Source organism: Hyalangium versicolor, assembly GCF_020103695.1.
In the GTDB taxonomy this organism is placed as follows: Bacteria; Myxococcota; Myxococcia; order Myxococcales; family Myxococcaceae; genus Hyalangium; species Hyalangium versicolor.
On record NZ_JAHXBF010000014.1, the window covers coordinates 171,799 to 287,141 of the forward strand.

94 protein-coding genes and 1 tRNA gene (2 of these 95 only partly in view) are annotated in these 115,343 nt (G+C 67.6%); 29 read left to right on the plus strand and 66 right to left on the minus strand.

Annotation, left to right across the window (positions count from 1 at the left end):
• A protein-coding gene (locus KY501_RS28160) for a TerC family protein (protein WP_224366554.1) crosses the window boundary here: on the plus strand, nucleotides 1-727 show its 3' portion. It extends 254 nt beyond the left edge of the window; the window shows 727 of its 981 coding nt (coding positions 255-981); its start codon lies off the left edge, out of view; its stop codon occupies nucleotides 725-727.
• On the opposite strand, the gene KY501_RS28165 is transcribed toward KY501_RS28160, so the two are convergent.
• From KY501_RS28165 to KY501_RS28195, 7 genes are all read right to left on the minus strand, one after another.
• Nucleotides 724-1,053, minus strand: coding sequence for a YacL family protein (locus KY501_RS28165; protein WP_224366555.1), 330 nt, complete (start codon nucleotides 1,051-1,053; stop codon nucleotides 724-726). The genes KY501_RS28160 and KY501_RS28165 overlap by 4 nt on opposite strands.
• A gap of 200 nt (nucleotides 1,054-1,253) precedes the next feature.
• Nucleotides 1,254-1,325: transfer RNA gene (locus KY501_RS28170), tRNA-Val, on the minus strand.
• A gap of 58 nt (nucleotides 1,326-1,383) precedes the next feature.
• Nucleotides 1,384-1,662: a hypothetical protein gene (locus KY501_RS28175; RefSeq protein WP_224366556.1), complete on the minus strand. Its 279-nt coding sequence runs from the start codon at nucleotides 1,660-1,662 to the stop codon at nucleotides 1,384-1,386.
• 22 nt (nucleotides 1,663-1,684) lie between these two features.
• The gene (locus KY501_RS28180) at nucleotides 1,685-2,110 is read right to left on the minus strand and encodes an SCP2 sterol-binding domain-containing protein (RefSeq protein WP_224366557.1); all 426 of its coding nucleotides are present in this window, start codon (nucleotides 2,108-2,110) and stop codon (nucleotides 1,685-1,687) included.
• A gap of 11 nt (nucleotides 2,111-2,121) precedes the next feature.
• Entirely contained in the window at nucleotides 2,122-3,735 is a 1,614-nt protein-coding gene (locus KY501_RS28185; RefSeq protein ID WP_224366558.1) for an Hsp70 family protein, read from the minus strand.
• Between the two features lie 90 nt (nucleotides 3,736-3,825).
• The gene (locus tag KY501_RS28190) at nucleotides 3,826-5,943 is read right to left on the minus strand and encodes an ATP-dependent helicase (protein ID WP_224366559.1); all 2,118 of its coding nucleotides are present in this window, start codon (nucleotides 5,941-5,943) and stop codon (nucleotides 3,826-3,828) included.
• Nucleotides 5,944-5,993: 50 nt separating this feature from the next.
• A complete protein-coding gene (locus tag KY501_RS28195; RefSeq protein WP_224366560.1) occupies nucleotides 5,994-7,685 on the minus strand; it encodes a HEAT repeat domain-containing protein in 1,692 nt (563 codons plus the stop codon).
• A 130-nt stretch (nucleotides 7,686-7,815) separates the two neighbouring features.
• Between KY501_RS28195 and KY501_RS28200 the strand changes: the two genes are divergently transcribed.
• Both KY501_RS28200 and KY501_RS28205 read left to right on the plus strand, forming a co-directional pair.
• Nucleotides 7,816-8,697, plus strand: coding sequence for a CHAP domain-containing protein (locus KY501_RS28200; RefSeq protein WP_224366561.1), 882 nt, complete (start codon nucleotides 7,816-7,818; stop codon nucleotides 8,695-8,697).
• Between the two features lie 18 nt (nucleotides 8,698-8,715).
• Complete coding sequence (locus tag KY501_RS28205) at nucleotides 8,716-10,938, plus strand: FUSC family protein (RefSeq protein ID WP_224366562.1); 2,223 nt, start codon at nucleotides 8,716-8,718, stop codon at nucleotides 10,936-10,938.
• Between the two features lie 24 nt (nucleotides 10,939-10,962).
• Here KY501_RS28205 and KY501_RS28210 read toward each other — a convergent pair whose 3' ends face one another.
• From KY501_RS28210 to KY501_RS28235, 6 genes are all read right to left on the minus strand, one after another.
• On the minus strand, nucleotides 10,963-11,469 hold the full coding sequence (locus KY501_RS28210) for a response regulator (RefSeq protein ID WP_224366563.1): 507 nt from the start codon (nucleotides 11,467-11,469) through the stop codon (nucleotides 10,963-10,965).
• Complete coding sequence (locus tag KY501_RS28215) at nucleotides 11,462-13,732, minus strand: ATP-binding protein (protein WP_224366564.1); 2,271 nt, start codon at nucleotides 13,730-13,732, stop codon at nucleotides 11,462-11,464. The genes KY501_RS28210 and KY501_RS28215 overlap by 8 nt, the downstream gene beginning before the upstream one ends.
• 6 nt (nucleotides 13,733-13,738) lie before the next feature.
• Complete coding sequence (locus KY501_RS28220; protein ID WP_224366565.1) at nucleotides 13,739-16,534, minus strand: hypothetical protein; 2,796 nt, start codon at nucleotides 16,532-16,534, stop codon at nucleotides 13,739-13,741.
• A 217-nt stretch (nucleotides 16,535-16,751) separates the two neighbouring features.
• Nucleotides 16,752-17,930 (minus strand): glycosyltransferase family 2 protein, encoded by a 1,179-nt coding sequence (locus KY501_RS28225; RefSeq protein WP_224366566.1) that lies wholly within the window; start codon nucleotides 17,928-17,930, stop codon nucleotides 16,752-16,754.
• A 169-nt stretch (nucleotides 17,931-18,099) separates the two neighbouring features.
• Nucleotides 18,100-20,115: a lipid kinase gene (locus KY501_RS28230; protein ID WP_255636913.1), complete on the minus strand. Its 2,016-nt coding sequence runs from the start codon at nucleotides 20,113-20,115 to the stop codon at nucleotides 18,100-18,102.
• A 63-nt stretch (nucleotides 20,116-20,178) separates the two neighbouring features.
• The gene (locus KY501_RS28235; RefSeq protein ID WP_224366568.1) at nucleotides 20,179-20,562 is read right to left on the minus strand and encodes a ComEA family DNA-binding protein; all 384 of its coding nucleotides are present in this window, start codon (nucleotides 20,560-20,562) and stop codon (nucleotides 20,179-20,181) included.
• Nucleotides 20,563-20,717: 155 nt separating this feature from the next.
• Between KY501_RS28235 and hutH the strand changes: the two genes are divergently transcribed.
• Complete coding sequence (gene hutH, locus KY501_RS28240; RefSeq protein WP_224366569.1) at nucleotides 20,718-22,244, plus strand: histidine ammonia-lyase; 1,527 nt, start codon at nucleotides 20,718-20,720, stop codon at nucleotides 22,242-22,244.
• Nucleotides 22,245-22,274: 30 nt separating this feature from the next.
• On the opposite strand, the gene KY501_RS28245 is transcribed toward hutH, so the two are convergent.
• From KY501_RS28245 to KY501_RS28260, 4 genes are all read right to left on the minus strand, one after another.
• A complete protein-coding gene (locus tag KY501_RS28245) occupies nucleotides 22,275-23,687 on the minus strand; it encodes a M16 family metallopeptidase (RefSeq protein ID WP_224366570.1) in 1,413 nt (470 codons plus the stop codon).
• A 10-nt stretch (nucleotides 23,688-23,697) separates the two neighbouring features.
• Nucleotides 23,698-25,086: a M16 family metallopeptidase gene (locus tag KY501_RS28250; RefSeq protein ID WP_224366571.1), complete on the minus strand. Its 1,389-nt coding sequence runs from the start codon at nucleotides 25,084-25,086 to the stop codon at nucleotides 23,698-23,700.
• 67 nt (nucleotides 25,087-25,153) lie between these two features.
• Complete coding sequence (locus tag KY501_RS28255; protein WP_224366572.1) at nucleotides 25,154-26,671, minus strand: serine/threonine-protein kinase; 1,518 nt, start codon at nucleotides 26,669-26,671, stop codon at nucleotides 25,154-25,156.
• A 211-nt stretch (nucleotides 26,672-26,882) separates the two neighbouring features.
• Nucleotides 26,883-28,139, minus strand: coding sequence for a cellulase family glycosylhydrolase (locus KY501_RS28260; RefSeq protein ID WP_224366573.1), 1,257 nt, complete (start codon nucleotides 28,137-28,139; stop codon nucleotides 26,883-26,885).
• Between the two features lie 312 nt (nucleotides 28,140-28,451).
• Here KY501_RS28260 and KY501_RS28265 point away from each other — a divergent pair, with 312 nt between their 5' ends.
• Nucleotides 28,452-29,375 carry a hypothetical protein gene (locus KY501_RS28265; protein ID WP_224366574.1) on the plus strand — a complete coding sequence of 308 codons (924 nt, stop codon included), beginning with the start codon at nucleotides 28,452-28,454 and terminating at the stop codon, nucleotides 29,373-29,375.
• 39 nt (nucleotides 29,376-29,414) lie between these two features.
• Here the strand turns inward: KY501_RS28265 and KY501_RS28270 are convergent, their stop codons facing one another.
• Nucleotides 29,415-30,698: a M14 family metallopeptidase gene (locus tag KY501_RS28270; protein WP_224366575.1), complete on the minus strand. Its 1,284-nt coding sequence runs from the start codon at nucleotides 30,696-30,698 to the stop codon at nucleotides 29,415-29,417.
• A 150-nt stretch (nucleotides 30,699-30,848) separates the two neighbouring features.
• Here KY501_RS28270 and KY501_RS28275 point away from each other — a divergent pair, with 150 nt between their 5' ends.
• The 4 genes from KY501_RS28275 (at nucleotide 30,849) to KY501_RS28290 (ending at nucleotide 33,742) form a co-directional block, all read left to right on the plus strand.
• Nucleotides 30,849-31,676, plus strand: coding sequence for an Ig-like domain-containing protein (locus tag KY501_RS28275; protein ID WP_224366576.1), 828 nt, complete (start codon nucleotides 30,849-30,851; stop codon nucleotides 31,674-31,676).
• 106 nt (nucleotides 31,677-31,782) lie between these two features.
• Nucleotides 31,783-31,986 (plus strand): hypothetical protein, encoded by a 204-nt coding sequence (locus KY501_RS28280; protein WP_224366577.1) that lies wholly within the window; start codon nucleotides 31,783-31,785, stop codon nucleotides 31,984-31,986.
• Nucleotides 31,980-32,717 (plus strand): ferritin-like domain-containing protein, encoded by a 738-nt coding sequence (locus KY501_RS28285; RefSeq protein WP_224366578.1) that lies wholly within the window; start codon nucleotides 31,980-31,982, stop codon nucleotides 32,715-32,717. Before KY501_RS28280 ends, KY501_RS28285 begins: the two co-directional genes overlap by 7 nt.
• Before the next feature lie 233 nt (nucleotides 32,718-32,950).
• Nucleotides 32,951-33,742, plus strand: coding sequence for a hypothetical protein (locus KY501_RS28290; protein WP_224366579.1), 792 nt, complete (start codon nucleotides 32,951-32,953; stop codon nucleotides 33,740-33,742).
• A gap of 85 nt (nucleotides 33,743-33,827) precedes the next feature.
• On the opposite strand, the gene KY501_RS28295 is transcribed toward KY501_RS28290, so the two are convergent.
• The 7 genes from KY501_RS28295 to KY501_RS28325 all read right to left on the minus strand — a co-directional run bounded on the left by KY501_RS28295 (nucleotide 33,828) and on the right by KY501_RS28325 (nucleotide 39,052).
• Entirely contained in the window at nucleotides 33,828-33,974 is a 147-nt protein-coding gene (locus tag KY501_RS28295) for a TipAS antibiotic-recognition domain-containing protein (protein WP_224366580.1), read from the minus strand.
• On the minus strand, nucleotides 33,971-34,153 hold the full coding sequence (locus KY501_RS28300) for a hypothetical protein (RefSeq protein ID WP_224366581.1): 183 nt from the start codon (nucleotides 34,151-34,153) through the stop codon (nucleotides 33,971-33,973). Before KY501_RS28300 ends, KY501_RS28295 begins: the two co-directional genes overlap by 4 nt.
• A 137-nt stretch (nucleotides 34,154-34,290) precedes the next feature.
• Entirely contained in the window at nucleotides 34,291-34,500 is a 210-nt protein-coding gene (locus KY501_RS28305) for a hypothetical protein (protein WP_224366582.1), read from the minus strand.
• Between the two features lie 59 nt (nucleotides 34,501-34,559).
• Nucleotides 34,560-37,382 (minus strand): M20/M25/M40 family metallo-hydrolase, encoded by a 2,823-nt coding sequence (locus KY501_RS28310; protein ID WP_224366583.1) that lies wholly within the window; start codon nucleotides 37,380-37,382, stop codon nucleotides 34,560-34,562.
• A gap of 92 nt (nucleotides 37,383-37,474) precedes the next feature.
• Complete coding sequence (locus KY501_RS28315) at nucleotides 37,475-38,335, minus strand: metallophosphoesterase family protein (protein ID WP_224366584.1); 861 nt, start codon at nucleotides 38,333-38,335, stop codon at nucleotides 37,475-37,477.
• A 13-nt stretch (nucleotides 38,336-38,348) separates the two neighbouring features.
• Nucleotides 38,349-38,753, minus strand: a complete 405-nt coding sequence (locus KY501_RS28320; protein WP_224366585.1) for a CBS domain-containing protein — start codon at nucleotides 38,751-38,753, stop codon at nucleotides 38,349-38,351.
• A 74-nt stretch (nucleotides 38,754-38,827) separates the two neighbouring features.
• On the minus strand, nucleotides 38,828-39,052 hold the full coding sequence (locus KY501_RS28325; protein WP_224366586.1) for a DUF3185 family protein: 225 nt from the start codon (nucleotides 39,050-39,052) through the stop codon (nucleotides 38,828-38,830).
• 129 nt (nucleotides 39,053-39,181) lie between these two features.
• Here KY501_RS28325 and KY501_RS28330 point away from each other — a divergent pair, with 129 nt between their 5' ends.
• Entirely contained in the window at nucleotides 39,182-39,670 is a 489-nt protein-coding gene (locus KY501_RS28330) for an NUDIX hydrolase (RefSeq protein ID WP_224366587.1), read from the plus strand.
• Nucleotides 39,671-39,970: 300 nt separating this feature from the next.
• Nucleotides 39,971-40,432, plus strand: coding sequence for a hypothetical protein (locus KY501_RS28335; RefSeq protein ID WP_224366588.1), 462 nt, complete (start codon nucleotides 39,971-39,973; stop codon nucleotides 40,430-40,432).
• Nucleotides 40,433-40,501: 69 nt separating this feature from the next.
• On the opposite strand, the gene KY501_RS28340 is transcribed toward KY501_RS28335, so the two are convergent.
• The 4 genes from KY501_RS28340 to KY501_RS28355 all read right to left on the minus strand — a co-directional run bounded on the left by KY501_RS28340 (nucleotide 40,502) and on the right by KY501_RS28355 (nucleotide 44,943).
• Nucleotides 40,502-41,569, minus strand: a complete 1,068-nt coding sequence (locus tag KY501_RS28340) for a trypsin-like peptidase domain-containing protein (protein ID WP_224366589.1) — start codon at nucleotides 41,567-41,569, stop codon at nucleotides 40,502-40,504.
• Between the two features lie 39 nt (nucleotides 41,570-41,608).
• A complete protein-coding gene (locus tag KY501_RS28345; RefSeq protein ID WP_224366590.1) occupies nucleotides 41,609-43,315 on the minus strand; it encodes a sensor histidine kinase in 1,707 nt (568 codons plus the stop codon).
• A gap of 138 nt (nucleotides 43,316-43,453) precedes the next feature.
• Nucleotides 43,454-43,909: a VOC family protein gene (locus tag KY501_RS28350; RefSeq protein WP_224366591.1), complete on the minus strand. Its 456-nt coding sequence runs from the start codon at nucleotides 43,907-43,909 to the stop codon at nucleotides 43,454-43,456.
• 113 nt (nucleotides 43,910-44,022) lie between these two features.
• Nucleotides 44,023-44,943, minus strand: a complete 921-nt coding sequence (locus KY501_RS28355; protein ID WP_224366592.1) for a LysR family transcriptional regulator — start codon at nucleotides 44,941-44,943, stop codon at nucleotides 44,023-44,025.
• A gap of 108 nt (nucleotides 44,944-45,051) precedes the next feature.
• On the opposite strand from KY501_RS28355, the gene KY501_RS28360 reads away from it, so the two are divergent.
• Nucleotides 45,052-45,744, plus strand: a complete 693-nt coding sequence (locus tag KY501_RS28360) for a type 1 glutamine amidotransferase domain-containing protein (protein ID WP_224366593.1) — start codon at nucleotides 45,052-45,054, stop codon at nucleotides 45,742-45,744.
• A gap of 18 nt (nucleotides 45,745-45,762) precedes the next feature.
• On the opposite strand, the gene KY501_RS28365 is transcribed toward KY501_RS28360, so the two are convergent.
• Nucleotides 45,763-46,803 (minus strand): oxidoreductase, encoded by a 1,041-nt coding sequence (locus KY501_RS28365; RefSeq protein ID WP_224366594.1) that lies wholly within the window; start codon nucleotides 46,801-46,803, stop codon nucleotides 45,763-45,765.
• Nucleotides 46,804-46,983: 180 nt separating this feature from the next.
• Between KY501_RS28365 and KY501_RS28370 the strand changes: the two genes are divergently transcribed.
• Nucleotides 46,984-52,047: a tetratricopeptide repeat protein gene (locus KY501_RS28370; protein ID WP_224366595.1), complete on the plus strand. Its 5,064-nt coding sequence runs from the start codon at nucleotides 46,984-46,986 to the stop codon at nucleotides 52,045-52,047.
• Nucleotides 52,048-52,051: 4 nt separating this feature from the next.
• Here KY501_RS28370 and KY501_RS28375 read toward each other — a convergent pair whose 3' ends face one another.
• From KY501_RS28375 to greA, 8 genes are all read right to left on the minus strand, one after another.
• On the minus strand, nucleotides 52,052-52,789 hold the full coding sequence (locus tag KY501_RS28375; protein ID WP_224366596.1) for a competence/damage-inducible protein A: 738 nt from the start codon (nucleotides 52,787-52,789) through the stop codon (nucleotides 52,052-52,054).
• Nucleotides 52,790-52,800: 11 nt separating this feature from the next.
• Nucleotides 52,801-53,463 (minus strand): dTMP kinase, encoded by a 663-nt coding sequence (tmk, locus tag KY501_RS28380; protein WP_224366597.1) that lies wholly within the window; start codon nucleotides 53,461-53,463, stop codon nucleotides 52,801-52,803.
• Nucleotides 53,460-53,801 carry a hypothetical protein gene (locus KY501_RS28385; RefSeq protein ID WP_224366598.1) on the minus strand — a complete coding sequence of 114 codons (342 nt, stop codon included), beginning with the start codon at nucleotides 53,799-53,801 and terminating at the stop codon, nucleotides 53,460-53,462. Before KY501_RS28385 ends, tmk begins: the two co-directional genes overlap by 4 nt.
• Nucleotides 53,802-53,859: 58 nt before the next feature.
• A complete protein-coding gene (thrC, locus tag KY501_RS28390; protein ID WP_373691651.1) occupies nucleotides 53,860-55,080 on the minus strand; it encodes a threonine synthase in 1,221 nt (406 codons plus the stop codon).
• 119 nt (nucleotides 55,081-55,199) lie between these two features.
• Entirely contained in the window at nucleotides 55,200-55,778 is a 579-nt protein-coding gene (locus tag KY501_RS28395; protein WP_224366600.1) for a hypothetical protein, read from the minus strand.
• A 48-nt stretch (nucleotides 55,779-55,826) separates the two neighbouring features.
• A complete protein-coding gene (locus KY501_RS28400) occupies nucleotides 55,827-56,462 on the minus strand; it encodes a protein-L-isoaspartate(D-aspartate) O-methyltransferase (RefSeq protein WP_224366601.1) in 636 nt (211 codons plus the stop codon).
• A gap of 66 nt (nucleotides 56,463-56,528) precedes the next feature.
• Nucleotides 56,529-59,240: an ATP-dependent DNA helicase RecG gene (gene recG, locus KY501_RS28405; protein ID WP_224366602.1), complete on the minus strand. Its 2,712-nt coding sequence runs from the start codon at nucleotides 59,238-59,240 to the stop codon at nucleotides 56,529-56,531.
• Nucleotides 59,241-59,351: 111 nt separating this feature from the next.
• Nucleotides 59,352-59,861: a transcription elongation factor GreA gene (gene greA, locus KY501_RS28410; RefSeq protein WP_224366603.1), complete on the minus strand. Its 510-nt coding sequence runs from the start codon at nucleotides 59,859-59,861 to the stop codon at nucleotides 59,352-59,354.
• Nucleotides 59,862-60,051: 190 nt separating this feature from the next.
• Between greA and KY501_RS28415 the strand changes: the two genes are divergently transcribed.
• Nucleotides 60,052-60,579, plus strand: coding sequence for an FHA domain-containing protein (locus KY501_RS28415; RefSeq protein WP_224366604.1), 528 nt, complete (start codon nucleotides 60,052-60,054; stop codon nucleotides 60,577-60,579).
• A 12-nt stretch (nucleotides 60,580-60,591) separates the two neighbouring features.
• On the plus strand, nucleotides 60,592-61,113 hold the full coding sequence (locus KY501_RS28420) for an FHA domain-containing protein (protein WP_224366605.1): 522 nt from the start codon (nucleotides 60,592-60,594) through the stop codon (nucleotides 61,111-61,113).
• Between the two features lie 30 nt (nucleotides 61,114-61,143).
• Here the strand turns inward: KY501_RS28420 and KY501_RS28425 are convergent, their stop codons facing one another.
• Nucleotides 61,144-61,878: a hypothetical protein gene (locus tag KY501_RS28425; RefSeq protein ID WP_224366606.1), complete on the minus strand. Its 735-nt coding sequence runs from the start codon at nucleotides 61,876-61,878 to the stop codon at nucleotides 61,144-61,146.
• 14 nt (nucleotides 61,879-61,892) lie between these two features.
• Nucleotides 61,893-63,044: an FAD-dependent monooxygenase gene (locus KY501_RS28430; protein ID WP_224366607.1), complete on the minus strand. Its 1,152-nt coding sequence runs from the start codon at nucleotides 63,042-63,044 to the stop codon at nucleotides 61,893-61,895.
• 72 nt (nucleotides 63,045-63,116) lie between these two features.
• On the opposite strand from KY501_RS28430, the gene KY501_RS28435 reads away from it, so the two are divergent.
• Both KY501_RS28435 and KY501_RS28440 read left to right on the plus strand, forming a co-directional pair.
• Nucleotides 63,117-63,968 carry a metallophosphoesterase family protein gene (locus KY501_RS28435; RefSeq protein ID WP_224366608.1) on the plus strand — a complete coding sequence of 284 codons (852 nt, stop codon included), beginning with the start codon at nucleotides 63,117-63,119 and terminating at the stop codon, nucleotides 63,966-63,968.
• 65 nt (nucleotides 63,969-64,033) lie between these two features.
• Nucleotides 64,034-65,947 (plus strand): SH3 domain-containing protein, encoded by a 1,914-nt coding sequence (locus tag KY501_RS28440; protein WP_224366609.1) that lies wholly within the window; start codon nucleotides 64,034-64,036, stop codon nucleotides 65,945-65,947.
• A 54-nt stretch (nucleotides 65,948-66,001) separates the two neighbouring features.
• Here the strand turns inward: KY501_RS28440 and msrB are convergent, their stop codons facing one another.
• Nucleotides 66,002-66,424 (minus strand): peptide-methionine (R)-S-oxide reductase MsrB, encoded by a 423-nt coding sequence (msrB, locus tag KY501_RS28445; RefSeq protein WP_224366709.1) that lies wholly within the window; start codon nucleotides 66,422-66,424, stop codon nucleotides 66,002-66,004.
• A 113-nt stretch (nucleotides 66,425-66,537) separates the two neighbouring features.
• Here msrB and KY501_RS28450 point away from each other — a divergent pair, with 113 nt between their 5' ends.
• Nucleotides 66,538-67,353, plus strand: coding sequence for an aspartyl/asparaginyl beta-hydroxylase domain-containing protein (locus KY501_RS28450; protein WP_224366610.1), 816 nt, complete (start codon nucleotides 66,538-66,540; stop codon nucleotides 67,351-67,353).
• On the plus strand, nucleotides 67,350-68,366 hold the full coding sequence (locus KY501_RS28455; protein WP_224366611.1) for a sulfotransferase family protein: 1,017 nt from the start codon (nucleotides 67,350-67,352) through the stop codon (nucleotides 68,364-68,366). Before KY501_RS28450 ends, KY501_RS28455 begins: the two co-directional genes overlap by 4 nt.
• Here KY501_RS28455 and KY501_RS28460 read toward each other — a convergent pair.
• The 5 genes from KY501_RS28460 to KY501_RS28480 all read right to left on the minus strand — a co-directional run bounded on the left by KY501_RS28460 (nucleotide 68,358) and on the right by KY501_RS28480 (nucleotide 74,866).
• On the minus strand, nucleotides 68,358-69,734 hold the full coding sequence (locus tag KY501_RS28460; RefSeq protein ID WP_224366612.1) for a glycosyltransferase family 4 protein: 1,377 nt from the start codon (nucleotides 69,732-69,734) through the stop codon (nucleotides 68,358-68,360). The two genes, KY501_RS28455 and KY501_RS28460, sit on opposite strands and share 9 nt — an antisense overlap.
• Nucleotides 69,735-69,811: 77 nt before the next feature.
• Nucleotides 69,812-71,347, minus strand: a complete 1,536-nt coding sequence (locus tag KY501_RS28465) for an MBL fold metallo-hydrolase (protein ID WP_224366613.1) — start codon at nucleotides 71,345-71,347, stop codon at nucleotides 69,812-69,814.
• Between the two features lie 68 nt (nucleotides 71,348-71,415).
• On the minus strand, nucleotides 71,416-73,110 hold the full coding sequence (locus tag KY501_RS28470; RefSeq protein ID WP_224366614.1) for a bifunctional metallophosphatase/5'-nucleotidase: 1,695 nt from the start codon (nucleotides 73,108-73,110) through the stop codon (nucleotides 71,416-71,418).
• 142 nt (nucleotides 73,111-73,252) lie between these two features.
• Nucleotides 73,253-74,545 carry a phospholipase C/P1 nuclease family protein gene (locus tag KY501_RS28475; protein WP_224366615.1) on the minus strand — a complete coding sequence of 431 codons (1,293 nt, stop codon included), beginning with the start codon at nucleotides 74,543-74,545 and terminating at the stop codon, nucleotides 73,253-73,255.
• A gap of 99 nt (nucleotides 74,546-74,644) precedes the next feature.
• Entirely contained in the window at nucleotides 74,645-74,866 is a 222-nt protein-coding gene (locus tag KY501_RS28480; RefSeq protein WP_224366616.1) for a hypothetical protein, read from the minus strand.
• A 132-nt stretch (nucleotides 74,867-74,998) separates the two neighbouring features.
• Between KY501_RS28480 and KY501_RS28485 the strand changes: the two genes are divergently transcribed.
• Nucleotides 74,999-75,853, plus strand: a complete 855-nt coding sequence (locus KY501_RS28485) for an MBL fold metallo-hydrolase (protein ID WP_224366617.1) — start codon at nucleotides 74,999-75,001, stop codon at nucleotides 75,851-75,853.
• A 15-nt stretch (nucleotides 75,854-75,868) separates the two neighbouring features.
• Here KY501_RS28485 and KY501_RS28490 read toward each other — a convergent pair whose 3' ends face one another.
• The 6 genes from KY501_RS28490 to KY501_RS28515 form a co-directional block, all read right to left on the minus strand.
• Complete coding sequence (locus KY501_RS28490; RefSeq protein WP_224366618.1) at nucleotides 75,869-76,477, minus strand: HD domain-containing protein; 609 nt, start codon at nucleotides 76,475-76,477, stop codon at nucleotides 75,869-75,871.
• 9 nt (nucleotides 76,478-76,486) lie between these two features.
• A complete protein-coding gene (locus KY501_RS28495) occupies nucleotides 76,487-78,400 on the minus strand; it encodes a tetratricopeptide repeat protein (RefSeq protein ID WP_224366619.1) in 1,914 nt (637 codons plus the stop codon).
• Nucleotides 78,401-79,029: 629 nt separating this feature from the next.
• Nucleotides 79,030-80,385, minus strand: a complete 1,356-nt coding sequence (locus KY501_RS28500) for a hypothetical protein (protein ID WP_224366620.1) — start codon at nucleotides 80,383-80,385, stop codon at nucleotides 79,030-79,032.
• Between the two features lie 96 nt (nucleotides 80,386-80,481).
• Nucleotides 80,482-80,976: a hypothetical protein gene (locus tag KY501_RS28505; RefSeq protein ID WP_224366621.1), complete on the minus strand. Its 495-nt coding sequence runs from the start codon at nucleotides 80,974-80,976 to the stop codon at nucleotides 80,482-80,484.
• Nucleotides 80,977-81,056: 80 nt separating this feature from the next.
• A complete protein-coding gene (locus KY501_RS28510) occupies nucleotides 81,057-81,473 on the minus strand; it encodes a ribosomal maturation YjgA family protein (protein WP_224366622.1) in 417 nt (138 codons plus the stop codon).
• 6 nt (nucleotides 81,474-81,479) lie between these two features.
• Nucleotides 81,480-82,682, minus strand: coding sequence for an alanyl-tRNA editing protein (locus tag KY501_RS28515; protein ID WP_224366623.1), 1,203 nt, complete (start codon nucleotides 82,680-82,682; stop codon nucleotides 81,480-81,482).
• Between the two features lie 248 nt (nucleotides 82,683-82,930).
• Here KY501_RS28515 and gltB point away from each other — a divergent pair, with 248 nt between their 5' ends.
• Both gltB and KY501_RS28525 read left to right on the plus strand, forming a co-directional pair.
• Nucleotides 82,931-87,490, plus strand: coding sequence for a glutamate synthase large subunit (gene gltB / locus KY501_RS28520; RefSeq protein WP_373691648.1), 4,560 nt, complete (start codon nucleotides 82,931-82,933; stop codon nucleotides 87,488-87,490).
• A gap of 3 nt (nucleotides 87,491-87,493) precedes the next feature.
• Nucleotides 87,494-88,957, plus strand: a complete 1,464-nt coding sequence (locus tag KY501_RS28525) for a glutamate synthase subunit beta (RefSeq protein ID WP_224366624.1) — start codon at nucleotides 87,494-87,496, stop codon at nucleotides 88,955-88,957.
• A 21-nt stretch (nucleotides 88,958-88,978) separates the two neighbouring features.
• On the opposite strand, the gene KY501_RS28530 is transcribed toward KY501_RS28525, so the two are convergent.
• Nucleotides 88,979-89,815 carry a Uma2 family endonuclease gene (locus tag KY501_RS28530; protein ID WP_224366625.1) on the minus strand — a complete coding sequence of 279 codons (837 nt, stop codon included), beginning with the start codon at nucleotides 89,813-89,815 and terminating at the stop codon, nucleotides 88,979-88,981.
• A gap of 346 nt (nucleotides 89,816-90,161) precedes the next feature.
• Here KY501_RS28530 and gspC point away from each other — a divergent pair, with 346 nt between their 5' ends.
• Nucleotides 90,162-91,055 carry a type II secretion system protein GspC gene (gene gspC / locus KY501_RS28535; RefSeq protein ID WP_224366626.1) on the plus strand — a complete coding sequence of 298 codons (894 nt, stop codon included), beginning with the start codon at nucleotides 90,162-90,164 and terminating at the stop codon, nucleotides 91,053-91,055.
• Nucleotides 91,056-91,065: 10 nt separating this feature from the next.
• Here the strand turns inward: gspC and KY501_RS28540 are convergent, their stop codons facing one another.
• Nucleotides 91,066-92,235, minus strand: a complete 1,170-nt coding sequence (locus KY501_RS28540; RefSeq protein ID WP_224366627.1) for a dipeptidase — start codon at nucleotides 92,233-92,235, stop codon at nucleotides 91,066-91,068.
• Between the two features lie 108 nt (nucleotides 92,236-92,343).
• On the opposite strand from KY501_RS28540, the gene KY501_RS28545 reads away from it, so the two are divergent.
• Nucleotides 92,344-94,143 carry a DUF885 domain-containing protein gene (locus tag KY501_RS28545; protein ID WP_224366628.1) on the plus strand — a complete coding sequence of 600 codons (1,800 nt, stop codon included), beginning with the start codon at nucleotides 92,344-92,346 and terminating at the stop codon, nucleotides 94,141-94,143.
• A gap of 37 nt (nucleotides 94,144-94,180) precedes the next feature.
• On the opposite strand, the gene carB is transcribed toward KY501_RS28545, so the two are convergent.
• Nucleotides 94,181-97,420 carry a carbamoyl-phosphate synthase large subunit gene (gene carB, locus KY501_RS28550; protein ID WP_224366629.1) on the minus strand — a complete coding sequence of 1,080 codons (3,240 nt, stop codon included), beginning with the start codon at nucleotides 97,418-97,420 and terminating at the stop codon, nucleotides 94,181-94,183.
• A 132-nt stretch (nucleotides 97,421-97,552) separates the two neighbouring features.
• Between carB and KY501_RS28555 the strand changes: the two genes are divergently transcribed.
• Together KY501_RS28555 and KY501_RS28560 are read left to right on the plus strand one after the other, a co-directional pair.
• Complete coding sequence (locus KY501_RS28555) at nucleotides 97,553-98,275, plus strand: hypothetical protein (RefSeq protein ID WP_224366630.1); 723 nt, start codon at nucleotides 97,553-97,555, stop codon at nucleotides 98,273-98,275.
• A 94-nt stretch (nucleotides 98,276-98,369) separates the two neighbouring features.
• Nucleotides 98,370-99,458, plus strand: a complete 1,089-nt coding sequence (locus tag KY501_RS28560; protein WP_224366631.1) for a metallophosphoesterase — start codon at nucleotides 98,370-98,372, stop codon at nucleotides 99,456-99,458.
• Nucleotides 99,459-99,518: 60 nt separating this feature from the next.
• Here KY501_RS28560 and KY501_RS28565 read toward each other — a convergent pair whose 3' ends face one another.
• The 5 genes from KY501_RS28565 to KY501_RS28585 form a co-directional block, all read right to left on the minus strand.
• Entirely contained in the window at nucleotides 99,519-100,709 is a 1,191-nt protein-coding gene (locus tag KY501_RS28565; protein WP_224366632.1) for a pyridoxal phosphate-dependent aminotransferase, read from the minus strand.
• Nucleotides 100,710-100,760: 51 nt separating this feature from the next.
• Complete coding sequence (coaD, locus tag KY501_RS28570) at nucleotides 100,761-101,243, minus strand: pantetheine-phosphate adenylyltransferase (RefSeq protein WP_224366633.1); 483 nt, start codon at nucleotides 101,241-101,243, stop codon at nucleotides 100,761-100,763.
• Nucleotides 101,244-101,276: 33 nt separating this feature from the next.
• Nucleotides 101,277-101,834: a 16S rRNA (guanine(966)-N(2))-methyltransferase RsmD gene (gene rsmD / locus KY501_RS28575; protein WP_224366634.1), complete on the minus strand. Its 558-nt coding sequence runs from the start codon at nucleotides 101,832-101,834 to the stop codon at nucleotides 101,277-101,279.
• Between the two features lie 4 nt (nucleotides 101,835-101,838).
• Nucleotides 101,839-102,882 (minus strand): hypothetical protein, encoded by a 1,044-nt coding sequence (locus KY501_RS28580; protein ID WP_224366635.1) that lies wholly within the window; start codon nucleotides 102,880-102,882, stop codon nucleotides 101,839-101,841.
• A gap of 106 nt (nucleotides 102,883-102,988) precedes the next feature.
• Nucleotides 102,989-104,011, minus strand: coding sequence for a cation diffusion facilitator family transporter (locus tag KY501_RS28585; RefSeq protein WP_224366636.1), 1,023 nt, complete (start codon nucleotides 104,009-104,011; stop codon nucleotides 102,989-102,991).
• A 113-nt stretch (nucleotides 104,012-104,124) separates the two neighbouring features.
• On the opposite strand from KY501_RS28585, the gene KY501_RS28590 reads away from it, so the two are divergent.
• The 3 genes from KY501_RS28590 to typA all read left to right on the plus strand — a co-directional run bounded on the left by KY501_RS28590 (nucleotide 104,125) and on the right by typA (nucleotide 108,694).
• On the plus strand, nucleotides 104,125-105,705 hold the full coding sequence (locus KY501_RS28590) for a sigma 54-interacting transcriptional regulator (RefSeq protein ID WP_224366637.1): 1,581 nt from the start codon (nucleotides 104,125-104,127) through the stop codon (nucleotides 105,703-105,705).
• Nucleotides 105,706-105,709: 4 nt separating this feature from the next.
• Nucleotides 105,710-106,636 carry an alpha/beta fold hydrolase gene (locus tag KY501_RS28595; RefSeq protein WP_224366638.1) on the plus strand — a complete coding sequence of 309 codons (927 nt, stop codon included), beginning with the start codon at nucleotides 105,710-105,712 and terminating at the stop codon, nucleotides 106,634-106,636.
• Nucleotides 106,637-106,852: 216 nt separating this feature from the next.
• Entirely contained in the window at nucleotides 106,853-108,694 is a 1,842-nt protein-coding gene (typA, locus tag KY501_RS28600) for a translational GTPase TypA (protein ID WP_224366639.1), read from the plus strand.
• 15 nt (nucleotides 108,695-108,709) lie between these two features.
• Here the strand turns inward: typA and KY501_RS28605 are convergent, their stop codons facing one another.
• From KY501_RS28605 to KY501_RS28630, 6 genes are all read right to left on the minus strand, one after another.
• Nucleotides 108,710-109,258 carry a Uma2 family endonuclease gene (locus KY501_RS28605; protein ID WP_224366640.1) on the minus strand — a complete coding sequence of 183 codons (549 nt, stop codon included), beginning with the start codon at nucleotides 109,256-109,258 and terminating at the stop codon, nucleotides 108,710-108,712.
• A 166-nt stretch (nucleotides 109,259-109,424) separates the two neighbouring features.
• On the minus strand, nucleotides 109,425-109,988 hold the full coding sequence (locus KY501_RS28610; RefSeq protein ID WP_224366641.1) for a Uma2 family endonuclease: 564 nt from the start codon (nucleotides 109,986-109,988) through the stop codon (nucleotides 109,425-109,427).
• 365 nt (nucleotides 109,989-110,353) lie between these two features.
• Entirely contained in the window at nucleotides 110,354-111,748 is a 1,395-nt protein-coding gene (locus KY501_RS28615; RefSeq protein WP_224366642.1) for an ammonium transporter, read from the minus strand.
• A gap of 126 nt (nucleotides 111,749-111,874) precedes the next feature.
• The gene (locus KY501_RS28620; RefSeq protein WP_224366643.1) at nucleotides 111,875-113,176 is read right to left on the minus strand and encodes a monooxygenase; all 1,302 of its coding nucleotides are present in this window, start codon (nucleotides 113,174-113,176) and stop codon (nucleotides 111,875-111,877) included.
• Between the two features lie 391 nt (nucleotides 113,177-113,567).
• The gene (cglE, locus tag KY501_RS28625; protein WP_255636925.1) at nucleotides 113,568-114,149 is read right to left on the minus strand and encodes an adventurous gliding motility protein CglE; all 582 of its coding nucleotides are present in this window, start codon (nucleotides 114,147-114,149) and stop codon (nucleotides 113,568-113,570) included.
• 237 nt (nucleotides 114,150-114,386) lie between these two features.
• Nucleotides 114,387-115,343: the final stretch of a TonB family protein gene (locus KY501_RS28630; RefSeq protein WP_224366645.1), read on the minus strand. 1,035 nt of this gene lie beyond the right edge of the window; 957 of the gene's 1,992 nt are visible here — the last part of the coding sequence; the start codon falls outside the window, past its right edge; the stop codon is at nucleotides 114,387-114,389.

A 115,343-nucleotide genomic window follows, 5' to 3' on the forward strand; every position in this document is an offset into this window, starting at 1 on the left:
CAACATCTTCGTCTTCGTCATCGTCTTCTCGTCGCTGCGGATCCCCGCCATCTACCAGCACCGGGTGCTCTTCTGGGGCATCCTCAGCGCGCTGGTGCTCCGCGCGATCATGATCTTCGCCGGCGTGGCGATGCTCCAGCGCTTCCACTGGCTCATCTACGTCTTCGGCGCGTTCCTCATCTTCACGGGCGTGAAGCTCTTCCTCAACCGCAACAAGGAAGAGCATCCGGAGAACAGCGCCGCCATGCGCTGGGCCCGCCGCGTCATCCCCTCCACCAGCCAGTTCCACGGCCACCACTTCTTCACCCGGGACAATGGCCGCTGGCTGGCCACCCCGCTGCTCATGGCCCTGCTCCTCGTCGAGGTGACGGACGTCATCTTCGCCCTCGACTCCATCCCCGCCATCTTCGCCGTCACCCAGGACCCGTTCCTCGTCTTCACCTCCAACATCTTCGCCATCCTCGGCCTGCGCTCCCTGTTCTTCCTGGTCGCCGGCATGGTGGAGAAGTTCAGCTACCTGAAGATCGGCCTGTCCGCCGTGCTCGTGTTCGTCGGCGCGAAGATGACCCTGGTGGACTTCGTGAAGGTGCCCGCCGCCGTGTCCCTCGGCGTCATCGCCCTGCTCATCGGCGGCTCCGTGCTGGCCTCGTTCCTCAAGGCGCGCTCGGATGAGGCCGCCAAGGGCAAAGAGGCGCACGGCCGCACGGCTTCCGGCACGACGCCCTAACGCACCGTCTCCAGGAAACGGAGCCAGGACTCGACCATCTCCTCGAACTCCTCCAGCGTCACCTCACGCACCCGGCCGGGGACGGCGATCTCGCTCTCGATGATGGCCCGCCCCCGGCTCAGCTTCACGCTCCAGGACTCCCCGTCCGCCAGCCACGACGAGTGGCTGCCCCGGCGCAGCGCTCGGATGATGTCGAGCAACCGCTTGCACCGGCGCGGATCGTTGCGAACCTCCTCGGACAGGTAATGGGCAAGGACGTCGTCTGGCGGCTCCCCGAGGGCTTGGACGTGCCCCTCCTGGTCCCATGTGAACCGCAGTTTGTGCATCGCTCGACTCCTGGACCCCGCGCCAGTGTCGCATGGAGATCACCCCGCTGAGCAGGGCTTGCAACGCTTCGTGTCAGGTGCAGGGGCCCGCGAGCAGGGCTCCGCCGCCCGAAGTGATGGCTACCGGGCAACTCGAAGCCAGAAAAAGCGAAAGGTCGTGAGCCCTGGGGAATTCATCCCGGACTCACGACCTCTCTGAGTGGGCGCAGCAGGGTTTGAACCTGCGACCCCTGCCGTGTGAAGGCAGTGCTCTACCGCTGAGCTATACGCCCGTGGCGCCGTTGCGACGCGGGGGTAAATGCCATCCGCCCCCTCACGTGTCAACGCTATTCAGCCGTCGTTGAGTGAGTCCAGCTTCTCGTCCAGTTCGCGCAGCCGGCGCTTGAGGCTGGAGAGCTTCTTGCCCACCGCCTTGAAGTCGCTTTTGGGGGCGAAGTTCAGGGCGCGCATCAGCTCTTCCTGGCCCTTGTCGAACGCCTGCTTGCCCCGCTGAACCTTCCCGATGGCATTGGCGACCTGCATGGCGCGCTTCTCGTCCGCCATGAGCTTCTCCATCGCCTTGCTCGAGACGCCCAGCGCCTTCTTCTTCAGCTCATCCGCGAAACCCATGTGAGGTGCCCCCCGCGGACCGTCACCGGTCGTCGATGAACTCGGTCTTCAGCGCAGCGAAGACGCGATCCGCGATCCCTTTGTACCTCATCCGCTCGATGAGCGGTTGGAGATCGCCCTTCACGGAGATGCGGCGCTTGAGCACCGCCTCCACCGGGTCCAGCGTCCCCTGGAGGAGCTGTTTCCACACGGAATACGGCGCCCGAGCCACATAGGCGGGCTCGAACTCGTCCAGATCGTCCGGATCATCCAGCAGCCGGAGCTTCTCGAGGCGGCCGTTCTTGGGGGTGATGTGGATGACGAAGACCTTGGCCAACTTACCCGGCTCGGGGTCCACCACCGCTCCGAAGTCGCCGGTCCACCCCTGGCCCGCCGCCACGGCCTCACGGTCCTCGTTGGTGAGCCGGACTGCCTCCTCACACCACTCCTTGGATGGAAACTTCGGCATACCGTCTCCCGCTACCTGCGGCGGAACACCCGGGTGATGCTGGACAGGAGTCCACCGCTGCCCTCGGAGGGCTGTGGCTCGGCCGGGGGTGGCTCCTTCGGGAGCGACTCCTCGATGGCCTTCTTGAGCGCCTCGGGCGTGTCCCGGGTGGCTAGGTCCACCTTCTTCATGGTGGCACCGTCCTCCACCAGCACCTGGAGGAGGCACTCCTCCGTCAGCTTGAAGTCGATCTTCCGCCCGGCGAACGCGGCCGGCAGGCGCACCGTGCCCAGGTACTCGTTGTCGACGATCAGGTCGCTGTCACCCTGGTAGATGTCCAGCTCGATGTGGGGCGAGTTGGCATCCCTTGGGGTCGGCAGCCGGAAGCTCTTCACCACCGGGATGAGCGTGTTCTTGTCGATGATGCGCTTGACGCGATTGTTGGGCAGCCCGTAGCCGATGGGCATGGACAGCGCGTCCAGCAGCGTCACCGAGTCAATGCTGCCCAGCGAGTCCCCCAGCAGCGCCGCGCCCAGGGCCACGCACTCGTCCGGATGCACGCCCTTGCGTGGCGGCTTGCCGAAGTGCTCCTGGATCTTCTGCTGCACCAGCGGCATGCGGCTCTGGCCACCCACGAGGATGATCTCGTCGATCTCCGAGCGCTTGATGCCCTTCTCCTCGAGCACCCGGTCGCAGATCTCGAAGGTCCGGTTGACCAGGTCTCCCGTGAGCGCGTTGAGCACGTCGCGGGTGAGGGGGATGCGCAGGTCCACCGGCTTGCCCTTGCGCTCCTCGATGAAGGGCAGATCGATGAGGACGTTGAGGCGCAGGGTGAGATCGATCTTCGCCGCCTCGGCGGCGTTCTTGATGCGCTGCAGGGCGATGGGGCTCTGCGAGAGATCGATCCGGTGCTCCTCCTGGAACTTCTCGAGCACGTAGTCGATCACCCGGTTGTCGAAGTCCACGCCGCCCAGGAAGGTGTCTCCACCGGTGGCGAGCACCTCGAAGACGTTGCCGGTGAGCTGCAGCACGGACACGTCGAAGGTGCCGCCGCCCAGGTCATAGACGAGGATCTTCTGATCCAGGCCGCGGTTGAAGCCGTAGGCGAGCGCGGCGGCGGTGGGCTCGTTGACGATGCGCTTCACGTCGAAGCCGGCCAGACGCCCGGCCTCCTTCACCGCGTTGCGCTGATTGTCGTTGTAGTAGGCCGGCACCGAGATGACGGCCTCTTGAATGGGCCCGCCGAGGAACTGCTCGGCGATGGTCTTCAGCTGCCCGAGGATGAGGCTGGCCACGTGGGGCAGCGAGTACGTCTTCCCACCCAGGTTCACCGCCGCGTCCCCGTCCGCCCCCTCGACAATGTCGTAGTTGAAGTAGCTCTTGAGCTCTTCGACGACCTTGGAGTGGTACTTGCGTCCGATGAGCCGCTTGGTGCCGTAGAGCGTGTTCTTCGGGTTCGTCACCATCTGATCCTTGGCGACGCCACCGACCTGCAGGTCTCCCTTGCTCGAGAGCGCCACCACGGAGGGGAGGATGAGGTTGCCGCGATCGGTGGGGACGATCTTCGGGATGCGGTTGCGCACGGACGCGACCAGCGTATTGGTCGTGCCCAGGTCGATCCCGACGATGCGAGGTTTGTCCGCCATGGAAATCCAGAGGCGCTGATCAGACGAGACGCAGCGCCCTCCACTTCTGTATCACGTCAATGAGCCGCACGCCCGTTTCTGGCCATCGCCCTACGGGTCGACATCGGACTCCGGGTCTGGAGGAGCCCCCACCCCGGGCGCAACCCCACCCTCCAACGCCTTCATGCCCTCCAGGCGAGGAAGCACCGGTGTCTCCATCGCCTCCAGGATGAGCCGGTCATACGGAGCGTCCTCTGCCACGGGCAGTTCTTCGATGAACCGCGACTGGCGGAGGATGATTCGCGCCCCATCCTGGGGGTTCGTGGTGAGCGGGTAGATGAGCGACAGCTCGTCCTTGGCCCGGGTCACCGCCACATAGAAGAGCCGCCGCTCCTCCTCCTCCTCCTCCGGGTTGCGGATGGCCGTGATCAGCGGGAACCGCCCCTCGGACAGCCAGATGACGAACACGGCCTTCCACTCCAGCCCCTTGGCCTGGTGGACGGTGGAGAGCGTCAGGAACTCGTCCGGCTCCTCCCCGGACATGGCGTCCTCGGCGGAGAACTCGGCAACCAGGGCGATCTCGGACAGGAAGCGCGGCAGGTCCTCGAAGCGGCTGGCGTACTCGGCCAGTTGGCGGATGTCCTCCTCGCGGCGCTCCTCGGCGACGAACTCGGCCCGGAGGTACTCGCCGTAACCGCCCGTGAGCACGTCCTCCACGAGCTGCCCTGGGGTGCGCGCGGCGTCCGGCCGGGTGAGGCGCGCCACCATCGAGGTGAAGCGGGTGAACCCCGAGGACCCCTTCCGAGGCACGTGGCGGCGGACATCCGGGTGGCCGAGCCGCTCGTGGATGGGCTGCTCCGGCGGCAGGGTCAGGAGGGCGGTCCAGAGAGACTCGGCGGTCGCCGGGCCCACCCCGGACACCAGCCTGATCACGCGCTTGAAGGCCAGCTCGTCGCCTGGGTTGTGGGCGAAGCGCAGGTGGGCCAGCACATCCTTGATGTGGGCCTGCTCGAAGAAGCGCACACCGGAACGGACCCGGAACGGGATGCCGCGCTTCGTCAGCTCGAGCTGCAGCTCCATGGAGTGGCTGTGTGCCCGGTAGAGCACCGCCATCTCCTCCAAGGGTGTCCCCTCGTCTCGCAGCTCCAGCACGCGCTGGGCGACGAACGCGGCCTGCTCGTCCACGTCCTTGGTGGGCACCAGCACAGGCCTCGCGCCGCTCGGGCGCTCCGCCTTGAGCTGCTTGGGGAACTGGCGCTGGTTGAGCGCGATGGAGGCGTTGGCCAGCTGGAGGATCTCCGGCGTGGAGCGGTAGTTGCGCGTCAACGGGTACACGCCGCAGCCGGGGTAGCGCTTGGGGAAGTCGATGATGTTCGTGAAGTCCGCGCCCCGGAAGCTGTAGATGGACTGGCAGTCGTCCCCCACCACCGTCAGGTTCTTCCGCTCGCCCACCAGCAGATCCACCAGATCTCCCTGGAGGCGGTTGGTGTCCTGGTACTCGTCCACGAGGACGCACTGGAACCGCTCGACGAGCTGCGTGCGCACCGACTCGTGCTCGGCCAGCAGCCGCTTCAGGTGCAGCAGCAGGTCGTCAAAGTCCATCAGGTTCATCTGCTGCTTGCGCTGCTGGAAGCGCAGCGCCACGGCCAGCACCTCCTCCGCCAGCGGCAGGAACTGCGGCCGGTCCTGCACCAGCACCTCCGACAACGAGCGCTGCAGGTTGATGGCCGTGGACACCATGTCCAGCACCACCTCCGCTCGGGGGAAGCGCCGCTCCTTCGAGATCTTCCGCTCGGCGATGCACGAGGCCATCAGGTCCCGCACATCCTCGCGATCCAGCACCGTGAAGGCTTGGGAAAACCCCAGGTTCTGCGCGAACTGCCGCAGCAGCGCGTGCGCCGCGTGGTGGAAGGTGCCCCCGAGGATCCGGCGCACGTCCACGAAGCCTCCGGCCAACTCCTCCACCCGCCGCGTCATCTCTCTCGCAGCTTTGTTGGTGAAGGTGAGCAACAGGATGCCCTCAGGGGGAATCCCGCGCTCCAGCAGCCGCGCCACCCGGAATGTCAGCGTCCGCGTCTTGCCCGAGCCCGCTCCAGCGATGACCAGCGCTGGTCCGTCCCCGGCCTCCACGGCCTGGAGCTGCTCGTCGTTCAAGAGCCCCGCATAGTCGATCCGCAAGGCGGGCTTCGCCGGAGCAGCGACCTTCAGCGTGTAGGTTCGCGTGGCCATGAGCCCTCCGACTCTAACCTCCGCACTCGCGGCGGGCAGGGAAAATCTGTTCAGTCCCCTCGCGCGGAGATCGCGGCGAGCCGAGCCGCCGCCGTAGCGCGAACTTCCGGTGAAGGATCCCGCTCCTTCGCCACCTGCAGGAGCACCGGAGCGAGCTTGGGCAGCTTCGCTCCCACCGCGCCCAGCGCCTCCGTGCGCTCCTTCACCGCGCTGACCAGGCGCTCATGCACCTGCTGATCCCGGCACAGGCGCACGCCTGCGTTCTGCTGGCGCAGCAGCAGCTCCGCGTCCGCCAGCCGGGCCTCCGAGAGCTTCACCGCATCCTGCGCCGCCCGCTCGAAGGCGCTCAGATCCTCGGGGAACTCCGTGGCCTGCTTGCGCGCCTGAGCGATGGAATCCAACGCAAAGCGCGCGTTCTCCGCCGCCGCGCAGAGCTGACGGGCCGAGGCCAACGGCACCCCACCCTCGGAGGACACCAGCTCCTCCTTCGCCACCCCGAGCGCCCACAGCGCCAGCTGCCGCGCCGCCACCGCCGCCGAGAAGGGCTGGCGGCGCTCCTGGCGAATCTTCACCCAGCGGCGCAGCACCACCGGATCCGGGTTGTTGGTGTCGAAGGCGCGCTGGTACTCGGTGGCCGCCAGATCCAACTGCCCAGTGAGATCCAGCAGCGCCGCGATGGTCAGGTACACCTCCGCGCTGCTCGCGCGCTCACGCAGCGTCTCCAGCCGCACCGCCACCTCGTACTCGGCCACGTCCCGAGGCAGGGCGCGCAGCACCGTCTGAAGGCTCTCCAGCGCATTGAGGCGGATCAGCGGGTTGCGCGCCGTGCGAAACGCGTTGAGCAGCGGATCCACCGCGCGCACCGACACGTGCTGTCCCAGCTCCTCCGCCGCCTGCCAGCGATCCAACGGATCCAGCGCCGCGAGCGACTGCTGCAGATCCCCGATGTCCCGCAGGTAGAAGTCCACCCGCGAGGCCTGGGCCAACGGCTCCTTCGAATTCAGCGTCTCACGCACCGCCTTCGCCCGAGCCAGCCGCTGGGGAAAGTCCTTCAGCTGCGGCCCCAGCGGATGCGCCTTCACCTTCGCCTCGGCATCCTCCAGGAGCCCCGAGACGAGCAGTCCCTCCACCTCCAGATCCAACAGCCGCACCTTGGCCTCCTCGCGGTGCTGGCCCGCAGGGAAGTCCCGCAGGTACGCAAACAGCTTCGTCGCTCCCGAGGCCCGCGCCTGCGCGAACGTCTGATCGTCCAGCCGCGCCTCCACCTCCTGCCGCCGCGGATCGTCCCCTGCCTGGCGCAAGTAGGCCGAGAGCTGCTTCGGATCCGCCGTCGTGCTCAGCTCCTTCTGCTCGGCCTCGGCCATCAGCCGCTTGGCCTCCTCGCGCTGCGACCCGTCCGGGTGATCCGCCAGGAACTGCCGCCAGGCGGCCAACGTGCCCGCCTCCTTCGCCGCGTTGAAGCGCAGGCCCTCCAGCAGAGAGCGCGCCGCGTGGGCCTGCGCCGCCTCCGGATGCGCCTCCAGGAAACGCTTGTAGGCCAGCACCGTGTGGAGCTTCTGCGCCTGCGTGAACTCCAGCTCCTCGACACGAGCCTCGGCCGCCTCGGCCATCTCGTCCTTCGGGTACTCGCTCAGGAACTGCTGATAGGCCTCCACCGTGTCCGCGTCCTTCGCGTGCTGGTACGCCTGGGACGCACAACCTGTGACAGACAACAGCACCGCGAGCGCGAGAACCCTGAGCATCCCCTCACACTTATCCCACCCTCCTGGAAACGGAAAACCCAAGCCTCCACGCCCGGTTGTCTGGGTAGGTATTTTGACGACACAGCCGGATGGATCGACCATGTAGCACCTGGACTCACAGGGAGGTCTCATGAGGTTCATCGCGCTGCTGGCCGGGATGGTGTGGATGACGGGGTGCGCCACGGGTGCCACGGGAGCGCCTCTGGGCGGCCGGATGGCCTACGAGAACTTCCGGTACCGGCCTGCTACTCCCGCGGCCATGCCTCGAGGCATTCCGGACGAGGACACGCAGGACGAGTCCGAGGAGGCCATCGCCGAGGCTTCGCCGAGCACCGATCATCGCACCACCGTGGATGCGGCGAGGCGTCAGGCGAGCCCCGCCACGGCCACGTCCCGGGAGTCTCGCGCCAACTCGAAGAAGCGCGCGAAGCCCACGCCCCGCCCGGCCCCTGCGCGCGATGCCCGCGAGACGGTGCTCGCCACCGCCCGCGCGCTGGTCGGCAAGTCCCAGGTGAAGGTGGGAGGCCGCGCCTACCCCAGTGACTGCACCGGGCTGGTGGAGGCCGTCTACGCCCAGGCCGGCGTGTCGCTGCGAGGCACCTCCAAGCCGGGAGACAACGGCGTCACCGCGCTCTACCGCTACGCGCTGAACCACGGCCGCGTCTACAACGGTGGCCGGCCCGTGCCGGGGGATCTCGTCTTCTTCCGCGAGACGTACGATCAGAACCGCGACGGCCGGCGCAACGACGGGCTCACCCACGTGGGGATCGTGGATCAGGTGGACTCGGACGGCACCGTCACCGTCATCCACCGCGTGAAGCGCGGCGTGGTGCGCTACCGGATGAACCTCTCGAAGCCTGGCGTGGGCAAGGATCCCGACACCGGCAAGATCCTCAACGACACGCTGCGAGCCCCGGGCTCCGGCCGCTCATTCGCCCTCACCGGCCAGCTCTTCTCCGCGTTCGCCACCGTACTTCCAGGCTCGAAGCCGGTGGTCGTCGCGCAGCGATAGCGTTATGTAACGCGCGCCATGATCACCCGGCGTCTGGTCGAGCACTCCAAGGATGTGGCTCGCCTCGCTCCCGTTCGACCCGCGGTGAAGGCGGGGATCCGCGCCTCGCTCGCCGCCATCCTGCCCGCGGTCCTGTCCAACATCCTCCAGCTCACGGGAGGGCTGTGGCTGAGCGTGGGCGGCTTCAACACCTCCTTCGTGGACAAGGGCGGCTCGTACCGGGCGCGCGCATCCACCATGGGAGCAGCCGCCCTGGCCGGAGCGCTCTCCGCCACCGTCGCGGGGCTGGCGAGCATGCACCCCGCCGTTGCGATCCCTGCCGCCCTGCTCTGGGTGACAGCCTGCAGCTATGCCGGCGCGTACGGCACCGCCGCGAGCTTCGTGGGCAACACGGCCGCGAGCACCTTCGTCATCTCCCTGGCCCTGCCGGGCACGGGGCTCGTCGAGTCGCTGGAGCGCGGGGCCTTCGTGATCGGAGGCGCGCTCTGGGCGATGACGCTCTCGCTGGTGCTCTGGCCCATTCGCCCGTATCGGCCCAGCCGTCTGGCCGTCGCCCGCTGCTTCCGGGCGGTGGCGGACCTCGCGGCGGACGTGGGGCACCTCTCCACGCACGCCCAGGGCGATGCTTCCTGGCAGGCGCTGATCCAGCGCCACCACGGGAGACTCCGAGAAACGTTGGAGGAGGCCCGAAACACCCTTGCTGCCACCCGCCGCGGGAGATCCGAGAGCCATCGCGGGGAACGGCTGCTGGTGCTACTCGAAATCGCGGATGCGATGTTCGGCGTCCTGGTCGGGCTGGGCGACGTGATGGAGAGCCTGGTGAACGAGGGCGGCTCCGAGCCCGCCCGGGCGGAGGTGGAGCGCACCCTCTCCGCTGCATCCCAGACGCTCCAGGAACTCGCGCCCATCACCGAGACGGAAGGAGCGCCCCAGCAACTCCCATCCCTGAACTGGGGCGCGGAGGCACTTCGCAAGCTTCTGGACCCTGCCGGCGCGGACAGCGCATCCCCTGCCCTGCCAGCCTCCGCGCAGGTCAAAACGCTCCACGCGGCGCAGTTGCTGGCGCAGCTCCGAGAGTTCGCTGGGCTGGCAGTGGGCAACGCAACCAGCCTCCACGATGATCACCCGACGCACGGTGAGCAGGTGCCCCAGCGTGGAGAGCACTCCGAGCAACGGCCCTCGCTGCTCGAACCGCTGCGGGTGAACCTCACCTGGAAGTCCATGGTGCTCCGGCACGCGCTCCGGGTGGGCGTCACCACGACGCTGGCGGTGGCTGTGGCCAAGGGCCTGAACCTCAGCCACGGCTACTGGGTCACGATCACCGTGCTGACCATCATGTTGCCGTACAGCGGGCCCACCTTCCTCAAGGCCCTGCAGCGCGTGGTGGGCACGGTGGTGGGAGGGATCCTCGCCGCGGCCGTGGCCGCCGAGCTCCATCACCCGTACGCCATCCTGGTGCTGGTGTTCTTCACCGCCGCCATCAGCGTCGCCGTCATCGTCGTCAACTACGGCCTGTTCACCATCTTCGTCACGGTGACCTTCGTGCTGCTGGCCGAGATAGGCAGCGGCGACTGGAACCTGGCCCGGGTGCGCATCATCAACACGCTCATGGGCGGGGCCCTGGCGCTGGCGGGCTCGTGGCTGCTGTGGGAGCGCCCGGAGAAGGAGCTCTTCCCCGAGCAGCTCGCCGAGGCCCACCGGGCACAGCGCGAGTACCTGCGGCAGCTCGTCGCCGCCTACCTGGACGGACGGAAGTTCCTGGATCCGGCGCTCTCGGAGGCCCGGCGCAAGATGGGCCTGGCGACCATCAACGCGGAGACCTCCTTCCAGCGGCTGCTCGCCGAGCCTCGACGGCGGGCCGAACCGATCGAGCCGCCGATGACCCTGCTCGTCTACACCCGCCGCTTCGCCGCGGCGATGATCGCCCTGTTCACCACGCAGCCCCAACAGGCGACAGTGCAGCTCCGCTCCCTCCTGGAGCGCTTCGCCCAGAACGCCGAGAAGGTCCTGGACGATCTCGCCGACGCCGCGCTCCAGGGGCGAAACCCCGCGCCGCTCCCCGACTTCGAGGCCGTCCTCCAGCCGAGCCACGCGCCCACCGTGGAGTCCGCCACCCGACCCGGAGATGACTCGCTGCTCCAGGCCCAGCTCCGCTGGATGGTGCGGCAACTCACCGTGCTCCACGGAGCCGCGTCACGGCGAAGCGCTCCGCCCGAGACGGGACACGCCCCTTCCGCGTGAAGCCACCGCGCCGCCCCGCCGGGCTCACCCCTGCTTCGCGGAGCTCGCGCCCTGTGGCTCTTCGGTCAGAGCGAGCGCCAGCTCATACACCTCATTCTTGTTGAAGGGCTTGCGGAGCTCCGTCAGCCGGTGCCCCTCGCCGAACTCCCGCCGCATGTCCTCCAGGGAGTAGTCCGAGAAGGCCGAGCACAAGACGACGGGCACCGTGGGAGAGACCTTCCGCAGGTGCCGCAGCGTCTCGAAACCATTCCACCCCGGGGGCATGCGGTAGTCCAGGAACACCAGCGCATAGGGCCGCCCCTCGGCCATCGCTTCCCGCACCTTGGCAACGCCATCCCGGCCTTGGAAGACCGTGTCCACCTCGAAGATCTGGCTGGAGGTGCTGGAGCTCGGAGGCGTTACACCGAACAGCGCCTCCTCGAGCCGGGCGAGCTCCTCCCAATCCTGGGAGGGCCCCGGACAGAGGATGCGCTTGAAGTCTTTGTGGATGTCCTCTGAGTCGTCGATGACCAGGATCCGGCGCTTAGACATTCGGTCGCTCGCTCTGCTTCTCCGGGGTGACGGGGAGCTCTAGCGTGAATGTCGCGCCCTTGCCTGGACCCTCGCTGTGCGCGACCAGGGAGCCCCCCAGCTCCTGAGCCGCCAGCGCGCTGGAGTGCAGGCCGAAGCCATGCCCCTCCTCGCGGGTGGTGAAACCGCGCTGGAAGATGCGCGTCAGCATCTCCGGCTCGATACCGATTCCATTGTCCCGCACCTCGATCTGCACGCGCTCGTTGGACAGGGACCGGAGACTCACGGTCAGCCGCCGCTCTGCTTCCGGCAGCTCGTCCAACGCATACTTCGCATTGCTGATCAGATTGACCAGAATCATCAGCACCTTGTGCTTCTCGGTCAGCACGGATGGAACGTCCCCCAGGTTCCTCTCCACCTTAACAGAGTGGCGCGTGAGTGCAGCCTGATTGATGCGCACCGCATCCTCCACCAGCTCCGACAGCGTGGTGGGCTCCAGCAGGTGCAGCGGCATCCGCGCGAAGTTCTGCTGCAGCTTGACGATGGAGCCGATGTGCTCGGTGTGTCGACTGACGTCACTGAGCAGCGTCTGGATCTCCTGGCGCTCGGCCAGCATGTGCTTGCCGAGCCGGCGCAGGAAGGGCAGCGCGTTGCGCCCTCGCGGATCCTGGGTGAGGAAGCTCGCCAGGTCGCCCTGGTGCTGTTCGACCAGGTCCACCGTCCGCTCCACGTTGTCGATCTTCAGCGCGGCCAGCCGCTCCTGGGCCACCAGGGCGGAGGTGTGGACGCTGTTGAGCACGTTGCCGACGTTGTGCAACACGTTGGTGGCGATCTCGGCCCGGCCCACCTGCCGCGCCGTCTCCACGAGCTGCCGGTGGACCTCCGTGAGCTCCTGGGTGCGCTCCACCACGCGCTGCTCCAGGCCCTCGTTGGCCTGCAGCAGCTCTTCCTCTCGCCGCTGGACCTCCTGGGCCATCAACTGGAAGCCCTGGGCCAGCCGCCCCAGCTCGTCATCGCGCGAAGTCTCCAGCGAGACCTTGAAGTCTCCGGCCGCCACCTGGTCCGTGGCCTGGGTGAAGGCCTCCAGCGGGCGGGTGATCTGTTGCCTCAGCGCCCAGTACATCACCGCGAGTTCCACCAACAGGGACGCCAGGCCGAACATGAGGACATAGCGCGCCACGTGGAAGGCCGCCGAGGACACCACTCGTTCGGGCAACACCGTGACGAACTCCCACTCGGGGCCGTGCAGCCGCGCCGCCGCGAGGTACTCGCCATACTCCGGCAGGTGCACCCCGAGTTGCCCGCGCTTCAAGCCCTTCACTGCCTTGACGATGGCCTGCAGGTGCGCGCGGGCCTCCGCGGTGCCGCCTTCCTCGAAGACATCCTCCGGCTTCCGCGGGTCGTTCAGGATGTTGTACGGCTCCACCCCACTCTTCACCCGGAGCCCCGGGTGGGCGATGAGCAGACCGTCATCGCGGAAGAGCAGGTTGTAGCCCTCCGGCAGGTGGTCCAGGACGGTCCGGCGCATCAGCTCGTCCAGGAGCACGTCATGGGAGACCGTCCCCACGTGACGCCCCTCCAGATCCACGGGCGTGACGACGGTGACCATCCAGGTGCGCGAGGGCACATCCTCGAAGATGCCGGTCCAGGCGGACTTCCGGCTCGAGTTGTTCTCGGGCAGACCCAAGGTGAAGTACTCGAGGTTCAGGATCGAGAAGCTGGGATCGAGATCCAGGAAGTACGTCGCCCCCTCCGGCCAGTACCCCACGACGACGCCCTCCGGGAGCATGATGCCGGTGTCCGTAAAGCGGACATGGAAGGCAGGGCCATACAGGGACACCGCCTCGTACGCGGCCAGGAGCCGGCGGCGGAAGTCCGCATCGTCCCTCACGCCCCGAGGCACGAAGACGCCCGGCATCTTCGTGCCATCGAAGCCCTCGCGCTTGTTGCGGATCGTCCCATCCGCCTGGAGCGTGAAGAGGCTCTCGAAGAGCGGGTTGGGATCCTTCTCCCGCCAGGCCAGGATCCGCTCCTGGAAGGCCTTCGCGACGAGCGCGTGGTCATCCTGCGCGAGCAGGAAGATGGCCTGCTCCCGCTGACTGCGCTCCGAGACGCCCCACTCCATCCGCGTGAGCGTCTCTGTGCGGATGGAGCGGAGGATGTGGAGGTAACTGACGAGGGTTGTAAGGGCGATGACCACCGCCACCCGCACGCCCATCTTGATGAGCGTGGATCGAGCCAGGGATGAGCGTGCGCGAGATGATGGGACTGGCGGGTTCGACATCGTGAGCTAGGGAATACTGGTGGGATTGGCGGGGTCGCTCCCCGCCATGCGTTCGTCTCCGTCGAGGAAGCCGTCCAGATCCCGATCGATGCCGATGCGCACGCCAGAGCCCGGAGGCGTACACGTATACGTCAGCGCCGTGCTGCCCGCGACAGCTTGCGCACGGAGGTTCGGCTCGGAAACAAGAGGCTGTGTCTGCCGGTCACCTCTGAACTGCCCTCCCCCTACATAGAGGTAGCCCACGGGAATGCCGAGGATCCGGCCCTTGATCACGAGATCGCACTCGCCAGCCGCCGCGCGCGCCATCAACAGGTGGATGCGCGGGTACACCACTCCCACGTTGAGGGGCGTGAGAGTCACCTGCTGGCCGACGACCGGCGCCAGGTTGGTGTCGAACGCGAGCATGAACTGCTCCATGTCCCGCTTGGCCTGAGCGCCCGCGGGAGTGAGGGGGATGCCAGGCTGGTTGAAGACCGGATCAAAGTCGAAGCCGCTGTTGAAGAGGAAGAGCGTGGGGATACTGCCGTCGCTGTTGAAGCCAAAGCCACGGATTTGATCCCCCATGAAGGAGTCGGCAGCCACCGAGCCGAAACCGAAGGCGGCGCCAAACATTCCGACCTTCTGATACATGTTGCGCAGGTGCGGCACCTTGGGGAACAGCACCTCCGCGTCGAAGGACGAGCGGCCGTCCGTCCCGAAGAAGCCCTTGAACAGGCCCTTGTCCGGGTGGGCGTTGGGATCGAGCGTGTGGCAGGACGCGCACGGGCCATGGAAGAAGCTCGTGGTGTCGAGGAAGAAGTCCTTGCCCGCCTGCTGAGAGGCCGTGAGCGAGTTGTCCAGGTTCCGGATCGGGTTGGGCGGGTACATCACCTGGAGGATGAAGTCGGTGAACTTCTGCATCTCCGTAGGCGTCAACTGCGCGCTGCGGCCGAGCAGATCCATGAAGGCCGGGTTGAACTGCTTGAAGGCCTCCTGCTCGTTGAAGGCGCCGCTGTCCGGCTGGGCGCTGGGCGCGTCGAAGCCGCCGTTGCGATCTCCCCGCCAGTGCATGGGGCCGTGATTCGCCATGCCGCGCAGGCTCTGGGTCATCAGCGGGCCCTTCATCGGGTGGAAGGCCGTGTCCTGGCCGAAGGTAGGATCCGGGCCGAACTCGGGCAGCACGGGGACGACGGGGCTCGGGTTGGTCTTCACCAGGGCGTCCGGGTTGCCGAGATCCCAGGCCAGGCTGTCGAAGTCTCCGAAGATGTGGCAGCTGGCGCAGGATGAGTCACCGTGGCTGGAGCTGTTGCGCGCGTCGTAGAGGAACGGCCGGCCCTGCACCACGCTCGGCGGCTCCGGGTTGTACATGGCCAGGTGGGCGATCTCCTGGCGGGTGGTGGTGTTGACCACGGAGATCGCGTTGTCGAAGCGCGTGAGCACGTAGATGCGCCCGCGCGCCTCGTCGAGCACCAGGCCCGTGGGGCCTCCACCGCTCAGGGAGACCTGGTCCGCCGTGTTCGGCACGAAGGTGTCCGCCTCGAGCGCCGCCGTCGAGTAGACGCCGAGCTTCGAGGAGCCGAATGCGGTCACGTAGAGGGTGGCACCGTTGGACGTCACCGCCATGCCGAGCGGCTGTGCGAGGCTCTTCTCGCTCTCGGGGTTGGGGGTGGGCGCGCAGCAGGTGTTGTAATCGATGTGCTTGTTGAGGTGCCTGGGCGCGACGCCGGAGGAGCTGAGCACCGTAATCCGGCTCTCGTGCAGGTGCCCGCGGAGGCTCGTCCCCGCGAAGAGGCCTGGGCCCTCGAAGCGCAGATCGTTCCGGCCCTCGGTGTTGCTGACGTACACCTTCCCGCTCACCGGGTTGACGGCCATGTTGAACAGGATGGTGCCCACGCCGGTGTAGAAGCCGGTCGGACCCGACAGCTGCACCGGAGGATTGGCGTTGGCCGAGATGGCGAACACGTCCTTGTCCGGGAGGTTGAACCTCACCGTGCCGGTCCACGAACGGTTGAGCACGTCCACCCAGTCCGTGCCGTTGTAGCGGACGATGATGGAGACCTCGGGCCGCGTCTCCCCCTCTGCGTTGGTCATGGGCCCGGGCACGCCGCCGTCGGCCTCGCCCCCGTTGGGCACCACGCTCTCGTGGAGCACCGTGGAGCGGTTGCCCGAATGGAACGCAGCCGCGTACACGCGCGAGCCATCCGGCGTCACCGCGAGCGCACGAGGCGTGTCGCTGAACAGGTTGATGATGGTGAGCGGCGTGCCTCCCAGCGAGCTGCCCAGGTTGCACGCATCGAAGACCCACACGTCCGCGCGGCCAACGCCCGGCGTGGTGAGCTGCGGATCGAAGGGAGCGTTCTGCCCGCGGTGGGCCGCCGTGATGAAGGCGCGAGCCCGATCCGGCCCGGCGAAGACGATGTCCCGCGGCTCATCTCCCACGAGCAGCGTTCGCACCACCGTACCGCTGAGCCCCGCCCCATCGATCTCGACGACGCTCACGCTGTCGGACAGGTGGTTGACGACCCAGACTTCCGTGTCCGTGCGCGCGGCGACCGCTACGGGCTCCAGGCCAACGGGCACCGAGGCGCGATGAGACAGTCCGCTGGCCGTCACCCGGAAGATCTCCAGGCGGTTGTCGGGCGTGTTGACGGCGAAGAGGAACTTGCCATTCGGCGAGAGCGCCAGCGGCCGGACCTGCCCGCTCTCGAAAAGAGTGAACGCCCCAGAGGTTTGCGCGTGCGCCGTGGTCAGGCTCGTCAGCAGCAATGCAGCCACAGCAGCCGTCAAGAGCCCACGGCCAGATGCCAGTATCCCAGTTGTCATGCAGTCCCCACGCGAGGCGCGGCCTCGCCCGTGTCTGTTTCGCGACGAAGCGAACAGAGGGCCGATCGTGCGCTCGGGCCCGACCGGAGTAAATGGGAACTGCTTGTCTTAAAATGTATCACTCAGGGGTCAGGCTCACCCCAGCACCCGATCGGATGCACAGGTCGTGAAGCACCCGGCGTGAGCCTGACCCACGCGCCTTCCTGGGCCTACATACTCAGGACGCGCGCGCCGTGCGATCCCACGCCGCCTTCTGAGCGTTGCGCAGGAACCGCCAGAAACCCACGACGATGGCCAGGTTCATCGTCACGAAGTAGTAGGCCACCGAGGCGATCCTCCGGCCCGTGCCCTTGAGCACGCCCGCCTTCCCCAGATACGCGAGCGCGTAGAACATCACCTGGGTGAAGAGTGTGAGCCGGTAGAAGACGCTGTCGAGCAGGAAGAGGTTGGCCAGCAGCGCCGCCGCCATCAGCGCCGGAGCGCACCAGCGCAGCAGTTTGTGAGACCAGAAGGCGAAGGAGGCGAAGCCCGCCGTGGGCAGCAGCAGCCCCGGCACCATCTTCAGGCTCTGGAAGTTGCCCGCCGCGATGCGCGCGCGCCGACCGAACTCCTTGCCGTAATCCTCCGTCGTCTCCTCGTGTGCCACGGCCTGGGCCTCGTAGACGACCTTGTAGCCCTGCTCGAGGATCCGCAGCGGGATCACGAAGTCATCCACGATGGTGGACGGCGGCAGTTGCGTGAAGAGCGTGCGGCGGATGGCGTACAGCCCGCCGTTGGCCCCCACCACCGCGCCCCGCTTGCCCTCGTAGAGCTTGATGAGCGACTCGTAGTTCCAGTACGCGCTCTCCTCGTAGTCCTTCTTCGTCGGGTTGTAGAGCCGCAGCTTGCCGCAGACCGCGCCCACCTCCGGATCCTCGAAGTGGCGCACCAGCGCCTGGATGGCCTCGGGCTCGATGACCGTGTTCGCGTCCGAGAGGACGATGATGTCCCCCTTCGCCGCGGGGATGCAGCGGTTGAGCACCGTCGTCTTCCCCGCGCGAGGCGCCGGAGACAGCCGCACCCGCGAGTCCGTGCACGCACGGACGATCTCATCCGTCCCGTCCGTGGAGCCGTCCGAGCCGATCAGCACCTCGAAGCGGTCCGCCGGGTACTGCAGCGCCAGACTGTTCTCCAGCTTCTGTCGGATGCAGCTCGCCTCGTTGTAGGCCGCCACCACCAGGCTCACCGACGGAGCAGGCCCCGCGCGCCGCTCCCGGCGTGGGCTCTCACCCTTCCGCATGGACCGGAACGTGTGAAAAACCTGCGCCACCCCGTCGATGGCGAACAGACACAGTGGGTAGAAAAAGTACGTGTGCAGCAGCAGTAGCGCCGCGCACCAGAAGAAGACCTCCGCCATTACCCTCGCCTCCGCGTTCCCAATCTCCTCGAATCCCCAGAGGGGTCAGCAAGGGACGTGCCGGAGTGGCATGGGGGCTCTTCCCTCGGAGCAGGACCGTGACAGGTGCTCCCGAGCCGTATGACGCTGAACTTTCTCCAGCCTTGAGAGGAAGGAGGCTGAAAGCCTGTCAGGGGATGGAGGCGGTCGTGGGCGCCCACTTCTGGAGCTTCCGAGCAAGCGCGTGGTTCGGGTTGAGCACCAGCACCGCGTCGAGCAAGGACTGCGCCGTCGCCGGATCGTTCTGGCGCAACGCCAGGCGGGCGCCCAGCACGTAGGCTCGAAAGAACGCCGGATCCTTCGTGCGCAAGCTCGACAGATCCTCGGCCACCGCGGCCAGCGCGGACGGAGGCGTGTTGGCATTGAGGCCATACTCGGCCAGCGCGAGGACGCTCCAGTGAGGATGGGACTCCACCTTCTTGAGCCGCTCGGCCAGCGCCACCGCCATGGGAGTACCGCTGACGGCCTCGGAGATCGCCTGGGCCTTCACCCTCGCCACCACGTCGGCCGACGGCTCGGTCTCGGGGGCGGCACGGATGACGATGAGAGCCCTGTCGAGCCGCGCCTTCAGCTCCGCGATCGTGGCAGTGAGGGAACGTCGCTGCTCACCGAGCGTGGTCTGCTCCTGCTTGCGCGCGGTGACCCGGCCGGACCAGTCGGCCGGGGTCTTCGAGAGCTCGAGTGCGGAGATCTCCTTCTGGAGACGGGCCTCCTGCTGGCGGACCCATTCGAAGTCGACCCTCACGTCATCGAGTTGCAGCGCGAGCGCCACGACGAGCTCGGCCTGGGCCTCGGTGAACTTCGGGTAGCGCTCCGCCAGAGTGCTCAGCTGCTGGATGGCTTGCTGCCGGGAGTCCATGTCGTCCCGCCGGAGCAGGTTCACCGCCTCGTCCTTCGCGGCGACGGCGTCCCCGGGTAGCTCCGCGCCCCGGTTGCGCCACACGGGGTACGACAGCCACGCCGTCAGTCCCAGTGCGACGAGGGCCGCCAGGATGATGAGGATCCGCTCCTTCCCACCGCCCGAGGACTCTTCGGAAGCGGGCCTTGCGCTGCTGGGACGCTCCGAGACGAGCACCTCGGGAGGCAGCTCCACCGCGGGGGCTCGACGCGAGGCCGCGATGGGTCCGCTTCGAGCGATCTCCGGCTCCGGCGGAATGAACGGGTGCTCGGGCTCCGGGAGGGGAACCGGCTCTTCGGGGAGCTCGACGGACGGTGCCGCCGTGGGCATGCCAACGGGACTCGTGATGGTCCGGGCGGGCTTCACCGCGGGCCCGGGCTCGGCCAGCCACGGCGCCGGGCTGCCTTCCGGGCTCGACGCTGGGGCGGTGGGCTCCATCGCCTTCCGAGCCTGCTGAACCTGCGCTGAACCGAAAACCTGGGTCGTGGCTGCCGAGGGCGCTTGTCCCGGGATGGAGGCGGCACCGAAGACCTGGGTCGTGGTCGGTGGAGGAGCCTTGGCCGCCACGTCCGCCGCACCGAAGACCTGGGTGGTGGCCGTCGAGGGCTGCTGGGGAGGAATCGAGGCCGCGCCGAACACCTGCGTCGTGGTGGCTGGCGGCGCCTTCCCGAGCCCTGGCGGGGCACCGAAGACCTGGGTCGTGCTGGCCGACGGAGGAGGCAGAGGGGCTGGCGCACCGAAGACCTGGGTCGTGCTCGCCGAGGGAGGAGGCAGCGGAGCCGAGGGCGCACCAAACACCTGGGTCGTGCTGGGGATGGGCGCCTTCGCCGGGGCTGCGGGCGCGCCGAACACCTGCGTGGTGCTCAGGGAAGGCGCGGGAGCCCCAGGCGCCGCGAACAACTGGGTCTTGCTCCCCGGGGGGAGGTGCGTGCCCGCAGTCGATGAACCGGAGGCCGAAGTCCTGCTCGACGCTCTGTCCCCCGCCGCGCTGTCGGCTCCAGAGGGAGGCGGAGGAACCCCGAAGATTTGCGTCGTCTGGGTGTTGAGAGATCCCGGCTTCGAGCCACCCGGGCTGGGACTGCCGAAGATCCCCGTCTTCGTCCCCACGGAGGAGCGAGAGGGATTTGGACTCGAGCCTGGGATGAGGACCTCACCCGAAGGGGTGGCGGTGAAGACGCAGCGACAGCGTGTGCACTGGACCGATGCCCCCGCCGGCGGCAGCAGCCGGGGATCGAGGTCGTACTGCATCGAGCACTGAGGGCAGGCGATCTGCACGCGAAGTGCTTACCACACGGAGTCGCTGGACGGGGCTCAACGTAGCTCGGTGGCTGCCTGGAGGGTCTCCAACTTGGCAGCGCCCACGCCGGAGACGGCATCCACCTCGGTCCAGTTGGAGAAGCGCCCCTGGGCGTCACGGGCCTCCACCAGCTTGCGCGCCAGCGAGCGCCCCACGCCGGGCAACCGAGCAAGCTCCTCCTCCGAGGCGGAGTTGAGGTCCAGCTTCAGCCCGAGCGCCAGGGCCTGGGCCCCCGTGGGAGGCGCCCCTTCGCCGCAGACGGCCACCCCGTCCCGGAAACGCACTGCGGCAGGAGCGCAGTCCAATGCGGGAGTGGGACTCGGCCAGCGCCACCGCGCGATGCCTCCGATGGCCATGAGTCCCAGGGTCGCGACGGCGAGCGAGCCCGTCCGGTTCATGACGCTGAAAGCCAAAGTCCCTGCCCCCCCTGCCTGCTTGACGGGCGGACCCTATTGAGCGCATCCCTCCGTGTCAAAGCCATCGTGTTACACCGGAGGTGGCTGGCCGCGCGCCCGGACTGGGTTAGGGTGCGCGCCCTTTCGCTGGAGCCCTCATGTCCCTGCCCCGCCTGCTCATCGATGGAGACACTCTCAAGCTGGAGGAGATCCTCCAGGTGGCCCGCCACGCCGTGACCGTGGAGTTGGCGCCCGAGGCCGCGGGCCGGGTCCACGCCTCGCGGGCCCTTGTCGACCGGGTGGCCGCGGGGGATGTGCCCTCGTACGGCATCAACACGGGGTTCGGCACGCTGGCCGAGGTCCGGATCGACAAGAAGGATCTGCGTGAGTTGCAGCGCAACTTGATCCTGTCGCACGCGGCGGGCGTGGGCTCGCCGCTGCCGTTGCCGGAGGCCCGAGCGCTCTTGCTGCTGCGGTGCAACGTGCTGGCCAAGGGTTACTCGGGGATCCGGCCGGAGACGCTGCAACTGGCGTTGGACATGCTGAACCGGGACGTGGTGCCAGTGGTGCCCGAGCGCGGGAGCGTGGGGGCGTCCGGAGATCTGGCGCCGCTGGCTCACCTGGCGCTGGTGTTCATCGGCGAGGGCGAAGCGTACTTCCAGGGCGAACGGCTCCCGGCTCGGCAGGCGCTGGAGCGTGCGGGGCTGCAACCGGTGGTGCTGGAGGCGAAGGAGGGCCTGGCGCTGGTGAACGGCACGCAGGCCATGTGCGCGGTGGGCACGCTGCTGCAACTGCGCGCCGAGATGCTGGCGGATCTGGCGGACCTGGCCGGGGCGATGACGCTGGAGGGGCTGCTGGGGAGTCACAAGCCCTTCATCCCGGAAATCCACGACGTGCGTGCACACGCGGGCCAGAAGGCCTGCGCTGCCCACCTGCGGCAGCTGCTGGTGGGCAGCGAGTTGGTGGAGACGCACGTGAACTGCAGCAAGGTTCAGGATCCGTACAGCTTGCGGTGCATGCCGCAGGTGCACGGCGCGGCGCGAGAGGGTTTGGCGTTCGCGCGGCGGATCCTCGAGGTGGAGGTGAACAGCGCCACGGACAACCCGCTGGTGTTCGTGGACACGGAGCGGATCGTGTCGGGCGGTAACTTCCATGGTCAGCCGATATCGCTGGCGCTGGACGTGGCGGCCATGGCGCTGACGCAATTGTCGGCGATCAGCGAGCGCCGGGTGGAGCAGTTGGTGAACCCGTCGCTGTCGGGGCTGCCTCCGTTCCTGGCGAAGAATTCGGGGTTGAACTCGGGGTTCATGATCGCGCAGGTGACGAGCGCGGCGCTGGTGGCCGAGTCGCGGGTGCTGAGCCACCCGGCCTCGGTGGACTCGATCCCCTCGTCGGCGGGCCGTGAGGACCATGTGTCCATGGGGATGACGGCGGCGCTGAAGGGGCGGCAGGTGGCGGACTTCACGCGCTCGTGCCTGGCGATCGAGCTGCTGTGCGCGGCGCAGGCACTGGACTACCGGCAGCCGGTGAAGGCGGGCAAGGGTCCGCAGGCGGCGTACGAGTTGATCCGGCGCAAGGTGCCCACGATGGAGAAGGACCGCGAGCTCCACCGGGACATCGCAGCGGTGAGTGCACTGATCGACTCGGGAGAACTGCTGGAAACAGTGCACTCCGCCACCGTGTGATGCCGAGTCCGCGCCCTGAGGCACGGACGCCTACTGCTTCACCACCCGCACCGGCCCGAACTGCTCGAGCTCCGCCTTCACCTTGTCGTCCCCGACGACGACGACCGTCTGTGACGACGAAGCGAAGAGCTTCTTCCCCGCTTCGCGAATCTGCGCGGACGTGACGGCGTTCACCTTTGGCACGTACTCGCCGAGGAACTCGGGCGGCAGCCCCTTGACCCAGTTGGTGGCCAGCACATACGCGACCGACCACTGCGATTGTGTGTTCAGCAGGTAGCGCCCGGTCGCCACCCGCTGCGCGGTCTGCAGATCCTCCGCGGTGACGTCCGTCGCCCCCATGCGATCCAACTCGTAGATGAGCTCCAGCAGCGTCGCGGCCGTCACCTCGTTGCGCACCTGCACATTGACCTGCAGGGCCCCGCCCTGCTGATACGACGACAGGTTCGACCAGGGCGAGTACGAGTAGCCCTTGTCCTCGCGGATGTTCTCCATCAGCCGGCCCGCGAAGCCGCCTCCAAAGACCGTGTTGGCCACCAGCGAGGGGAAGTAGGCCGGATCGGAGGCATGCACCCCCACCCGGCCAATCATGATGACCGACTGGACCGAGCCCGGACGCGAGACGAACAGGATCTCCCGCCCCTTGGGAGCAGGCACCTGAGGCGTCGCAGCGGGTGCGGAGCCCGATCCCTTCCATCCGCCAAAGGACTTCGTCACCGCCTGGGAGACGGCCTCGGCGTCGAAGGCACCAGCAATCACCAGCAGGGCGCCATCCGGGCGGAAGCGCCGCGAGAACTCCTTCTTCAGCACCTCCGGCGTGGCGCCACTGATCACCGCCGCGGTCGGCGAGACAACGTGGTACGGGTGCTTGCCGAACACCGCCTCGGCGAAGGTCTTCTGCGCCAGGAACTGCGGCTGCGAACTCTTCACCTGCAGATCCTGCAGCGCATTGGCCTTCGCGAGCGCCACCTCCTGCGCTGGGAACGAGGCATTGCGAGCGACATCCGCCACGACGGAGAGGACCGTGTCCGCCCCTGACGCCAGGCCATCGGCCTGAAGGTAGATCGCATCGTCCGCGGCCTCGACCTGGAGCGAGCCTCCCACGGCTTGCAATTCCTCGGCGATCTGGCGGCTCGTCCGGGTCGCAGTCCCCTCCGACAGCGTGCTGGCCAGCAACGAGGTGAGCCCCTCCTTTCCCTTGGGATCGGCGGCCGTGCCGCCTCGCGCCGCGAGGATCACCGTTACCTTCGGGAAGCCCTCACGTGGCACGAGCCACACCGTCAGTCCCTCGGGTGTCGTGGACTTGAGGATCTTCGGCACCGGCAGCGGCTTATCCGCTCCGAAGGCAGGCAGCTCCTTCGGGAACGGCTTGCGCTCGGCCGCGAGCGCCGGCGCCACGGCCAGGGACAGGAACACAGTCAGCAGACGGGTCAGATGATGGTTCATGGCGGGCTCCTCACTTTCCTTCCGCGGCCTGCGGGGTGGCGACCTTCGCCGGGCGACGATCGATGACCGTCCGGTTGGTGGGCGCCAGCCACGTGGAGGCCACGCGCCGGATGTCCTCGGAGGTGACGGCACGGATCTGGGTCGGCAGATCGTTCAGCTTCGCGGCATCCCCCGTGAAGAGCTGGGTCAACGCCAGCTTGTTGGCCCGGCTGAGCGGGGCCTCGATGTCGGCATAGAGGTTCGACTCCAGATTCGTCTTCACCCGTGCCAACTCTTCCGCGGGCACACCCTCCTTGGCGATCCGGGAGATGATGTCTCCCATCGCGGTGACCACCGCCTTGGCATCCGTCTCTGGCTTGTAGAGGCCGAAGAAGGTCATCATCGTCGGCCCTTCGATCTCCCACGCATCTCCCAGCGGCCAGTTGAGACCGCCCTGGATCTGGGAGAGCGTGCCACTGCCCTTCACCAACCCCTGATAGAGGCGCGACGCGTTGCCGCCCGCGAGCAGCTCGCCCAACACCGCGGCCGGGACATAGTCCTGCGAGGTCCGCCCGGGCAGCTTGAAGCCCACTGCCAGCCCCGGCACCTGCGCCAGCGCATCCGTCTGGTTCACCCACCGCTCGGCCGTGTTCGCGCCCTCGCTGACATCCGGACGCTTGGGCTGTGCACGGGACGGCAGCGCGCCGAAGTACTTCTCCACCTTGGCGAAGACCTCCTGCGGCTCCACGTCTCCAGAGATGCCAATCACTGCGTTGTTCGGGGCGTAGTACGTCTCGAAGAAGGACTTCACGTCCGCGATGTTCGCCGCGTCCAGATCCGTGAAGGAGCCGTACCCATCGTGGGAGTTCTCCCACTTGTCGAACGCCTTGCCCACGATGTCCGTCCAGTAGAAGAGGCCATAGGGACGGTTGAGGACGTTGCCGCGGATCTCCTCCTTCACGACGTCCTGCTGGTTCTTGAGGTTCTTCTCGGAGAAGTCGAGCCCCTTCATCCGGTCCGCTTCGAGCCAGAGGATCGCGTCCAGCGCCGAGACCGGAGCCGATGCGATGTAGTTCGTGTGGTCATACCGCGTGGAGCCATTCAGCACGCCACCGCCGCCTTGGATGACGCGGCCCAGGATGCCCTTCGGCGCGTTGGGAGTGCCCTGGAACATCATGTGCTCGAAGAGGTGGGCAAAGCCGGTCCGCCCTTTCGGCTCCAGGCGGAAGCCAATCCGATACACGGTGCTGATCCCGAACGTCGGCGTCGAGTGATCCGGAGAGACGACGACGGTCAGCCCGTTGGGCAGCTTCTTGACGAAGACAGGCAACTTCCAGCTCTGCGGCGCGGGAGACTCGGCGGCCGCGGGGAGGGCCAGCGCGATGGCGAGCGCCAGCGCGGTAATGGGAACTCTTCTCATGCGTTCTCCTCGGGAAGTGAGGCGTGCGCACGCTATGCGCCGCTATCGAGGAGGACAAGAGACGAGACTATGCCGCCACGCGCCCGAGCGAGTTCGTCACCACCGTCTGCGTGCCGGTGAGCGCCAGGGGGCTGCGGCGCACGGCGGCCTTCTCCAGCTCCGCGCCGCTCTGCGCCCACCACTGCGCGGCCTCCTCCTCCGTCCACCGGCCCGCGTCCGCGCACAGCTCCAGCGCGATCCGCAGCTCCCTCGCGCTGGAGAAGCGGGACTCGGGCCGCTTCTCCAGGCACCGGAGGATGGTGCTGCACAGATCATCCGGCAGTTCGCGCCCCACCCGCAGCGGCGGTGGCATCGGCGGCGTGTTCACGTGGTGCGAGCAGATCTCCGATGCGTTCTCGCCCGTGAAGACATGGTTACCCGTGAGCAGGGCGTACCCCACCGCCCCCAACGAATAGAGATCCGCGCGACCGTCCACCTGCGTCGGATCCAAGATGGCCTCCGGCGCCAGGTAGTGCGGCGTGCCCGCCACCACGTTGGCTCGGCCGGAGCCCGCCTCCTCGGACACGCCGAGTTGCTTCACCAGCCCGAAGTCCAGCACCTTCACCATGTCCGGAACGCCCCGGCGCCGGCAGAGGAAGAGGTTGGCTGGCTTGATGTCGCGGTGGAGCAGCCCCAAACCGTGAGCCTCCTCCAGCGCGCCGCACACCTGACGCAGGATGTGGATGACACGAGCCGGAGGCTGAGGTCCGGCAGCAGCCAGGAGGCGCTCCAGATCCATTCCCTCCAGGTACTCCATCACGTAATAGAAGAGGCCCTCGGCGGTGCGGCCGTAATCGTAGATGGCGATGGTGTTGGGATGCGTGAGCTGGCTGGTGAGCTGCACCTCGCGCTCGAAGCGCTCCAGGCCATGGCCATCCGAGTCCGTGCGCAGCAGCTTGATGGCGGTGCGGCGGCGCATCATCGCGTGGCTGGCCAGGTACACATCCCCCATGGCCCCGGCGCCCAGCAATTCGAGCAGCGTGTACTGCCCCAACTTGCGCGCATCCCGAACCTGCTGGCGCAGGCCATACACCACGCGCGTCACCAGCGCGGCCATGATGACGGCGATGGCGCTCCACAGCAGCGCATCGAGCGCTGGCAAAAGGAACCCCTCGGGAGTCCTGCTCCGCAGCAGGGCCAGGAATACGGCGTCCGGCAGAGCGCCCGCGATGGAGACCCACAGCGTCCTGCGCACGGACGTGGGGACGATCACCGCGCGGCAAATAAGGGCCGCAGTGGTGCCCAGCAGAAGCGAGTGCGAGTCGTTGTCGAAGTAGGCATCGACCTTCAGCAGGAACAACGCCCCCAGCAATCCCACGCTCTCCAGCCAGCGCAGCAGCTTCGTGGAGCGCCTCTTGGTGCGGCATACCTGCCAGAGGGTGAAGGCAATCACCACGCTGATCAGGTGGAAGACGTAGCCCGCCCCGCTGATCAGTTGGATCCACGGAGTGCCGAGGAACAGGAGCGCGGCCAGGCTGGTGACTCCGTAGAAGCCAGCGGCCAGCAGGAACAACGTCTTGAACAGGAACACCAACCGCTGCTGCAAGAACGCCCGCTCCTCTTCCGAGGGAAGCGCGTTCCCAGCACTGGCCGTGGGCTGGGACAGGTCTGGCCCGAGGTGAACCATTCAGAGTGAATGTTCTATCACTACTGGAGGGGAACAGACTGCCTTCTGAGGTTGGCTGCTCTCCCATTCGTGCTCGGCGGCCGACGATGACAGCCATTTGACGATCTGCGTCGAAAATCCGCCCTTGCCATCACCGCGTGCCAGCACGCCCCGCGGCTTCGATGAAGAGATCGGTGTAGCGATTGACCGGGTCCGCGGGCTGCGTGCCGTCTCGGTAATAGAAGGTGAACTCGTCCCACGCATCCGGCCGAGCGTCCGGGGCGAACATCCACGGAGCGATCCCCCCTACCCCCACGCGCCATGCGCAGCGCAGCCAGCCTCGATAGAGAGCTCGGCGCTCGTCGAGCGAAAAGCCATCATGGTTGCGCAGGCCGAACTCTCCGAGGAAGAACGGCTTGCCCAGTTCCCTCGCCAGGGCCGCATGCTCCGCGATCCAGTGAGCCCCGCTGCGAGCCGTGCGCTCTCTCGGAACGCCCCAGAACTCGGGATAGAAGTGCGCACTGCCGAAGTCGATCAGCGGCGAGGCCGTGTTCCCTCGAAAGCTCGTCGATGCATCGAAGAGCGAGGCGGCAGGCATTCCGCTCCAGAATGCCGCATCGTAACCCTCGAAGGAGGTGTCGAAGCCCTCCTCGCCCGTTCCCACCCGTTGGCCGGGCGCTTGGGCCTTCACCACCGCGGCGATCTCATCCACCCAGGCGCGCATCGCCTCCCCGCCCCTGTCCAACCCCACGCCGCGTGGCTCGTTCAGCAGCTCCCACCCCAGTACGGCCGGATGCTCGCCGTAGCGAATCCCATCGAAGGAGTTGGTCCGGGACAGCAGGAAGGTGATGTATTGCTTGTAGAGCGTGATCACCTGACGCTCGGTGAAGAAGCGGGGATCGCCCTCTCTCGCCTCGGGCAGGCCCGCCCACTGCACGTACTGGCGCGTGCCTCCGTAGGCGTCCCAGAAGTTTCCCAGTGGTAGGACGAGCTTCACCTCATGGTGCGCGGCTCGGGTGAGCACCCAATCCAGTCCGCGAAGGCTGGCCTCATCGTAGACGCCGGGCTCCACCTGGATGGTGGACATGCCACGCTTGCTTGCCGCGTCATTGAAGCCATTGGTCCGCAGGCCCCACGCGCCGATCGCCGCAGCCTTGGCGAGCACCTCCTCGACTACTGGGGACTCCGCCTTCCCCTCCCGGAGATCCACCGCGGCCTCTTCCTGGAGGTAGTACGCGTTGAGCAGCAGCGACGCGGAGGGGGCTTCTCCCAGGCGCATCGGAGATCCCTCGGGACAGTCCGCGGCCTCCTCTTCGAGCGCATCCAATGACTCGTCCCCGCACGCCATGAGCAGCAGGAGCGACAGGCTCGAGCAGATGCGCACATGGACAAAACCACCGCTCCTCATGGCTGGCGCAGCTTCTTCAGCTGAGCGACCGAGTTGTCATTCCTGGGGTTCCGCCAGGGACTCTTCATCGCTCTTCTCCATCGGGCCTATGAGTTGACACCCCCATCTCACGGTACCATCAAGCTGACGCACCCACTCGCCACCCCACACCATCGGGAGCGGATCCATTGCACCTCGGCAGGCCTCGCGAGTGCGCGGCCCACCCTTCCGCCGCTGAGCGGCCGCTAGCGCCCAAGCCCTCGTCCTCGCAGCCAGCCCTCCCTGTATTAGACTGCGCCCACCCCGATGTCCGAGACACTCCCTGAAGCCTCCATGCAGCGACTCGCTCTCGCCGTCCGTGCGTCCGAGCTGGTCCCCTCAGCTCCCGCCGCGGAGACCGATCGGATCCGCACGGGGATGGCGGGCGACGTGCCGCTGCGGCTCTCCCTGCGCGAGGACGGCACCCTGGAGGTCCAGGCGAAGCCTCCTCATCCCCTCCCGGAAGGAATGGACATCCGCCGAGATGACGCCAACGCGCTCCAGATCCAGGCCCTCAACCCGGCCATGGCCCGCCGCGTGTCATCCCGGCCCGACGTCCAGAAGAGACTCCAGGCACTGTTCGACGTGGTGCCGCAAGCCCGAGTCACGGAGGGCGCCGTCCTGCTGGAGCTTCCTCCCGAGGCCAAGGACGATCAGCTCCAGGCAGCCCTGCGCGCCGCGATCCGAGCCGCCAGCGCACTCTCCGAGGCCAGCCACGCGCTGAACCTGGCGGCCGAGCGCAACCGCGCGCAGGTGCGGAGCACGGCCGTTCCCGGCGAACTCGAGGGTGGGCGCCGCTTCGTCAAGCTCCTGCCCTCCGAGGATGCGAAGAAGCCCGAGAGCCAGGGGGAAAAGGAGACCCGGGTCCTCCTCGAGGCCCGGGATATGCTCATCGACGGGGTCTCCCGCGAAGAGGTCCTCGCCCACATCCGGAGCGTGATCCCCAATCCCCTCTACTCCAGGCTCGCGTTCAATCAGGCCCTGGGAGCCACTCCCCGCTTCCGGCTCCAGGGGCAGATCACCGCGCTCGTGAGCGTGGGTTGCATGGCATTCGTCTTCTACGTGCTGTACCGCCTGAACTTCCTGGGGCGCATGGAAGGAAAATTGAGCGTCTGGATCGTGGCGCTCACGGCCTTCTTCGGCTCGTACGGCGTGTGGAGAGGCGTCGGACGGTTCCTCAACCGGCTGGACGAGGACCGGGAGAAGGACGAGTCGTAACACCCCTCCTCGCCCCGATGAGGACCGAGCGCGGAGCCTCTATCGATCGAAGCGGATGATGCGCTCCACGCGCCAGGCTCCAGCTGCCTCCCCTGGGCGCAGCAGCATCAGCTTCGCGATCTGTCCCACCGCCACTTCGCAGGCACTCCGCGGCGGCAAGGGCACCACGTCTCCTTCCTTCACATCCCTGGCTGGCAGGGGCACCGCCGTCAGCCCCTGGCCCTCCACCGTCTCGATCGCCCCGAACACGCGCAGATCCCCCAACTCCGCGATCGCCCCCAGGAACACTGCTCGAGGCGTTCCGTTCGTCATCCGGATCGCCGGACTGGCGGCCACTCCGATATCCGCGAGGAAGGCATCGCCCGCCTCGCCGAAGACGTGGACGCCCTTCACGATCAGCCGGAGCAGTCCCTTGCTGTCATTCAGCGGGATCGAGTCGTAGCGCTCCAGGCTCGCCTGCTCCGCCCCGCCGCTCGCCAGCGCCTCCAGCGCCGAGACCAGCGCCACGAAGTTCAGCCGCAGCAGTGCCCCATCGGAGTCCTCCTCGGGCCACGGACCGGTCTCGATCAGCACGGCGGGCGTGCCCCAGCGACCCATGTTGTCGCCGAAGGCGCGGATCTCGAACGCGTCGTTGTAGCGGCCGACCTGTCCCGGTGCGAGCTGCTCCACCGCATCCCGGATGACCGCGCAGACCTTCTTGGCCAGCAGGCGCCCGGGGTTGTCGCTGCGGGCCTCGTCGAAGGCCGGCGCGAGCAGGGAGATGGATGCGGGCTTTCCGCTCCTCCCTACCGCGGTGCGCCAATCCTGGTTGTGCAGGTTGAAGCCCAGTGACGGCTGGAGCCGATCCCGCAGCGCCTTGAGCGTCCGCCCCTCGGGCGTCTGGAGCATCAGCGCGTCCCGGTTGATGTCGATCCCCTGCGCGTTGACCCGCTGGAAGCGCTCGGCTCCATCCGGGTTGAGCATGGGCACGGCGTGCAGCGTCAGAGCGGACAGCAGCCCGTCCACTCGCGGATCCTGGCGGTAGCGCCGCAGGTACTCGAACACCTCGAACAGCGCGGTGGTGGCCGTGGGCTCATCCCCATGCATCTGGGACCAGAGCAGCACGTGCCTCGGGCCATGCCCCACCTGCACGTGGTGGATCGCACGGCCCTCCACCGAGCGCCCCACCTCTTCCACCTGGAACAGATCCGGCGCGGACTCCTGCAGCCGCCGCAGCCAGGCCACCACCTGGGTGTGACGGACGAGCGGCAGCGGCGGGCGCTCCTGAAAGCGGACTTCATCCCAGAGCGAGGCGAGCACGGAAGTAGAGGAGGTCGGGATCATGAGCCGGGGGGAAGGATCTCTCTGCACAGGAAGGTAGGCATCGGCGCTCGGGATTTGCTATGGGCAATCGGGCCCCGTGCCCTGTCTTTTGGACTGCAAGTTTTTTGGCAACACAGTGGCTCGCCCTTGAGCGAGCGGAGGCAAGACATCATGAAGCAATTGTTCAATCCCGTGATGGTAGTCGCGGCGCTCACGCTGGTGTCCGCGTGCAAGAAGGTCGAGCGCATCGAGGTGACTCCGAAGCAGGTGTCGCTCACCAAGGCGGGCCAGACGGAGACGGTCAAGGCCAGCGGCGTCACCGCGGACGGCCAGCCGGTGGACAAGGTGAAGTTCGAGTTCTCCTCGAGCGACAAGAACGTGGCGACGGTGGACGCCAACGGCACCGTGACCGCGGTCAAGAGCGGCGCGGCCAGCATCGAGGTGAAGGGCAACGAGAAGAGCGCGAAGGTTCCGGTCGAGGTCGTCATCCCCGGCTCCATCGCCCTCAAGGGCGGGCCGGTGGCGCTGACGGGGATCGGCACCAAGGCGACGATCGACGCGGCGGTGCAGGATGACGCGGGCCGTCCGATCCAGGGCGCGCAGGTGGAGTTCACCAGCGCCGATACGAACGTCGCCGAGGTGAGCGGCAACACCGTGACGGCCAAGGGCGTGGGCACCACGAAGGTGAAGGCGACCTCCGGCGAGCTGAGCCAGACGATCGAAGTGACGGTGAAGCAGCCCGAGGTGGCGACGATCGCCTTCGAGGGCGCTCCGGCGAGCCTGAAGGTCGGCGAGAGCGCCACCCTGAACGCCGTGGCCAAGGCGGCGGACGGCGCGGCGATCGCCGGCATCACGCCGACGTTCACCTCCAGCAACGAGAAGCTCGCCACCGTGGACGCCACCGGCAAGGTGACGGCTGTGAAGGTGGGCGCGGTCACCATCACCGCCAAGAGCGGCGAGAAGTCGGCCGACGCGAAGATCACCATCAAGAAGAAGTAGTCGCGCGGAAGACTCGGAGGCCACGGACCCGGTTCCGTGCGCCTCCGGGCCGCCGTGCTTGAGCTATGCTGCCGTCCATCCCCTTCTCAGGAGGCAGCGGATGGACATGAAGAAGCTGTTCCACGTCCTCGTCGTGGGCGGCGCCGTCATCGGCACGGGTGGAGGTTGCGCCAAGGCGAAGGCTCCCGACAGCCCCTCGGCCCAGCCCGGCAGCCCCACCACGACGGCGAAGCCCGACTCGGACACCAACGGTACGCCCGAGACCCCGCCTCCTCCTCAGGAGAAGGGGGGCGGAGCCGGCAGTTGGTAGCCGACTCCCTCCCAGAACCCCTGCGCCAGCGCATCGCCTCCGCGTGGAGCTTCCGCTACCACGTGGAGCGCGAGGCCCAGGCGCGCTTCGCCCGGCTCGCGAGCTGGCTCGAGCAGGCCGGCGCTCCTCCCCCGCTGGTGGAGCTGGCCCGCCGCTCCTCCGAGGACGAGCGCCGCCACGCCGCTCACTGCGCCGCGCTGGCTCACGAGTACGGCACCCCTGTTCCCGGGGAGGTGCCGGTGGTGCTCCCCGAGATCGCGCCCCGCTCGCTCTCCTTCCCCCAGAAGCTCCTCTATGAGCTCGTCGCCGCCTCCTGCGTAGCCGAGACCGTGAGCGTGGGAGTGCTCATGCGGCTGCGCCCCGTCGCCGGCAACGAGCGCATGCGCGCGGTGCTCCACGAGTTGCTCCAGGATGAAGTGGTCCACAGCCGGCTCGGCTGGGCATACCTGGCCCATGTGGCGCCCTCGGAGAACGTCACCTTCCTGGGCCGCTTCCTGCCGGACATGCTGGAGGTCACCGCCGCCCAGGATGTCGAGGCCACCGCCCCCACTCCCGAGGACGAGGATCCGGCCCTGCTCCCTCATGGAGTGCTGCCCCACACCGAGCGCCGGGCCCTGTTCGCCTCCGCCATGCGCGACGTGGTGATGCCCGGGCTGGACCAGCATGGCGTGCCCACCGACCCCGCCCGGGAGTGGCTCGGGCGCTACGGACTCGCGACTCCGCCCGGGTAAGCCCCCCCTGGTGACTCCCGTAGATGACGACAGTCACCGGTGGTGACCGTTGTCACCAGGGGCTTCCTGGTGGCTGCAGTCACCACCCGGACTCGCCCTGGCGAGATAACCTATTGAAACTCCTGAAGAATACGTTGGGCGCACGGCTCCTCCCTTTCGTGGCATGCGGGCTGCAGTAGGGGTCAGACATACTCACCGACCCTCTCGGTCGGTCCCAAAAACAGGAGCACGCCATGAAGGTCACCACTCCCGCCCAGACCACCGTCACCGCCGCCGCCAAGCCCGCCACCCCGTCCATCGTCGCCGGTGGCTGCTTCCCCAAGCCGCCCGTGCCGACGCTGCCGACGCTGCCGAACCTGCCGGACATCTTCTCGCCCGACCGCAAGACGCGCGCCACCCAGGGCAACCAGCTGCACGAGATCGCCGACGGCGTGCGCAGCGGCTCCATCACCGCTCAGGAGTCCGAGACGCTCCTGAAGGAGCAGCAGGCCATCGCCGACGCGCAGAAGCAGGCCATGTCCGACGGCAAGCTGTCGCTCGCGGAGAAGCTCAAGCTGGGCCTGATGCAGGCCCGCGCCGACCGCAACATCCAGCAGGCCAGCCACAACGGCAGCCGTGACTTCTTCGCCCCCCTCAACGCCAACGCGCAGCGCCAGGCGGGCCAGATCGACCAGCTGGCCACCGGCCGCACCAACGGCAACATCACCAACTCCGAGGCCTCGAAGCTGCTCGGCCAGCAGGTGGAGATCGCCGACGCGCGCGGCGACGCGGACTCGAAGCCCGAGGCCGCCCAGCTCCAGAGCCAGCTGAGCAAGGCGGATGGGGACATCGCCCGCCACAGCAAGCCGGGCACGCAGCTGGACGTGCTGCCCTTCCCGCACCCGCTGCCCCTGCCGCTGCCCAAGCCGCTCCCCACGCTGCCCAAGCCGCTCCCCACGCTGCCCCGCCCGCTGCCGCACCCCCTGCCCTCCAAGCCGGTCTTCGAGGCGCTCCCCTTCCTCAAGGGCAGCACCACCAACGTCTGAGCTGAATCCGAGCTGTTCGACGGGTAGCGCTCCGCCACCCACGGCCCCTCCCTCGCCTGGAGCGAAGGAGGGGCTGTGCCGCTTCCTACGAGCGGGACACGCGCTCGGCGTTGGCGCGGAACGCATCCCGCGCGAACTCCGAGAGCCCCGGGCGGACCTGATCGATGTTCGCCGTGAAGCGGGGATCGATAAGAGATAGGGCCTCACGTCGCGTGAGGGTCAACCCCCTCATTTCGGTTCCGCCGGGCGGAACAGCGCGCAGGAGTGCACCGGCTGCGGCGGGTACTTCTGCGGCAACAGGGGGCAGAGGATGAAGGTGGACGTCTTCGTCTGCACGTAGCGCGGCGGAGCGGCGCATCGGTGGCACAGGCTGCTGGGAAAGGGCAACGGTGCGGGAGGAGGGGTCGTCATGCGCAAGGCCTCAACCGGTGTATCCCTCAGGTCCACCCGACGCCCTCCGGGCGAGCCCGGCGCCAACCTGTCCGCTTGTCAGACAGGTTCGGTCCCGACTCGCCGGACGGGCGGCGGCTCACCAGTTCCCGAGCGGCTCAGTCGCCGAAGATCTTGCGGAACAGGCGGAGGACGGACTTGGACAACGGCGTGGCCACAGGGGCCACGTTCTCCTTGAGCCCCAGTTCGACCTTGGGCTTGCGCGCCTCGGGATCGACCGAGAACACGCTGAATTCGTCATCCCCGTCGAGAGCAGACTGGACCTTGGACGCGCGGCTCGGGGGAGGAGGCTTGGGAGGCTTCGCCATGGTCTTCCTCGCAGTAGTCTTTCATCCTACCTGATTCGAGGCAGTCGCTCCAGCCTCGGTCAGCGAGGCCGCTTGCTCTCCTGGAAGGTGACGTCGAGCTGGAGCTCCTTGCCTTCGCGGAGGACCACCGCGGTCACCGTCTCGCCGGGCTTGGACGAGTTGAGGACGTACATGAGGTCCTCGACGCTACCGACGGCGTGCTTGCCGAGCCGGATGAGGATGTCCCCGCGCTGCAGCCCCGCCTGCTCCGCCGCGCCGCCGGCACGCACTCCCGCGAGCAGCATGCCCTTCTGCCCGTTGGACGGGCCCGCGTAATCCGGCACGGTGCCGAGCGAGGCGTTGAAGCTGCGCAGATCGCCGCGCGGCGTGGGAGACGGCACCTTCTGGTAGGTGAGCGTCGTCTTCCCATCGAGCCCCAGCGCGACGGCCGAGACGATGCTGGCCACCTGAGCGGTACCGGCCGCGTTGATGGCGTCCGCGGTGTCCGAGGGCTTGTGGTAGTCCGAGTGAGCGCCGGTGAAGAAGTGCAGCACCGGAACACCCGCCGCGTAGAACGGAGAGTGATCGCTGGGGCCGTAGCCGTCACCGCTGGAGGTGCACTGGACGCGAGCCTTCGTGCACGCGGCGCCGACGATCTCCCTCCACTCCGTGGCCGACTCGGCCCCGAGCACCGAGAGCCCGCTCGTCCGCAGCCGGCCGACCATGTCCAGGTTGAGCATGGCGGCGATCTGCTTCATGCCCGCGTCACCGCGCGCGCGAGTGAAGTACGAGGAGCCAAGCACCCCCGTCTCCTCGCCGGAGAAGGCGACGAAGAGCACATCGTGCTGGAGCTGCGCGCGGTTCTCGGTGAGCGCGCGAGCGATCTCGAGCACGCCGGCGACGCCCGAGGCGTTGTCGTCCGCGCCGACGTGCGGCACGTGCTTGTCCGGCGTCAGCGAGTAGCGCCCGCCGAAGCCCAGGTGATCATAATGGGCACCGATCACGATAGTTCCCGGCAGCTTGCCCTGCCCTGCCTCGAGCAGCGCGGCCACGTTGAACGCATCGCTCTTCTCGAAGTCGAGCTGTACTTCGATACGAGCGTCGACGCGCTTGCCAGCGCTCAGCTGGGCCATCAAGGGCTCCAGGGCCGAGCGCTTCACCACGACCACGGGGATGCCGGCATCACCCTGGCCCTCGGGGGAGAGCGAAGGCAGCGAAGCCTCGGAGGGCATCTGCCAGTCCTTCACCGGAGGATTGGGAGCCTCCGGCCAGTCGACGATGATGACTGCCTTGGCGCCCCGCTCCCGAGCCGTCCAGGCCTTGTGGCGCAGATCTCCATAACGGCGCTGCTTGTCGGTATCCGAGAAGGTGGTCGAGTCGGGCACGAAGCGCCGCACCACCACGATCTTCCCCTTCACATCGAGCTTCGCGTAGTCGTCCACGTTGATGGACGGCTCGACGATGCCGTAGCCCGCGAGCGCCAGGGGCCCTTGCGCCGCACCCTGAGCGGAGAACCCGAGCACCGTGTACGCCTCCGGGGGCACCACCGTCTTGCCGAGCTTCACCTGGGTCTTCGCCCCGGGCTTCACCGCGGTCGTAACCGGGAACACCTGCCGGAAAGAGCCATTGTCCCCCGCGGGCTTCAGGCCGAGCGACTGGAAGCGCCCCTCGATGTGCTTGCCCGAGGCCTCGATCCCATTCGTGCCGATGCCACGCCCCTCCTGCTCCGGAGCGGCGAGGAACGCGACATCCTTCTCGATCCGATCCGCGGCGGACTCGGCGGCGGGAGTGCTCGGCTTCGCGTCATCGATCCAGCGAGCGAGGAAGACGTTGGTGTCATGCTGCCCTTCGGCCGTGGCGCGGTTGCTGGAGAACGCGAGCCACTTGCCATCCGGCGAGAACATGGGGAATCCGTCGAAGCCCGGCGCGGAGGTGATGCGCTCCAGGTTCGCGCCGTCGACGTCCACGGCCCAGATGTTGAACTCGCGGCCCTGGGGATCTCCGTAGTTCGACGAGAAGAGGATGCGCTTGCCGTTAGGGTGGAAGAAAGGCGCGAACGAGGCGGCGTTGAGCCAGGTGATCTGCCGGGCCTCCGAGCCGTCCGCATTGGCCACGAACAGCTCCAGCTTGGTGGGCCGCACCAGCCCGCGCGCCAGCAGGGCCTTGTAGTCGTCCACCTCCTTGCCGGGGTTGGGCCGGGAGGCGCGCCAGACGATCTTCGAGCAGTCGGCGTTGAAGAACGCGCCGCCGTCATAGCCCGGCGTCTGGGTCAGCCGGCGCACGTTCTTGCCATCCTTGTCCATGCGATACAGCTCGATGTCGCCGTCCCGCACCGAGGTGAAGACGATGGAGCCGTCCTTGGCGCAGACCGTGCCCTCCGCGTCGTAGCCCGGAGTGTCCGTGAGCCGCGTCAGCCCGTTACCATCGGCGCCCACCTTGAAGATGTCGTACGAGTCGTAGAGGGCCCAGACGTAGCCCATCGAGTGGTCCGGCCTCGGCGGGCACGCGTCGCCACCCAGGTGCGTCGAGGCGTAGATGAGTTCCTGGTCTCCAGGCATGAAGTGCGAGCACGTGGTCGCCCCCTTGCCGCTCGAGACCGGCAGCACGGCCGGAGATGGCGTGGCCGGATCGACCGTGACGCGGAAGATGCGATCACAGCCCATGTCGCCGAACCGGGACTGGAAGGACAGCTGCTTGCCGTCGAACGACCAGTAGGCCTCGGCGTTCTCGCCACCGAAGGTGAGCTGGCGCAGATCCGCCAGATGCACCTCGTCGGGCAGCAGGGTCGCCTTGGAGCCGGTGGCGGGAGCCTCCACCGGAGGCGTGGACGGAGCGGCCGGCCCCGTGCTCGACGGGGTGGCACAAGAGATCAGGGCAAGGGCGGGCAGCAGGCAGCGCTTCATGGCGCTGGACCATGACAAAGCTGCCGCGTCCTCTCAACGCCCTTTCTCTTACTGCACTGAGAAGAGGCCGCGAAGCAGACCGGCACCTCGCCCTACTCTCCCCTGCTCAGGCGATCAGCGAAGAAACGGCGCGTGTCCTCGGCCACGGGGAGTGCGCGAATGGCCGCCTGGGTGGCGGAGATCTCGTACGGCACGCGGCGGAAGAAGACCAGATCCCCGTCATACAGCGCCCACGAGGCGCGGGGATCCCGATCACGCGGCTGGCCCACACTGCCCGGGTTGATGACCACCTTGCGCCCGTACAGCCCGCCGATCATCGGCATGCCCTGCGCCACGTAGAAGATCGTCCTCGGACCCACGAAGGTGAACATGCGGTTCCAGTCCTGGGACACGCTGAACAGCTCTCGATTCTCGTACGAGGTGAGGACGGCCGGCACGTGGGTGTGGCCGCAGAAGCCATGCGGTGTCGTGAATCGCGCGAGCAGATCTTGGAGGAACTGATCGATCTGCGAGTTGAGCTGCAGGAAGTGCATGCGGTGTCCCGGCCAGACGTAGCGCACCGTCGACTCCTCGGGCGCTCCGTGGACCCAGGTGATGCGGCCTTCCTGGCGGTGCGATAGGGCCTCGGCCTGCCCCGCCACCAACGCCTCGCGCATCCGCTCCCACGGCTCGAGCCCCTCCAGCGCTTGCGCCGACCAGAGCGCCAGTTCCCGGACATCCTCCTCCAGGCCCTCGTCGCCGGGGACCGCCGTCTCCAACTCGTGATTGCCCGCCAGCATGAGGTCCGCCACCTCATGGACTCGAGCGAAGCACTCACGAGGGAACGGGCCATAACCCACCGTGTCCCCCAGACAGACGATTCGATCCGGCTTCTGGGACTCCACATCCCGCAATACGGCCTCCAGCGCGGCCAGGTTGCCGTGGATGTCACTCAAGATCGCGATGCGCGGCATACAGCCTCCCGTCTCATCCAATCTCGGGGGGCTTCGCCAGCACCTCCTCGACCATGAAGCGGATCACGTCAGACGGGGTAATGATCCCCACCAACTCGCCTCCCCGCAAGACCGGGAGGTGGTGGATGCGGTGCTGGCGCAGCAGGCTCATCACCTCCTCGGTCCGATCGAACTCGTTCACCGAGTGGACCGAGCGAGCCATCAGATCGGCGGCCCGGGTCGAGGGCGCCCGCTCGGCGAGCAGGGCATCGAGCAGATCGCTCTCACTGACGAAGCCCTCGACACGGCCCTCGGCTCCCACCACCGGCACTCCACCGATACGCGCGGCCGCCAGACAGCGGGCAATCTCGTCGAGCGAAGCATCCAGACCGACCGAGACCACCGGCGCGGTCATCATGTTGCGTGCGTGACCTTTCATGGCCCCCGTCTACCGACAGGGCGGAAAGGGCGTCAATCGAAGCCCGCCGCATGTGCCTTCCACTGGACGCGTCCCTACCGCCTCCGGCGCCCGCCACCGCCGCCAAACAGCACCAGCAGCACACCGCCCGCCACCGCCGCGCCGCCGCCCGCGAGATACAGCGTGGTCTCCTGGCTGTAGCGCCCGGTGAGCGCGTGCCGGGTCTTCTCCACCACCGAGTCCTTCGCCTTCAGCCCCGTCCACAGCACCACCGCCCCCGCGACCGCGATCATCACTCCCACCAGCCGGCCAATTCCCACGTTCCCTCCTTGCCTGACCCCAGAAGGATATGCAGGCAGCCCTGCCCCCTCTCGCAGATTTTTCGCGGCAAGGCTCCAGACAACGTCGGCCGCTCCAGCCCCCAGGGTGCCTGATATGCATCGGAGGCCATGCCCTATACCCCCATCATCGGCACCCTTGGCTATGTGATGTCCCCGGACGGGGCGCGGGTGCTGCTCGTCCACCGCAACGCGCGCCCCAATGACGCCCACCTGGGCAAATACAACGGCCTGGGCGGGAAGATGCAGCCCGACGAAGACGTTGTGGCGTGCATGCGCCGAGAGATCCGCGAAGAGGCCTCCATCGAGTGCGAGGAGCTGAGGCTGCGCGGCACGATCAGCTGGCCCGGCTTCGGCCCCAAGGGGGAGGACTGGCTGGGGTTCGTCTTCCTCATCGACCGCTTCACGGGGACGCCGCCCGAGCGCAACGCCGAGGGCGAGCTGTCCTGGGTGCCCGTCAAGGACATCATGTCCCTGCCCCTGTGGGACGGGGATCGGCACTTCCTCCCGCTGGTATTCGACTCGGATCCGCGAGCCTTCCACGGGGTCATGCCCTACGCGGGAGGTCGCGCGTTGAGCTGGTCTTTCACCCGGATCTGAGATTTGCCGGATCGGATCCGGCCCGATCCGGTACTGTGGGAGTGATTCACCCTACCTGATACGGTAGAGAGGCTGGATCAGGTCCACGTGAGCTGTAGTAGCTTCCCGCCGTCTTCCAGGAGGACTCGTCCGGTGTTCTTCAGTTCCGGGTGGTTGGATTCGCTGATCGAACGCCTGGGCCTCACCCAGTGGGTGGGACCGCTGCGGGCGTTTCTGCGGCGAGCCCGGGGCGACGAGTCGCTGGTTGGTCATGCCGCAGTCCGCAGTGAGACTCCGCTGTCCCCTCCGATAGAGCCCACCATGCCCCAGAAGAAGCAAGCCAAGAGCAAGAGCCCCTCTCGTCCCCAGCGCGCCAAGGCACAGAAGCGCACCGCGAAGCCCGCCGCCCGCAAGGCCACCACCAAGCGCGCCTCCGCGGCCCGCAAGAGCGGCGCGACGCGGACCGCCACCACGGAAGCCGTGAAGCAGTTGGTGGATGCGCTGCAGAACCACCCGCAGCAGAAGAACCTGGTCACCGCGGGGCAGCAGAAGGATCAGCTCCTGCGCTCGCTGATCCCGCTGTACCTGGCGCGTGCACTGGGCGTGGAAGTGACGTCCGGGACCACCTCGCGCTTCTGGAGCAAGCTGGGCGTGTCCTACGCGGCCCCCAACGCCGCCAAGGCGCTGCGCATCCACACCGGCTACGCCTCGGACTCCAAGAAGGGCAAGACGATCACCGCCAAGGGCGTCCGCTACGTCGAGGACGCCATCGCCCGCGGCTGAGCCGGTGCTGTCCCCGCCCTCCTCTCCATGAGGGCGGGGCTCACCTGAGGTTGAGGCACGAGCCAGGGCTCAGGGCAGGATCCCCTTCCTCTGGAGCCCCTCGTCGATCCGACGGATGCGGATGCCCTCGTTCTTCATGAGGGGCATCTTCCCGGCAACCTCCTGAGGCGTACCGCCCGCGTGGTGGAGCGCGATGAGCTCTCCCTGGGCGTTGAAGACCGGCGCCCCCGAGGAGCCCGGCTGCGCATCCGTGAGATAGTGGACAACGCGCTCGTCGAAGTTCGTCACCGTGCTCCGGATGAACCCGAGCCGCTTCCGCGAGCCGCGCGGGTGCTGGAGGGTGAACACGCTCTCGCCAAGCACCGGAGGCACCGCGGGAGACAGGATCACGCGTGGCCAGGTGGGCTCCAGGCCCTCGGTGACGCGGATCACCCCCCAATCATCCGCCTCATCCGTGATGATCGAGCCGCAATCGCACGGGAGGGACTTGGACGGGAGCGCCGCGTCCCTGGCATCCGTCTCGAAGCCGAACTCAGCGATGACCTCCGTGGCCTTTTTCCCCTGGGGGAAGAGCACGTGGTGGTTGGTCAGCACGAGGTTGTCGCCAATCCGGAAGCCCGTTCCGACACCAGAGACGGAGCCCGCGGTGACGCGCAGCAGGCACACCGCCGGAGCCAGCTCCATCATCTTCTTCAGCGTCGCGATGAACGCCGGCACCCGCCCCACCAGCAGTGAGAGATCATCGCGGAAGAGCAGCGCCTCCTGCTCGGTGGGCGTGTCATTGCCGGAGAGGAAGACCGCGGAGCCGTTGTCCCTGCGAGGCTCCAGGCTCACCGCCACCGGGACATCCTTGAGCAGGGCCTCCAGGAAGGCATAGGTCGGGTTCTTGCGGTTCTGGTCTCGAACGAAGGCGACGAGGTGCTGCGTGGCGGCCTTCGCCGACGCCAGCTCCAGGATCTTCCTCCACAGCTCGAGCACCGGGAGACCGGAGGGGAGTTCCTTCGGCGGAATGCCCGCGGTGGTGGCCACGAAGGTGGCCCGTGGCTCGGTGGGATAGAGAGAGACGAGCGTCCGGTGCAGTTCCTGGGCCTCGGGGCGCTCCCAGGGAAACGGAGAGGCGTCGATGATCGATGGCATGGTTCCCCAATCGGGTTCGCGCGCGCATCCTAATGACTTTCAGGACGGGTTGCCTTGAAGAGAAGCAGCCGCCGCGATGCCCGTGGGCAGGGTGATGCGGAAGATGCTGCCGCGGCCCACCTCACTCGTCACCACCTGGAGGGTACCGCCCATGGCCACGACGATGGTGCGGCACACCGACAGCCCCAGCCCTGTCCCCATGCCCACCGGTTTGGTCGTGAAGAACGGCTCGAAGATGCGCTCCAGGTTCTCTGGAGGAATCCCGCAGCCCGTGTCGTGCACCTCCACGATGACGGTGTCCAGGATACCCATGTGCACCACCACACGGACCTCGTTCTCCTCCACCCGGCCCGGCTCGATGGAATGCGCGGCATTGACGATCAGGTTGAGCATCACCTGGCCCAGCCGAGGCCCATTGCCCTGGACCGGGGGCACGTCCTGGCAGTCCAACACCAGCCGGGCCCGCTCGCTCAACTCCTGGGTGGCAATGCTCGCGGCGCCGCGGATCACGCTCCCCAGATCCACAGGCCCCAGCGTGAGCTCGTCCGGCCGTGACAACACCTTGAGCTCCTGCACGATGATGCGGACCCGATCGGCACCCTCGCGCGCATCACCAATGGCTGTCATCAGCTCTTCCTTCTCCGGCAGACCCGCGGCCTCGGGCCTATCGAGCTCGCGCTGGATGAAGCGCAGGTTGCTGAGGATGTACGAGAGCGGGTTGTTGATCTCGTGGCCCACGCCCGCCGCGAGCCGCCCCACGGCGGCCAGCCTGTCCGCGAAGAGCAGCTGCGCCTGGGTGTCCTGGAGCTGCCGGAGGCTCTCCTCGAGCCGCGTATTGGCTGCCTCCAGCTCCGTGGTGCGCGCACGGACCGTCTCCTCCAGGATGGCGTTGTAGCGACGCGCCTCACGCTCGGAAACCTCGGCCTCGGCCTTCATCAAGCGCTGCTTCTCCTCGAGGGTGCCGTGCAGTTCGACGGCCATGCGATTCATGGCCTGGGCCAGCAGCCCCAGTTCGTCACGGCCCATGGTGGGCAGGGACACCGCGAAGTCACCGCGGCCCACTCGCTCCGCAACGCTCCTCAGCTGGCGCAACGAGCCCCGCAGGGGCAGGAAGAGGAACAGGGTCAGCGCCACCATGAGCACGGTGCAGGCCAGCGTGACGATATGGGTCAGGAGCAGAGAGCGCTTCACGTTCCGATCCCAGTGCTGCCGCAGCCACGTCAGCTCCTCCTGCTCCGCCGCCTCGATGGTGGCCATGTCCCGCCCCACCTCTCGCTCGTAGTCCTGGTAGAGCTCCCACTCGAGCATGGGCGGGATGGGGCGCTTCGCCGGTTCCGCGCGTACCCGAGCTTCGGTCTTCTCCATCCAGCGCAGCAGCGCCTGGATGACCTCGCTGAACTCCCGGCGCTCATCCGTGCGAGGCTTGTACCCGCTGTCGCCGCTGATCCTCTCTTCCTCATCCACGCTCAAGTCGAGCTGCGTCTGCTCCGCGAGGACCTGGTTTTCCCTCTCGTGGAGAAAGGCAACGGTGTCCTGGCCGTTCTCCTTCATGCGGCTGAGCGTGTTCAGGAAGGGCCAGACGCCCGCCTTCAATCGCGCCACGGCCAGGAGTTGCTCTTGAGAGGCGACCACCCGCTCGCGGATCTGGCGCCCCTTCCGTGTACCGAACAGGGAGTTGCCAGCCAGAATGGCAGTGATTCCAATCGCCACCAGTGCCAAAAGCAGGATCCTGGCGTTCACTGACATGGAGTCCCCCTCCCGGAAGTCCCTCGCAGAACCTCGTAGAGGACACTCCGGTACGCGGAGGAGCGCCGCAAGCAGCCCCAGAGGGCAAGCCACTGCAAGGAAGTGAACGCTGGGATTCCCTTGCAGTGGCCGGGTGCGTCACTGGCCCTGGCTGGCCATCCGGCGCTTCATCTCCTCGGGAGAGATGTCTTCCTTGTGCGTGGCGAGGGTCCACTGGTGGCCGAACGGATCACGCAGGGTGCCAGAGCGATCGCCGTAGAACTGGTCCTTCACCGGGCGCTCCTCCTTCCCTCCAGCGGCGAGGGCCTGCTTGAAGAGTAGGTCCACATCCTCGGTGTAGATACAGAGACCCACGGGAGAGCCCCCCAGTGTCTCGGGACTGCGGGCCCCCATCTCGGGGAACTCATCGGCGAGCATGATGCGAGAAGTGCCGATCTGGAACTCCGAGTGCCCCACCGAGCCACCCGGACCTTCCAGGCGGTAGAGCTCATGCGCATTGAAGGCCTTCTTGTAGAACTCCAGTGCCCGGGCTGCCCCCTTCACGATCAGGTACGGCGTCACGGTGTGGTACCCCTCGGGAATTGCCTTCGCCATGGCTGCTCTCCTTTGTTGGTGCGTGGAAAGTGGGTGCTCCTGCTTCTCACGAAGCGGCCGCCGAGTAGTCCGGCACCTGAACATCTGTCAAGTAGTTCAACGACAACTGTGCGTCACGTCCTTGCTTCCGTGTCCGCCAGGAGCCAGTCCCGCACCGCGAGGAAGCGCGCGGTGAGCGCCGTGGCCCGGCGCCACGCCAGCCAGATGGTGCCTCGGGGGCGCCGGAGCGAGCGCCGGCCGGACTCAGGCTCGAGCGCCACGACCCGCCCAGAGCGAACCGCCGGCTCCACCAGGTAGTCCGGCAACACCGAGATGCCGCACCCAGCCTCGGCCAGCGCCAGCATCTCGTCGAGGTTGGTGATGTGACACACCACCTGGCTGGGGAGTGGCTCCTTCGCTCCAAAGGCCGCCCGCCACCACGGCTCGAGCATCGCCAGATCGGAGTCGAAGGCGACGAAGCGGTGGGAGCCGAAGTCCCGCGCGGTCCGAGGCGTGCCCTGCCGACGCAGGTATGCGGGAGCGGCCACGGCCACGAATCCCTCCTGCGCGATCGGCCGGACCTCCAGCCCCGAGGCCTCGGGCAGCGTGCCCATGATGGCCAGATCCACCTCGCCTCCCAACAGCCTTCGGGTGAGCAGGCTCGACACCTCGAAGCGCACGCTCAGGCGCAGGTCCGGATGTTGCTCCAGCAATCCGGGCAGCCGCGGACGCAGCCAGAAGCGGCAGAAGGGCCACGGACCTCCCAGGGTCACCTCCCCTCGCACCGAGCGCTGGGCCTCCGCGGCCTCTTCGATCGCCGTGTCCAGAGCTGGCAGGTGCTCGCCCAACCGCTCCACCAGGGCCGCGCCGATGGGCGTCAGCCGGGCCCGGCGGCCCACCCGCTCGAACAGCGCCACGCCCAGACGCGCCTCCAATGCCTTGAGTTGCTGCCCCACTGCCGAGGCAGTGATGCCGAGCCGAGCCGCCGCTCCCGCATAGGTCCCGGCCCGACTCACTTCCCACAGCGTCCACAGCGCTTCATGATTGCCAAGCACCGCTACATATTATGTGAAGACACCCTCGGTTTTCTTGCGAAGCCCCGAGCGGTACCTCTCTGCGCATCGCCCCCCATGCAGGGAGGCACGATGCAAGGAGCAACCACGATGAAGGCACTGACCGCGATCAAGATCCTGTTGATCGTCACCAGTCACGAGCAGATGGGGACCACCGGCGAGCAGACCGGCTTCTGGCTGGAGGAGCTGGCGGCGCCCTACCGCGAGTTCACGGCGGAGGGCGCGCAGGTCGACATCGCCTCTCCCAAGGGCGGCAAGGCCCCCGCCGATCCGCGCAGCGTGAAGGACGCCTCCGAGGAGACTCGCGCCTTCCTGTCCGATCCCCAGGCCAGGTCCAAGCTGGAGCACACGCTCGTATTGGGAGAGGTGAAGGACACGTACGATGCCTACTTCGTCGTGGGTGGCCACGGAGTAATGTGGGATCTGGCGACCCATGCGCCCCTCCACAAGCTGCTCGCGAGCGCGTACGCCCGCGGGGCGGTGGTCGCAGCGGTGTGCCACGGGCCGGCGGCACTGGTCGGAGTGAAGGGCGCGGACGGCAAGCCGCTCGTTGCCGGCAAGCGCGTGGCGGCCTTCTCCGACGAGGAGGAGCGCGCGGCGAAGCTCGACAAGGTGGTGCCCTTCCCCCTGGAGACGCGCCTGCGCGAGCTCGGGGCCCGCTACGAGCGGGGGCCCATGTGGGGCAGCTTCGCCGTGCGCGACGGCCAGCTGATCACCGGCCAGAACCCCGCTTCCTCGGTGGCTGCCGCGAAAGAGGTCATCGGCGCCCTGCGGAAGAAGTAGGCCCGGGCTCGCGCCCGCTCAGTCCAGCGGAACCGTCCGCCCCTCTTCGGCGCTGCGCTGCGCGGCTTCCAGCACCTGGATCACCTGCGCCGCGCTCTCCGCCGTCACGGGCACCGGGCCCTCGCCCCTCATGGCGAGGACGAGCTGGCGGTAGAACTCCTCATAGCGTCCTGGCACGGTGGGCACGCTCCCGCCCCGGCTCAGCCGTCCGTGCCGCTCCGGCGGTTCGGCGCCCCACCCTGCCATTCCGGGCCTCAACCCGGCCTTGAGCTGCTCCTCTTGCGGATCCAGGCCGTGCTTGAGGTAGGCATCCGCCTCGCCCTGCACCACGAAGCGCGGCCACGGCTCATGCACCACCGAGCCCGAGTGCAGGATGACGCGCAGCTCGCCGTAGCGCAGCAGCAGGTGGAACCAGTCCACCGCCTTCCCCTCGGCCCGCTGCCGTCCGACATCCGCGATGATCGAGTCGGGCATCCCGAAGAGCTGGAGCGCTTGATCCACCAGGTGAGGCCCGAGATCCCACAAGGTGCCACCTCCCGGCACGTCCTCCTCCTTCCAGCGCTTCTTCACCTGCGGCCGGAAGCGATCGAAGTGGCTCTCGAAGCTGTAGAGCTTTCCCAGCCGGCCCTGCTCGATCAGCTGGCGCACCGTCAGGAAGTCCCCGTCCCAGCGCCGGTTCTGGAAGACCGTCAGGCACCGGTGCTTCTCCCGAGCCAGCGCCCCCAGCCGAGCGGCCGCTCCCGATTCCAGGGTGAACGGCTTCTCCACGACGACGTGCTTGCCCGCCCGAAGCGCCTGCTCCGCCAGCGCCGCATGGCTGTCATTCGGCGAGGCGACGACGATCAGCTCGAGCTCCGGGTCGGCCAGCAGGTCCTCGACGGACAGCACGCGCGCTCCGGGCCAGTCGCGCGCTACCGCCTCGGCGTTGCGGGTGGCAATGGCCCTCAAGGAGAGTGCCGGTTCCCTGGCAATCAAGGGAGCATGGAAGCTGGCCCCGGCCAGGCCGTAGCCCACAAGGCCCACGCGGAAAACATCTGGGATCAGAAGTGGATCAGGCACCCCCAGACGGTAACGCGGTCCGTTCCGGGGCCCAAGCCCCCGCCTCCTTGCCTACCCAGGGGGCGGCCCTGCTTTTCACCAAGGAAGTCGAGGACTTGAGAGGTCAGGCAAGCACGTGTTACGACCGCGACGGCCAGAGCCGCAGCCGCGATCTTCCCCTCTGCCGGAGCCTGCTTCCCCATGAGCGAGCAGAACGATCTCACGAGGACTTCGTCCTCCGCCTCCATCCCCGCGCCGGGAACCCCTCCCGTGAAGCCCGCGACGGAGGTCCTCGCCCAGAACATGAGCGCCATGCCGGCAGCCAGCACCCCCGAAGACGATGCCCGCGAGCGCCTCGCCGCCCTCGAGCGCGAAGCCCGAGCCATCAGCTCCTCCGATCCCCAGGCTGCTGCCCTGCTCTTCCATGAGATGGGCCTCCTCTGGGAAGAGACGCTCAAGAACCCGCGCAACGCGGCCGTCGCCTTCCAGAATGCCTACAAGCTGGCGCCCAAGTTCCTCGTGAACATCCGCGCCGCGCGCCGGCTCTTCGCGGACGTGGGCAACTGGCAGATGGTCATCCAGCTGCTGGACGCGGAGCTGGGCGGCACCGAGGATCCTCGCCAGAAGGCCACGCTCCTCTTCGAGAAGGCCTCCATCCTCGAGGAGCGCCTGTCTCGCGAGGCGGATGCCAAGGCCGCCTGGAAGATGAGCCTGGAGCTGAAGCCCACGGAAGTCGGCCTGCTCATCCAGCTCGAAGCACACTACGCCGCCCGCAACGACCACGAGTCCCTCATCGAGGTGTACCGGCTGCTGGCCAGCACGCTGGAGAACCCCACCCTCCGCGCGCACTACCTCACCTCGGCGGGCCTGGTGCTGGAGGAGCGCCTCAAGCAGCGCGAGGCCGCCGCCGTGTTCTTCCGCCAGGCCTTCGCGCTGGACCGATCGGACCTGCTGCTGCTGGCGGCCATGAAGCGCCTGGCCGAGCGCGAGGGCCGCGCCGACGAGTTGCTGGGCGCGCTGGCCGCCGAGGCCCACGTGCTGGGCACCCAGGCCACGCCCGCGTACCTGCAGATCGCCAAGGTCTACGAGCGCATGGGGCGCAAGGATGACGCCCTGGCCGCGCTGCTGGCCGCGCGCCGCGTCACCCCCAACGAGCCGCTCGTGCTCTCCGAGCTGGCCGGCATCTACGAGACGCAGGGCCGCTACGAGGAGCTGTCGGACGTGCTGCTGGCGTGGGTGGGCTCCATCAACGACGAGAGCGAGCTGGTGGCCATCAACCTGCGCCTGGCCGCGCTCTATGAGGAGGATCTCAAGCGCGAGCAGGACGCCGTCTCGCGCTACCAGGCCATCCTCTCGCGCATCCCCGGCCACGGCCCCGCGCTGGCCGGCCTGGGCAAGCTCTACCACCGGCTGCAGAACTGGGAGGGGCTGGTCTCCGTGTTCGACGCGGAGCTCGCCGCCGCCGAGGACGCCCGGCAGAAGGCCGCCCGCATGTACAAGGCGGCCGAGGTGCTGGAGGAGAAGCTGGGACGGCAGGAGGATGCCATCTCCCGCTACAACACCTGCCTCCAGCTCCAGCCCGGCTACCTGCCCGCGCAAAAGGCCCTCTCGCGCCTCTACGAGCGCCAGGGCCGCTTCGCCGAGCTCGTGGGCATGTACGAGCAGGATCTGCTGCAGACCGCGGATCGCGATCAGCTCATCTCCACGCTCAACAAGATGGCGGTCATCTACGAGGACCGCCTGGGCGATCTGGAGCACGCCATCGAGTGCATGAAGCGCATCCTCGATCTGGCCTCGGATCACCTGCCCACCATCCGCAACCTGTCGCGGCTGTACGAGCGCGCCGGGCGCTACCGCGAGCTCATCGAGTCGCAGGAGCTGGAGGGCTCGTTCGCCGGTGACACCAAGCAGGTGCTGTCGCTCTACCACCGCAACGCGGAGATCCTGGACGAGAACCTCAAGGATCGCCCTGGCGCCATCTCCATGTACGAGCGCGTGCTGTCCCTGTCACCCTCGTACCTGCCCGCGCTCAAGGCTCTGGGCCGGCTGTACGCGCTGGAGGGCCGCTGGAACGAGCTGATCAAGATGTACCGGGCGGAGGCGGAGATCTCCCCGTCCACCGAGCAGGCCGCCACGCTGCAGTTCAAGATCGGCGAGCTGTACGAGCACCGCCTCAAGGAGCAGAACGAGGCCATCGCCGCCTACGAGGAGGCGCTGACGCTGGCGCCCAGCTACTTCCCCGCGCTGCGCGCCCTGGCCCGCATCTACCGGTCCAACTCGCACTGGGAGAAGCTGATCGAGGTGCTGCGCGCCGAGGCCGCCAACCGCATCGATCCGGTGGAGCGGGCCAACGCGCTCTTCCAGGCCGCCGCCATCTGGGAGGATCAGTTGCAGCGGCCGGAGCTGGCCATCGAGGGCTACCAGGAGGTGCTCAAGGTGACGCCGGGCCACGCAGCCTCGCTGCGCGCCCTGGAGCGGCTCTACACCACTCAGGACAACACCAAGGAGCTGGTGGCCATCCTGGATCGCGAGACGCAGGTGGGCCAGACGCCGGGCGCCAAGGTGGCCGCCTACCTCAAGCTGGCGCGCCTGTACCTGGATCGCTTCCAGGAGCCCGCCCGCGCCGCCCAGTGCTGCGAGGCCGTGCTCCAGCTGGATGCGGGCCAGTTCACCGCGCTGAAGATGCTCGAGCGCATCCGCTCCGGAGACAAGCCGCGCCGCGCCGAGCTGCGCTTCCGCCTCTCCGAGCGCGTCCCCGAGGCCCGGCTCCGCACCGCGCTGCGCCTGTCCGCCGCCGCCGATCAGGACAAGGGCTCCACCGAGGCCACGCTGGAGGAGTACCGACAGGCCTTCCAGGAGGATCCCGCGGACGTGCGCGTGGCCTTCGCCCTGGAGCGCGCCCTGCGGCAGGCCGGTGACTTCGCGGGCCTGGCCTGGCTCTTCAGCCGCCGCCTGGAGATCGTCACCGAGCCCATCGAGCGCGTGGAGTTGATGCTGCGCAGCGCCGATCTGGCCGAGCACAAGCTGGGCGATCTGGAGCGCGCGGGGCAGCTCTACCGCGCCGCCCTGGAGGGTCAGCCGCAGTGCCTGCCCGCCCTCATGGGCTCGCGGCGCGTGCAGCTCAAGCAGGGCAACGCCGCGGCCGCTCGCGCCACCCTGGAGGCCGAGGCCCGCGCCAGCCGCGATCCTCGCAGCGCCGTGGAGGCCTTCATCGCCGCCGCGAAGCTTGCCTCCTCCCGGCTGAACGATCTGGACGGCGCCGCCGCCCTGTACCGCGCGGCCCTGGAGAAGGAGCCGCTCAACCCCGTGGCCACCGCCGGGCTGGAGGATCTGCTCGCCCAGCGCGGGGGCACCTCGGATCTCGCGGCCCTGCACGAGCGGCGCGGCGAGGCCAAGCTGGCCCAGCGGGACTACGCCGCGGCAGCGGCCTCCTTCATCAGCGGGGCAAAGCTGTGCCTCACGGCCCTGAACGATCGCTCCAAGGCGATGGTGATGCTGGAGCGCGCATTGTCCGCGGTGCCGAACTTCCCGGATGCCCTGGAGCTCAAGGGCAAGCTGCTGCTGGAGAACCAGCAGTATGCCGAGGCCGCCGCGGCGCTCGCCCAGCGCGTGCAGCAGGGAGGCGATCCTCGCGTGCTCGCACAGCACCACCTCACCCTGGGTGGCCTGTACCAGACGCACCTGAACGAGCCGAGCCGCGCCTCCGCGCACCTCCAGACGGCGCTGGCGGCCATGCCGAAGAACGAGGAGGCCCTGGATCGCCTGGCCACCCTGCACGCCCAGGGCCGCAACTGGTCCGGCGCGGTGGACTGCCTCAAGCGCCTGCTGGAGCTGGATCTCACGACGGCGGACCGGGCGCGCCACACGGTGGAGTTGGCGCGCATCCATGACGAGGGCCTGGGTGACACAGCGGGTGCCTCCGCGCTGTACCGCAAGGCGCTGGAGCTGATCCCCGGGGACTCGGAGCTGGTGGACCGGCTCGTCATCCTCTACGAGCGCGCCCACAACCTGCCGGAGCTGGCGCAGATGCTGGAGGCGCAGGTGGGGACGCTCGCCTCGGTGGATCCGAAGCGGGCCCAGTCCGTGCGGATGCGGCTGGCGGAGCTGTTTGCCCGTCAGCTCGATCAGCCAGTGCGCGCCACCGCCGTCTTCCGCCAGGTGCTGGAGCACGAGCCGACGAACATCTCGGCGCGTGCGTCGCTCGCGGAGCTGTACACGCGCGATTCCACGGCCACGGCGATGGCCATCGAGGAGCACCGGCAGCTGCTGAAGCTGGATCCGACGCGAGTGGAGAGCCTCCACGCCCTCTTCAAGCTGTGGGAGGGCCTCAAGCAGCACGACAAGGCCTTCTGCGCGGCGTCGGCGCTCCAGTTCCTGCGCTCGGCCAATGAAGTCGAGGTCGTCTATTACAACGAGGCCAAGGCCCGGCTGGCCCAGGACGCCAAGGAGAACCTCCCGCTGGCGGACCTGGACGGCATGCTGCTGCACCCATCCACGCGCGGACCGCTGCTGGAGCTGCTGCGCGCCATCGGCGATCAGCTCAACAAGCTGCACCCGCCCCAGTTCGAGATGCTGGGAGTGGACAAGAAGGCGGACAAGCTCAAGCCGGACACGGCGGTGTTCAAGGCCATCCGCGCTGTGGCGCAGGTCTTCGGTGTGGAGGAGTTCGAGGTCTACCAGTCCCGCCGCGGGCTGATGACGCTGGAGACCACCGAGCCGCTGTCTGTGTGCGTGGGCCAGGACGTGGTGCGCAAGTTCAACGCCCGCGAGCAGAAGTTCCTCATCGGCCGCGCGGTGCTGGGCCTGCTGAACAAGTCGGCGGTGCTGTCGAAGCTCTCCCAGGGCGAGACGGCGGATTTGTTCGGCAACTCGGTGCGCATCCACTCGGCGCAGTTCACCGCGCTGGGGCGGAAGAACGACGAGACGGTGAAGCAGCTGCGCAAGCTGTACTCGCGCAAGGCGCTCAAGGCGCTGGAGACGCCGGCCATGGCGCTCGCGGCCGATTCCTCGAAGGTGGATCTGAAGAAGCTGACCGAGGGGCTCTCACTGTCCGCGGATCGGGCCGGCATGCTGATGTGCGGCGACATCACCGTGGGCCTGGGACTGGTGCTGCGCGAGGACCCGTCGATGGCGAACTCGAAGGTCGACTCGATGGATCCGGTGTTGGCGGCGCTGAAGGCGCGCGACGACCTGAAGGATCTGCTGAGCTTCTCGCTGTCGGACGACTTCTTCCGGCTGCGGCAGCGGCTGGGGCTGGGGCTGTAGCCGGTTACTCCTGGCGAACCACCGTATCCGCGGGCAGCCCGCCGCGGATACGCGCCAGGGCCTCCTCCACGGGGGCCAGCTCGGTGGACTCGATGGTCACCTTGACGCGGTAGTCCAGCGCCGGGTCGAACACCGGGTATGAGCCGATGGCCACGTGCGGCATGTCCAGGGCCACCCGATCCAGCACGGCGGCGATGCTGCTCTCGCCCAACCGCAGGTAGAGGGTGCGCAGGTGGACCGGCGTACCGCGTAGGCGCTCGAGCACGGTCTCGAGCTGGAGCTTGAAGAGCTGGGGCACCCCGGGCAGCAGGAAGGTGTTGTCCACGGTGAGGACGGGGAACCAGCTCCCCTCCTGGGGCAGCAGCACAGCCCCCTCGGGCGCGTCGGCCAGCCGCATCGCCTCTTCGGTGATGTTGAGGTGATCGGAGCGCTTGCGGATGAGCTCCACCATCTCGGGCAGGCGCACCACCTCGCGGCCCATGGCGAGCGCCACCGCGCGCACGGTGACGTCATCGTGGGTGGGGCCGATGCCTCCGCTGGTGAAGACGTAGACAGCCTTCGAGCGGGCCCGCGCCACCGCGTCGACGATGGCGTCTACATCGTCGGTGACGATCTCCACGGAGCGCAGGGGGATGCCCACCTCGCGCAGCCGGCGGATGAGGTAGGGCCCATTGGCATCCACCACCTTCGCCGTGAGCACTTCATTTCCAATGATGACCGCTGCCGCGCCGGTGCGCTCCATGGGCGCCGACTCTAGCGCACGCGCTTGCGCCCGAGCACCGTGCGGATCTCCGCCAGCGCCGCGTCCGTCACCGCCTCGACGGGCTGCTCACCGTCGATCCGGACGATCTTCTCCTGCGCCTCGCGCCGGCGGATGGCCTCCTCGTACTGACGGGCGATCCGCCGCTGGAGCGCATCCTCCTCGAAGAGCTCCTTCGCCCCACCCCGCGCCGCTCTCCGCTGCGCCGCCACGGACGGAGACACATGGACGAACAACGTCAGATCCGGAGGCACCGCGTACCCGTTCGCCGCCTCCACCCACGCCATGGACAGCGACGCACCCTGGTAGGCCAGTGAGGACAGCACGTACCGATCGCTCAGGACGATCTGCCCCGCCTCCAGCGCCGGCAGCACCCGGGCCTTCAGGTGGTCGGTCCGGTCCGCAGCGTACAGCAGGGCCAGCGTCTCCTGCGCCAACGGCCCCGCGCCTCCCGGCAACACGAGCCGCCCCGTGAGCGCCTGCCGGATCAACGTTCCAATGGGCCCATCCGATGGCTCCCGGGTCGTGAGCACCGAGTGCCCCTCGGCCCGCAGGGCCACGGCCAGACGCTCGGCCTGGGTGGTGGTCCCCGCCCCATCCAGCCCCTCCAGGACGATGAAGCGCCCACGCCCCGGCTTTCGACGGAGCGCGCTCACCGAGGCAGCAGCGTCGAGGGGTTGTCCAGATTCAGCTGGCGCCGCAGCTCCAGCAGATCGCCGTACCGCTTCAGTTCCTCGGCCAGCTCGCGGCGCCCCTTGAGGTAGCGCACCAGGGCGTAGGTCGCCAGCGCCAGCGCCAGCGTCGTGGCGCCGAAGGCCAGCACCGGCAGCTTCGTGGAATCCCAGAACAGCTTGGCCGCCGCGCCTGAGAAGATCAGGGCGACGATGAACGAGATGGCGCTGTGGGCGAAGTGGAGGATGCTCTGGCGGGTGGCCAGGCGCTCCTGAAGGCGCTCGAGCTGCGAGCGCGGATCCTGGGGGGTTTCGGCGTTCACGGAGCCGGGGACATACCGCAGCCCCGGCCCGCCGTCGAGCCGTGAACGTCTCCCTGCGTCATCCCAAGGACGCCAGGGCCTCCCGGACCGCTCCCAGCTCCGCGGGCAGCTCCAGGGGAGGATTGGCCCGCCGGCTCTCCACATCCGCCAGCGTGCCCCGGTGGTAGCCCACCTTGAAGTCCGCGAACTTCAACCCGTGCGCCGTGGACACCACCACCACGCGCGAGCCCGGTGCAATCACCTTCTGCGCCGTCAGCTTCTCCACCGCCGCGAGCGCCACGCCCGTGTGCGGACAGGAGAAGGTGCCCTCGCGATCGGCGCGGGCCGCGGCGTTGGCCAGCTCGGACTCGGTGGCCTCCTCCACCACGCCGTCGAACGCCAGGAGCGTCCGCACCGCGCGCCGGTACGACACCGGGTTGCCGATCTGGATCGCCGAGGCCAGCGTGCGCTCGGCCTTCACGGGAACCAGCTCCTTGAAGCCCCCACGGAAGGCACGGAACAGCGGGTTGGCCCGTTGGGCCTGCGCCACCGCGATCCGCGGCAGCCGGGAGATGAGCCCCAGCGCGTGCATCATCTGGAAGCCCTTGCCCAGCGCGCTCGCGTTGCCCAGGTTGCCGCCGGGGATCACCACCCAGTCCGGAGGCTCCCAGCCCAGATCCTGGCACAGCTCGATGGCCACCACCTTCTGGCCCTCGATGCGCAGCGAGTTCATCGAGTTGGCCAGGTACAGGCCCCGGTCCTCCGTCACCTGCTGCACCAGCCGCATGCAGCCGTCGAAGTCCGTGTCCAGCGACAGCACGCGCGCCCCGTTGGCGATGGGTTGCACCAGCTGCGCCAGCGACACCTTGTCCTTGGGCAGGAACACCACCGAGGGGATCCCCGCCGCGGCCGCATACGCGGAGAGCGCCGCCGAGGTATCTCCCGTCGAGGCACACGCCACGGCGCGGATGGGCACGCCCCGGGCCCGCAGGTGCTTCACCGCGGACACGAGCACCGTCATGCCCCAGTCCTTGAAGCTCCCCGTCGGCGAGACGCCGCACTCCTTGAGCTCCAGGCTCTCCAGCCCCAGCTCGGAGGCCATGCGCCGCAGCGGCATGAGCGGCACCCGGCCCTCACCCAGCGAGACAATGTCCCCCACGGGCAGCTCCGGACACACCCACTCGTGCTTGCCCCAGACGCCCGAGGCGTGCGGCAGCCGCGAGGAGCCGAAGCGCGACTCGAAGCGGCGCTTCCACTCGGTGGCTGACACCGAGCGCAACGCCTCCATGTCGTGCGACACCTCCAGCAGCGAGCCGCACTTGGGGCAACGGTAGATGACTTCCCACAGGGACGAGCGGAAGCCGCAGCCTTCGCTGCAGGCGAACTCCGCACGGAAACCAGACACAGAAGCAGACACGCTCAATCCTCCGCCACCACGACTCGGGTCCCACACACCGAGCAGATCTTGTTCGGCCGGGTGGGCGTGCGGCACTTCTGGCAGGGCATCCAGTTGGCATCCTCCGCGTTCCCAGCCCCCTTCGCCGCGGCGCCCTGCGCTCCCGCCGCGGGGATCACCTTGGGCAGACGCATGCCGCAGCGATCGCACACGATGCCCGAGGCCTGGACGTTGCGGCAGTACCGGCACACCACCGCGCCCGTGGGCGCCGCCGTCCGCACGCCATCATCCACGGCGCGGCCGGTGTCCAGATCGGCCACGGTCTCGACGGCGACCTTGTCGATGGGCGCAGCACGCGTGCGCTCCATGTCCTGCACCACCTGGGCCGGCAGGTCCGGGCCGGCCTGCTGGCGGGTGTGGTCCAATTCGGGAAGGGTGGGAGCATCCACCGCCACGCGACCGCCAGCGTGGTGGGTCTGCTCGAGCTCAGGCAGGGTCGGCACGGCGACGGCGGCAACCTTGGGCACCTGGAGCTTCTTGCCGCAGTTGTCGCACTCGTCCCCTTGGGCCTGCTGGTGTTCACACACCGGGCAGATGATCATGGGCGCACGTTAACGGGCCCAGGTGCCCTGGGGCAACGCACTGTCACCTCAACCCTGGTGCCGAGCCTCGCCCGTCATGGGGACGAACCGTACCGGGAGCAGGTGCTCGACCCGGGGAATCCCCCCGGAGGGGGCTCGGGTGATGCGCAGCAGTTCCTGATTGCCCCCCTGGGGCCCGACCGGCATCACCATCCGGCCACCCGGCTTGAGCTGCCCCAAGACCTTGGGAGGCACGAGCTCGGGGGCCGCCGTACCGATGACAACGTCGAACGGGGCCTCCTCTGGCCAGCCGAGCGAACCGTCCCCCTCGCGCAGGTGCACGTTCTGGAAGCCGAGCCGCTCCAACAGCGCCCTGGCCGACCGGGCGAGCGAGGGGACGATCTCCACGGAATACACCTCCCCACACAGTTGGGCGAGGACGGCCGTCTGGTAGCCCGAGCCGGTACCGATCTCGAGCACCCGCTCGTGCCCCTGGAGTTCCAGGGCCTGGGACATGAGCGCGACGATGTAGGGCTGGCTGATGGTCTGCCCGTGGCCGATGGGCAACGGCGAGTCGGCCGTAGCGGAGGAGCGAGCGTTCTCGGGAATGAACTCCGCCCGATCCAGGCGGGCGATCGCGTCGAGCACCCGCCGATCCCGAATGCCTTGCCGTGCCAGAAAGTCTGCCAGTTCGACGTTGCCCATGGCGCACCTCCTTCGCCTCAAGGGTAGGCATCGGCACGAGCCTGCGTGCCGAAGCGAGCGCCTCCTCTACCCCACCCGAGCCAGCGCCAGGCGGCCTTCCCAGCGCTCCTCGAGCGCTTTCACCAGTCCCTGATGCTCGGACGATCGCAGGTGGGGATCCTGCGCGAGGATGCGCCGGGCCTCGACCTGGGCGATCGAGAGCAGGTCTCCATCCCGCGCCAGGTTGGCGACGGCCAGCTCGGGCAAACCGCTCTGCCGGGTGCCGAGAAACTCGCCGGGGCCGCGGATCTCCAGATCCTTCTCGGCGATGACGAAGCCGTCGCTGCTGTGCTCCATGACCGAGAGTCGCTCGGTGGACTCCCAGGAGCGCGCGGGGCTGGCCACGAGGAAACAGTGGCTGATGGCGGCACCGCGCCCCACCCGGCCTCGGAGTTGGTGCAACTGCGAGAGGCCGAAGCGCTCGGCGGACTCGATGACCATGACGGAGGCGTTGGGCACATCCACGCCCACCTCCACCACGGTGGTGCACACGAGGACGTGGATCTGCTTCTCGCGGAACGCCTCCATGACGGCGTCCTTCTCCTCGGGCTTCATGCGCCCGTGGAGCAGTCCCACCTTGGCCTGGGGGAACACCTGCTGGAGCTTCTCCGCGCCGCGCGTGGCGTCCGCCAGATCCAGCTTCTCGGACTCCTCCACGAGCGGATAGACGACGTACGCCTGATGGCCCTTGGCGATCTCGGCGGTCACGGACTCGTAGACGCGGGCGCGGTGCTGCTCGCTGAAGACGCGGGTAGTCACGGGCGTGCGGCCCGGGGGCAGCTCGTCGATGATGGAGATGTCCAGCTCCCCCGCCGCCGTCATCGCCAGGGTGCGCGGAATGGGCGTGGCGGTCATCACGAGCACATCCGGCCTGAGCCCCTTGCTCATGAGCGTGTGGCGCTGGAGCACCCCGAAGCGGTGCTGCTCGTCGATGACGACGAGCCCCAGCTTCTCGAAGGAGACATCCCCCTCGAGGAGGGCGTGAGTGCCCACAGCGAGGTGGATCTCGCCTCGGGCCACGGCTTCGCGCACCTCGCGCTTCTGCTTCGCCGTGCCGGCGGCACTGAGCAGCCCCACGCGGTATCCAAGGGGCTCCAGCAGGCGGCGAAAGTTGCGATCGTGCTGTTCGGCGAGAATCTCCGTGGGGGCCATCACGGCCACCTGGTAGCCGTCCTCCAGCGCGATCATCGCGGCCACGAGCGCCACGGCCGTCTTGCCCGAGCCCACGTCGCCCTGGATGAGCCGGTTCATGGGCTCGGGGCGCGCCATGTCGACGGAGATGTCCTCGATGACGCGGCGCTGGGCGCCGGTGAGCTGGAACGGGAGCGAGCCGCGAGCCCGCTCCATGCGCTCCGGGCTGACATTGAAGGCAATGCCCTTCTCGGCCTTCACGCCCAGCCGCTTGAGCCCCAGGCCGAGCTGAAGGAAGAACAGCTCATCGAACGCGAGCCGCAGGTGGGCCGGACTCCGGTGGCCATCGAGCCGATCCAGGTCCCAGTCCTCTGGAGGGAAGTGGATGCTGCGCAGGGCCTCGGTGAGCGTCATCAGATTGAGCCGCTTGCGCAGAGCCTCGGGCAGGGGCTCCTCGATGTGCTGGGCGTAGGACTCGGCGACGCGGGCGGCGACCTCACGGAAGGAGCGCTGATCGCCACGCTCGAAGCCCGGATAGACAGGGACGATCCGGTTGAAGTGGACGGAGGAGGACTCGATGTCCTCGGCGGGCTCGATCTCCGGGTGGGCGATCTCGCGTCCGGTCACGGAGGCGCGGACTTCTCCCGAGAGCACGATACGCTTGCCCACGGTGAAGCGGGCCTTGAGCCAGGGCCCCGCGTGGAAAAACGTGGCGGCGATGCTGCCCGAGCGATCCGCGATGACGGCCTTGAAGTAGCGCTTGCCGTTGCGCCCGGCGGCATAGTCCGCGTGCTTGACCACGCCCACGGTGACGCCGCGCCCGCCAGGCTCCAGCTCGGCGATGGTCTGCAGCTTCCGCCGGTCCTCATAGCAGCGAGGCAGCAGGAAGAGGATGTCGCCCACCCGACGCAGGCCCTTCTTGTTGAGGGCGCCCAGCAGGCGCGGACCAAGCCGCTTGCCCAGCGTCTTCAGCGGAACGGACAGTGGCCCCGAGCGAGGAGCGATGGAAAGGAGCTTCGCCTCAGCCCGAGACTCCTCGGCCCCCGTGGCCTGCTTGCGCTTCTTCGGAGCGGCCTTCTTCTCCGCCACGGGAGGCGGACGAGGAGGAGGTGGTGGTGGTGCAGGCCGGGAAGCCGGAGCCGGAGCCACCACCAGGGGTGCCGCAGGCTTCGCCACGGGCTCGGTGGACTTCCAGGGCGGGACACCGGCAACCGGGGGCGGAGTCCCAGGCCCGCGAGACACGGGGGGCAAAGGCGGTGCCACCATCCGGGCCTCCGGCTCCGCAACACCCATGAATGACGGCTCGGGAGCACTTCCCCCCGATTCGCCCCGAATCACCTGCTCCAGTTCCCCGGGCAGCGCCACCCCGCCCATCTTCAGCGCGGCCACCACCCGCCGCAGCGCGGCCTTGCGCCGGTCGAGCTGGGCATCGTCCACATGGGGCAGCGCGGCCCGCAGAAGCGACAGCGCGCGAGGCTCTACTCCCGACGCCCCGGCCAGGGCCCGCTCGATGACGCCGCGCAGATCCCTCACGGTGGAGAGCTGGGCGAAGTCCCGCTGACACGCGTAGCGCAGCGGTCCCACGAGGCTGGCGAGGGGATGGTTCACAGGCGGGTCCGAGCGCTCATCGTAAAGAGCCGGGGTGACGTCCCGCACCAAATGAAAGCGGGGGAGCGAGCAGCGGCCCACTCCCCCGGCGGCGCCCTACGTGGCGAAGCATCAATGAGCGGACGGAGCTTCTTCGTCTGGCGGGTCCTCGAAGCGAAGCTCTTCGATCTCGAACTCGCGCTCGCCGCCCGGGCTGCGGACGGTGGCGGTGTCCCCCACCTTCTTGCCAATCAGCGCTCGGGCCACGGGCGAGGTGACGGCCAGCCACCGCTTCTTGATGTCCGCCTCGAGCTCTCCCACGATCCGGTAGGTGACCGTCTTCTCCGTCTCCGTGTCGCGCAGCACGACGGTGGCCCCGAAGACGACGGCATCGCCCTTGAGCTTGCTGGTGTCGATCACCTCGGCGCGAGCGATCCAGTCATTGATATCCAGGATGCGTCCCTCGATGTGGGACTGCTTCTCCTTGGCCGCGTGATACTCGGCATTCTCCTTCAAATCCCCATGCGCGCGGGCGACCTCGATCTCCTTGGAGATCTTCGTGCGTTCGACGGTCTGGAGCTGCTTGAGCTCCTCCTTGAGCTTTCGAAGACCATAGGGGGTCATCGGGATGTTCCCGCTCATCTCTCCAACTCCTTCCACGACCCAATGAGTAAGTGTCCGACTGCCCGCCCCCTCTGGGGAGGGGTTCAAAGGCAGCCTATCGACAAACTCCGAATGTAGGAGACGATCGGCGAGCGGGCAAACGAAAGCGGACGATTGACGGGCAGCGAAGGCCTTGGGTGGTGGACCGGGAACCCATTAGGCTAGCAGCATGCTCCTGGTCCGCGAGGTCCAATCTCTGGCGGGGAACCTCTCACAAGAAGACTTCCGGAGGCAGGTCGGCCCCTTCGTCCTGGTCCGGCGTCCCCCCGACCCCCAGGTGGCCCGACTCGCCCTTCGGATGGGCTCCCAACGAACCCGGCTGTCGCGCACGCCCGCCCAGTCCAAGATTCTGGTGGCGGAGATGCTCCAGCAGTTCGATGATCTGATGGTGGCCACCCTGCCCCCCATCCATGGAAGCGACGAGCTGCAGGTCGGGCGGCTGCCGGACAACGATCTGGTCATCGACGATCCGTCCGTGTCCAAGCGTCACGCGGCGCTGCGGTGGGACAACCTGGCCCGGCGCTGCGTGGTGACGGACCTGGGCTCGCGCAACGGAACGATGCTCAACTCCGAGTACGTCCGGGATGTGAACACCTTGCTGACGGACGGGGACATGCTGAGCTTCGGAGATGCGGAGTTCTGCTTCCTGGAGACACCCACCCTGTTGGCGATGCTGCGCGTCGCGTTCAGCCACTGAGGCAAAACCACTGTGATTTCGGTCAAGGAACTGCGAGCGCTCGGTGCATCCCTCCCCGCGGGGAGCTTCCGCAAACAACTGGGGCCTTTCGCGCTCATCCAGCGGCCGCCGAGCGAGGCCTCGTCGGCGGTGCTGGCGCCCACGCAGATGGCCAACCCCAAGACGATCGAGATGGGGATGCTGTCGCTGCTCTTCGAGTTCGAGAACCTGCTGGTGGCGACGCTGCCGCCGTTAGGAGAGACGGACTCGCTGACGATCGGCCGGCTGCCGGACTGTGACGTGGTGCTGGAGGAGGGCTCGGTGTCCAAGCAGCACGCGGTGCTGCGCTGGAACGAGGCCGATCGGCGCTGCACGGTGAAGGATCTGGGCTCGCGCAACGGCACATTCCTGAACGGCACCTCGACGGGGACCCGCGAGGTGACGATGCGGGACGGAGACATCCTGAGCGTGGGCTACGTGCAGTTCTGGTTCCTGCTCTCGGAGACGCTGTACGCGCGGTTGCGCAACGGGCCTCCGGGCTCCAGCGGTGGGTGACGGGCGGAGGGCCGCCGCGTCCGCCTCCCATCAGAAGGTGGCCGACAGTCCCCCGAGGATTCCTCCCCGAGGCGTGGCGCCGACCACCGGCACCACTTGCGGCCCCTTGCGTCTCGGGGAAGCGTCGCGAGCCAGGTGCGCACCCTGGGACTCCAACGCGTTGGAGATCTCGTAACCCAGGATGGCCCCGACGAGCGGGCCCACGAGGAGGCCGACGACCAGGGGACCCGAGTCGTCAGAGCTCATCCCGTATATGGCCCCCACCCCCATTCCGAGGATCGCACCTCCGAGCGCGGGGAGAAACTTGCCTCGGCCTCCCAGGCCGTCACCCGCCATCTGTACTCCCATCGGGATGCCAACGAACGCGGCCGGGACCGTGATGATGGCCACGGTGGCGAAACACACGTCCGCATCCGCTTCGCAGTCCACGTTCTCGAGCGCGGAGACACTCACGATCAGGCCCACGAGGCCCATGCCGATCCCCCCCACGGCCCCTCCGAAGATCTCGGACAGGACGCGAGGCAGGACGAGCGCCCGGGAATCCGTCTCGGGCTCGTAGCGATGGGGAATGAGCTCGCCGGGGGGAGGTGGCGGCGGCGGAGCCTCTTCGGGTGCGGAGGAAACCGGCGGAGGCGGCAGTTCCTGAACGACGGGCGCCTGACTCGAATCCCCAGGCTCATTGAGAGGAGCGTCCGAGGGCACCTGGGCCAATCCAACGTTCGCCGAGAGGAGGGCGAGGCACAGCACGAAACGGAGACAGTTCACTCCGCCAGCCTAGTTCAGATCGGCGTGAAGGTGAGCACCCGGCGGAGATTGGCGCGCATGCTGCTCTCGGGCACGAGCCGGAACAGCCGATCCCTCAACCAGCACGCGAGAGCATTCTCCCACTGCCCGATGGCTCCGAGGCGCCGCGACTGGCTCACGAAGCTGTTGGCACGCGGGAGGCGAAGCCTCTCGTAACGAGCGAGCGCCGCGGGCCACTCCTTCTCCGTCGCCAGGCACCGCGCGAGCACCACCGCGTCCTCCACCGCCTGTCCCCCACCCTGCCCCATGTTCGGCGTCATCGGGTGGGCCGCGTCGCCAATGAGCACCACCCGCCCGCGCGCCCAGTGCTGGACCGGCGGCCGATCCTGGATGTCAGTGCGCACGATGGTCGCGGCCGGCGTGTTCTCGATGAGCGCTCGGACCGGAGCATGCCACCCGGAGAAACGGGTCAGCAGCTCTCCATGGGCATCCGGAGCGTCGATGCCTCCCGCGGGGAGGTTCGCGGTGGCGAACCAGTAGGTGCGCCCCTCTCCGAGCGGAACGACTCCGAAGCGCAGGCCTGTCCCCCAGGTCTCGGTGGTGATGGTCGGGTCCGCAAGGCCGGGCACCTCACAGACGCCCCGCCAGCTCGTGTACCCCGCGTACCGAGGCTCTCCGTCGTCCAGCAACTGCGAGCGCACCGTGGAGCGCAAGCCATCCGCGCCCACCAACAGGTCCGCGCGGACCTCCTGCCCATCCGAGAGCCGGACGACGACCCCCTCGGGCTCCTCCCGGAAGCCCACCACCTTGAGGCCGAGGGTGAGAGGCTCGGGCCCCAGCGCCTGCTGGAGCACCTCCTGGAGCCGGGACCGATGGATCGCGATCATGGGCGCGCCCAATTCCTGGGCCATCTCGCCCACGAGCATCGTCCCCAACGAGCGGCCTCGGGGATCGAGGATGGCCCCGCGCTGCATGGCATGGCCTGCCTCGGCCACGGCCGTGTCGAGCCCGATCGTTCGGAACGCCAGCATCGCGTTGGTCTGCATGGTGATGCCGGCGCCCACGGGACGGATCGCCGCCGCCCGTTCGAAGATCCGGACGGAGATCCCCGCTCGGCGCAGTGCGACTCCCAGCGTGAGGCCTCCAATACCGCCGCCCGCGATGACGACCGTCCGGTTCGTATCCATTGCTCAAGGTGTAGACTCTGTGCCCCGGGCGCACAACTCGCAATCTCGCCTCGAAAGGGATCGCCCCAGGACATGAAGCTCTACGCCATCAGCGATCTCCACGTCGGCGCTCCCGAGAACAGGCAGGCCCTCGAGGAACTCTCCCCCCACCCGGAGGACTGGCTCATCGTCGCGGGAGACGTGGGAGAGACACCCGAGCACCTCGAGTTCACCCTGCGGACGCTCACCCCCCGCTTCCGCCAGCTCCTCTGGGTCCCGGGCAACCATGAGCTGTGGTCGCACCCCAAGGATCCCTCGGCCCTGCGCGGCGAGGCCCGGTACCAGAAGTTCGTCTCCGTCTGCGACAAGTACGGTGTCCTCACGCCGGAGCACCCCTACCCTCGGTGGCCGGGCGAGGGTCCACCGCGCATCATCGCCCCTCTCTTCCTGCTCTATGATTACTCGTTCCACCCGGACGAGATCCGGGATGAGGACGCGCTGCAGTGGGCCATGGATTCGGGCGTGCTGTGCACGGACGAAGCGCTCCTCTTCCCTGATCCCTACCCCTCGCGCGCCGCATGGTGCGCCGCGCGCTGCGAGCAGACCCGCGCGCGCCTGGAGGCCCTGCCCGCGGACTGCTCGACGATCCTCGTGAACCACTTCCCGCTGCGGCGCCACCACGCCCGACTGCCGCGCATCCCCCGTTTCTCCATCTGGTGCGGCACGCGGAGGACCGACGACTGGCACCAGCGCTTCCGAGCCGAGGTCGTCGTCACCGGCCACCTGCACATCCCCCTCACCTTCTGGGAGGACGGGGTGCGCTTCGAGGAGGTATCGCTCGGCTACCCGCGTCAGTGGCAGGGGCGCCGCGCCATCGATCAGTGCCTCCGGCAGATCCTGCCAGCCACCACCACACCCACTCCGACCCCCATCTACCGAGGATGAGCGGCGGCTGGGATTCGAGCGCCCACCATTGTCGGTGAGGGCTCGATGGGGTTTCCTTGGGGGGCATGCGCTCCCGGATCCTCGTCCTCACGTTGCTCCTTGCCACCGCCTGCAGCACGTCCCAGGAGATGACCGTCACCCAGGATGGTCTGGACCTCCGGGAGGAAGCCCGAGATGACGCGGCCGTGGTGGAGAAGCTGGCCCTGGGCACGCGGGTCAAGGTCCACGACGCCCCCTTCTGGGTGAACTCGGACTGGCACCGCATCGACACCAAGGGCGGCAAGCGGTGGACGAAACTCGAGGGGCTGGCCCCCTACCCGCTCCGAGGCGAGACGCGGTTCGTCCGGCTGGTGGAGGTGCCCGTGCACGCGACCCGAGACCCCAACGGGCGTGTCACCGAATCGCTCAAGCTGGGCGATGAGATCCAGCTCCTCGCCGAGGAGCCCGCTGGAGATGCGGAGTACCACGGGGTGATCCGGGGAGGATCGCTGCGCGGCTACGTGGACGAGTTCGGCCTCGCGAAGGAGAAGCCCCTCACCGCGTCCCTGCTGGCGAGTTCCAGCGAGTTCTTGAAGAAGGGCGACTTCGGCCGGGCGAAGCAGCTGGCCGAGGCGGCGTTCGAGATGGCGGAGAAGACGGGCCGGAGCGGCGCGCTCGTGGAGGCCATTACCACCGCGGAGACGGATCCCGCCTCGCTGAAGGACGAGCTGATCAACTTCACCGAGAAGGCGGCCAGCGAGGCCCCTCCGAGCAAGGGCAGCCTGGGCTATGTCATCGCGTACCGGGCTCCGGTCCGCGAAGGGGCGGATGAGCGGGATGACATCCTCACCATGCTTCCCGCGGATGCGGCGGTGAACGTGCTGAACATCCAGGGACAGTGGGCCCAGGTGGAGCTGGTGGCCAAACGGACGCCGTGGATGGCCGTGGAGCTGGGGGATCTGGCGAAGGTCTCCGCGGGAGAGACCGCGGCGCTGTCTCCCGCCCAGCGGAGCGGACGTTCACGCGGGTTCATGACGCTGTCCGCGCTCCAGTCGAAGCACTCGAGCGCCACAGAGCACCTCGCCAAGGTGAAGGCCCTCGCCCAGGACGAGCACGCCGAGCAACGGCTGGAGCTGCTCAAGCGGGCCTTGACCATCGCCGAGCCCAAGGAGGTGCCTGCTGTCGCCCCGGCGCTGATCGATGAGGCGTTCCAGCAGCAACGGTACCGGCTGGCGGTCGCGGCGGCCGTCCGGCTGGTGGAAGAGGGACACGGCACCGCGCAGAAGCCTCGGGGTTCGGGGTGGAAGATCGAGACGGTCACCAGCATCTACGGGTGCTCGGGCTCTCCGCTGGAGTCCCAGATCGAGCAGGTGGACTTCGAGCCCACTGGAGACATCTCGAAGCCCTCGGGCAGCGTCTGTGCCCTGGTGACGGGGCTGTCATCCCCCTGCGACGTGTGCCTCTCGGATCTCTCCGAATACGACGCCGAGGAGCGCCAGCACGTGCTGCGCAACAAGGTCGCTGTCGACGGCGCCCTCACCAACCACGAGGACGTGATCACGAACTACCTGAAGGCGACCTCCCGCCTCGAGGACGCGTTCCCTCGGCCCTCGCGGATGAAGGTGACGGTGCGCGCGGCCTCCGGCTCACCTCCCGGGCGGCTCTTCGTTTTCGAGCTGCCGCTCGAGGTGGAGCGCTACGAGTCCCAGTTGGGCGTCAAGCCGCTGTTCAGGGAGGCCCGTGTGTCCGAGGTGGCCCTGCCCGAATCCGCTGCCGATGGGCGCTGGGAGTACTGGATGAGCACCCTGCAGTGGGAGGACTCGGCCCACGGGGCGATCTTCTCCTCGGATCCCAAGTCCGCGTGGAAGTCGGTCCACGAGTTCGCGCGGGCGCTCGCGGCGAAGCCCAAGGAACTGCTCACGCGAAACGAGGCGGCGGGAGTGGTGTACTCGCTCCACATCTCGGAGGCCTGCGGCCGGTGCCCGAACCGGCGCAAGTGAGCCGGTACAGGCCCTGTCCGGCTCCCTGCACGCACGAACCGTGGGGAGGACGGCCTACGCCTTCACCAGCACGATGGGCTGGCCTTCCTTCACGTGCTTCATCGCCACCGAGTTCATGCAGTAGCGCAGCCCGGTGGGGGGCGGACCGTCCGGGAAGACGTGTCCCAGGTGGCCATCGCAGCGGGCACAGCGCACCTCGGTGCGCACCATGCCGTGAGAGCGATCGTGGTACTCCGTCACCGAGTCCGGGCCAATCGGCTGGTTGAAGGACGGCCAACCCGTACCGGACTCGAACTTCGTTCCCGACTTGAAGAGCGCGTTGCCACAGCCCGCGCAGACGTAGGTGCCCGGCTCCTTTGTGCCGAGGAAGCAGCCCGTCCCCGGATACTCCGTGCCGTGCTTGCGCAGCACGTCGTACTCCTCGGGGGTCAGACGATTGCGCCACTCGGCATCGCTCAGCGTCAGCTTTTCCACCATGCGATCTCGCTCCTCTCCAACGGTGAGATCCGCCAGTGCTCGGCGGTCTCCTTCTCTATAACGCACGGCTGCCTCCTTGGCTGCGAAGCCAGCCATCCCGAGTGCTGGAGTGTATGCTTCCTCGCCTCATGCCCACCCTGCAGAGCGAGCGGGAGCCAGGCCCCACCATCCCTGATCGACTCCGGCTGCCGCTGCGCTTCGATGCGGCGCGCCTCCAGGAGGATCTGGACCGGTTGGCACCGGAAGACTGGGTGCCGCACTTCAACAAGGGCTACTACCAGGGCGAGTGGAGCGGTGTTGCCCTGCGCGCCGTGGGAGGCAGGGCGGGCGGGCTCTATCCCGATCCCGCCGCCCAGGAGCCGTTCGCCGACACTCCGATGCTCGATCGCTGTCCCGCGGTGCGCGAGGCCTTGAGCACCTTCGGATGCCCCCTGCTCTCGGCCCGGCTGTTGAAGCTGGCGGCAGGCGCCCGGATCCGGGAGCACCGTGACTACAACCTGGGCTACGAGGACGGAGAGGTCCGCCTCCACATCCCCATCACCACCAACCCGGAGGTGGAGTTCCACCTGGAGGGCCGGCGCATCCCCTTCGTGCCGGGAGAGTGCTGGTACCTGAACTTCAACCAGCCCCACCGGGTGGAGAACCTCGGGAGCACGGATCGCGTCCACCTGGTGGTGGACTGCGTGCTGAACGACTGGCTGCGGACACTCTTCGCTCGCGCGGTGGCGCGGGAAGAGCTGGATCGCTTCATCCAGCATGTCCTGTCGGAGCCCACGCTCCAACGGCAGCTCCTGGAGACACCCGAGCCCAAGGTCTTCGCCGAGATGGTCCAACGAATGGGCACGGAGCTGGGCCACGTGTTCTCCGCGGAGGATCTCCAGTCCGCGCTCCAGGAGGCTCGGCGCACCTGGCGGGAGCGGTGGGTATGACGGAGCCCGAGCAGGGAGCTCTCCCCTCCGCCGAGTGGATTCCCATCCGGCTCTACTCGAAGGACTCCCGATTCTTCGTGGACTGGTGCCACCTGCGGGGGATGCGCCTCACCGAACCCTTCTACGATCAGAGCATCGAGCGCTGCCTGCGCCATCCGTTCTCCCTGCTGTTCCGCCCGCAGACTCCCGTCGAGAGGCTGGTCGAACCTCGGGCCCTGCAAGGCTCGCTGGCGCCTCGGGGGTTCATCTTCCACCTGTCGCGCTGTGGCTCGACGCTGGTCTCGCAGATGCTGGCGGCGCTCCCGCGCAACGTGGTCCTGTCCGAAGCGGGCCCCATCGACTCGGTGCTCCGTGCGCACCTGCACGTGCCTGGCGTCACCGACTCACAGCGCATCGAGTGGCTGAGGGGCATGGTGGCGGCGCTCGGTCGCCAGCGCCACGCGGAGGAGCAGCACCTCTTCATCAAGTTCGACGCCTGGCACGTGCTGGAATTGCCGCTGCTCCAGCGAGCCTTTCCCGGTGTCCCGTGGATCTTCCTCTACCGGGATCCGGTGGAGATCATGGCCTCGCACCAGGGCCACAAGGGCGCTCACATGCTGCCCGGGGTGCTCGAACCATCGCTCCTGGGACTGGAGCCCGAGCAGGTGAAGGCGATGGCGCTGGAGGAGTACGGCGCGCGCGTCCTGGCCCACCTGTGTGAGACCGCCCTGAAGGCCTGGCGTGAGCGAGTCAGCCCCGCGCTCCTGGTGCACTACCAGCAGCTTCCGGAAATCGTCCTGGACACCCTGCCGACACACTGGGGAGTCGGCTTCACGGCGGAGGAACTCGATCTCATGCGCGAGGCTGCGCGGCTCGACGCGAAGAACCCTGTATTGCCCTTCGCGGACGACACGGCTGCCAAGCAACGGGCACTCAAGTCACCTGCCCGAGAGCAGGTGGAGCGATGGGTGCGTCCTCTCTATGAGGCCCTCGAGGCCGTGAGGAATGAGGCGCTCGGGCCGGCCTCATCCTGAGCCCACAATCCGATTCTTCAACCGGTTGAGCACCTGATCGTACAGCTGTCGACGCCGGGTGTCGGGCACGGCAACGAACTGATCCTTGAGCCTGCGCACCCATCCCACGGCCATCCAAGCCAGACTCCTCTGGATGGCTTCCAGTTCACGGTCCAGGTTGGAGCTGCGGGAGCGCTCGGCTTCGAGGGAGTCCCGAAGGCGCTTCAGCTCCGCGGCATTGGCCTCCACTTCCGCCGAACGCTCCTGAGCTTGTGTCCGGACCTCAGCCAGGAGCCTCTCGATTCTGGCCTGGCGGGACTGCGCCTCCCGCAACGCATGCTCCTGCTGCCGCAACAGCGCCTGAGCCTGCAACCGCCCCGCCGTGGCCTCCGCATGGACCTGACCCTCTCGGCCATAAGCGCTTCGGGACTGCTCGCCGAGGGCCACTCCAGACTGCCGTACTCTCGCGTAGAGCGCCGACAGCTCCTCCACCCTCCGGCTGAGGCTGTACTCGCGCCAGACCCGCTCGGCGAGCCGCGCGACATCCACCTGCCTCGCCTCCTCGAACAGCAGGTGCTCCAGTTCCTCCCGAGATGGGCGCGAGCGGGTGAACCGTCCGGAGAAATTCACGGAGGCCAGGCTCTCCAAACGCTCCGCCGTCAACAGCCCGTCACAGCCATGCACGTCGTACACCAGACAGGGACGCTGGAGCGCCGCCGCCAGCAACACGGTTCGGCCAATGGTGATGACACGATCAAAGCCGCGCAGCAGTTCCGGGGTGATCTCCACGGAGTTCTCGGGCAACCCCAGATGCGTCCAGGTCATCTCCGGATGCGCGGTGCGAATGGTCTCGAGATCCCGAGCCAGCGTCTCATCCAGGTGATTGGTCACCACCGCGATGCGACGGGCCTCACCAGGCACTTCGGGTGAGAGGGGCTGCATTGCGGTGTCATCGAACCAGTTCCGGAAGACGGAGAGCGGCGCCGCAGCCCCGAACCGAGAGCGCCGCAGCACGGCTTCCACCTCCTCCGAGACCGCCAACCCGTGGGCGACGCCCTCCCAGCAAAGAGGCGCTGCCTCGAGAGGAGGCGTCACCCCGAGCGAGGAAAACACCCCGGTCCCTCGCACCTGGAGAGCCCCCAGGAAGTAGAGGCAAGGTGCGTGGTGGATGTGGAGAATCTCGGGATCGAACGCTTCGATCCGCGCGACATCTCCCGGCAGGAACACCGTCACCCCTCGCCGCGCCATCTCCTCGGAGACAAGCCCTGACTCAAAGGTGAAGACGGCGACCTGGTGACCCGCGCGTCGCAGGGCCGAAGCCAGTTCCAGGGAGTACAGCTCGGATCCTGCCCGGCTGTTCAGGTGGTGGTTGGCGAAAAGGATCCTCATGACTGTTGGACGTCATAACGTCCACTTGCAACTCAAACAATCCGGATTTTCCCCAAACCGAAGGTGACGCTGGGGGCTCAAGGAGAGCCAGCAAACGGCCAGAGGAACCCCGGTTGGCGGATGAGCGCTGGAGCCTTCCGGCCCTGCCAGCGGACGCCCTCTCCAGGCCGCAGCAGCAGTGCACGAGGGCCGCGCCTCCTCTGCCGGTGGATCTGCTCCAGCCGCTCCGGATACGGGTCCGCATCCGGATTCTCATCCAGGGTGCTGGCACCGCTCACGGGCTCACCGGGATAGCCCGGGTAGCGCGGGCCCATCCCTTCCCGCCAGTACCACGGCGCCCCTCCGTCCGCACACGGGACCACATAGCGCGCACCGAGCAGCTCACCGAACTCCAGCGCTTCCTCGGGCCCCGCCATGAGCTGCTGCGGCCGGGTGAGCGCATTCCGAGGCACATCCACCAGGAACGCATCCAGCGTGGTGAACCCGAAGAAGAGCGGCTTGAGCCGGAAGCCGCGCACGCCACAGAACAGCACGTCAACGGGCCCCTCTTCGCGAACACGGCGGCAGACGGTCCGCATGTTGCCCCGCACATCGTGCCCGGCATCCGCGAAGAAGGCCGCCGAGAAGCCCGGCGTGCGCACCAGCCACGTGTTCCCCTCGTTGAAGAGATCCGGGTAGAGGCCCTGCTCATCGGTCGGCTGCTCTCCATGGAACGGCAGGGCGCGCACTGTGAGATCCCCCACCTGACGCTCCTCACCCCAGCACAGCGGCTCCACGCGCGTGAAGCCGAGCTGGCCCAGCCGCAGCGCACAATCCGTGGAGAAGAGACTCTCGCGCTCCACCGCGGGAACGAAGATCCGCGTATCCCTCGGAAGCTGCAGCAGGGATCCCAGGTGGAAGTGATCCCCATGGGAGTGAGTGATGAGCACCGCGTCGATCTGGCCGAGATCTCTCGGGTGCACTGGCGGATAGCCTGGCAGATCAATCCCACTCATGGGCCGGAAGTACGGATCCACCAGGACCCGCGCCTCACGGCCGGCGACGAGCACCGTGTTGTGGCCAGCGAAGAGCGCCCCCGGGGAGGGAATCTCTAGGGCCCCCTCGTGGCGTACCAACCACCCTGCCCCCGCCATGTCGTTGATCAGCTCCGCCACGGCAGGAACCGCGGAGAGGGTCCTCAGCTCGGCACGGCTGGCCCCACGTGCGAGTGCGGCGAACAGATCCGAGATCGCCGGCCACTCACCCTTGCCGACGGGGACATCCAGCCCGAGCTGCTCCTGGCGCAGGTGCAGCACGCGAGGCTGGTGGCGCCTCGCATCGGGGAACAGCACCTCGCGCCGCAGCACCCGACGTCCGCCGCGCCGTTTCTTGCCCTCACAGAGCGCGGCGTAGCGAGGCGTCTCCTCCAGCCAGCGCACCAGCGAGCGCGCCTCACGAAGCGCCCGATCCGGCCCCAGTACGGCGAGCTGCCGCTTCAGCGCGACATGGGCCCGACGCACCGGCCGCGAGGCAGGCCCCTGGATGCTGCACCCCAGATCCTCATGGTGCTCCGCCTCGGTCCGAGCCGAGGCCAGGACCGCCAGACTGACGCCGCGATGGAGGGTGATCCGCATGGAGCCAGAGCCCAAGAGCGGGGCCGAGGACCCGCGCCCCCAGTCGAGACCAGGAGCGCGACGCCCGCTTACGGCACGCGCGTGATCCGGCCCGTCGTGGGCGGAGTCAGCGGGTTGTTGGTGCGCAGGTAGGCATCCACCGCGTCGAGATCGATAGGGCCGGTGAGAACATCCGTGCCCTGGGTGAACGTCGCGTAGCCGTCTCCACCGGAGGCCATGAAGTTGTTCACCGTGACGCGGTAGGTCGCCACCGGATCGATGACCACGCCGTTGAGCTTGATGGAAGCCGGGTCGATCTTGTCACCGGCCGGGCCCGACGCCTTCCAGGTGTAGGAGAAGCCCTGCGACGCCTGCATGATGAGCGGGAAGCCACTCGTCTGGTTCGGCGGGAACTGCTCCTCCAGCACCTTCTCGATCTGCGCGCCGGTGAGCGTGAGCGTCGTCAGGTTGTTGGCGAAGGGCTGCACGGCAAAAGCCTCGCCGTAGGAGATCTCCCCTTCGTTGATGTCCGCGCGCACGCCGCCCGCGTTCTGGAAGGCGATGACGGCCTTGCCTGTCTGATCGTTGCTCGTGGCCGCGAGCATCGCATCCGCGATGACGCTGCCCAGCGAGTACTCGCCCGACGCGCTCGCTGGGAGCGGACGCACCGGCGCCTTCAGCGCCACGGGGGTGTTGCCGATGACGCGGTTGGCCAGCGGCGCAGCCTTGGCGACGAAGTCCTTCACGACCGCATCTACGGGCATGTCCGCGTTGTCGCGGGTGACGACGATGTTGCGCGCGGTCACCTCGATCACGTCGTGCGAGACGGGGTCCAGCTTCAGGTCGATATCAGTGATGACACGGCCGAAGCTGGCGGCGCTCGTCACGCGCTTGTTGTTGATGACGCAGTTGTAGGCCGCGTGAGTGTGGCCGGAGACGACCACATCCACCGCAGGATCGAACCGGTTGACGATGTCCAGGATGGCGCCCGAGACGCCATCGCAGTTGTCGGCGAGGCCCGGCGGGGCCAGCTGGGCGCCACCCTCGTGGATCAACACCACGATGGCCTCCACACCCTGCTGCTTCAGCTCGGGAACGAGCGCGTTGACCGTGTCCGCCTCGTCCTGGAAGGTGAGGCCCACGATGCCAGCCGGGTTGACGATCTTCGACGTGCCCTCCAGCGTCATCCCCACGAAGCCCACCTTCACGCCGTCGAACTCGCGGATCGTGTAGGCCGGCAACAGCGTCTTCCGGGTGGCGACATCGGTGAAGACGTTGGCCGAGAGGAACTTGAACTTCGCGCCGGTGAACGTGGTGCCGGCCTGACAGCCCTCCACGGGGTGGCAGCCGCCATTCTGCATGCGCAGCAGCTCTTCGCGGCCGTCATCGAACTCGTGGTTGCCCACCGTGTTGATGTCCAGCCCGATCATGTTCATCACGTCGATGGTGGGCTCGTCGTGGAAGATGCCCGAGATCAGGGGCGAGGCACCGATCAGATCTCCCGCCGACACGACCACCGTGTGCTCGGGGTCTTCCTGGCGCAGCTGGTTGATGTGGTACGCGAGGAAGGCCGCGCCGCCCGCATTCACCTCGGTGGTCGAAACGCCGCCATCCTCGAGGGTGGTCCCGCCATCCGCGAGGGGGGAGATCACCTTGACGCGCCCGTTGCTTCCCGAGGGAGGCTCCAGGTTGCCGTGGAAGTCGTTGAGGCCGATCAGCTGGACGTGGACCGGTGAAGCACTGGGAACCGGATCATCGTCCCCACAGCCGATGTAGATGAGCAAAGAGCCTACAACGAGCGTCCCAAGGAGAAGGAGGGCACGATAGCGCCCCTGATCAGAGGGGGAATGGGAGTGGGTCATTCGCGCCAAGGGAAATACCTGAAAATGGATCCTTGCGGAACCAAGTAAGAGCGAAGGCCGAGGGCTATCGATCTCCCCAGGCCAACCCCATGCCCAGAGTGAAAGCGATCCCATGGGCCCACGCCGCATCAGGTGGCTTCAGGCCCTGGTAGCGCACCTCGGCGTTGAGGGAGAACGGGCTCGCCCAGGCCGCATGCACGCGCAATCCGAGCGGCACGCCCACTCGCCGTTGTCCCTCCCAGGGGAGCAGCCCGATCCCCGCTGAGGCCCGCAGATCGAGGCCCAGCGCATAGCCCGGCCGCGCAGTCCACAGCGGAGGAGAGAGCACGACGAGGCTCCCGCCGGCTGGCCGAGCCAGACCGTGTCCGCCGCCTGCACTCCGAGTCCAATCAACTGACAGCCCGAATGAGCGCGGGAGCGGGAGCACCGCGCGCAGACCGACGATCGGGGTGGTCCCCCGCGAGTCCCGCGTGAGCCCACCCAGGAATTGAGCAGAGAGCTCGGGCGCGGGGTGGAAGCCTCGCAGCGCCACGGGGTTGTCGGAGGCCGCCGCCTCGAACTGCTCACTCGCCCATTCAAGGAAGGCCCGGGTATAGGCCACAGCGCTGGAGACCCGCGCGTCCACGAAGGCCGCATAGGTTGCGGGTTCGACCGAAAGCGCTTTCCCCTTCCAGTGCACGGTGCTCGCGCCGAAGGCATTGCCGACCTCGGCGCCGTAATGTCCGAAGGAGCCGGGGCCCCGGGTGGAGGGCTCGGTCCAGAAGGCGCTCCAGGGAATGGGACCCTGGGCGGTGGCCAGGGTTTCGTTCCTCACGGTGGCCAGGGTCTCTCGCGCGAGCTGCTGCTGCGCCTCGTCCCCCGGGAGCGGAGGCACTTCGCGGAGAGCGATCCGAGTCAGTGCCGCGTGGATGCCGTACCGCTCGAAGCGATCAGTGAGGCCGTGGTTCACCGGCACCACGTGGGGCGGCGATGCCATGTCCTGGATGTGGTGGGCAAGGTGCCCGGCGCGATCGAAGGCCCGATCCAGGTCCCCGTGGCGGGCAGCCTCCAGTGCCTCCTGCCAGAGCTCGCGGACCCTCGAATCCGAGGCCCGCCGGAGCGGCGTATCGAGCGAGCCCTCTGGAAAGTAGAAGTGGTGCCAGCCCGTCCACTTCACGTGGAGGTTGAGATCCTCGGCCGTGGCGCCGTGCATCACCTCGGCCCGGTGCGCCTCGAGCCATGGGCTCCCCTTCGATCCTCGGGCGGCGTCCAGTGCGGCCTCGGTGAGGGCCCGGTGGGACTCCACCGAGAACGCTGATGCCCTTGGCGAGACGGCCAGGAGCAGGAGCAGCAAGGTGGCTGGGCAAGCGAGCTTCACGAGGCGCATTCTGGAACCAACGCCTCATGGGGTCACGAGCTCCCCTGCCCTATCACCGCCTGGCCGCGGAGCAGCCGAGGCAGCTCCGAACGGTGGGACTCAAGAGATGCGCCGGCGGGTGGGCGGCCAGTTTCGCCGGGAGATGACAGCCGAACTCACGATGAAGGCCACCACCGCGACGGCAACAGCTACGAGCCAGTACCAGGTGAGTGGGCTCCTGGCGACGATATCGTTGTCGGTGGGTCCCAACCCGGGCTGGGCGAGCGCGAGCAGGGGCGTCAGAAGGCAGAGCACTGCGGCGGGAATCGGAAGCGTTCGCATGATCGTCCTCTCTGGGAGAACGTTGGCATCCCGGGTCCCGACCACAAGCCAACGAACGGAAGCTGGCCCGCTGCCCCCTCGGGGACTCATTCCGGTCCCATTCGAGCGCTCTAGCCGTTAGCCTTGCGGCGCATGCTGACCGAAGTGCAGGCAGGGCCGTACACCGTCCGAGGGATCTCAGTGGCCGGGGTGTACACGTCGCTCCAGGTTCCGGAGTTGAGCGTGGTGCTGGACGCGGGAGTCCCCCTGCGGAGCTTCGCGACGACGGACCACATCTTCCTGAGCCACGGGCACTCGGATCATTCCAGCTCTTTGGGCTCGCTGCTGGCGCTCCGGGGGCTGATGGGCAGGCATTCGCCCGCCCAGGTGTTCCTCCCGGCGGAGATCGAGTCCGCGGTCCAGGAGGCACTGGCGTCACTCAGCCGGCTGCATCGTTCGGTCGTGACCTTCGAGACCATCCCGATGCGCCCAGGCGAGACGCGGAAGATGTACCGCGACATCTGGGTGCGGGCCTTTCGCACGCACCATGCGGGCCCGTCGCTGGGCTACCAGTTCTTCCGCCGCATCACGAAGCTGAAGCCCGAGCACCAGGGCCTTCCGGGAGAGGAGATCGCCCGCCTGCGTCGAGAGGGCGTGCCTGGAGTCTTCGAGGAGCAGGAGCGGCTGGAGCTGGCCTACGCCACGGATACGTTGTCGCGGGTGCTGGAGACAGCGCCGGAGATCCTGGAGAGCCGGGTGTTGATCCTCGAGTGCACGTACCTGGATGACAAATGGACGGTGGAGGAGACGCAGGAGCGCCTGCACACGCACCTGGACGAGATCATCGCTCGGGCGGACCTGTTCCAGAACGAGGCGCTGGTACTGATGCACTTCAGCCAGGCCTACGGGCCGGAGCGCGTGCACGACATCATCCGTGAGCGAGTGCCTCCGGCCCTGCTGGAGCGGATCCGGGTTTTCGCGCCGAGTTCCAGCCAGTGGTTCGGGTAGAGCCCGCCTGCGTTCTCATGAGCCCGAGGTTCGCGGAGGCCGCAGGGCCTGGAGTTCCGTGAGCACGGACTGGAGCTGGGGCGTCTCCATGACCTTCTGCGCCGAGGCGAAGAACTGGGAGAGGTCGCCCATGCCCTGGTACTCGTAGACGCAGGCCTGGAGCGACATCTCCAACCGGTCCACCTGTCGTACCAGTCGAGCCTCGAAGGAGGCGCCGCGCTCGTACTCTTCCCAGAGCGCGAGGTACTCGGAGCCGCGCGGCAGCCGTCCGAGGATCTGCTCCACGGCCTGACGTTCCAGCGCGTGCTTCTGGGTGGGGTTCACGCCATCGTGGGGAGTGATGTCACCGACACGGGCCTCGCCGAGATCATGCAGGAGCGCGATGCGGACGAGCTTGGAGGCATCTGCCTCGGGGAACCAGCTATCGGCGATGAAGAGGCACAACAGGGCCACGCCCAGGGAATGCTCCGCGACGCTCTCGCAGCGCTCCGGAGGAACGCCCACGCGCAGCCAGCCCTGGCGGTAGAGCTGCTTGAGGTGGTTGAACTCGAAATAGGCCTCGATGAGAGGCAGCGTCGCCTTTCCGCTCAGGTGGGCAACGGGGGGCGTGGCCTTGGTCCGCATGGGGAAAGACTATGACGATTGATTCCCCGAGCTCTCTTCCAGAATGCGGTTCAACTCAGGGAGTGCCTGCCGGGTGATGGGGTGATCTGGGCCCACAGAGTGGAGCAGTGCCTCCACTGCCTGCCGAGCCGTCGTGACAGCCTCCTTCTCTTTCAAGGCAGCCTGAACCTGCGCCAAGCGATGAAGCGCCTGAGCCGTCTCAGCGTGGTGCGTTCCCCAGCTTGCAGCAGCAATCTCGACGGCCCGACGTAGGAACGGCTCCGCTTCCTTGGGGCGATCTTGTCTGGCCAGGGTAAATCCCAGCAACGTGAGTGTGGCGCAAAGATCAGGATGTGTTGCGCCAAGCGCGTTCTCCTCAAGAGAAAGCACCTGATGCAGTAAAACTTCTGCTTCTGGGTACCGCCCCTGTCGCTCTAGCACTCGTGCCAGTTCGCGCAGCGAAACGGCGTAGCTAGGGTGAGCAGTCCCGAGCGCCGTCCTATCGGTGGCAAGCACTTGGCGCAGCAATACCTCCGCCTCCACGTACCTTCCCTGGCGTCCTAGCACTACAGCCAAGGCGTGCAGCGAAGCGGCGTAGCCAGGGTGTGCAGTGCCCAGCGCCCTCTCTTCAATTTCTAGAACCTGCCGCAGCAATACCTCCGCCTCTGTGTACAGTCCCCGCCTGTCCAGCACTCCAGCGAGTTCGTGCAGCGAAGCAGTGTAGCTAGGGTGTACCGTGCCGAGTGTCTTCTCCTTACTGGCGAGTACTTGCCGCAGCAATACCTCCGCCTCCATGTATCTCCCCTGCCGCTCCAACACTCCGGCGAGTTCGTGCAGCGAAGCGGCATAGCTAGGGTGTGCAATGCCCAGTGCATTTTCCTTGCTGGCAAGTGCTTGCCTCAGCAACACCTCCGCCTCCATGTATCTCCCCTGCCGCTCCAACACTCCGGCGAGTTCGTGCAGCGAAGCGGCATAGCTAGGGTGTACGGTGCCCAGTGCATTTTCTTTGTTGGTAAGTGCTTGTCTCAGCAATACCTCCGCCTCCATGTATCCCCCCTGCCGCTCCAACACGGTAGCGAGTTCGTGCAGCGAAGCGGCATAGCTAGGGTGTGCAGTGCCCAGTGCATTTTCTTTGCTGGCAAGTGCTTGCCTCAGCAACACCTCCGCCTCCATGTATCTCCCCTGCCGCTCCAACACTCCGGCGAGTTCGTGAAGAACCCTTCCGTGCTCTTCGCCGGATGCAGAGGCAAGCAACCTTCGGAAGATCGACTCAGCCTCTCCCCACCGTCCCTCTTCAAGAAGTACGCGAGCGAGGATCCCTAACCAGCGCGGAGCCAGTTCAGCCGCACGCCGAGCCCACAACTCGGCTACTGCCAAGTCCCCTATGTCCAGTGCCTGGGATGAACTCTGCCCCCACATCTCATCATTGACAGGTTCGTGTCTGAGCCAGACTTCAACCACATCGGCGCGCCGCCCCAACCCTTCAGGGCTGGCCGAGAATGGGAGGGTCTTCGTTGTCGAGGCCGCCCACCAGGATGCCTCTTCCGGGTCCAGTGATTCTCCACGCATCACCTTCTGGGTCACAGCTTCCACTTCCAGAGCCCGAAGGCGGCGGGCCTGCTTGCCATCCTCGCTGAACGCGCGCATCGCAGGAGCAAGTGCCTGCCCGCGCACCAGTTCCTTCTCCGGGATCAACTGACGCGCCACAGCCAGCCGTCCTACCGCCGCTCCACCATCCGTCCCCCGTGCCATTTCCTTCTCTACTGTCCGCTCGGGTGTCCCCTGCTCGAGCAACGTGCTGAGAAGATCGATGGCTTCCGGCTCAAGGTCCACCAATGCCGCCAATCGCCCAGGACGGCGCGCCCCCGCCCGCTCCAACCGTTCCCGCGCCGTTTGAAAGTCAGCCACCTGCCCATGAACCGCCCACCATCCCGGAGAGGGCACGGCAGGCTCCACGAGAATGCTCCTCCCCCTGCGCCGGGCCTCAGCCAGGGCCCAACGCACCCGCCGCAACCGGAAGTCCCCATCCACGTCCGTCCAGGCCAACCAGTCTCCACGGGCCGCACGAACCTCCGAGACCATCTCTTCGTACGGCCGTGCAGCGCTCACCCTCCGCAGTTTCCGGCGCGGACGCGCCACACGAAAGGCCGCCTCCAGATCTCCTCCCTTCCACACCACGCCCGGCGCTCGCACAGCCAGTGCCCGCCGAAGCCCCGTCACCGCGAAGGGCGCAGGTCCAGGGCGACACTCCAGCCTGTGGGAGATCCAATCGAAGAAATCCACGGACCGCTGGGCCAGGACCACCGACGTCTCTCGCGAGGAGAACAACACGACCCGCAGCGCACGCGCGGCGAAGAGGGGACGGTTGATGTTCAGCCAATCCGCATCCTCAGCGCGGGGTATCAGGACGAGGGTCGATCCCGGTTCCGCCTCCATCAGCCGACGTGCATCGCTGTGGACCTCCAACTCTGGATAATCGGGCAACAACACACGCACCAGTTCCCCCAACCGCTCGGGGCAGGCGTGGTCGACCCAGACCAGCACCCCCATCCGAGACAGCCCCAGAAGGACGCTCAGGCGCCGGAGCCAGACGGGGATGTCCGGACCAGGTGCATCGTCAGCAACGGATGGGGGTAGTACCATTCCGAATCGTTGGGATAGGGCAACAGGTGTTGGTAGTTGAGCAGCTCATGCGCCAGCGCGTTGGCTGGCAGGCGATGCATCGGATCCTTCGCGACTTCCTCCAGCAGTTGGATGTGGCCCGTGTTCAGTCCAGTCTCCTGCCGCAGGCGCCACTCATCCAGCACCTGCTTCACGGCCTCGAGCGTCGCGGCCGGAGCATCCCGGTCCCACCCCACCTCCGCCAGGGAGCGGATGAAACGCACGAAGTCTCGCGCACGCCCACCGGAGCGATAGGCCAGCTCCACCAGGAGCTCCCGGCTGACGAGCCCCTGAACCTGAGCTCCGAGATCCTTCACCCGCTGCGCATACATCTCGCAGAAGAACTCGACCCCCTTGCCTGGCCTCTCAGGATGATCGTGGTCGAGGACGGGCTCGTTCACCAGTGCCATGGGTTTGAAGCCACGTACTCCCGCCGTAGCCAGGTGGTGCCGGAGCGCGAATGGGCCACACACCACCACGGGACAGTCGAGCTGTGAGAGCAACTGGGACTCGACGAAGAGGGCCTTGGCTCGCTCCACATCCCGGATTCGATCCAGCCCATCGATGACGAAGACCACCTTCCTGTGCTTCGACTGAACCTCGCCGACCAACAGGTTGACGGCCCCCAGCAGATCCTGCACGCGGCGGTCCTGATCCGGCAGAGGCTTCTCGCTCCTCCCCAGGGGCAGGTTCCAGGCCTTCACGGCGCCAACCACCGATTTGACGGCCTTGAGCCCCAAGCCCAGCCCCACGACTTCCGGACTGGCCGCAGCCAGGGTGGCGCCCAGGTCCAGCGCGTCCTTGGCGAAAGAGCCCAGATCCAACTGGGGCTCCGGAGCCCCCGTGGCCACAGCCAGGCCCTGCCAGGCCCTGCCCAGTTGCTTCACCATCTCCGGGTCCAGCTCGAACTGGAGCCGCTGCTTGAAGCGCGAAACCAGCCCCAGCCCGGCCAGGAAGCACACCTCCCACGAGTGGATCCGATCCAACGCGTGGGGATCCTTGACGACCTCGGCGAAGTGCCGAGCCAGATCCAGGAAGACAACGAGCTCCCGCTCCTCCCGCTCCTCCGCGATGTGAAGCAACTCGGTCGTCTTGCCCGTGCCCACCGTCCCCGCCAGAAGGATGCGAGGCGTACCGAAGGGCCGGTCCAACGTATCCAGGATCTTCTGAGCCGGACTGTGCGGCCGAGGCGCACGCCAGGGCAGCGGCGCAGGCAATTCGGGATCGAAACGCTCATAGAGCGTCCGCCACAGGTCACGGCTCGACATATCCCTCAACCTACCACCCGCCTCCCACCCTCGCGAACACATGCCGCAGGTCTTTCACTGCCAGCGCCCCGCTTGCACCCGAATATCCGCAGAAGCTCAAGGCTTCGCGGCGGGAGGGGACTTCGCGCCGCCTCCCCCCGGGTTCACACCGGCGGGAGTGAATTCCCCATTGGGATCGGCAGCCCACAGCGAGTAGCGGCGCGTGGACATGTCGTGGAGCACGCCGTTCGTGTAGCAGAGCAGGTAGACGGTGGTCTGCGGCTCGGTCATCGAGAACATCCCGTGCAGGAAGCACTCGGCGCCGTCCGCCGCCCGCATCTCCTTGCCGATGGGCCGCCCGATCAAACCGATGACGTCCTGCTGCGCCATGCCCGGATTGACCACCTTGATGCCATGGGCGGTGATGATGCGCATCGCATCCTCCTGCCCCAGCATGGACACCCAAGCCGCCACCACGGCGATCAGCGGGATGAGGGGCACCATGGCGATGTACACCCAGCGCCGATAGTTGATGCGCTCCTCCTTGCGGAAGGCGGTGAAGAGGCCCTCCGCGTCGGAGTTCGTCTGCTCGGCCACCATGGAAGGATTCATGCCCGTCTCTGGCGTAGTCACGCCGCCTCACATGCCGTTGTAGACCCCAGGAATGCAAGGAAACCCGCATCCCGGAAAGCTCATTCCACGACGCTCCGCCGAGCAAGCAGTCCATCCACCCCCGCGGCCAGGAGCACTCCCACGGTGTAGCAGACCAGGTCCGAGGCGAGGAACCCCCGCCCCAGCACCAGCGCTCCCAGCCAGTGCGCACGCACCGAGTCAAGCCACGGCACGTGGTACAGCTGGCTGAACTCCACGAGGAACGAGATCCCCCACGCCAGCCCCGCCACCCGGGCAATCGGCATGCGCGGCCACAGGAAGAGCAGCCCCACGTACATCATCATCGTCCACAGCGTGTCCCCCGCATAGGCCGCGAGGAAGGCCGGCACCGGGACCGCCCTGGAGCGAGACCCCAGGCCCAGCACCGGGAGCACGAGCAACAACAACGCAAGCCCCCAACGCGGGCGTGCAGGCACCACGGGAGCAAAGAGATCCACCCTCACCTACCCGAGCAGCGACGTGACGAGCGCCGGGAAGTCCGTGGCCGCAGGCAAGCGGCCCTCTGCGTGCTCAGGTCGACCGCCGCCTCGCCCTCCAGCGGCCTCCGCCAGACGCTTGAGGAAGGCACCGCACCCGAAGCTCGAGCCACTCCCCCGGGCAATCAGCACCGCGAGCCCCTCGGGAGTACGGCCCGCGAGCAACACCACCGCCTCGGGCTTGGACGTGAGCCTGGCCGCGATCGCACGCAGCGACTCGGGGCCGGCGCCATCGAGCACCGCCACCACCCGGTGCTCCGGAGACTTCTCCAGCGCAGCGGCCAGCTCCACCGCGGCCTGATCGGCCAGCTTCGCCCGAACCGCTCCCAGCGCCTCGCGCGCATCCGTCAGCTCCCGGCGGATCTTGTCGATGACCACTGGCACTTCGCCCGGGCCGCACGTGAAGGCACGGCTCAGGCCTCGGAGCGTCCCGGCCTCCTGCCACAGCTCGCTCCGAGCCCGGCGCCCCGCGGAGAACACAACGCGCCCCTTGCCCTTGTAGCGCTCCACCGCCAGCACCCGGATCATCCCCACCTGCGCCGAGCCCGTGCAGTGCGTCCCACCACACGGAGACACATCGAAGTCCCCGATCTGCACCACGCGGATGTTCTCGGTCACCTTCGGCTTGCGCCGCAGCGGCAGCTCCGCCAGCTCCTCGGGCGTGGGGAAGAAGGACCGGATCCTCACGTCGTCATCGATGACGGCGTTGCATAGCTCCTCCGCCTCGGCGACCTTGGATTCCTCGAGCACGTCCACATCAAAATCAATGGTGCACAGCGTCTCGCCCAGGCGCGACGACACGGTGTTCGCGTTCGCCACATCCACGAGCGCACGCGAGAGCATGTGCTGGCCGGTGTGCAGCGCCATGTGCACGCGGCGGCGAGCCTTGTCGATCTCGCCCGCCAGCTCGGCTCCCAGCTCGGGGAGCGTCTTCCCCTCGGGAATTTCCAGCACATGGTGAACGACGCCCGCGTCATCCACCTGCACATCCTTCACCGCGAGGCCGCCCAGCACCCCGCGATCGGCCATCTGGCCTCCCGCCTCGGGATAGAAGGCCGTGCGATCCAGCACGACGGACGGAGCCCCGTTCCACGAGGCGTGGGCCACCACCCGACCCGTGAAGTGGTGCAGGAAGGGATCGGCGAAGTAGAGACGTTCCGAGGGAGACATGGGTTCCTCCAGGGATAACACGTGCCTGCGCCCCTTCTTCCGCCCCCTCCCCCTTCCCTGACGCAGTGCGAAACGAGTTCAGCATTGAAAGCGCTTGCTTTCATACCTCGTTCCCCTGTTTCCATAGCAGCCAGACCGAGTGGCCTTTTCCCACTCGTTGCTTTCCCAGGTTGACGCGACGCATTAGCATGGGGCGTCGCGCAGTGAACAAACTTGAGCCTCACCACAGAGCAGGAGGGAGTCAGCTGATGTCGCACGTCCCGGGGCGGTATGGGCTGTATGAACCCGAGACGGAGCACGATGCCTGCGGCGTCGGCTTCGTGGTTCATATCAAGGGTGAGAAGTCCCGCGGCATCGTCGATGACGCGCTGGAGCTACTCAACCGGCTGAGCCATCGCGCAGCGGCGGGGCGGGATCCCGAGACCGGCGATGGAGCAGGCATCCTCCTGCAGATCCCTCACCGGTTCTTCGAGCGCGAGGCCAGCCGGCTGCGCATCGAGCTGCCCCCGCGCAAGCAGTACGGCGTGGCGCAGATCTTCCTGCCCTCGGATCCCTTCGCGCGCGCACGGTGCGAGGCGATCATGGAGGAAGTGGTGGCCGAGGAGGGCCAGCGCTTCCTTGGCTGGCGAGACGTGCCCGTGGCGCCCGAGCACCTCGGTCCCCTGGCGCGCGAGGTGGCTCCCGTCATCCGCCAGCTCTTCGTGGCTCGCCGCCGCGTGGTGCCCAGCGCCTTCGAGCGCAAGCTGTACCGCATCCGCAAGCTCGCCGAGAGCCGCGTGCGTGAGCGCGGCATCGACATCTGGGGCCGCTTCCACGTGGCCAGCTTCTCGGCCGAGACGATCATCTACAAGGGGCTGCTCCTGCCCCGGCAGCTGCCGCACTTCTACGAGGATCTCCGTCACCCGGAGTTCGTGAGCGCTCTGGCGCTGGTACACTCGCGCTTCTCCACCAACACCTTCCCCACGTGGGAGTTGGCGCAGCCGTTCCGCTACATCGCCCACAACGGCGAGATCAACACGCTGAGCGGTAACCGGAACTGGATGACGGCGCGCCGTGGCCTGCTGCAGTCGGCCCGGTTCGGCGGCAGTCTGGAGCCGCTCTACCCGCTCATCGTCCCCGGCAAGAGCGACTCGGCCCAGTTCGACAACATGGTGGAGCTGCTCCACCTGGGCGGGCGCACGCTGCCGCACGCCATGATGATGATGATCCCGGAGGCGTGGGAGGGCCACGCCACCATGAACGACGAGCGGCGTGCCTTCTACGAGTACACCTCGTCCCTCATGGAGCCGTGGGACGGCCCCGCCGCGATCGCCTTCACGGACGGGCAGCTCATCGGCGCCACGCTGGACCGCAACGGCCTGCGCCCGGCGCGCTACCTCATCACCGAGGATGATCGGCTCATCCTGGCCTCGGAGATGGGCGTCATCGACGTGAATGCGTCCCAGGTGCGGCGCAAGGGGCGGCTCACCCCCGGACGCATGCTGCTGGTGGACACCGCCGTGGGCCGCATCCTCGAGGACGAGGAAGTCAAAGAGGACATCACGGGCCGCTGGCCGTACCGCCGCTGGCTGGAGAGCAACGTCTTCACCTTCGACGATCTGCCCACCGTGCCGGCTCCGGCACGTCTGGGAGGCGAGGAGCTCTGGAGGCTCCAACGTGCATTCGGCTATACGGACGAGGACGCACGGCTCCTCCTGCAACCCATGGGCGAGACGGGCAAGGAGCCCGTGGGCTCCATGGGCACGGACACGCCGCTCGCGGTGCTCAGCGATCAGGCCCCGAGCCTCTTCTCCTACTTCCACCAGCTCTTCGCGCAGGTGACCAACCCGCCGATCGATCCGATCCGCGAGGCGCTGGTGATGACGCTGGGCACGGCGCTCGGCCCCGAGGGCAACACCTTCGAGGAGACACCGGATCAGTGCCACCGCCTGTCGCTGCCAGGCCCCATCCTCACCAACGGGCAGTTGGCCAAGCTGGCCGCCATCCGCGACGAGGGCGTCTTCGAGACGCGCGTGCTCTCCCTGGCCTACCCCCTGGAGTGGGGAGAGGAGGCCCTGGAGAAGGCGGTGGATCGGCTGTGCGACGATGCCGTGGCGGCGGTGGACTCGGGTGCCAGCATCCTTGTGCTGAGCGATCGCGGCGTGGACTCGGCCCATGCGCCCATTCCCACCCTGCTCGCCGTTTCCGCGGTCCATCAGCGACTGGTGCGCGATGGCATCCGCATGTACGCCGGCCTTGTCGTGGAGACGGGCGAGGCTCGCGAGGTGCACCATTTCGCGTGCCTCTTCGGCTACGGCGCCTCCGCGGTGAACCCCTACCTGGCGCTGGACACGCTGCGCGCGATGGCCGACTCGGGTGAGATCCAGGTGGACCACGAGAAGGTCCAGGACAACTTCATCCATGCCGTCGAGGAGGGCCTGCTCAAGGTGATGTCCAAGATGGGCATCTCCACGCTGCAGTCCTACCGCGGCGCGCAGCTCTTCGAGGCCGTGGGACTCCAGCGCAGCCTGATCGAGAAGCACTTCACCGGCACGGCCTCGCGAATCGAAGGCGTGGGTCTGCACGAGCTGGGCCGCGAAGTCGGAGAGAGGCATGAACGTGGCTTCGGCGCGGTGGCGAGCGCCGAAGAAGGTCTGCTCCCCTCGGGAGGCCAATACCAATGGCGGCGCCGCGGCGAGACGCACAAGTGGAACCCCGCCACCCTGGCGAAGCTCCAGGCCGCGGTGCGCAACAACGATGCGGCCACGTTCGCCGAGTACTCACTTCTCGCCGATGACGAGACGCGCGAGTTGTGTAACCTCCGCGGCTTGCTGGAGGTGGTGAAGGAGGGCCGTACCCCGGTGCCGCTGGAGGAGGTGGAGCCAGCCGCCGAGATCGTCCGGCGCTTCGTCACGGGAGCCATGTCCTTCGGCTCCATCAGCGCGGAGGCACACGAGACGCTGGCCATCGCGATGAACCGCATCGGCGGGCGCTCCAACAGCGGCGAGGGCGGCGAGGAGGCCCACCGCTACGTGCTGGACGACAATGGAGACTCGCGACGCAGCGCCATCAAGCAGGTGGCCAGCGCGCGCTTCGGCGTCACCACGGAGTACCTGGTCAACGCCGTCGAGCTGCAGATCAAGATCGCTCAAGGCGCCAAGCCCGGCGAGGGCGGTCAGCTTCCGGGCCACAAGGTGGATGAGCGGATCGCTCGGGTGCGCTGGTCCAACCCGGGCGTGACGCTGATCTCGCCGCCTCCGCACCACGACATCTACTCCATCGAGGACCTCGCGCAGCTCATCTATGACCTGCAGTCGGTGAACCCGACGGCGCGGGTGAGCGTGAAGCTGGTGAGCGAGGTGGGCGTGGGCACCATCGCCGCGGGCGTGGCGAAGGCCGGCGCGGGATGCGTGGTGATCTCGGGCTACGAGGGCGGCACGGGCGCCTCGCCGCTGTCCAGCATCAAGCACGCGGGCCTGCCGTGGGAGCTGGGCCTGGCGGAGACGCAGCAGGTGCTGGTGCACAACGGCCTGCGCGACCGCATCCGCGTGCAGGTGGACGGTGGCCTGCGCACCGCGCGGGACGTGCTCATCGCCGCGCTGCTGGGCGGTGAGGAGTTCGGTATGGCCACCGCGAGCCTCGTGGCGGTGGGCTGCGTGATGCTGCGCAAGTGCCACCTCAACACCTGCTCGGTGGGCATCGCCACCCAGGATCCCAAGCTGCGCGAGCGCTTCCAGGGCAAACCCGAGTACGTGGTGAACTTCTTCTTCCTGGTGGCCGAGGAGCTGCGCCGGCAGATGGCGGCCCTGGGCGTGCGGCGCCTGGAGGAGCTGGTGGGCCGGGTGGATCTGCTGCGGCAGCGGATCGACTCGACGCACTGGAAGGCTCAGCGGGTGAGCCTGTCCGCGCTGCTGGAGCGACCTCGCGCGCCCGAGACCGAGCCTCGGCGCTGTCAAACGCATCAACGCAAGGATGTGTCGGACCACCTGGATCACGAGCTGCTGAAGCACGCTCGCGCCACGCTCCAGGGCGGTCCTCCGACGATGCTGGTGCGCGCCGTGAGCAACACCCACCGCGCCGTCGGGGCGATGCTCTCCGGAGAGATCGCCAAGGCCCATGGCTCGCGCGGACTGCCGGATGGACAGATCCGCATCCGGCTGCAGGGCTCGGCCGGCCAGAGCTTCGGCGCGTTCCTGGCCAGCGGGGTGACGCTGGAGCTGGAGGGCGATGCCAACGACTACCTCGGCAAGGGGCTCTCCGGCGGGCGCGTCATCGTGTACCCGCCCTCGGGCAGCCGCTTCGTCCCCGAGGAGAACGTGCTGGTGGGCAACACCGTTCTCTACGGAGCCACGGCCGGCGAGGTGTACCTGCGCGGCATGGCGGGCGAGCGCTTCGCGGTGCGCAACAGCGGCGCCCAGGCCATCGTCGAGGGCGTGGGCGACCACGGCTGCGAGTACATGACGGGTGGCGTGGTGGTGGTGCTCGGGCCCACGGGGCGCAACTTCGCGGCGGGAATGAGCGGCGGCATGGCCTTCGTGCTCGACCGCGAGCGCTCGTTCCGCAAGCGCTGCAACCTGGAGATGGTGGAGCTGGAGTCCCTGGTGGACGAGTCTGAGATCTGGCTCGTGCACGGGATGATCGAGCGCCACTTCCAGCACACGGGGAGCACGCTGGCGCGACGGGTGCTCGACAACTGGGAGCTGATGGTGCCGCAGTTCGTGAAGGTGATGCCGACGGATTACAAGCGCGTGCTCCAGGCCCGCCGTGCGGCTCGGAGAACGCCGACGCAGGCGCCTCAACTGCGGCAGGTTGCCGGGGGGGAGGGCTGAGTCATGGGCAAGCCTACGGGTTTCATGGAGTGGTCCCGGGTGCCCGCCCCCAAGCGGGAGAAGGTCGAGCGCGTCCGCGATGCGCGCGAGTTCGTCCTCCCCCTGGCTCCCGACGAAGCGAAGCGGCAGGCCGGGCGCTGTATGGACTGTGGTGTCCCCTTCTGCCAACAAGGCTGTCCGCTGGGGAACCCCATCCCGGACTTCAATGAAGCGGTCTACCGGGGCCGCTGGAAGGCGGCGTTCCTCGCGCTGAGCAGCACCAACAACTTCCCGGAGTTCACGGGACGGTTGTGCCCGGCGCCTTGCGAGGCCGCCTGCGTGCTCTCCATCGATCAGAGTCCGATCACCATCGAGCAGATGGAGAAGGAGATCTCCGAGCGGGCCTTCGCGGAGGGTTGGGTCCAGCCGCAGCCTCCCGCGCGGCGCACCAGCAAGCGCGTGGCGGTGGTGGGCTCGGGGCCCGCGGGGTTGGCGGCGGCGGTCCAGCTCAACCGCGCCGGGCACTCCGTCACCGTGTACGAGCGGGACGATCGGCTCGGCGGACTGCTGCGCTACGGCATCCCGGACTTCAAGATGGAGAAGGGCGTGCTGGATCGGCGCCTGGCCATCATGGAGGCCGAGGGCGTGGTGTTCCGCACGGGCGTGGACGTGGGCAAGGAGCCCGGCTATCGCGCCCTGCGCGAACAGTATGACGCGCTCGTGCTGGCAATCGGGGCGCGCAAGGCTCGCGAGCTGGAGGTGCCGGGACGCGAGCTGGCGGGCGTGGTGCCAGCGATGGAGTATCTGGAGCACCAGAACCGGGTGGTCTCCGGGCTGGCGACGCTGGAGCCCCGGTGGAATGCCGAGGGTAAGCGAGTGCTCATCCTCGGCGGTGGCGACACGGGCTCGGACTGCCTGGGCACGGCGCTGCGGCAGGGCGCCAAGAGCGTGACGCAGGTGGAGCTGCTCCCGGCTCCGCCGACGATTCGAGCCGCGGACAATCCCTGGCCGCGCTGGCCGATGGTGTTCCGCACCTCCTCCAGCCAGGAGGAAGGCGGCGAGCGCTCGTTCGGGCTGATGACGAAGAGCCTGTCCGGGAGTGATGGACGGCTCCAGAAGCTTCACTCGGTGAAGGTGGAGCTCCTGCGACAGCCCAATGGAGGCACCCGGCTGGTGGAGGTGCCCGGCTCCGAGGAAACGCATGAAGTGGATCTGCTGATCCTCGCCATGGGCTTCACGGGGCCGGACACGTCTGGGCTCCAGGAGGAGCTTGGAGTCCGGCTCACGCCTCGAGGTGCCGTGCAGGTGGATGCGCGCTTCGCGACCTCGGCGGATGGGGTGTTCTGCGCGGGGGATGCGAACCGGGGCGCCAGCCTCATCGTCTGGGCCATCTCGGACGGTCGCGAGGCAGCACGCTCCGCCGATGCCTGGCTCTCGGGTTCTTCGTCCGCACTGCCGACCCGCGGCAAGGACGCGTCGTTCGGCTGAGCCTCCCAGGATGGAGCGTCTTCACCCTCCGCGGTGCTGAAGGCGCTCCATCTCGGCTTGGAGTTCCGTCAGGCGGCGCTCAATCTCCCTGCGCCTCCGCTCCTCCTCCTCGCGCCGCCGCTCCTCCACGGCAAGCCGACTCTCGGCCTCCTCCCGCCGCCTTACTTCTGTCTCGCGTTGCCGGGCCGTCTCCTCCAACTTCTCCAACGCCCGAGCCAGCAGTTCCTCGGACTCCAGCAGCAGCGCGTTGCCGGCCCAGACCTGCAGCCGCGCATTCACCACCTCGAACTCCAGTCCCAGCACCTCGGAATGAAACCGGCCCTGCCGCGGCTCCATGCGTGTGTACTTCCGCGCTCCCAGAGAGGCCAGATGGTAGGCCTCCAGCTTCTCCCGGGAGCGGTCGTAGATGAAGTACTCGGGGATGCCCACGCGCGCGTAGCGCTCCACGTTGTACTCGGCGTCCTTCTTCCGGTCGCCGCCCACGTGCACCTCCAGCACCCAATCCAACCCCTTGCCCTCATGGCTCACCACCCACTTGCCCCGCTCGTGCGGTTCCACATCCAGCACCGCCAGCAGGTCCGGCGCGAACCTCCGCTCGGCCGGGTAGTAAACAGCGACCTCCGAGCCCAGGTACACCTTGCGCCGCTGGTGGCGGAAGTAGCCCGCCAGCAGATCCTTCGCCCTCGCCTTGGCTCCGGAGTGCTTGTCGCCCTCCGGCATCGCCATCTCGTCCCACGTCACCTCTCCAGGCAGTGACTCCACCACCTGGGCCTGCTCCTCGGACCCCATCGCCTCCCACTCTTCCTGCGTGGGGGCCTGGGGGAAGGTGCCTCCACGCTCATCTGCGTGCCGTCCCATGCTCGTAAGCGTGCGGTGGACAGGCTCGCGCGTCAATCGCCCCCGTCGCATCCCATGAGCAAGGTGTGGGCCATACGTCGCAATTCGTGCTCTCCGAGCGACACCGTGCGGGGCTGTCTCTGATTGCGTTCTTTCACCGTCTCATTCCGCGGACTCCAATCCACGAAGCTGGACGGCGGGCGAGTCGTCACGGCACTCAGAGCCGCTTCAGACACTTTGTCACGCGGGAGGAGACGAAACCCGGCCTGACTCCAACTGTGCCGCTCGGAGGACCGCTGGGAATCGCGGTTGGTACTGGCCTTGCTCTGGGTGGTCCTCGTCCACGCCCACACCCCGGAGGCCGCTCATGTCCGCTCTCGTCCGCAGTTCATTCCACGCGTTCACCCTCGCCATGCTCGCGTGCGCATGCACGCTCGTGGCGCAGACGATCAACACCGTGGTGAGCACCTCCCTCCTCCCGCTGCCCACGGCTCCCATCCTGTCTGGCCCCAAGCCCCCCGCAGCCACAGCTGGCACGACCCCTCCGCTCTCCGCGGAGCTGATGGCCCGGCAGATGGGCCTGTCGCTGAAGGAGCCCTCCCAGGCCATCGCCGAGCCCCCCGTCGAAGCGCAACCGTCACAGCTGGCGCTCAAGCTGCTCGGGACGATGACGTCGACCTCGTCGGGCCTGTCGCTGGCTTCCATCTACGATGATGCCCAGCGCCGCACCCGCACCGTGTGGGCGGGCAGCATGCTGCAAGGAGCCGAAGTCCTGAGCATCGAGCGCACGCGCGTACTGCTCTCGAATGGAGGCCGAGTGGAGATCCTGGACATCCTCTCCGTCCCCGCCACTCCTGGATCGACTCCCCCTCCCCCGTCTCCGTCCGCACTGGCTGGAGCCTCATCGGGGTTCGGCTCCACCATCCGGCAGACAGGGCCAGAGTCCTACTCGATCCAACGCCAGGACGTGGAGAACGCGCTCGCCAACATGAACCAGCTCGCCATGCAGGCTCGGATCGTCCCCTCCTTCCGCGGTGGGACAGCCCAGGGCTTCAAGCTCTTCGCCATGAAGCCGGACTCCCTCTACGCCCGGCTCGGCATGAAGAACGGGGATATCCTCCAGCGCATCAACGGCTTCACGATGGACGATCCGGCCCGAGCCCTCGAAGCCTACAGCCACCTGAAGGGCGCCTCCCGCATCGAACTCGAGATCGAGCGCGACGGACAGCCGCTGCGCAAGACGTACACCGTGGAGAACTGATGTCCCTGGCTCACTGAGCCGGAAGATTAGAGCGCAGGACCCTCACGGCGTTCTCTCCCGCGATCTTCCGGATATCTCCTTCGCCGAGTCCCTCCGCGATCAGCGCGTCCGTCAGCTCGACCAGACCCGACACATCGAACGGAGCCTCCACGGCTCCGTCGTAGTCCGAGCCCAACCCCACGTGATCGATCCCTGCCACAGACACCGCGTGCCGGACCGCTCGGGCAATGGCCCTCGCGTCCTTTCCACACGTCGCGGTGCTCCAGAACCCGATCCCGACGACGCCCCCGTTCCGCGCCACCGCGCGGAGCTGCTCATCGCTCAAGTTCCGGTTGTTGTCGCACGTGCCCTTCACCCCTGTGTGAGAGACCACGACGGGATGGGTGGCGATGGCAAGCACCTCCGAGATCGTCTGCCGGGATGCATGCGCCAGATCGAGCGTCATCCCCTTCTCCTCCATCCGCTTCAAGACGGCACGCCCGAGCTCCGTCAGGCCTCCCTTCTTGACGCCATGGGCCGACCCGCTGATCTCGTTGTCGAAGAAGTGGGCGAACCCCAACATCCGGAACCCGGCGGCGTAGAGCTCATCCACCGCCTCGACACGCCCCTCCAGCGCATGCATCCCCTCCAGCGCCAGGAACGCGCCCACCCGGCCCTTGTCCTTCTCCCGCTCGGCCAGGAACTGGTCCAGCTCCGCCCGCGTTCGGATGAACACGAGCTTCCCGTCCGAGTCCTCCGCCGTCCTTGCGAGCTTCTTCGCCTCGTACAGCGCGCGGGCCTCCAGGCTGAACCACGTCGGCGGCGGCCAGCGCTGAGCCATCGAGAGCAACCGGACGTCATCCGTGGTGTCGTCGTTGCGCTCGGTGTTCATGTTCTTTGGCGTCTTGGTGACGACGCCAAAGACCTGAAGGGCGACGTTGCCCTCGATGAGGCGAGGCACATCGACGTGCCCTTGCGTCGATCGCTTGTTCAGATCCCGGTTCCACAGCAGCGGGTCCGCGTGGAGATCCGTGATGAGCAGTCCCGAATGGAGCGAGGCCCCGCGCTTCGTCGGGGTGTAGGGCGTCTTCCGGATGACGCCATTCATCCGCGCAGCGACGCGGCGGGCCTGGATGTCCAGCCCTATGAGCACGCCGGAGAGCACGACGACGACAGCTCCCAGGATGATCCACTTCTTCATGGCATCCTCCACGACTGAGACATGCGCATCATCGTCCAGAGTGCCAGTGCCTTGTCGGGCAGGCATGTATCGGCGAGGCTCCCTCGGCACTCTCTACACCGAGGCTCCATGTACACGCTGCGTGCACCGGTCTCCCTCTTCGCGTTCCTACTGCTGTCTTCCGCCTGCACCGCTTCGCACCCACCCTCTCAGACCGAGGCCACCGCCTCCGTCTCCGCCCGTTCGGAGAAGGCCGGGAGCCTGTCCCCCGCCCAGGTAGCGCTGCGCTCGTTCGTGGGTGCCCACTTCCAGGACACCTTCCGGCGCAACTCCACCCAGGCCACCCAGGCCGGCATCCACTCCTATGACGGGGAGCTTCGGGGCTTCACCCCCGAGGAGCGCGCCGCCTATGTCGCTCAGCTCCAGGCCGAACTCAAGGCCCTGCCGCAGCAGGTGGATCGCACCGCCCTGCCCCCGCTCGACCAGGCTGACTACGACATCCTCGAGAACCACCTGCGCGCTCGCATCCTGGAGATCGACACCATCCGGGCCTGGGAGCGCAACCCCAACAGCTGGCTCAGCACCGCCTCGATCGCTGTCTTCCAGCTCATCAATCGGGACTTCGCCCCGCTCGACGAGCGCATGCGCTCGGCCGTGAGCCGCATGAAGCAGATCCCCGCCGTGTTCGCCACGGCCAAGGCCACGCTGAAGGACACGCCGAAGCTGTGGACCGAGATCGCCATCATGCAGGCCCAGGGCACCCGCGGCCTCTACGCGGACACGCTGCCCAAGGCCTTCGCCCCGGTGCAGGATGCCGCCCTCCAGGAAGCCTTCCGCCAGGAGCAGGCCCGCTGCCTGGCGGCCATCGACGACTTCATCCGCTTCCTGCGCGAGGAGCACCTGCCGCGCTCGAAAGGGGACTTCGCCATCGGCGAGGACCTCTACCGCCAGAAGCTCCAGTACGAGGAGGGCGTCACCGAGAGCATCGACTCACTGCTCACGTGGGGCCGGGCGGAGATCCAGCGCACCCAGGCCCAGTTCCGAGAGGTGGCGGCCCGCCTCGCTCCCGGCAAGGCCCCCATGGACGTGTACCGCGACCTCGGCAAGGAGCACCCCACCCCGGCCGAGCTGGTCCCCACCACGCGCGCCACGCTGGAGGAGATACGCCAGTACCTCGTGGACAAGCACATCATCACCATCCCCAGCGAGGTGCGCGCCCTGGTGGCCGAGACACCCGCCTTCAGCCGATCGCTCTCGTTCGCCAGCATGAGCATGCCCGGCCCCTTCGAGACGCGCGCCACCGAGGCCTACTACTACGTGACTCCGCCGGAGCCCACGTGGAACGCCGAGCAGACCGAGCAGCACATGAGCTTCTACAACCGCTACGCCCTGCCGCTCGTCTCCATCCATGAGGCCTACCCAGGCCACTACGTGCAGTTCCTCTGGACGAACCACAAGGTGGATTCGAAGGTGCGCCAGTTGCTGGGATCGAACTCCTTCACGGAGGGCTGGGGCCTCTACACCGAGCAGATGATGCTCGACGAGGGCTTCGGTGGCACCGGAGCCAGCGCGGACAAGCTGCGGCTCAATCAGCTCGCGCTCTACCTGCAGCGGCTGGCCCGGTACATGGTGGGCCTCTCACTCCACACGCGCGGGATGACCTATGAGCAGGCCGTGCGCTACTTCGAGGAGGAGGCGTACATGACGCACGTCAATGCCGAGAGAGAGGCGCGCCGTGGCACCTCGGATCCCACCTACCTCGTCTACGTGCTGGGCAAGAAGATGCTGATGGAGCTGCGCGAGGAGGCCCGTGCGAAGTGGGGCGCGGACTTCACGCTCCAGCGCTTCCACGATCAGGTCGTCTCCTACGGCTACCCGCCCGTGCCCATCCTGCGCCGGCTGATGTTCGGCGAGGAGCGCGCCCCCTGAGGCAGGCGCGCTCCGGATCCGTGCAAGTGCGCCGCGGCTACGCGAGGCGGTGGTTGAGCTTGAGGTAGTCCTGCAGCGGCTTCACGCCCAGCTCCGTGCGCCGCAGCGCCTCCAGGGCGCCCACCGCCATGCGGGCCTGCTGCACCGTCGTGTAGTACGGGATGCCGTGCATGAGGGCCTCACGGCGGATCGAGAAGCTGTCGGCGATCTCCTGCTTCCCGAACGTCGTGTTGATCATCAGCACGATCTCCCCGTCCACGATCTTGTCGACGATGTTGGGGCGGCCCTCCTTCACCTTCATCACCTGCTGGGCCTGGATGCCCTTGGTGGCCAGGTACGAGTGCGTGCCAGCGGTGGCGATCAGCTCGAAGCCCATGTTGCGCAGGCGCCGGGCCAGATCGACCACGGCGGGCTTGTCGTCGTCCTTCACGGAGATGAACACCCGGCCCGAGCGCGGCAACTTCACGCCGGCGGCCAACTGGCTCTTGGCGAAGGCAGAAGCGTAGTCGTCCGCCAGGCCCATCACCTCGCCGGTGGACTTCATCTCCGGCCCGAGGATCACGTCCACCCCAGCGAAGCGGGCGAATGGGAACACGGACTCCTTCACGGCGACGTGCTTGAACTCGACCTCCTGCGTGTGACCGAGTTCCTCCAGCGTCTTGCCCACCATGCAGAGCGCCGCCAGCTTGGCCATGGACACTCCGGTGGCCTTCGAGATGAACGGCACCGTGCGGCTGGCGCGCGGGTTCACCTCCAGGATGTAGATGATCTTCCCCTGGATGGCGAACTGCACGTTCATCAGCCCGATCACCTTCAGCTCGCGAGCCAGGGCGATCGCCTGATCCTTCATGCGCTCCACGAGATCCGGTGACAGCGAGTGCGGAGGCAGCGTGGCGGCCGCGTCTCCCGAGTGCACACCGGCCTCCTGGATGTGCTCCAGAACACCGCCCACCAGCGCCGCGCCCGTGCGGTCCGCCACCAGATCCAGATCCACCTCGATGGCATCCTTCAGGAAGCGATCGATGAGCACGGGGTGCTCGGGCGACGCGCTCACTGCCTCGCGCATGTAGCGCTCCAGGCTGGCCGCGTCGTACACCGTCTCCATGGCCCGGCCGCCGAGCACGTAGCTGGGCCGCACCATGACGGGGTAGCCGATGCGCTCGGCGATCCGGAAGGCCTCCTCGTGGCTGCGGGCCACGCCGTTCTCCGGCTGCGTCAGCCCCAGCTTCTCGATCAGCTTGGCGAAGCGCTCGCGATCCTCGGCGCGGTCGATGGCATCCGGCGAGGTGCCCAGCACGGCCAGCCCCGCCTTCTCCAGCGGCACGCTCAGCTTCAGCGGCGTCTGCCCGCCGAACTGCACGATGGCGCCGATGGGCTTCTCACGCTCCGCCACCTCGAGCACATCCTCGATGGTGAGCGGCTCGAAGTAGAGGCGGTCCGATGTGTCGTAGTCGGTGGAGACCGTCTCCGGGTTGCAGTTGACCATCACCGTCTCGTACCCCGCCTCGCGCAGCGCGAACGCGGCGTGCACGCAGCAGTAGTCGAACTCGATGCCCTGACCGATCCGGATGGGGCCGCTGCCCAGGATGAGCACCTTCTTGCGATCCGTGGGCGGAGCCTCGTCCTCCTCCTCATAGGTGGAGTACAGGTACGGAGTGTACGCCTCGAACTCGGCGGCGCAGGTGTCCACCCGCTTGTACACAGGCCGGATGCCGCGGGCATGGCGGTGCGCGCGGACCTCCGCCTCGGGGTAGCCCAGCAGCTGGCTCAGGTACTTGTCCGAGAAACCGTGCGCCTTGGCCTGGCGCAGCACATCGTCCGGCAGCTGGTCCAGCCGGCCGAACTCCGCCAGCGACTGGGCCATGTGCACCAGCTCCTCGATCTTCCGCAGGAACCACGGATCGATGGCGGACAGCTCGTGCACCTTCTCTACCGAGAAGCCCTCGCGGAAGGCCTGGGCCACGTACCAGGGGCGCTCGGGGCGCGGCACGCGCAGGGCCTCGCTGAGCACCTTCTCCCGCTCCTCCTTCTCCTTGGGCAGCTCGACCGGCTCCAGCGCCAGGCGCCCGGCCTCCATGGAGCGCAGCGCCTTCAAGTAGGCCTCGGAGAAGGTGCGGCCAATGGCCATCACCTCGCCCACCGAGCGCATGCTCGTGGTGAGCGTGCGGTCTGCGCGGGGGAACTTCTCGAAGTTGAAGCGTGGGATCTTCACCACCACGTAGTCGATGGTGGGCTCGAAGGAAGCGGGCGTGTCGCGGGTGATGTCATTGCGCAGCTCGTCGAGCGTGTAGCCGAGCGCCAGCTTCGCGGCGATCTTCGCGATGGGGTACCCGGTGGCCTTGGAGGCCAACGCGCTGGAGCGGGACACGCGCGGGTTCATCTCGATGACGACGATGCGTCCGTCCTTCGGGTTGACGCCGAACTGGATGTTGGAGCCGCCGGTGTCCACGCCGATCTCACGGATGATGCGCAGCGAGGCCTCGCGCAGGCGCTGGTACTCGCGATCCGTGAGCGTCTGCGCGGGCGCCACGGTGATCGAGTCACCCGTGTGCACACCCATGGGATCCAGGTTCTCGATGGAGCAGACGATGATGACGTTGTCCGCTGAGTCCCGAACCACCTCCAGCTCGTACTCCTTCCAGCCGAGCACGCTCTCCTCGACGAGGATGGTGGAGGTGGGGCTGGCCTTGAGGCCGGCGCGGCAGATGCTCTCGAACTCGTCCCGGTTGTAGGCGATGCCGCCGCCAGTGCCGCCCAGGGTGAACGAGGGCCGAATGATGGACGGGAAGCCGATGTCCGAGATGAGCGCCAGCGCCTCATCCAGCGTCCGGGCGTAGCCGCTCTTCGGGAGCGCTACGCCGATCTTCTGCATGGCGGCCTTGAAGAGTTGCCGGTCCTCGGCCTTGTTGATGGCCTCGAGCGAGGCGCCGATCAGCCGCACGCCGTACTTCTCGAGGATGCCCTGCTCGGCAAGGGCCTTGGCGAGATTGAGGGCCGTCTGGCCACCCATGGTGGGCAGCAGCGAATCGGGGCGCTCGGCGGCGAGGATCTTCTCGGCGGCCTCGACGGTGATGGGCTCGATGTAGGTGCGGTGAGCGAACTCGGGGTCCGTCATCACGGTGGCGGGGTTGCTGTTGAGCAGCACCACCTCCACGCCTTCGTCTCGGAGCGCCTTGATGGCCTGCGTCCCCGAGTAGTCGAACTCCACCGCTTGACCGATGACGATCGGGCCGGAGCCGATCACGAGCACTTTCCGGATATCAGTACGCTTGGGCATCGGGGGGGACCCCATAGCAACGTCTGTCCGCACATGCACGCGGTGAGTGAACCGGCTTCGCCGCCTGCTTCAGGCTGAACCGGGCCATCCGGGCGAGGCTCTGGTAGAACGCGGGCGCTCCCTGGAGGTCCCATGCGTCGCTGGTTCCTGGCCTTGCTCGTCATCGTCGCTTCTTCCGCCCTCGCCCAGGCTCCCGAGGCCGCCGCCACACCCACACCGGAGGCCCCCAAGGAAGCACCCAAGGAAGCACCCGCCCCTCCAGCCGAGGCCAAGCCGACTCCGAGCGCGCCAGCTCCGAGCGCACCAGCTCCGAGCACACCGGCTCCCAGCGAGCCAGCTCCGAGCGCACCGGCTCCCACTCCGAAGGCGCCGCCTCCCGCCCCTGCGGCTCCCCCGACTCCTGCGGCGAAGCCACCGGCTGCCCCGCCGACAGCCCCTCCAGCGGCGGCGCCTCTGACGGATGACGAGGCCTCCCGGCGCGACAATGTGAAGACCGCGGCCCGTTACATCTTCGAGAACTTGCTGAACGGAGATGTCCGGAAGGTCACGAGCGAGCTGCTCTACCCGTTCCAACTCGAGGACAAGCGGTACAACACCCCCGAGGAGCTGGTGGCGGCGTGGGTGAAGCAACTGCGCACGAAGCGCACGGACCTCATCACGCTCTACGACATCGAGGTCCTCTCCCTCGCGGAGATGGAGAAGAAGTACGGCAAGCCTCCGGCGCGGCTCGGGATTGGCAACCTGAGAGAGCCGGACATCTATGCGGCGGTGGGCAACCTCTCCGGGCATGCGGCGGTGCTGCTCTTCCGCGCCTCGACGGCCGCTCCTCCGAAGGCCTTCGCCTACACGGACTGAAGTGCTCCGCTGACCTACCAGCCCGCCGTGGAGTTCACTGCGGGCTCGGGGAATGCGAGCAGGCAAAGCCCGAGCAGATTAGAGACCTCTCGTCATGGCGAGACGAACCCGGCTCCGAGGCCGCTTCCAGTTGCTGGCGACCCTGCTGACCGCCATCGTCCAGCTCCCCGTGGTGCTCTGGCTCTGCTGGTTCACTCGGACGCCCGTACCTGCGCTGGGAGCGGTGTTGGTTTCGTCACCGTACCTGCGCCAGTTGCAGAGCCCCTGGCACTCCACCTCCCCTTCGCTCTCGACCTACCTGGCGCTGGGCTGGTGGGCGGCCTGCCTGGTGTTCGACCTGCTCATGATTCCCAGCGCACTGGCCGTCCGGGCAGGCGTGCCCATGGGGGTGGCCTGGGGACTGGCCGGAGCCATCTCGGTGGCCCTGGGCGTGGACGCCGTGCTCGGCCGGCCAAGGATCCGGAAGCGCGTGGTGCGAGTCCCCGGGCTCGCGCCGGAGCTAGATGGGTACCGCATCGGCCAGATCTCGGACGTGCACTGCGGGCCGAATACCCCGGAGGATCGGGTGGCGGCCTGGGTCAAGCGCCTCAACGCGCTCGATCTCGACCTGGTCACCGTCACGGGTGATCTGATCACCCATGGCTCCTCGCACGTCGAGGCCGTCGCTCGGGCCCTGGGCGAGCTGCGCGCGAAGGATGGTGCGTTCGCATGCATGGGCAACCACGACTACTTCACCGATGGCGAGCACCTCGTCCAGGCCCTGGAGCGACGCGGCCTCACGGTCCTGCGCAATCGCGGAGTGGTGCTGCAACGGGAGAGCGCTCGGCTGTACGTGGCCGGCGTGGACGACACCTGGACCTCGCGCCATGACGTGGGCCGGGCCCTGGCGAATCGCCCCGAGGGCGTCCCCACCGTGCTGCTCGCGCACGACCCGAACCTGTTCCCAGAGGCGCAGGCCCGTGACGTCGAGCTGACGTTGTCGGGCCACACTCACGGGGGGCAACTCGCGGTCCCGGGCGTCCGTCGCCTCTCGCTGGCCCGGTTCGTCAGCCGGTGGACCGCGGGGCTGTACCGGCAGGGGCGCTCGTGGCTCTACGTGAACCGGGGCGCTGGAACCACGGGGCCTCCGGCTCGATTGGGTGCTCCGGCCGAACTGGCGGTCATCACGCTGCGAAGCGCCTGAGCGCGCCCGGCTGTTGGCGAACGGGTCCGACAGGTAGACCCGTTCGCAAGCACCGGCGCCTCAGCTCAGCGTGGCAACGAAGTCCTTCATCCGCGACAGGCCCTTCTCGATGACCTGGCGCGAGGTGGCGAAGCTCAGCCGCAGGAAGCCCTCGGCCCCGAATGGCGCGCCCGGCATCACCGCCACCCGGAAGTCGTCCAGGAGGATCTCGGACAGCCGGCTCGAGGTGCCCACCGGCGCCCCCTTGTACGAGCGCTCCAGCAGGCCGCGCATGTCCGGGAACACGTAGAACGCGCCCTCCGGCTTGCGACAGCGGACCCCGTTCAGCGAGTTGAGCCCCGAGACGATCAGCTCCCGCCGAGCCCGAAACTCCTCCACCATGGTGGAGATGAAGTCCGTGGGGCCCTTGAGTGCCGCCAGCGCCGCCTTCTGCACCACGGAGGTGGGGTTGGACGTCGACTGGTCCTGGATCATCTGCATGCCCGCGATGAGCGGCTTCGGCCCCGCCGCGTACCCCGAGCGCCAGCCCGTCATCGAGTACGCCTTGCTCAGGCCGTTCACCACCACCAGCCGCGGGAACAGGTCCGGCGCCACGTTGGCGATGTTCGCGAACTGGCCCTCATAGAGCAGCTTCTCGTAGATGTCGTCGCTGACGATCAGGCAGTCGTGCCCGCGGATCGCCGAGGCGATGCCCTCCAGCGCCGCCCGCGACAGCACCGCGCCGCTGGGGTTGCTGGGGCTGTTGATCACGATGGCCCGCGTGCGCGGCGTGAGCGCCTTGCGGATGGCCTCGGGGTCCGGCGCGAAACCGTCCTCCTCGCGCGTCTGGACGAAGACGGGCTTGCCACCGGCCAGCATCACCATGTCCGGGTAGCTCACCCAGTACGGCGTGAAGATGATGACCTCGTCACCCTCGTTCAGCAGCGCCTGGAAGATGTTGTAGAGCGAGTGCTTGGCACCCGTGGACACCAGCACCTGATCCGGAGCGTAGGTGAGCTGGTTGTCCTTCTGGAGCTTGGCGCAGATGGCCTCGCGCAGCTCGGGGATACCCGCCGTCGGCGTGTACTTGGTGAAGCCCGCCTTCAAGCTGTCGATGGCGGCCTGCTTGATGAACTCGGGGGTATCGAAGTCCGGCTCGCCGGCCACGAAGCCCGCCACGTCCACACCTTGAGCCGCCAGCGCCTTCGCTCGCGCATTCAGCGCCAGCGTGGGGGACGGCTTGATCAGTTTGATGCGCTGAGCCAATTGCATGTCCGGTTGCTACCGCGAGTTGCCCCGGCCGGACAAGCACTACCGCGTATTTCAGGGCTTCCGCGCGAACTTCTCCTTCAGCTTCGCGTGCACGTTCTCCGGCACCATCCCCGTCACATCCCCGCCGAACGAGGCCACTTCCCGAACGAGCTGTGACGAAATGTAGAAATAATCCTCACCCGTCATCATGAAGACGGTCTCGATACCGGGTGCCAGCTTGCGGTTCATGTTGGCGAGCTGGAACTCGTATTCGAAGTCGGAGACGGCACGCAGCCCGCGGATCAGCACGTTCACCTTGCGGCTCTTGGCGTACTCCACCAGCAGGCCCTCGAAGTAGTCCACCTCCACGCGCTCGTCCGGGCAGGCGTCCCGGATGAGAGCGCGCCGCTCCTCCAGCGAGAAGAGTGGCACTTTCTTCGGGTTCACAGCGATGGCCACGATCAGCCGATCGAACATCTGGAGGCCGCGCTGGATGAGGCTGACGTGCCCGTTGGTGAGTGGATCGAAGGAACCTGGATAGATGGCCACCGGCATGGCGGAGGAGTCTCGGATGCCCGCAAGGGACGGTCAAGGAATGCGGTAGAAGCTCACCAGCGTGTCTCCGAACCGGCGCTGATCGTCCCGGGCGAAGCCTTCATGAGACTCCGGAGCTGGCTCGCGTTTATCGTGCTCGATGACAAGTAGCCCTCCGGGCGCCAGCAGCCCCGCCCTCCCCACCTGCTCCAGCACTTCCTCCACCACCCGCGCCGCATACGGTGGATCCGCGAAGATGAGCTCGAAGCGCTCGCCCCGTTTGCCCAGCGCCTCCACCGCTCGCGCCACCGGCTGACCGAGGACCTCTACCTGGGACGTGAACCCCAGCGCCTCCGTGTTCTGCCGGCACAGCCCGAGCGCCTCGCGGTCCGAGTCCACCAGCACCGCGCGCCCCGCTCCGCGTGAAAGCGCTTCCAACGCCAGTGCGCCCGTGCCCGCGTAGAGGTCCAGCACGGTCTGTCCCTCCAGCCACTGGCCGAGCACGTTGAAGAGCGTCTCGCGCACGCGGTCCGCCGTGGGGCGGATGTGCCGGGACGTCGTCTTGGGCCCTTGGATCGCGCGGCCCTTCGCACTGCCTGCGACGATGCGCATCGGCTCAATCGCCCCGGTTCTCGGCCAGCCACACCATGGAGCGCCATCCCGTCCGGGACACGCCCAGCAGGGACAGCACCTCGGTGGCCTCCGTGAAGGTCAGCGCCTCCAGCTTGTCGCGCGCGGCGGACTCCAACGGAGGCAATTGCTCCTCGATGAGCCCCAGCAATTCGCCGGGCGGAACACCCGTGGCCTCCGCCTTCTGCTCCACGACGCCCCGAGCCTCCGCCGGCCATGCGGCCAGAGCGATACGCTCGAAGGGGCCCGCGCAGTCCACCTTGCGTACCCCGGCGGCGACAAAGGTCGGCAGCGATCGCAGCGATCGCTCCCCCACCTCCGCCACCGTCACGCTCACGCCGTACTCCGTGGCCAGCTCCACCAGCAGGTGCAGCATCCCCACGTCGAGGTCCTCTTCGCCAAACGCCGACGACGGCACCCGCAGGAATCGAACCGGCACGCCGCCCTTGCTCAACCCCTCGAGCAACGGACGGGCCTTGTCCGTCACGGTATCCCACTCCTGGGCGGAGGCCGGCAGGGTGACTTCCAGGGGCAGCTCGCGCTCTCGCAGGGGCGCGGACAACGAGCGGACCACCTCCACCGCCGAAGCCGCGTCCAGCCGGGATACATCCAGCGACACCAGGGAGAACCCGTCATCCACCAGCCGGAAGATGGCCTCCTGCTGCACGGCCACGCCCTCCGGCTTGGGTTTGGCCACGCGCACCGGCCCGGCCTGCAGGAAGAGCGGGCGCGCATGCTCCGACTCCGCGGCGGCGGCCTTCACGGTGGCCAGGAAGCGCTCGGTGGCGCCTCGATCCGCCAGCGGGTGCGAGCACGCCAACCCCAGCACCGAGTCCTCGGCCCGCGCCGCCGCCAACAACCCCGGTACGGACGCCTTGGCCCGCACGGGGATGCAGGGCAGCGCCACCGGAGCGCCCTCCAGGGCCCGGAGCAGCTCGCTCGGGCTGAGCAGCGGCAACCGGGAGCCCTGCCCCAGCCGTGCCACCGCGTTCGCTGGCCGTAGCGCCAGCACCTTGTCCAGCACACTCATCGGCCGACGAGGATGGTCCGACTCTCTGGCCTCTGCAAGACAACTGCGCACGGAGCGTCGTCTCCCTACCGGTCAGGTCCGCCTGGAGGGAGCCCCGCCGCGGGCCTCAGTGCACCTCACCCACGTGGGCGTAGGCCTCGCTCTCGATCTGGATCGTGGTGTGATCGATCCCGAACCGATCGAACAGCTCGTGCTTCACCGCCGAGAGGATCTCATCGTTGTTGCACGCCAGCGCGTTCACCACCACCAGGTGCACCGAGAGTGCGTACAACCCGCTGGAGATCGTCCACACGTGGAGATCGTGCACGGCGCTCACGCCGTTGACGTTCAGCAGCAGCCCGCGCACCGCCTCGAGATCCACGTGGGCGGGCACGGCCTCCAGCAGCACGTCCACCGCGTCCTTCACGAGCCGGATGGCGCCCACCACGATCACCACCGAGATGAGCACGGAGATGATTGGATCCACGACGAACCAGCCCGTCAGGGCCATGATCCCCGCGCCCGCGAGCACGCCCACGCTGGACAGGGTGTCCCCGAGCACGTGCAGGAACGCTCCACGCACGTTCAGCGAGTGCGTCCGGTGCAGGAAGCCCAGCGCGCCCAGGTTCGCCACCAGGCCCACCAGCGCCACCACCGCCATGGTGCCCAGGTTCACGGGCGTCGGCGTGCGGAAACGCTCCCAGGCCTCGATGACGATCACCACCGTGATCCCCAACAGCAGCACGCCATTGAACAGCGCGCTGAGGATCTCCATCCGGTAGTACCCGTACGTCTTCTTCACGGTGGCCGGCTTGCCCGCGAACCACAGCGCCAGCAGGCTCAGCGCCAGCGCCGACACATCCGTGAGCATGTGGCCCGCGTCGGACATCAACGCCAGCGAGTTCGTCAGGAAGCCGCCCACCGCCTCGGCCAGCGCGATCGTCGCCGTCAGCACCAGCGCGAACAGCAGCCGGTTCCGATCCTTGCGCCGCTCGTCCGCCAGGTTGGACGGCCTGCGAGGCGGGTGACCGTGCCCATGACCGTGCCCATGGTCATGATCGTGGTCATGGTCATGCCCGGCATGATCATGCCCGTGTCCGCCACTGTGGGCCTGCCTCGAACCGCCTCGGTTATGCGCCGATGTAGTCACGGGAGAGAACCCTGCGGACAGCACGCCGCTCTCAGTATATGAGCATCGGCTGAAATTCGGACACTCAGCGGCCCCGAGATGTCCTGGCCCCGGACAAGGGGACGAGGAGCGGGATGGAATTCGAGAAGTACCAGAACCTGCACACCATCATCATGCTCAAGGAGGTCATCCGCAAGTGGTGGCAAGCGGAGCTGGTCTTCGCGGACAAGCATGGGGTGGTCCAGGAGTGGCAGCGCGGGGATATCATCCCGCCGCCCAACGACTTCTGCCGCCTGTCGCTCCTCTCCAAGGAGGGCGGCCGCCGCTGCAGCCAGTCGGTTCGCGTCCTTCACGAGAAATTCAAGAGCAGCAAGCGCCTGCGCCGGGCCCTCACCCACGACTGTCACCTCAACTTCACCATCATCGGAGCCCCCCTCTATATCGATAATGAGTACGAGGGGATGCTCTTCATCGAGGGCTTTGCCCGGCAGCCACCCGGCGAGCGCGAGGCGGAGGTGCTCAAGTCACAGATCCGCGAGCTGACCACGGTGGACACGGATCTGGATCGCGCCGTGGCGCGCGTCCCCGTGATGGATGCCTCCGAGCTGGGCAAGCTGTCGGACCTGCTCGAGTTCGCGGTGAACGAGATCGCCAGCTACGAGGCGGAGCTGTCTCGCAAGGACGAGACCATCCACTCGCTGTCCAACGAGCTGTCGGACCGCTACCGCTTCGAGAAGATCATCGGGCGCTCCACGGCGATGATGGAAGTGTTCAAGCTGATGGAGAAGGTGGCCAACTCGGACTCCACCGTGCTCATCAACGGCGAGTCCGGCACCGGCAAGGAGCTGGTGGCGCGCGCCATCCACCACAACGGGCCTCGCAAGGAGAAGCCCTTCGTGGTGCAGAACTGCTCGGCCTTCAACGACAACCTGCTGGAGAGCGCGCTCTTCGGGCACACCCGGGGCTCGTTCACCGGCGCGCTGCGAGACAAGAAGGGCCTCTTCGAGGTGGCCGACGGCGGCACCTTCTTCCTGGACGAGGTGGGAGACATGTCCGCCGCGCTCCAGGTGAAGCTGCTGCGCGTGCTGCAGGAGGGCACCTTCATCCCCGTGGGCGGCAACCACTCCAAGGAAGTCGACGTGCGCGTCATCGCCGCCACCCATAAGGATCTGAGCGAGCTGGTGAAGAAGGGCGAGTTCCGCGAGGACCTCTACTACCGCATCAACGTCATCCGCCTGCACCTGCCGGCCCTGAGGGACAGACGCGAGGACCTGGCCATCCTCATCGACCACTTCCTGCGCAAACACCACCGCGAGAACCAGCGCACCCGAGGGCTCTCCCAGGAGGCGCTGGCCATCCTCCACGCCTACCCGTGGCCCGGGAACATCCGCGAGTTGGAGAACGAGATCGAACGGCTGCTGGTGCTCGGCGGGGATCTGGACCTCATCCCGCCGGATCTGATCTCCAGCCGCATCCGGGACGCAGTGATGCCCGGGGGCACCTCGCTGATGTCCTCGGTGCGCACCACCGGCAAGCTGAACGAGGCGGTGGAGGCGCTGGAGCGCGAAATGATTCAACGCGGCCTGGTGCGCACCCAGTACAACAAGAGCCGACTGGCCCGGGAACTCGGCATCAGCCGCTCCAACCTCATCCTGAAAATCTCCAAGTACGGCCTGGACCGGGGGTCGGACTCGAGCGACGAGGCCGAAGACTGAGCCCATGAGCCACTACTTCCGTCAGGACTTTCTGCGCGTGCCCGATGGGGCCGAGCTCTACTTCCAGGTGCTCGGCGAGGGCGAACCGGGGATGGTGCTCTGCGATGGGCTCGGGTGCGATGGCTTCGCCTGGAAATACCTCACGCCCTACCTGGCCCGGCAGCACCGCGTGCTGCGCTGGCACTACCGCGGCCATGGCCGCTCCGGGCTGCCGCAGGATCGCACCCGCTTCGGCATGCTCTACACCTGCGAGGACCTGGACCGCCTCATGGACGCGGCCGAGGTGAAGCAGGGCATCATCTTCGGCCACTCCATGGGCGTGCAGGTGGCCCTGGAGTTCCACCGCCGCTACGCCCACCGCGTCCGGGGCCTGGTGCTCATCTGCGGCAGCTACGGCAACCCGCTGGACACCTTCCACGACTCCACCTACCTCAAGCGCGTCTTCCCCCTCATCCGCCACCTCGTGGAGCGCTACCCGCAGCGGGCCAGCCGGCTCATCCACTCGCTGCTGAGGACGGAGCTGGCCATGCAGGTGGCCCTCACCGTGGAGGTGAACCGCGATCTGCTCTCTCGCGCCGACTTCGCCCCCTACTTCGAGCACCTGGCCAACATGGATCCCGTGGTCTTCGTCCGGACGCTGGACTCCATGGCCAACCACACCGCCTGGGACCACCTGCCCCACGTGGACGTACCTACGCTCATCGTCGCCGGCGAGCGGGACAAGTTCACCCCAGCCTGGCTGTCCCGGAAGATGGCCGAGCGCATCCCCGACGCCGAGCTGATGCTCGTACCCTTGGGTACCCACACCACGCCCCTGGAGTACAAAGAGCTGGTGGAGCTGCGAGTCGAGCGCTTCCTGCGCGACCGGCTGGGCATCCAGCTGCCCTCGGGGGCTCGCCTGCCCCCCGAGAGGGATGTCACGTCTCGGTAGCACCCGGCGGGAGGTCGGGGGATACCCCAGCGGGGGAAGCCTGCTTCCCCGCCCCCCTGGACTCTGAGAGAGGGCCCCCTGGGGCTCAAAGTACCGGCGTTCATTGCGGACGGGGGGGCTGCGGCATATAAGCCCCCGCCTCGTGCGTTCCGGTGGGATTCGGGGCGTTTCTGTTCCACGGAAGGCCCTGCCCTTCAGCATTGATTCTTCGTCCGTATGATTGCTCGCGAAAACATCCGAAACGTCGCCATCGTCGCTCACGTTGACCATGGCAAGACCACTCTCGTCGATCACATGCTCCGCCAGGCGGGCATCTTCCGCACCAACGAGGCCGTCGTTGAGCGAGTGATGGACTCCAACGACCTCGAGCGCGAGAAGGGCATCACCATCCTCGCGAAGAACACGGCCGTTACCTACAAGGGCCACCAGATCAACATCATCGACACGCCGGGCCACGCGGACTTCGGCGGCGAGGTGGAGCGCGGCCTGCGTCTGGTGGATGGCGTCATCCTGCTGGTGGACGCCGCCGAGGGCCCCCTGCCCCAGACGCGCTTTGTGCTCAGCAAGGCGCTGGGCATGGGCCTGAAGACGGTGCTGGTCATCAACAAGATCGACCGCCAGGACGCTCGGGCCAAGGAAGTGCTGGATCAGGTGTACTCGCTGTACATCGATCTGGGCGCGGATGACACGCAGCTCGAGATGCCGGTGCTCTACACGATCGCCCGCCAGGGTCAGGCGTCCACGCAGCTGGACGTGCCGGGCAAGACGCTGGAGCCCCTGTTCTCGGCGATCCTCGAGCACATCTCTCCCCCGCCCCAGAGCACGGAGACCGTTCCGCAGCTGCTGGTGGCCAACCTGGACTACGACGACTACGTGGGCCGCCTCGCGGTGGGCCGCATCCTGTCGGGCCGGCTGACCCCGAACATGCCGGTGTCCGTGGTGCGTGAGGGCGGCAAGATCGAGAAGGGCAAGATCGTGAAGCTGTACGGCTTCTCGGGCCTGAAGCGCACCGAGATCGCCGACGCGGGCCCTGGGGAGATCGTCTCCATCGCGGGCATCGAGGACATCTCCATCGGAGACACGATCTCGGACATCGAGAAGCCGGTGGCCCTGCCGCGCATCACCGTGGAAGAGCCCACGATGATGATGATCTTCCGGGTGAATGACGGGCCTTTGGCGGGCAAGGAGGGCAAGTACGTCACCTCTCGCCAGCTGCGTGAACGTCTGTACCGCGAGTCCTACCGCAACGTGGCCATCCGCGTGGAGGACACGGCGACGCCGGATGCCTTCAGGGTGGTGGGCCGTGGTGAGCTCCAGTTGGCGGTCATCATCGAGACGATGCGCCGCGAGGGCTACGAGCTGACGGCGTCGAACCCGGAGCCGATCACCAAGGAGGTCGAGGGCCAGGTCCACGAGCCGATGGAGCTCTTGGTGTGCGACGTGCCCGAGAACAGCGTGGGCTCGGTGACGGAGCGGCTGGGGCCTCGCAAGGGGCGCATGGTGGACATGACGCAGCTGGGCTCGGGCCGCACGCGGCTCCAGTTCCGCATCCCGGCGCGTGGGCTCATTGGCTTCCGCTCGGAGTTCCTCACGATCACGCGTGGTGAGGGCATCATGAGCAGCCAGTTCGACGGGTACGAGCCGTGGTTCGGCTACATCCCGAAGCGCAGCAACGGCGCGATGGTGTCCGACCGGTTGGGCGAGACGGTGCCCTACGCTCTGTTCAGCATCCAGGAGCGCGGGGCGCTCTTCATTGGCGCGGGCGTGACGGTGTACGAGGGGATGATCATCGGCGAGCACGCCCACCCCTCCGAGCTGAACGTGAACTGCTGCCGCGAGAAGAAGCTCACGAACATCCGCGCCGCGGGCCGTGACGAGAACGTCATCCTGACTCCGCCGCGAGAGATGGGGCTGGAGAAGGCGCTGGAGTGGATCGCCGACGACGAGCTGGTGGAGGTGACGCCGAAGTCGGTGCGCCTGCGCAAGAAGGCACTCGCGGTGGGCGAGCGCTACCGCGCCGAGCGCGACCGCAAGCGCGAGGAGCGCGAAGAGGCGTAACGAAGGGACCTGGGCTCAGGCCCAAAGCCGAGCCAGGTCCAGCTCGAGTGCCTCGAAGGGCGCTGCGCGCACGCGAACTGCGCCCTCATGCACGCCGAGCTGCACGTAGCGGCCCTCCCCGAGTCGCAGCACTTCCAACGTGCGCGCCTCGGGATCCACCAACCACAGGTGACCCACCCCTTCTCGGGCATAGACAGGCACTTTGACCTTCCGGTCCAGGCGTGACGTAGAGGGAGAGAGCACTTCGCAGGCCCAGTCGGGAGCCAGATTGAACGCGGCTCCTTTCGGCAGCACAGGGAGCCGCTCACGCCGCCATCCGGCCAGGTCCGGCACCAACACGTCCTGGCCCAGGTGCAGCTCGGGCTCATCGAGAAGGAGCCAGCCGCCGGGACCTCCCTCCCCTAGATCGAATGGACCTCCCAGCATGACTCCCAACCGCGAGGAGGCAAATGCGTGAGGGACTGCCGGTCGAGGGCTGGCGTATAGCTCCCCGGCGATGATCTCCCCCACCACACCTGCGGGAAGCGCTTCGAGATCCGCATATGTGGCGGGTTTGCGTCCCATTGCTTCCCCATGTTCCCCAACACCCATCCCCATTTCCATGAGGAGGGTCTAACACTTGGGTCTGACGCTGTAGGTTGCGCCAGTGCTTCCTACCCTTCAGGTTGCATCTGGCTCCCATCAAACGCAAGAGACAGCATCCCTCATTCGGGGCTCCCCCGAGCTGAGCTCAGCGCGCCCAGAGCTTGCCCAGCTCGAGTGCAAGCGCTTCGAAGGGCTCGGCACGCACCTCTAATGCCCCTACGTGCGTGCCCAGCATCAACCACCGTCCCCCCTCCAATCGGTAGACCTCGAGCATCTGCGCTGCCGGATCCACCAACCACACGTGCTTCACGCCTTCGCGGGCGTACACTCCCATCTTTCGTCCGCGATCCAGCACCGTCGTAGAAGGCGAGAGCACCTCACAGACCCAGTCTGGTGGAAGCTTGAAGCCCACGGTGTCCGGCATCTCCGGCATCCGCTCGCGCCGCCACCCCGCCATGTCGGGAACCAGGACGTCCTTCCTCAGATGCAACTCCGGCTCGAACAGGAGCAGCCATCCCCCAGGACCGCCCTTCCCATGCCCAAACGGCCCCATCAGCTCGCCTGCCAGCACCGTCGTCGCCAGTGCGTGCCGTGATGCAGGCCTCGGGCTCACGTAGAGCTCGCCCCCCACCAGCTCACCTACGACGTTGGATGGAAGCTTCTCCAGATCCTCGTAAGTTGCGCCGCTCCGAGGCGACTGGTCGCTCATGCGCCCAGGATGCTATGCGCCCTTGGCAACCGCAAGCCCCTCCTCCCACACCCCACCCGCTTGCTCATTCATGCAGCCAGGATGGATCCTACCTCTGACATCCTGTGAACCACGCCCCAGTCAAGAGGTCACCGTCGGGCTGGCGCTCCGTGAGCGGAATCGAAGCGGGCTCCTCATGCAGGAACTCCGCCTCCAGACTCCGTCCGCAGGGAACTCGACTCGGGACTCGCTCGTGGAATCCCAGAGTCACGGCACTTCCAGACAAAGAGGAGCGGACAACCCACTCTCCACTTGCCGCACTTCAGGAATCACCTGCCCAGGAGGGAGGAGTCTGGCTCCTCACCTCCAGGCTTCCCACGTCCCGGCTAGGCCGGGACCGGGATCTGCGGCTGCTGCGGCGAAGACGAAACGGTGCTCGGGGTAGCCTCGGCGTGAGCAGCCTCCGGCGCCATCGGAGCCACCGCCGTCTCGCCCACCGTCTCTCCGTGCTGGCTGAGATCGAGTCCCTCCTCCTCGTGCTCCTTGGTGACGCGCAGCGGGATGATGCGATCCACCACCTTGTAGAGCACGTACGAGCCCACGAAGGAGAAGACCGACACGATCACCAGCGCCAGCATGTGCATGAGGAACGTCCGCGTCTGCCCGTGGATCAGCCCCACGTCCTTGGCCAGCGCGCCCGTGAGGATCATACCCACCACACCGCCCAGGCCGTGGCAGGGGAACACATCCAGCGTGTCATCCAGCGCCGTGCGGCTCTTGAACGCCACCGCCGCGTTGCTGACGAAGCTGGCCACCAGGCCCACCATGATGCTCTGGCCCACGGTGATGAAGCCAGCTGCCGGAGTCACCGCCACCAAGCCCACCACCGCGCCCACGCAGGCGCCCATGGCGCTCGGCTTGCGGCCGCGCAGCCAGTCGAAGGCGAGCCAGCCCAGCATGGCCGCCGCTGAAGCCGTGTTGGTCGTCGCGAACGCCAGCGTCGCCAGCGACGAGGCCGACAGCGCCGAGCCCGCGTTGAAGCCGAACCAGCCGAACCACAGCATGCCCGTGCCCAGCAGCACGAACGGCAGGTTGGCCGGAGTATGGGTCACGTTCTCCACGTGGACCTTGCGCCGCCCGAGCACCATCGCGCCCGCCAGCGCCGCGAAGCCCGCGGACATGTGCACCACCGTGCCGCCCGCGAAGTCCAGCACGCCCCACTGGCGCAGGAAGCCCTCCGGGTGCCACGTCCAGTGCGCCAGCGGCGCGTAGATGAACAGGCTGAAGAGCACCATGAAGACCACGTAGGCCTTGAAGCGCACGCGCTCGGCGAACGCGCCGGTGATCAGCGCCGGGGTGATGATCGCGAACTTCAGCTGGAACAGCGCGAACAGCATCAACGGGATGGTGGGCGCCAGATCCGGGTGCGTCTCCCCACCCACGCCGTTGAACATGAAGAACGTGCGCGGATCTCCGATGATCCCGTGGATGCTGTCACCAAAGCTAAGACTGAAACCCACAGCCACCCATAGCAGGCTGATGACCGCCATGGCCATGTAGCTCTGCATGAGCGTGGAAACCACGTTCTTCAGCCGGACCATGCCGCCGTAGAAGAACGAGAGTCCCGGCGTCATCAGCAGCACCAGCGCGGTAGCCGTGAGAACCCAAGCCGTGTCCCCTGCATTGATGGGGCTGCCCTGCTTCACTTGGGCCGAGGGCTCGACCACCAGGCCCAACACTCCCATTCCAGCCAGGACAGCAACCGCCAGCCACTTCTTCATGCGCTCCTCCAGCACGTGAGGCGACGCATTGCATCGTGACAATTGGCCAGCTTAATTTCAAGCACCTTTAGACTTAAAGACGGAAACTTAAGCCTAGCTGTCCGGTCCCCTGGGGTAGTTCTTGGTTCATTGGGTCATATAGAAGGTTCCCAGGCACATCTCGTCTTCGGTGCCCTCCCCCCACATGACGTCCTGCGCCATGGGCAGGCTGTTGTCCCAGTGGCACTCGATGGCCATGCGATCGCCTGCCGTGAGGACCTTCGGCTGGGCGAACGCGTAGCTGCCCTGCCAGTGGAAGTCCCAGCGGGGGATGTCGAGCATGCAGTCGGTGCCGCCCGTCTTCCGCTCGATCTCCATGCGTCCCCACGAGCCGAGCGTGTGCATGTGCAACCCGGCCGAGTACACGGTGATGGGCACTCCGTTCACGAAGACGCCCCGCGTCACGTTCGAGAGCAGCGGCACCAGATCGAACGAGAAGCGATAACGGACATCCGCCTGCCCCGCGGGGATGAGCATGGCATCCGACTGGCGCCAGCTCGGATTCGTCCACGGCTGCATGATGGCCACCTTCTGCACCGAGGACTCCAGGCGCACGGAGACCGAAGTCGTGTCGGCCGCCGCGTTCGCGCTGCTCAGGTTGTAGTGGACCTGCAGGACGATCTTGGAGCCGGGCTCCACCTGGATACCCGTCCCATCGGGGTAGTCCATACCGCCGCTGCCCGGCACCCAGCTGCCAATCCAGGACACCGTGTTGCCGAGCAGCCCAGGGCCTCCGAAGCAGGTGTACCCCGGCTTCGGATCCGCGTCGTCCAACGCCTGGTAGGTGGCCACTTCGTCGGGCTTCGCCAGAAACGCAATCACGTGGTGCACGATCGACGGCCGCCCCGGATTGCCTCGGAAGCCACTGATGTAGCGCGTGGCCGTCTCCGGCCAGTCGAGCACGAAGCAGCGATACTCATCCGGAGACTGCGTGGGCGAGTACGCCTCGGGCATTGCCAGCGTCAGGTCCGCACGTGACAGCCCTCCCTGGCTCACCCTGGGGACAGTGGGCTCGTCCACGGGATCGCCCTCGGCTCCGCCCTCTTCCACCCAGCGGGAGATCAGCGCGATCTGCTCATCCGAGAGCGAGCGATCCTGCTGGTACTCCGTGCAGTCCCGCGCCGGCATCCACGGCGGCATGATGCGCGCCTTCACCGAGGCCTTGATGGCTCCGCGCATGGCGAAGACCTGCTCGTAGTTCTGGAGCGGAAATGGCGCGATGCCTCCCTCGACATGACACCCGCCACACTTCTCCTGGACGAGCGGCGCGATATCCCGATGGTAGGTGGACGGGACGGGCGGCGGCAGCGGGGTCTCCTCCGCCGCGTCTCCACAAGCGATCAGCAGGATCGCGATCAGGCCCGTGCCCAGTCCCAACAATCGGCGCATGGCAACCCCTCGGAGGTGCTCGGAACGAGCCGGTCCATCCGGCTTCGTCCGGCAGTGCCTTCACTGGCTGGCACAGGGATGGACGCGCGTCGGCATGGATGTGAATTCCGAAGGACCCGGAAAGGCCGAGGAGTGAAGTCTCAGGCCAGCGCTTCGGTCGTGAGGATCAGCACAAGGACGAACAGGAAACGCGCAAGGCCCACAAGCTCTCTCATGATTGCACCCAGATGAAGATGAGACCCGGGCCCACTGCAGGCCGGATGCCAAGGCGTGCTCACTGTGAATTCAGGCTGTTACGAGGTACCGGCCATCCATCACCGTCCCGCAGCGCGGGCGGCACGCTCTCCAGACGCGGGCGGCACGCGGCTGCTCGCAGTCGCAGCTCGGCGGCTCAGAACGTGTACTTCACTCTCGGGAACAGCGCGAAGGTGGGGATGTTCGGACCAATGACATAGCGAGCCAGGAAGTCCGCCCCCACCGAGAAGTGATCCATCATCGTCCCGTACTCGATGCCAATGCCCACGCCCGCATTGAGCGCGTTGACGGAGCGGCCCGGATCTCCCTCCACATCCACCGGCGCCGGATCCAGCCGCGTGTACCCGGCCGCCACCTTCGGCGTCAGGTAGAGCCGATCCGTCATCCGCACGTGGTAGGCCGCCGTCATGTCTCCGAAGGCCACCGTGAAGTTGTCCGACAGTGCGCAGATGTCCGAGTCTGGCAGGTAGCCCGCGAAGCAGTTCGCCGCCGACGAGCCCAGCCCGAAGTGCAGCCCGAGCGAGATCGTCTCCGTCAGGTCATACCCCACGCCGAGCTGCAGGTACGACTGCGCGTTCGAGTACGTGTTCTCCCCGCCGAGCGTGAAGAACATGCCGATGTCCGTCTCGGTGAAGAAGCCGCGGCGCGGTTTGAACTCCACGCCTTCAGGCGGAGGACCCGCCAGGGCAGAGGTGGACACAGCGAGCGCGGCGACCATCAGGTACTTCCTCACAGAACCTCCCACGCAGGCACTCCCTGGCTCATCCGGGAGCGGCGCTGGACGTTAATGACGCCTCCCGCGCAACGGCAACGCCTGACGTGAAAACTCTTCAGGGCGAACGTCTTCCACCCCACGACTCCGGAACCTCGAGCCCCACTTCCCGCAAAGAGGAGAGCCCCCAGGCACCCGGAGGCGCGCTGGAGGCTCTCGGACTTCAGCTCCGAGGGGAGTGGCTCAGCCCTCGCCCTCGCTGCCGGCGGGAGAGAAGAGCCACGGGTAGGTGACCGCCACCACACCGCCGCCCTTGGGCTCGGGGAACTTCCAGCGGCGGATGCGCGACAGCATGCAGTTCTCCGCCGTGGAGTTGTTGAGCGTCGTCTCCGTCACCGAGGCGTCCGCCACCGCACCCGCCGGGTCGATGGTGAAGGCCACCGCCACCTTACCGGCCAGGCTCGGGTTCTTGTTCAGCTCGGACTCGTAGCAGTATTTGATCTCGTTCTGGTGCTGCCGGATGATCTTGGCGATCACGTCCTTGTCCAGGCCGCCCACCACCGTGGTTTTGCCCGGGATGATCTTCGTGGTCGCCTTGCCCTTGCCGCCCAGGTCGATGCCGCCGTGGCCACCGGTACCGCGGCCGTTGCCCTGGGTGCCCAGGCCACCGATGCCCAGCGCCGTGCCGCCACCGCCCGAGCCATTGCCGCGCGAGCCCAGGCCGCCCACGCCCTGCGCATCACCCAGCCCCGCGCCCGACTTCAGGCCGCCGAGCGAGTTGTTGATACCCGTACCCAGACCGCCGGGCCCGAACACGTCCGAGGCTCCACCCTTCAGGCCCTTGAAGGCGCCGAGCAGACCGACCTTGCCCACCACCTGCCGGTCCTTCTCGCGCTTGGTCTTGTCCACCACCGGAGTGCCCGGCTTGGAGGGATCGGCCTCTTCCTTCTTGGCCTCCTGCTTGCCGAACTTGCCCTCCTCGTCCTTGGCCTTGGCGCCCTCCTCCACTCCGGAGAGCTTCAGCTTCTTCACCTCGACCTTCTTCTCGGGCTTGATGAGGAACTTCGCCACCCGCTGCTGATCCTGGAGGATGTCATCCGCGTTCGGCGTGTCCGAGCGCGGCGTCAGCAGCATCGCGACGATGACCGCCGCCGACGCCATCAGCGTGATGCAGGTGATCTTGAAGTAGGTGAAGTCCGC

Excerpts from the sequence above, each read along its gene's own strand:
- KY501_RS28590 (WP_224366637.1), top strand. The coding sequence starts at position 104,125 with ATGGAATTCGAGAAGTACCAGAACCTGCACACCATCATCATGCTCAAG.
- KY501_RS28400 (WP_224366601.1), bottom strand. The coding sequence starts at position 56,462 with ATGGGCAACGTCGAACTGGCAGACTTTCTGGCACGGCAAGGCATTCGG.
- KY501_RS28370 (WP_224366595.1), top strand. The coding sequence starts at position 46,984 with ATGAGCGAGCAGAACGATCTCACGAGGACTTCGTCCTCCGCCTCCATC.
- KY501_RS28300 (WP_224366581.1), bottom strand. The coding sequence starts at position 34,153 with ATGACGACCCCTCCTCCCGCACCGTTGCCCTTTCCCAGCAGCCTGTGC.
- KY501_RS28505 (WP_224366621.1), bottom strand. The coding sequence starts at position 80,976 with ATGAATCCTTCCATGGTGGCCGAGCAGACGAACTCCGACGCGGAGGGC.
- KY501_RS28280 (WP_224366577.1), top strand. The coding sequence starts at position 31,783 with ATGAAGAAGCTGTTCCACGTCCTCGTCGTGGGCGGCGCCGTCATCGGC.
- KY501_RS28175 (WP_224366556.1), bottom strand. The coding sequence starts at position 1,662 with ATGGGTTTCGCGGATGAGCTGAAGAAGAAGGCGCTGGGCGTCTCGAGC.
- carB (WP_224366629.1), bottom strand. The coding sequence starts at position 97,420 with ATGCCCAAGCGTACTGATATCCGGAAAGTGCTCGTGATCGGCTCCGGC.
- KY501_RS28310 (WP_224366583.1), bottom strand. The coding sequence starts at position 37,382 with ATGAAGCGCTGCCTGCTGCCCGCCCTTGCCCTGATCTCTTGTGCCACC.
- KY501_RS28350 (WP_224366591.1), bottom strand. The coding sequence starts at position 43,909 with ATGGCGAAGGCAATTCCCGAGGGGTACCACACCGTGACGCCGTACCTG.
- KY501_RS28340 (WP_224366589.1), bottom strand. The coding sequence starts at position 41,569 with ATGCCATCGATCATCGACGCCTCTCCGTTTCCCTGGGAGCGCCCCGAG.
- KY501_RS28540 (WP_224366627.1), bottom strand. The coding sequence starts at position 92,235 with ATGAAGAAGTGGATCATCCTGGGAGCTGTCGTCGTCGTGCTCTCCGGC.
- KY501_RS28195 (WP_224366560.1), bottom strand. The coding sequence starts at position 7,685 with ATGCTCAGGGTTCTCGCGCTCGCGGTGCTGTTGTCTGTCACAGGTTGT.
- KY501_RS28235 (WP_224366568.1), bottom strand. The coding sequence starts at position 20,562 with ATGAACCGGACGGGCTCGCTCGCCGTCGCGACCCTGGGACTCATGGCC.
- KY501_RS28180 (WP_224366557.1), bottom strand. The coding sequence starts at position 2,110 with ATGCCGAAGTTTCCATCCAAGGAGTGGTGTGAGGAGGCAGTCCGGCTC.
- KY501_RS28190 (WP_224366559.1), bottom strand. The coding sequence starts at position 5,943 with ATGGCCACGCGAACCTACACGCTGAAGGTCGCTGCTCCGGCGAAGCCC.
- KY501_RS28200 (WP_224366561.1), top strand. The coding sequence starts at position 7,816 with ATGAGGTTCATCGCGCTGCTGGCCGGGATGGTGTGGATGACGGGGTGC.
- KY501_RS28465 (WP_224366613.1), bottom strand. The coding sequence starts at position 71,347 with ATGCGGATCACCCTCCATCGCGGCGTCAGTCTGGCGGTCCTGGCCTCG.
- KY501_RS28595 (WP_224366638.1), top strand. The coding sequence starts at position 105,710 with ATGAGCCACTACTTCCGTCAGGACTTTCTGCGCGTGCCCGATGGGGCC.
- KY501_RS28500 (WP_224366620.1), bottom strand. The coding sequence starts at position 80,385 with ATGTCGAGCCGTGACCTGTGGCGGACGCTCTATGAGCGTTTCGATCCC.
- KY501_RS28490 (WP_224366618.1), bottom strand. The coding sequence starts at position 76,477 with ATGCGGACCAAGGCCACGCCCCCCGTTGCCCACCTGAGCGGAAAGGCG.
- KY501_RS28260 (WP_224366573.1), bottom strand. The coding sequence starts at position 28,139 with ATGAGGAGCGGTGGTTTTGTCCATGTGCGCATCTGCTCGAGCCTGTCG.
- KY501_RS28205 (WP_224366562.1), top strand. The coding sequence starts at position 8,716 with ATGATCACCCGGCGTCTGGTCGAGCACTCCAAGGATGTGGCTCGCCTC.
- KY501_RS28335 (WP_224366588.1), top strand. The coding sequence starts at position 39,971 with ATGCCCCAGAAGAAGCAAGCCAAGAGCAAGAGCCCCTCTCGTCCCCAG.
- KY501_RS28460 (WP_224366612.1), bottom strand. The coding sequence starts at position 69,734 with ATGAGGATCCTTTTCGCCAACCACCACCTGAACAGCCGGGCAGGATCC.
- KY501_RS28265 (WP_224366574.1), top strand. The coding sequence starts at position 28,452 with ATGCAGCGACTCGCTCTCGCCGTCCGTGCGTCCGAGCTGGTCCCCTCA.
- hutH (WP_224366569.1), top strand. The coding sequence starts at position 20,718 with ATGTCCCTGCCCCGCCTGCTCATCGATGGAGACACTCTCAAGCTGGAG.
- KY501_RS28250 (WP_224366571.1), bottom strand. The coding sequence starts at position 25,086 with ATGAGAAGAGTTCCCATTACCGCGCTGGCGCTCGCCATCGCGCTGGCC.
- KY501_RS28580 (WP_224366635.1), bottom strand. The coding sequence starts at position 102,882 with ATGAGTGTGCTGGACAAGGTGCTGGCGCTACGGCCAGCGAACGCGGTG.
- KY501_RS28185 (WP_224366558.1), bottom strand. The coding sequence starts at position 3,735 with ATGGCGGACAAACCTCGCATCGTCGGGATCGACCTGGGCACGACCAAT.
- KY501_RS28245 (WP_224366570.1), bottom strand. The coding sequence starts at position 23,687 with ATGAACCATCATCTGACCCGTCTGCTGACTGTGTTCCTGTCCCTGGCC.
- rsmD (WP_224366634.1), bottom strand. The coding sequence starts at position 101,834 with ATGCGCATCGTCGCAGGCAGTGCGAAGGGCCGCGCGATCCAAGGGCCC.
- KY501_RS28545 (WP_224366628.1), top strand. The coding sequence starts at position 92,344 with ATGTACACGCTGCGTGCACCGGTCTCCCTCTTCGCGTTCCTACTGCTG.
- KY501_RS28620 (WP_224366643.1), bottom strand. The coding sequence starts at position 113,176 with ATGCGCCGATTGTTGGGACTGGGCACGGGCCTGATCGCGATCCTGCTG.
- KY501_RS28360 (WP_224366593.1), top strand. The coding sequence starts at position 45,052 with ATGAAGGCACTGACCGCGATCAAGATCCTGTTGATCGTCACCAGTCAC.
- typA (WP_224366639.1), top strand. The coding sequence starts at position 106,853 with ATGATTGCTCGCGAAAACATCCGAAACGTCGCCATCGTCGCTCACGTT.
- greA (WP_224366603.1), bottom strand. The coding sequence starts at position 59,861 with ATGAGCGGGAACATCCCGATGACCCCCTATGGTCTTCGAAAGCTCAAG.
- KY501_RS28455 (WP_224366611.1), top strand. The coding sequence starts at position 67,350 with ATGACGGAGCCCGAGCAGGGAGCTCTCCCCTCCGCCGAGTGGATTCCC.
- KY501_RS28225 (WP_224366566.1), bottom strand. The coding sequence starts at position 17,930 with ATGGCGGAGGTCTTCTTCTGGTGCGCGGCGCTACTGCTGCTGCACACG.
- KY501_RS28525 (WP_224366624.1), top strand. The coding sequence starts at position 87,494 with ATGGGCAAGCCTACGGGTTTCATGGAGTGGTCCCGGGTGCCCGCCCCC.
- msrB (WP_224366709.1), bottom strand. The coding sequence starts at position 66,424 with ATGGTGGAAAAGCTGACGCTGAGCGATGCCGAGTGGCGCAATCGTCTG.
- KY501_RS28290 (WP_224366579.1), top strand. The coding sequence starts at position 32,951 with ATGAAGGTCACCACTCCCGCCCAGACCACCGTCACCGCCGCCGCCAAG.
- KY501_RS28220 (WP_224366565.1), bottom strand. The coding sequence starts at position 16,534 with ATGACAACTGGGATACTGGCATCTGGCCGTGGGCTCTTGACGGCTGCT.
- KY501_RS28485 (WP_224366617.1), top strand. The coding sequence starts at position 74,999 with ATGCTGACCGAAGTGCAGGCAGGGCCGTACACCGTCCGAGGGATCTCA.
- KY501_RS28610 (WP_224366641.1), bottom strand. The coding sequence starts at position 109,988 with ATGAGCGACCAGTCGCCTCGGAGCGGCGCAACTTACGAGGATCTGGAG.
- KY501_RS28315 (WP_224366584.1), bottom strand. The coding sequence starts at position 38,335 with ATGCCGCGCATCGCGATCTTGAGTGACATCCACGGCAACCTGGCCGCG.
- KY501_RS28565 (WP_224366632.1), bottom strand. The coding sequence starts at position 100,709 with ATGCAATTGGCTCAGCGCATCAAACTGATCAAGCCGTCCCCCACGCTG.
- KY501_RS28320 (WP_224366585.1), bottom strand. The coding sequence starts at position 38,753 with ATGAAAGGTCACGCACGCAACATGATGACCGCGCCGGTGGTCTCGGTC.
- KY501_RS28415 (WP_224366604.1), top strand. The coding sequence starts at position 60,052 with ATGCTCCTGGTCCGCGAGGTCCAATCTCTGGCGGGGAACCTCTCACAA.
- KY501_RS28210 (WP_224366563.1), bottom strand. The coding sequence starts at position 11,469 with ATGTCTAAGCGCCGGATCCTGGTCATCGACGACTCAGAGGACATCCAC.
- KY501_RS28530 (WP_224366625.1), bottom strand. The coding sequence starts at position 89,815 with ATGGGACGGCACGCAGATGAGCGTGGAGGCACCTTCCCCCAGGCCCCC.
- KY501_RS28430 (WP_224366607.1), bottom strand. The coding sequence starts at position 63,044 with ATGGATACGAACCGGACGGTCGTCATCGCGGGCGGCGGTATTGGAGGC.
- KY501_RS28270 (WP_224366575.1), bottom strand. The coding sequence starts at position 30,698 with ATGATCCCGACCTCCTCTACTTCCGTGCTCGCCTCGCTCTGGGATGAA.
- KY501_RS28330 (WP_224366587.1), top strand. The coding sequence starts at position 39,182 with ATGCCCTATACCCCCATCATCGGCACCCTTGGCTATGTGATGTCCCCG.
- cglE (WP_255636925.1), bottom strand. The coding sequence starts at position 114,149 with ATGGTCGCCGCGCTCGCTGTGTCCACCTCTGCCCTGGCGGGTCCTCCG.
- KY501_RS28435 (WP_224366608.1), top strand. The coding sequence starts at position 63,117 with ATGAAGCTCTACGCCATCAGCGATCTCCACGTCGGCGCTCCCGAGAAC.
- KY501_RS28515 (WP_224366623.1), bottom strand. The coding sequence starts at position 82,682 with ATGTCTCCCTCGGAACGTCTCTACTTCGCCGATCCCTTCCTGCACCAC.
- KY501_RS28345 (WP_224366590.1), bottom strand. The coding sequence starts at position 43,315 with ATGTCAGTGAACGCCAGGATCCTGCTTTTGGCACTGGTGGCGATTGGA.
- KY501_RS28555 (WP_224366630.1), top strand. The coding sequence starts at position 97,553 with ATGCGTCGCTGGTTCCTGGCCTTGCTCGTCATCGTCGCTTCTTCCGCC.
- KY501_RS28480 (WP_224366616.1), bottom strand. The coding sequence starts at position 74,866 with ATGCGAACGCTTCCGATTCCCGCCGCAGTGCTCTGCCTTCTGACGCCC.
- KY501_RS28375 (WP_224366596.1), bottom strand. The coding sequence starts at position 52,789 with ATGGAGCGCACCGGCGCGGCAGCGGTCATCATTGGAAATGAAGTGCTC.
- KY501_RS28305 (WP_224366582.1), bottom strand. The coding sequence starts at position 34,500 with ATGGCGAAGCCTCCCAAGCCTCCTCCCCCGAGCCGCGCGTCCAAGGTC.
- KY501_RS28450 (WP_224366610.1), top strand. The coding sequence starts at position 66,538 with ATGCTTCCTCGCCTCATGCCCACCCTGCAGAGCGAGCGGGAGCCAGGC.
- KY501_RS28395 (WP_224366600.1), bottom strand. The coding sequence starts at position 55,778 with ATGATCATCTGCCCGGTGTGTGAACACCAGCAGGCCCAAGGGGACGAG.
- gltB (WP_373691648.1), top strand. The coding sequence starts at position 82,931 with ATGTCGCACGTCCCGGGGCGGTATGGGCTGTATGAACCCGAGACGGAG.
- KY501_RS28295 (WP_224366580.1), bottom strand. The coding sequence starts at position 33,974 with ATGAGGGGGTTGACCCTCACGCGACGTGAGGCCCTATCTCTTATCGAT.
- coaD (WP_224366633.1), bottom strand. The coding sequence starts at position 101,243 with ATGCCGGTGGCCATCTATCCAGGTTCCTTCGATCCACTCACCAACGGG.
- KY501_RS28560 (WP_224366631.1), top strand. The coding sequence starts at position 98,370 with ATGGCGAGACGAACCCGGCTCCGAGGCCGCTTCCAGTTGCTGGCGACC.
- KY501_RS28215 (WP_224366564.1), bottom strand. The coding sequence starts at position 13,732 with ATGTCGAACCCGCCAGTCCCATCATCTCGCGCACGCTCATCCCTGGCT.
- gspC (WP_224366626.1), top strand. The coding sequence starts at position 90,162 with ATGTCCGCTCTCGTCCGCAGTTCATTCCACGCGTTCACCCTCGCCATG.
- KY501_RS28165 (WP_224366555.1), bottom strand. The coding sequence starts at position 1,053 with ATGCACAAACTGCGGTTCACATGGGACCAGGAGGGGCACGTCCAAGCC.
- KY501_RS28275 (WP_224366576.1), top strand. The coding sequence starts at position 30,849 with ATGAAGCAATTGTTCAATCCCGTGATGGTAGTCGCGGCGCTCACGCTG.
- KY501_RS28605 (WP_224366640.1), bottom strand. The coding sequence starts at position 109,258 with ATGGGACGCAAACCCGCCACATATGCGGATCTCGAAGCGCTTCCCGCA.
- KY501_RS28230 (WP_255636913.1), bottom strand. The coding sequence starts at position 20,115 with ATGCAGTACGACCTCGATCCCCGGCTGCTGCCGCCGGCGGGGGCATCG.
- KY501_RS28440 (WP_224366609.1), top strand. The coding sequence starts at position 64,034 with ATGCGCTCCCGGATCCTCGTCCTCACGTTGCTCCTTGCCACCGCCTGC.
- KY501_RS28615 (WP_224366642.1), bottom strand. The coding sequence starts at position 111,748 with ATGAAGAAGTGGCTGGCGGTTGCTGTCCTGGCTGGAATGGGAGTGTTG.